This is a genomic window from Agromyces ramosus, from assembly GCF_004216665.1.
GTDB lineage: Bacteria > Actinomycetota > Actinomycetes > Actinomycetales > Microbacteriaceae > Agromyces > Agromyces ramosus.
Window position 1 is genome coordinate 735,093 of the sequence record NZ_SGWY01000001.1, and the last position, 108,879, is coordinate 843,971.

General features: G+C 69.9%; 115 protein-coding genes and 2 pseudogenes (2 of these 117 running past the window's edge). 61 read left to right on the forward strand and 56 right to left on the reverse strand.

All coding sequences use genetic code 11. The annotated features are described in order from the left end of the window. The 3 genes from EV187_RS03360 to EV187_RS03365 form a co-directional block, all read right to left on the reverse strand. On the reverse strand, positions 1-64 hold the beginning of the coding sequence (locus EV187_RS03360) for an NUDIX hydrolase (protein ID WP_130351590.1). Its footprint begins 548 nt before the window's first position; the window shows 64 of its 612 coding nt (coding positions 1-64); its start codon is at positions 62-64; its stop codon lies beyond the left edge, outside the window. Between the two features lie 68 nt (positions 65-132). Then, the gene (locus tag EV187_RS18290) at positions 133-300 is read right to left on the reverse strand and encodes a hypothetical protein (RefSeq protein WP_165391092.1); all 168 of its coding nucleotides are present in this window, start codon (positions 298-300) and stop codon (positions 133-135) included. A gap of 175 nt (positions 301-475) precedes the next feature. Further along, positions 476-1,186, reverse strand: coding sequence for a TIGR00266 family protein (locus EV187_RS03365; RefSeq protein ID WP_130351591.1), 711 nt, complete (start codon positions 1,184-1,186; stop codon positions 476-478). 119 nt (positions 1,187-1,305) lie between these two features. Here EV187_RS03365 and EV187_RS03370 point away from each other — a divergent pair, with 119 nt between their 5' ends. Further along, positions 1,306-2,079, forward strand: a complete 774-nt coding sequence (locus EV187_RS03370; protein WP_130351592.1) for a VOC family protein — start codon at positions 1,306-1,308, stop codon at positions 2,077-2,079. Positions 2,080-2,125: 46 nt separating this feature from the next. Here the strand turns inward: EV187_RS03370 and EV187_RS03375 are convergent, their stop codons facing one another. Further along, positions 2,126-2,695 carry a TetR/AcrR family transcriptional regulator gene (locus EV187_RS03375; protein WP_130351593.1) on the reverse strand — a complete coding sequence of 190 codons (570 nt, stop codon included), beginning with the start codon at positions 2,693-2,695 and terminating at the stop codon, positions 2,126-2,128. Between the two features lie 112 nt (positions 2,696-2,807). Here EV187_RS03375 and EV187_RS03380 point away from each other — a divergent pair, with 112 nt between their 5' ends. Continuing rightward, a complete protein-coding gene (locus tag EV187_RS03380; protein WP_130351594.1) occupies positions 2,808-4,235 on the forward strand; it encodes an MFS transporter in 1,428 nt (475 codons plus the stop codon). Between the two features lie 61 nt (positions 4,236-4,296). Here the strand turns inward: EV187_RS03380 and EV187_RS03385 are convergent, their stop codons facing one another. The 3 genes from EV187_RS03385 to EV187_RS03395 form a co-directional block, all read right to left on the reverse strand. Further along, positions 4,297-4,779, reverse strand: a complete 483-nt coding sequence (locus tag EV187_RS03385; protein ID WP_242609412.1) for a GNAT family N-acetyltransferase — start codon at positions 4,777-4,779, stop codon at positions 4,297-4,299. A 24-nt stretch (positions 4,780-4,803) separates the two neighbouring features. Continuing rightward, a complete protein-coding gene (locus tag EV187_RS03390) occupies positions 4,804-5,598 on the reverse strand; it encodes an MBL fold metallo-hydrolase (RefSeq protein WP_130351595.1) in 795 nt (264 codons plus the stop codon). A 98-nt stretch (positions 5,599-5,696) separates the two neighbouring features. Next, entirely contained in the window at positions 5,697-6,149 is a 453-nt protein-coding gene (locus EV187_RS03395; protein ID WP_242609413.1) for a hypothetical protein, read from the reverse strand. Between the two features lie 99 nt (positions 6,150-6,248). Between EV187_RS03395 and EV187_RS03400 the strand changes: the two genes are divergently transcribed. Continuing rightward, positions 6,249-6,674, forward strand: a complete 426-nt coding sequence (locus EV187_RS03400; RefSeq protein ID WP_130351596.1) for a hypothetical protein — start codon at positions 6,249-6,251, stop codon at positions 6,672-6,674. Positions 6,675-6,708: 34 nt separating this feature from the next. Here the strand turns inward: EV187_RS03400 and EV187_RS03405 are convergent, their stop codons facing one another. After that, positions 6,709-7,194, reverse strand: a complete 486-nt coding sequence (locus EV187_RS03405) for a DUF6194 family protein (protein ID WP_207221720.1) — start codon at positions 7,192-7,194, stop codon at positions 6,709-6,711. Between the two features lie 38 nt (positions 7,195-7,232). Here EV187_RS03405 and EV187_RS03410 point away from each other — a divergent pair, with 38 nt between their 5' ends. Next, positions 7,233-7,976, forward strand: coding sequence for a MerR family transcriptional regulator (locus EV187_RS03410; protein WP_130351597.1), 744 nt, complete (start codon positions 7,233-7,235; stop codon positions 7,974-7,976). A 72-nt stretch (positions 7,977-8,048) separates the two neighbouring features. Here the strand turns inward: EV187_RS03410 and EV187_RS03415 are convergent, their stop codons facing one another. From EV187_RS03415 to EV187_RS03430, 4 genes are all read right to left on the reverse strand, one after another. Beyond that, the gene (locus EV187_RS03415) at positions 8,049-9,767 is read right to left on the reverse strand and encodes a carboxylesterase/lipase family protein (protein ID WP_130351598.1); all 1,719 of its coding nucleotides are present in this window, start codon (positions 9,765-9,767) and stop codon (positions 8,049-8,051) included. Between the two features lie 80 nt (positions 9,768-9,847). Beyond that, on the reverse strand, positions 9,848-10,483 hold the full coding sequence (locus EV187_RS03420) for a VOC family protein (protein ID WP_130351599.1): 636 nt from the start codon (positions 10,481-10,483) through the stop codon (positions 9,848-9,850). A gap of 132 nt (positions 10,484-10,615) precedes the next feature. Then, the gene (locus EV187_RS03425; protein WP_207221721.1) at positions 10,616-13,783 is read right to left on the reverse strand and encodes a glucan 1,4-alpha-glucosidase; all 3,168 of its coding nucleotides are present in this window, start codon (positions 13,781-13,783) and stop codon (positions 10,616-10,618) included. Positions 13,784-14,055: 272 nt separating this feature from the next. After that, positions 14,056-14,703, reverse strand: coding sequence for a TetR/AcrR family transcriptional regulator (locus EV187_RS03430; protein ID WP_130351601.1), 648 nt, complete (start codon positions 14,701-14,703; stop codon positions 14,056-14,058). 77 nt (positions 14,704-14,780) lie between these two features. Between EV187_RS03430 and EV187_RS03435 the strand changes: the two genes are divergently transcribed. Further along, on the forward strand, positions 14,781-16,109 hold the full coding sequence (locus tag EV187_RS03435) for a glycosyltransferase (RefSeq protein ID WP_130351602.1): 1,329 nt from the start codon (positions 14,781-14,783) through the stop codon (positions 16,107-16,109). Positions 16,110-16,551: 442 nt separating this feature from the next. Here EV187_RS03435 and EV187_RS03440 read toward each other — a convergent pair whose 3' ends face one another. Further along, complete coding sequence (locus EV187_RS03440; protein WP_242609414.1) at positions 16,552-17,229, reverse strand: hypothetical protein; 678 nt, start codon at positions 17,227-17,229, stop codon at positions 16,552-16,554. Positions 17,230-17,441: 212 nt separating this feature from the next. On the opposite strand from EV187_RS03440, the gene EV187_RS03445 reads away from it, so the two are divergent. The 3 genes from EV187_RS03445 to EV187_RS03455 are packed head-to-tail and all read left to right on the forward strand — an operon-like array spanning position 17,442 to position 19,777. Then, positions 17,442-18,308 carry an alpha/beta fold hydrolase gene (locus tag EV187_RS03445; RefSeq protein WP_130351603.1) on the forward strand — a complete coding sequence of 289 codons (867 nt, stop codon included), beginning with the start codon at positions 17,442-17,444 and terminating at the stop codon, positions 18,306-18,308. Positions 18,309-18,346: 38 nt separating this feature from the next. After that, complete coding sequence (locus EV187_RS03450) at positions 18,347-19,144, forward strand: strictosidine synthase (RefSeq protein ID WP_130351604.1); 798 nt, start codon at positions 18,347-18,349, stop codon at positions 19,142-19,144. A gap of 33 nt (positions 19,145-19,177) precedes the next feature. Beyond that, the gene (locus tag EV187_RS03455) at positions 19,178-19,777 is read left to right on the forward strand and encodes a TetR/AcrR family transcriptional regulator (protein ID WP_130351605.1); all 600 of its coding nucleotides are present in this window, start codon (positions 19,178-19,180) and stop codon (positions 19,775-19,777) included. 200 nt (positions 19,778-19,977) lie between these two features. Here EV187_RS03455 and EV187_RS03460 read toward each other — a convergent pair whose 3' ends face one another. Then, on the reverse strand, positions 19,978-20,574 hold the full coding sequence (locus tag EV187_RS03460; protein ID WP_130351606.1) for a dienelactone hydrolase family protein: 597 nt from the start codon (positions 20,572-20,574) through the stop codon (positions 19,978-19,980). A gap of 43 nt (positions 20,575-20,617) precedes the next feature. Between EV187_RS03460 and EV187_RS03465 the strand changes: the two genes are divergently transcribed. Next, the gene (locus EV187_RS03465) at positions 20,618-21,262 is read left to right on the forward strand and encodes a TetR/AcrR family transcriptional regulator (protein ID WP_130351607.1); all 645 of its coding nucleotides are present in this window, start codon (positions 20,618-20,620) and stop codon (positions 21,260-21,262) included. Positions 21,263-21,373: 111 nt separating this feature from the next. Here the strand turns inward: EV187_RS03465 and fosX are convergent, their stop codons facing one another. From fosX to EV187_RS03480, 3 genes are all read right to left on the reverse strand, one after another. Next, on the reverse strand, positions 21,374-21,817 hold the full coding sequence (gene fosX, locus EV187_RS03470) for a FosX/FosE/FosI family fosfomycin resistance hydrolase (RefSeq protein ID WP_130351608.1): 444 nt from the start codon (positions 21,815-21,817) through the stop codon (positions 21,374-21,376). Between the two features lie 170 nt (positions 21,818-21,987). Further along, the gene (locus EV187_RS03475) at positions 21,988-24,576 is read right to left on the reverse strand and encodes an ATP-dependent Clp protease ATP-binding subunit (protein ID WP_130351609.1); all 2,589 of its coding nucleotides are present in this window, start codon (positions 24,574-24,576) and stop codon (positions 21,988-21,990) included. 710 nt (positions 24,577-25,286) lie between these two features. Beyond that, positions 25,287-28,061: a TrlF family AAA-like ATPase gene (locus EV187_RS03480; RefSeq protein ID WP_341272744.1), complete on the reverse strand. Its 2,775-nt coding sequence runs from the start codon at positions 28,059-28,061 to the stop codon at positions 25,287-25,289. A 251-nt stretch (positions 28,062-28,312) separates the two neighbouring features. Between EV187_RS03480 and EV187_RS03485 the strand changes: the two genes are divergently transcribed. Beyond that, entirely contained in the window at positions 28,313-29,428 is a 1,116-nt protein-coding gene (locus EV187_RS03485) for a DUF4365 domain-containing protein (protein WP_130351611.1), read from the forward strand. A gap of 104 nt (positions 29,429-29,532) precedes the next feature. On the opposite strand, the gene EV187_RS03490 is transcribed toward EV187_RS03485, so the two are convergent. Beyond that, positions 29,533-30,204 carry a hypothetical protein gene (locus tag EV187_RS03490; RefSeq protein WP_130351612.1) on the reverse strand — a complete coding sequence of 224 codons (672 nt, stop codon included), beginning with the start codon at positions 30,202-30,204 and terminating at the stop codon, positions 29,533-29,535. A gap of 417 nt (positions 30,205-30,621) precedes the next feature. On the opposite strand from EV187_RS03490, the gene EV187_RS03495 reads away from it, so the two are divergent. Continuing rightward, the gene (locus EV187_RS03495) at positions 30,622-31,203 is read left to right on the forward strand and encodes a PadR family transcriptional regulator (RefSeq protein ID WP_130351613.1); all 582 of its coding nucleotides are present in this window, start codon (positions 30,622-30,624) and stop codon (positions 31,201-31,203) included. A 56-nt stretch (positions 31,204-31,259) separates the two neighbouring features. Continuing rightward, positions 31,260-31,919: pseudogene (locus tag EV187_RS03500) on the forward strand (ABC1 kinase family protein); the annotation flags it as partial. 179 nt (positions 31,920-32,098) lie between these two features. Here EV187_RS03500 and EV187_RS03505 read toward each other — a convergent pair. Continuing rightward, positions 32,099-33,037 carry a LysR family transcriptional regulator gene (locus EV187_RS03505; RefSeq protein WP_130351614.1) on the reverse strand — a complete coding sequence of 313 codons (939 nt, stop codon included), beginning with the start codon at positions 33,035-33,037 and terminating at the stop codon, positions 32,099-32,101. Between the two features lie 138 nt (positions 33,038-33,175). Between EV187_RS03505 and EV187_RS03510 the strand changes: the two genes are divergently transcribed. Next, on the forward strand, positions 33,176-33,973 hold the full coding sequence (locus EV187_RS03510; protein WP_130351615.1) for an alpha/beta hydrolase: 798 nt from the start codon (positions 33,176-33,178) through the stop codon (positions 33,971-33,973). 1 nt (position 33,974) lies between these two features. Beyond that, positions 33,975-34,762: pseudogene (locus EV187_RS03515) on the forward strand (SDR family NAD(P)-dependent oxidoreductase). Positions 34,763-34,792: 30 nt separating this feature from the next. Here EV187_RS03515 and EV187_RS03520 read toward each other — a convergent pair. Further along, positions 34,793-35,809 carry a LacI family DNA-binding transcriptional regulator gene (locus tag EV187_RS03520; RefSeq protein ID WP_130351616.1) on the reverse strand — a complete coding sequence of 339 codons (1,017 nt, stop codon included), beginning with the start codon at positions 35,807-35,809 and terminating at the stop codon, positions 34,793-34,795. A gap of 201 nt (positions 35,810-36,010) precedes the next feature. On the opposite strand from EV187_RS03520, the gene EV187_RS03525 reads away from it, so the two are divergent. Together EV187_RS03525 and EV187_RS03530 are read left to right on the forward strand one after the other, a co-directional pair. Then, complete coding sequence (locus tag EV187_RS03525; protein WP_130351617.1) at positions 36,011-36,946, forward strand: dihydrodipicolinate synthase family protein; 936 nt, start codon at positions 36,011-36,013, stop codon at positions 36,944-36,946. A 148-nt stretch (positions 36,947-37,094) separates the two neighbouring features. Next, entirely contained in the window at positions 37,095-38,405 is a 1,311-nt protein-coding gene (locus EV187_RS03530) for an Nramp family divalent metal transporter (protein WP_130351618.1), read from the forward strand. A 316-nt stretch (positions 38,406-38,721) separates the two neighbouring features. On the opposite strand, the gene EV187_RS03535 is transcribed toward EV187_RS03530, so the two are convergent. After that, positions 38,722-39,918 (reverse strand): NAD(P)/FAD-dependent oxidoreductase, encoded by a 1,197-nt coding sequence (locus EV187_RS03535; protein WP_130351619.1) that lies wholly within the window; start codon positions 39,916-39,918, stop codon positions 38,722-38,724. Positions 39,919-40,111: 193 nt separating this feature from the next. Here EV187_RS03535 and EV187_RS03540 point away from each other — a divergent pair, with 193 nt between their 5' ends. Further along, entirely contained in the window at positions 40,112-40,693 is a 582-nt protein-coding gene (locus EV187_RS03540) for a PadR family transcriptional regulator (protein WP_130351620.1), read from the forward strand. Positions 40,694-40,698: 5 nt separating this feature from the next. Further along, a complete protein-coding gene (locus EV187_RS03545; protein ID WP_130351621.1) occupies positions 40,699-42,495 on the forward strand; it encodes an ABC1 kinase family protein in 1,797 nt (598 codons plus the stop codon). Positions 42,496-42,562: 67 nt separating this feature from the next. Here the strand turns inward: EV187_RS03545 and EV187_RS03550 are convergent, their stop codons facing one another. Next, positions 42,563-43,402: a helix-turn-helix transcriptional regulator gene (locus EV187_RS03550; RefSeq protein ID WP_130351622.1), complete on the reverse strand. Its 840-nt coding sequence runs from the start codon at positions 43,400-43,402 to the stop codon at positions 42,563-42,565. Positions 43,403-43,581: 179 nt separating this feature from the next. On the opposite strand from EV187_RS03550, the gene EV187_RS03555 reads away from it, so the two are divergent. From EV187_RS03555 to EV187_RS03565, 3 genes are all read left to right on the forward strand, one after another. Beyond that, on the forward strand, positions 43,582-44,526 hold the full coding sequence (locus tag EV187_RS03555; protein ID WP_130351623.1) for an SDR family oxidoreductase: 945 nt from the start codon (positions 43,582-43,584) through the stop codon (positions 44,524-44,526). Positions 44,527-44,615: 89 nt separating this feature from the next. Beyond that, positions 44,616-45,521 carry an alpha/beta fold hydrolase gene (locus tag EV187_RS03560; RefSeq protein WP_130351624.1) on the forward strand — a complete coding sequence of 302 codons (906 nt, stop codon included), beginning with the start codon at positions 44,616-44,618 and terminating at the stop codon, positions 45,519-45,521. A 43-nt stretch (positions 45,522-45,564) separates the two neighbouring features. After that, a complete protein-coding gene (locus EV187_RS03565) occupies positions 45,565-46,116 on the forward strand; it encodes a TetR/AcrR family transcriptional regulator (protein WP_130351625.1) in 552 nt (183 codons plus the stop codon). Between the two features lie 62 nt (positions 46,117-46,178). On the opposite strand, the gene EV187_RS03570 is transcribed toward EV187_RS03565, so the two are convergent. Then, positions 46,179-46,601 (reverse strand): nitroreductase family deazaflavin-dependent oxidoreductase, encoded by a 423-nt coding sequence (locus tag EV187_RS03570; protein ID WP_165391093.1) that lies wholly within the window; start codon positions 46,599-46,601, stop codon positions 46,179-46,181. Between the two features lie 92 nt (positions 46,602-46,693). Between EV187_RS03570 and EV187_RS03575 the strand changes: the two genes are divergently transcribed. Next, the gene (locus EV187_RS03575; RefSeq protein WP_130351627.1) at positions 46,694-47,569 is read left to right on the forward strand and encodes a sigma-70 family RNA polymerase sigma factor; all 876 of its coding nucleotides are present in this window, start codon (positions 46,694-46,696) and stop codon (positions 47,567-47,569) included. A 102-nt stretch (positions 47,570-47,671) separates the two neighbouring features. Here EV187_RS03575 and EV187_RS03580 read toward each other — a convergent pair whose 3' ends face one another. Then, complete coding sequence (locus tag EV187_RS03580; RefSeq protein WP_130351628.1) at positions 47,672-48,577, reverse strand: oxidoreductase; 906 nt, start codon at positions 48,575-48,577, stop codon at positions 47,672-47,674. Next, a complete protein-coding gene (locus tag EV187_RS03585; protein ID WP_130351629.1) occupies positions 48,574-49,227 on the reverse strand; it encodes a DUF4386 domain-containing protein in 654 nt (217 codons plus the stop codon). Before EV187_RS03585 ends, EV187_RS03580 begins: the two co-directional genes overlap by 4 nt. A gap of 175 nt (positions 49,228-49,402) precedes the next feature. Between EV187_RS03585 and EV187_RS03590 the strand changes: the two genes are divergently transcribed. The 3 genes from EV187_RS03590 (at position 49,403) to EV187_RS03600 (ending at position 51,639) form a co-directional block, all read left to right on the forward strand. Further along, positions 49,403-50,056: a TetR/AcrR family transcriptional regulator gene (locus EV187_RS03590; RefSeq protein WP_207221722.1), complete on the forward strand. Its 654-nt coding sequence runs from the start codon at positions 49,403-49,405 to the stop codon at positions 50,054-50,056. A gap of 43 nt (positions 50,057-50,099) precedes the next feature. Beyond that, entirely contained in the window at positions 50,100-50,996 is an 897-nt protein-coding gene (locus EV187_RS03595) for an SDR family oxidoreductase (RefSeq protein ID WP_130351631.1), read from the forward strand. 94 nt (positions 50,997-51,090) lie between these two features. Next, positions 51,091-51,639 carry a GAF domain-containing protein gene (locus EV187_RS03600; RefSeq protein WP_130351632.1) on the forward strand — a complete coding sequence of 183 codons (549 nt, stop codon included), beginning with the start codon at positions 51,091-51,093 and terminating at the stop codon, positions 51,637-51,639. A 55-nt stretch (positions 51,640-51,694) separates the two neighbouring features. On the opposite strand, the gene EV187_RS03605 is transcribed toward EV187_RS03600, so the two are convergent. After that, positions 51,695-52,396, reverse strand: a complete 702-nt coding sequence (locus EV187_RS03605; protein ID WP_130351633.1) for an SGNH/GDSL hydrolase family protein — start codon at positions 52,394-52,396, stop codon at positions 51,695-51,697. A 202-nt stretch (positions 52,397-52,598) separates the two neighbouring features. Here EV187_RS03605 and EV187_RS03610 point away from each other — a divergent pair, with 202 nt between their 5' ends. From EV187_RS03610 to EV187_RS03640, 7 genes are all read left to right on the forward strand, one after another. Next, entirely contained in the window at positions 52,599-53,933 is a 1,335-nt protein-coding gene (locus EV187_RS03610; RefSeq protein ID WP_165391094.1) for a DUF222 domain-containing protein, read from the forward strand. Further along, positions 53,855-54,070: a hypothetical protein gene (locus EV187_RS18920; protein WP_423190874.1), complete on the forward strand. Its 216-nt coding sequence runs from the start codon at positions 53,855-53,857 to the stop codon at positions 54,068-54,070. The genes EV187_RS03610 and EV187_RS18920 overlap by 79 nt, the downstream gene beginning before the upstream one ends. Before the next feature lie 346 nt (positions 54,071-54,416). Next, entirely contained in the window at positions 54,417-54,812 is a 396-nt protein-coding gene (locus tag EV187_RS03620) for an amino acid-binding protein (RefSeq protein WP_130351635.1), read from the forward strand. Between the two features lie 130 nt (positions 54,813-54,942). Beyond that, positions 54,943-55,383, forward strand: coding sequence for a VOC family protein (locus EV187_RS03625; protein WP_130351636.1), 441 nt, complete (start codon positions 54,943-54,945; stop codon positions 55,381-55,383). A 337-nt stretch (positions 55,384-55,720) separates the two neighbouring features. Then, positions 55,721-56,398: a response regulator transcription factor gene (locus EV187_RS03630; RefSeq protein ID WP_130351637.1), complete on the forward strand. Its 678-nt coding sequence runs from the start codon at positions 55,721-55,723 to the stop codon at positions 56,396-56,398. Next, complete coding sequence (locus EV187_RS03635; RefSeq protein WP_242609415.1) at positions 56,391-57,698, forward strand: HAMP domain-containing sensor histidine kinase; 1,308 nt, start codon at positions 56,391-56,393, stop codon at positions 57,696-57,698. The genes EV187_RS03630 and EV187_RS03635 overlap by 8 nt, the downstream gene beginning before the upstream one ends. Before the next feature lie 56 nt (positions 57,699-57,754). Further along, entirely contained in the window at positions 57,755-58,510 is a 756-nt protein-coding gene (locus tag EV187_RS03640; RefSeq protein WP_242609416.1) for a PepSY domain-containing protein, read from the forward strand. Positions 58,511-58,532: 22 nt separating this feature from the next. Here EV187_RS03640 and EV187_RS03645 read toward each other — a convergent pair whose 3' ends face one another. The 3 genes from EV187_RS03645 to EV187_RS03655 form a co-directional block, all read right to left on the reverse strand. After that, on the reverse strand, positions 58,533-58,883 hold the full coding sequence (locus EV187_RS03645; RefSeq protein ID WP_130351638.1) for a metallopeptidase family protein: 351 nt from the start codon (positions 58,881-58,883) through the stop codon (positions 58,533-58,535). Positions 58,884-59,046: 163 nt separating this feature from the next. Next, a complete protein-coding gene (locus tag EV187_RS03650; protein WP_130352225.1) occupies positions 59,047-59,841 on the reverse strand; it encodes an SDR family NAD(P)-dependent oxidoreductase in 795 nt (264 codons plus the stop codon). Positions 59,842-60,049: 208 nt separating this feature from the next. Then, on the reverse strand, positions 60,050-61,057 hold the full coding sequence (locus EV187_RS03655) for an AraC family transcriptional regulator (protein ID WP_130351639.1): 1,008 nt from the start codon (positions 61,055-61,057) through the stop codon (positions 60,050-60,052). A 134-nt stretch (positions 61,058-61,191) separates the two neighbouring features. Between EV187_RS03655 and EV187_RS03660 the strand changes: the two genes are divergently transcribed. Then, a complete protein-coding gene (locus EV187_RS03660; RefSeq protein WP_165391096.1) occupies positions 61,192-62,007 on the forward strand; it encodes a Rossmann-fold NAD(P)-binding domain-containing protein in 816 nt (271 codons plus the stop codon). Between the two features lie 179 nt (positions 62,008-62,186). Here the strand turns inward: EV187_RS03660 and EV187_RS03670 are convergent, their stop codons facing one another. Next, the gene (locus EV187_RS03670) at positions 62,187-63,164 is read right to left on the reverse strand and encodes an NAD(P)/FAD-dependent oxidoreductase (RefSeq protein ID WP_130351641.1); all 978 of its coding nucleotides are present in this window, start codon (positions 63,162-63,164) and stop codon (positions 62,187-62,189) included. A 69-nt stretch (positions 63,165-63,233) separates the two neighbouring features. Here EV187_RS03670 and EV187_RS03675 point away from each other — a divergent pair, with 69 nt between their 5' ends. From EV187_RS03675 to EV187_RS03725, 12 genes are all read left to right on the forward strand, one after another. Further along, positions 63,234-63,800 carry a helix-turn-helix domain-containing protein gene (locus EV187_RS03675; RefSeq protein ID WP_130351642.1) on the forward strand — a complete coding sequence of 189 codons (567 nt, stop codon included), beginning with the start codon at positions 63,234-63,236 and terminating at the stop codon, positions 63,798-63,800. Between the two features lie 157 nt (positions 63,801-63,957). Next, positions 63,958-64,563: a dihydrofolate reductase family protein gene (locus EV187_RS03680; RefSeq protein ID WP_130351643.1), complete on the forward strand. Its 606-nt coding sequence runs from the start codon at positions 63,958-63,960 to the stop codon at positions 64,561-64,563. Between the two features lie 51 nt (positions 64,564-64,614). Then, positions 64,615-64,944, forward strand: a complete 330-nt coding sequence (locus EV187_RS03685; protein ID WP_130351644.1) for a YciI family protein — start codon at positions 64,615-64,617, stop codon at positions 64,942-64,944. Between the two features lie 92 nt (positions 64,945-65,036). Then, positions 65,037-65,612 carry a dienelactone hydrolase family protein gene (locus EV187_RS03690; RefSeq protein ID WP_130351645.1) on the forward strand — a complete coding sequence of 192 codons (576 nt, stop codon included), beginning with the start codon at positions 65,037-65,039 and terminating at the stop codon, positions 65,610-65,612. A 67-nt stretch (positions 65,613-65,679) separates the two neighbouring features. Further along, positions 65,680-65,814 (forward strand): hypothetical protein, encoded by a 135-nt coding sequence (locus EV187_RS18845; RefSeq protein ID WP_278038649.1) that lies wholly within the window; start codon positions 65,680-65,682, stop codon positions 65,812-65,814. 266 nt (positions 65,815-66,080) lie between these two features. After that, positions 66,081-66,434, forward strand: a complete 354-nt coding sequence (locus EV187_RS03695) for a PadR family transcriptional regulator (RefSeq protein WP_130351646.1) — start codon at positions 66,081-66,083, stop codon at positions 66,432-66,434. A gap of 2 nt (positions 66,435-66,436) precedes the next feature. Further along, positions 66,437-66,811, forward strand: coding sequence for a DUF1048 domain-containing protein (locus EV187_RS03700; protein ID WP_130351647.1), 375 nt, complete (start codon positions 66,437-66,439; stop codon positions 66,809-66,811). Continuing rightward, complete coding sequence (locus EV187_RS03705; RefSeq protein WP_130351648.1) at positions 66,808-67,629, forward strand: ABC transporter ATP-binding protein; 822 nt, start codon at positions 66,808-66,810, stop codon at positions 67,627-67,629. The genes EV187_RS03700 and EV187_RS03705 overlap by 4 nt, the downstream gene beginning before the upstream one ends. Then, a complete protein-coding gene (locus EV187_RS03710) occupies positions 67,626-68,390 on the forward strand; it encodes an ABC transporter permease (protein ID WP_130351649.1) in 765 nt (254 codons plus the stop codon). The genes EV187_RS03705 and EV187_RS03710 overlap by 4 nt, the downstream gene beginning before the upstream one ends. Before the next feature lie 189 nt (positions 68,391-68,579). Then, the gene (locus EV187_RS03715) at positions 68,580-69,101 is read left to right on the forward strand and encodes an SCP2 sterol-binding domain-containing protein (protein WP_130351650.1); all 522 of its coding nucleotides are present in this window, start codon (positions 68,580-68,582) and stop codon (positions 69,099-69,101) included. Further along, on the forward strand, positions 69,098-71,149 hold the full coding sequence (locus EV187_RS03720) for an amylo-alpha-1,6-glucosidase (protein ID WP_130351651.1): 2,052 nt from the start codon (positions 69,098-69,100) through the stop codon (positions 71,147-71,149). The genes EV187_RS03715 and EV187_RS03720 overlap by 4 nt, the downstream gene beginning before the upstream one ends. 40 nt (positions 71,150-71,189) lie before the next feature. Continuing rightward, the gene (locus EV187_RS03725; protein WP_130351652.1) at positions 71,190-73,235 is read left to right on the forward strand and encodes an acyl-CoA dehydrogenase family protein; all 2,046 of its coding nucleotides are present in this window, start codon (positions 71,190-71,192) and stop codon (positions 73,233-73,235) included. A gap of 27 nt (positions 73,236-73,262) precedes the next feature. Here the strand turns inward: EV187_RS03725 and EV187_RS03730 are convergent, their stop codons facing one another. After that, positions 73,263-73,715: a GNAT family N-acetyltransferase gene (locus EV187_RS03730; RefSeq protein WP_130351653.1), complete on the reverse strand. Its 453-nt coding sequence runs from the start codon at positions 73,713-73,715 to the stop codon at positions 73,263-73,265. Between the two features lie 228 nt (positions 73,716-73,943). On the opposite strand from EV187_RS03730, the gene EV187_RS03735 reads away from it, so the two are divergent. Beyond that, positions 73,944-74,366 carry an acyl-CoA thioesterase gene (locus EV187_RS03735; RefSeq protein WP_165391097.1) on the forward strand — a complete coding sequence of 141 codons (423 nt, stop codon included), beginning with the start codon at positions 73,944-73,946 and terminating at the stop codon, positions 74,364-74,366. A gap of 21 nt (positions 74,367-74,387) precedes the next feature. Here EV187_RS03735 and EV187_RS03740 read toward each other — a convergent pair whose 3' ends face one another. The 4 genes from EV187_RS03740 to EV187_RS03755 form a co-directional block, all read right to left on the reverse strand. Further along, positions 74,388-74,921 (reverse strand): dihydrofolate reductase family protein, encoded by a 534-nt coding sequence (locus EV187_RS03740; protein ID WP_165391098.1) that lies wholly within the window; start codon positions 74,919-74,921, stop codon positions 74,388-74,390. Between the two features lie 46 nt (positions 74,922-74,967). Further along, complete coding sequence (locus EV187_RS03745; protein ID WP_242609417.1) at positions 74,968-75,822, reverse strand: alpha/beta fold hydrolase; 855 nt, start codon at positions 75,820-75,822, stop codon at positions 74,968-74,970. Next, positions 75,809-76,909, reverse strand: a complete 1,101-nt coding sequence (locus EV187_RS03750) for a winged helix DNA-binding domain-containing protein (protein WP_130351656.1) — start codon at positions 76,907-76,909, stop codon at positions 75,809-75,811. The genes EV187_RS03745 and EV187_RS03750 overlap by 14 nt, the downstream gene beginning before the upstream one ends. Positions 76,910-76,988: 79 nt before the next feature. After that, positions 76,989-77,471: a dehydrogenase gene (locus EV187_RS03755; RefSeq protein WP_130351657.1), complete on the reverse strand. Its 483-nt coding sequence runs from the start codon at positions 77,469-77,471 to the stop codon at positions 76,989-76,991. A 112-nt stretch (positions 77,472-77,583) separates the two neighbouring features. On the opposite strand from EV187_RS03755, the gene EV187_RS03760 reads away from it, so the two are divergent. The 4 genes from EV187_RS03760 to solA are packed head-to-tail and all read left to right on the forward strand — an operon-like array spanning position 77,584 to position 81,242. Beyond that, on the forward strand, positions 77,584-78,771 hold the full coding sequence (locus EV187_RS03760; RefSeq protein ID WP_130351658.1) for a CE1758 family FMN-dependent luciferase-like monooxygenase: 1,188 nt from the start codon (positions 77,584-77,586) through the stop codon (positions 78,769-78,771). Then, positions 78,768-79,259, forward strand: coding sequence for a MarR family winged helix-turn-helix transcriptional regulator (locus tag EV187_RS03765; RefSeq protein WP_130351659.1), 492 nt, complete (start codon positions 78,768-78,770; stop codon positions 79,257-79,259). The genes EV187_RS03760 and EV187_RS03765 overlap by 4 nt, the downstream gene beginning before the upstream one ends. Next, complete coding sequence (locus EV187_RS03770; protein WP_242609418.1) at positions 79,256-79,981, forward strand: CE1759 family FMN reductase; 726 nt, start codon at positions 79,256-79,258, stop codon at positions 79,979-79,981. Before EV187_RS03765 ends, EV187_RS03770 begins: the two co-directional genes overlap by 4 nt. A gap of 52 nt (positions 79,982-80,033) precedes the next feature. Then, positions 80,034-81,242, forward strand: coding sequence for an N-methyl-L-tryptophan oxidase (gene solA / locus EV187_RS03775; RefSeq protein WP_130351660.1), 1,209 nt, complete (start codon positions 80,034-80,036; stop codon positions 81,240-81,242). A gap of 117 nt (positions 81,243-81,359) precedes the next feature. Here solA and EV187_RS03780 read toward each other — a convergent pair whose 3' ends face one another. From EV187_RS03780 to EV187_RS03800, 5 genes are all read right to left on the reverse strand, one after another. Beyond that, positions 81,360-82,439, reverse strand: coding sequence for a redoxin domain-containing protein (locus tag EV187_RS03780; RefSeq protein ID WP_130351661.1), 1,080 nt, complete (start codon positions 82,437-82,439; stop codon positions 81,360-81,362). A gap of 10 nt (positions 82,440-82,449) precedes the next feature. Then, on the reverse strand, positions 82,450-83,382 hold the full coding sequence (locus EV187_RS03785) for an alpha/beta fold hydrolase (RefSeq protein ID WP_130351662.1): 933 nt from the start codon (positions 83,380-83,382) through the stop codon (positions 82,450-82,452). A gap of 4 nt (positions 83,383-83,386) precedes the next feature. Next, positions 83,387-84,637: an epoxide hydrolase family protein gene (locus EV187_RS03790; RefSeq protein ID WP_242609419.1), complete on the reverse strand. Its 1,251-nt coding sequence runs from the start codon at positions 84,635-84,637 to the stop codon at positions 83,387-83,389. A 130-nt stretch (positions 84,638-84,767) separates the two neighbouring features. Beyond that, entirely contained in the window at positions 84,768-85,724 is a 957-nt protein-coding gene (locus EV187_RS03795; protein ID WP_130351663.1) for a helix-turn-helix transcriptional regulator, read from the reverse strand. Positions 85,725-85,741: 17 nt separating this feature from the next. After that, the gene (locus EV187_RS03800) at positions 85,742-86,374 is read right to left on the reverse strand and encodes an MEDS domain-containing protein (protein ID WP_130351664.1); all 633 of its coding nucleotides are present in this window, start codon (positions 86,372-86,374) and stop codon (positions 85,742-85,744) included. A gap of 164 nt (positions 86,375-86,538) precedes the next feature. On the opposite strand from EV187_RS03800, the gene EV187_RS03805 reads away from it, so the two are divergent. From EV187_RS03805 to EV187_RS03820, 4 genes are all read left to right on the forward strand, one after another. Next, complete coding sequence (locus EV187_RS03805) at positions 86,539-86,922, forward strand: YciI family protein (protein ID WP_130351665.1); 384 nt, start codon at positions 86,539-86,541, stop codon at positions 86,920-86,922. A gap of 116 nt (positions 86,923-87,038) precedes the next feature. Continuing rightward, positions 87,039-88,262: a Rossmann-fold NAD(P)-binding domain-containing protein gene (locus EV187_RS03810; protein ID WP_130351666.1), complete on the forward strand. Its 1,224-nt coding sequence runs from the start codon at positions 87,039-87,041 to the stop codon at positions 88,260-88,262. Positions 88,263-88,358: 96 nt separating this feature from the next. Then, the gene (ectB, locus tag EV187_RS03815; RefSeq protein ID WP_130351667.1) at positions 88,359-89,636 is read left to right on the forward strand and encodes a diaminobutyrate--2-oxoglutarate transaminase; all 1,278 of its coding nucleotides are present in this window, start codon (positions 88,359-88,361) and stop codon (positions 89,634-89,636) included. Between the two features lie 34 nt (positions 89,637-89,670). After that, positions 89,671-90,264, forward strand: coding sequence for a hypothetical protein (locus tag EV187_RS03820; RefSeq protein ID WP_130351668.1), 594 nt, complete (start codon positions 89,671-89,673; stop codon positions 90,262-90,264). 40 nt (positions 90,265-90,304) lie between these two features. Here EV187_RS03820 and EV187_RS03825 read toward each other — a convergent pair whose 3' ends face one another. Genes EV187_RS03825 through EV187_RS03835 form a run of 3 tightly spaced genes read right to left on the reverse strand, consistent with a single transcriptional unit; the run spans position 90,305 to position 92,341 of the window. Beyond that, positions 90,305-90,622, reverse strand: coding sequence for an ArsR/SmtB family transcription factor (locus tag EV187_RS03825; protein WP_130351669.1), 318 nt, complete (start codon positions 90,620-90,622; stop codon positions 90,305-90,307). After that, entirely contained in the window at positions 90,619-91,101 is a 483-nt protein-coding gene (locus tag EV187_RS03830; RefSeq protein ID WP_130351670.1) for an SRPBCC family protein, read from the reverse strand. The genes EV187_RS03825 and EV187_RS03830 overlap by 4 nt, the downstream gene beginning before the upstream one ends. A gap of 28 nt (positions 91,102-91,129) precedes the next feature. Beyond that, positions 91,130-92,341 (reverse strand): MFS transporter, encoded by a 1,212-nt coding sequence (locus EV187_RS03835; protein ID WP_130351671.1) that lies wholly within the window; start codon positions 92,339-92,341, stop codon positions 91,130-91,132. A 194-nt stretch (positions 92,342-92,535) separates the two neighbouring features. Here EV187_RS03835 and EV187_RS03840 point away from each other — a divergent pair, with 194 nt between their 5' ends. Continuing rightward, positions 92,536-93,003 carry a VOC family protein gene (locus EV187_RS03840; protein ID WP_130351672.1) on the forward strand — a complete coding sequence of 156 codons (468 nt, stop codon included), beginning with the start codon at positions 92,536-92,538 and terminating at the stop codon, positions 93,001-93,003. A 41-nt stretch (positions 93,004-93,044) separates the two neighbouring features. Here the strand turns inward: EV187_RS03840 and EV187_RS03845 are convergent, their stop codons facing one another. Beyond that, positions 93,045-93,485, reverse strand: coding sequence for an SRPBCC family protein (locus EV187_RS03845; protein ID WP_130351673.1), 441 nt, complete (start codon positions 93,483-93,485; stop codon positions 93,045-93,047). Positions 93,486-93,555: 70 nt separating this feature from the next. Here EV187_RS03845 and EV187_RS03850 point away from each other — a divergent pair, with 70 nt between their 5' ends. Further along, on the forward strand, positions 93,556-94,212 hold the full coding sequence (locus tag EV187_RS03850; protein ID WP_165391099.1) for a TetR/AcrR family transcriptional regulator: 657 nt from the start codon (positions 93,556-93,558) through the stop codon (positions 94,210-94,212). On the opposite strand, the gene EV187_RS03855 is transcribed toward EV187_RS03850, so the two are convergent. From EV187_RS03855 to EV187_RS03870, 4 genes are all read right to left on the reverse strand, one after another. After that, the gene (locus EV187_RS03855) at positions 94,202-94,666 is read right to left on the reverse strand and encodes a cupin domain-containing protein (protein ID WP_207221724.1); all 465 of its coding nucleotides are present in this window, start codon (positions 94,664-94,666) and stop codon (positions 94,202-94,204) included. The genes EV187_RS03850 and EV187_RS03855 overlap by 11 nt on opposite strands. A gap of 22 nt (positions 94,667-94,688) precedes the next feature. After that, entirely contained in the window at positions 94,689-96,305 is a 1,617-nt protein-coding gene (gene qcrB, locus EV187_RS03860; protein WP_130351675.1) for a cytochrome bc1 complex cytochrome b subunit, read from the reverse strand. 125 nt (positions 96,306-96,430) lie between these two features. After that, positions 96,431-97,081 (reverse strand): GyrI-like domain-containing protein, encoded by a 651-nt coding sequence (locus tag EV187_RS03865; protein WP_130351676.1) that lies wholly within the window; start codon positions 97,079-97,081, stop codon positions 96,431-96,433. A 74-nt stretch (positions 97,082-97,155) separates the two neighbouring features. Beyond that, the gene (locus tag EV187_RS03870; protein WP_207221725.1) at positions 97,156-97,614 is read right to left on the reverse strand and encodes a nitroreductase/quinone reductase family protein; all 459 of its coding nucleotides are present in this window, start codon (positions 97,612-97,614) and stop codon (positions 97,156-97,158) included. 112 nt (positions 97,615-97,726) lie between these two features. Here EV187_RS03870 and EV187_RS03875 point away from each other — a divergent pair, with 112 nt between their 5' ends. The 3 genes from EV187_RS03875 (at position 97,727) to EV187_RS03885 (ending at position 100,442) form a co-directional block, all read left to right on the forward strand. Beyond that, positions 97,727-99,040 (forward strand): glycosyltransferase, encoded by a 1,314-nt coding sequence (locus EV187_RS03875; RefSeq protein ID WP_242609420.1) that lies wholly within the window; start codon positions 97,727-97,729, stop codon positions 99,038-99,040. 162 nt (positions 99,041-99,202) lie between these two features. Next, positions 99,203-100,081: an RNA polymerase sigma-70 factor gene (locus EV187_RS03880; protein WP_130351677.1), complete on the forward strand. Its 879-nt coding sequence runs from the start codon at positions 99,203-99,205 to the stop codon at positions 100,079-100,081. Further along, positions 100,071-100,442 carry a sigma-70 family RNA polymerase sigma factor family protein gene (locus EV187_RS03885; protein WP_130351678.1) on the forward strand — a complete coding sequence of 124 codons (372 nt, stop codon included), beginning with the start codon at positions 100,071-100,073 and terminating at the stop codon, positions 100,440-100,442. Before EV187_RS03880 ends, EV187_RS03885 begins: the two co-directional genes overlap by 11 nt. Before the next feature lie 31 nt (positions 100,443-100,473). On the opposite strand, the gene EV187_RS03890 is transcribed toward EV187_RS03885, so the two are convergent. The 4 genes from EV187_RS03890 to EV187_RS03905 all read right to left on the reverse strand — a co-directional run bounded on the left by EV187_RS03890 (position 100,474) and on the right by EV187_RS03905 (position 104,061). Continuing rightward, positions 100,474-101,841: a glucose-6-phosphate dehydrogenase gene (locus tag EV187_RS03890; protein WP_130351679.1), complete on the reverse strand. Its 1,368-nt coding sequence runs from the start codon at positions 101,839-101,841 to the stop codon at positions 100,474-100,476. Positions 101,842-102,002: 161 nt separating this feature from the next. Further along, positions 102,003-102,878, reverse strand: a complete 876-nt coding sequence (locus tag EV187_RS03895; protein WP_130351680.1) for an RNA polymerase sigma-70 factor — start codon at positions 102,876-102,878, stop codon at positions 102,003-102,005. 13 nt (positions 102,879-102,891) lie between these two features. Continuing rightward, positions 102,892-103,494 carry a carboxymuconolactone decarboxylase family protein gene (locus EV187_RS03900; protein ID WP_130351681.1) on the reverse strand — a complete coding sequence of 201 codons (603 nt, stop codon included), beginning with the start codon at positions 103,492-103,494 and terminating at the stop codon, positions 102,892-102,894. A gap of 201 nt (positions 103,495-103,695) precedes the next feature. Then, positions 103,696-104,061 carry a nuclear transport factor 2 family protein gene (locus tag EV187_RS03905; RefSeq protein ID WP_130351682.1) on the reverse strand — a complete coding sequence of 122 codons (366 nt, stop codon included), beginning with the start codon at positions 104,059-104,061 and terminating at the stop codon, positions 103,696-103,698. A gap of 178 nt (positions 104,062-104,239) precedes the next feature. Between EV187_RS03905 and EV187_RS03910 the strand changes: the two genes are divergently transcribed. Then, entirely contained in the window at positions 104,240-105,277 is a 1,038-nt protein-coding gene (locus tag EV187_RS03910; protein WP_130351683.1) for an NADPH:quinone reductase, read from the forward strand. 58 nt (positions 105,278-105,335) lie between these two features. On the opposite strand, the gene EV187_RS03915 is transcribed toward EV187_RS03910, so the two are convergent. After that, positions 105,336-105,812, reverse strand: coding sequence for a cupin domain-containing protein (locus EV187_RS03915; RefSeq protein ID WP_130351684.1), 477 nt, complete (start codon positions 105,810-105,812; stop codon positions 105,336-105,338). Positions 105,813-106,013: 201 nt separating this feature from the next. Between EV187_RS03915 and EV187_RS03920 the strand changes: the two genes are divergently transcribed. Further along, the gene (locus EV187_RS03920; RefSeq protein ID WP_130351685.1) at positions 106,014-107,861 is read left to right on the forward strand and encodes a serine/threonine-protein kinase; all 1,848 of its coding nucleotides are present in this window, start codon (positions 106,014-106,016) and stop codon (positions 107,859-107,861) included. Here the strand turns inward: EV187_RS03920 and EV187_RS03925 are convergent. The 3 genes in view from EV187_RS03925 to EV187_RS03935 are tightly spaced (at most 21 nt apart) and all read right to left on the reverse strand, a layout consistent with a single transcriptional unit that may run on beyond the window. Next, positions 107,856-108,089, reverse strand: coding sequence for a helix-turn-helix domain-containing protein (locus tag EV187_RS03925; RefSeq protein ID WP_130351686.1), 234 nt, complete (start codon positions 108,087-108,089; stop codon positions 107,856-107,858). The two genes, EV187_RS03920 and EV187_RS03925, sit on opposite strands and share 6 nt — an antisense overlap. Next, positions 108,089-108,586, reverse strand: a complete 498-nt coding sequence (locus EV187_RS03930; protein ID WP_130351687.1) for a DUF2975 domain-containing protein — start codon at positions 108,584-108,586, stop codon at positions 108,089-108,091. Before EV187_RS03930 ends, EV187_RS03925 begins: the two co-directional genes overlap by 1 nt. 21 nt (positions 108,587-108,607) lie before the next feature. Then, positions 108,608-108,879: the 3' portion of an SRPBCC family protein gene (locus tag EV187_RS03935; protein WP_130351688.1), read on the reverse strand. It continues 229 nt past the right edge of the window; only the last 272 of its 501 coding nucleotides appear in the window; its start codon lies off the right edge, out of view; its stop codon occupies positions 108,608-108,610.

Below are 108,879 nucleotides of genomic sequence, written 5' to 3' on the forward strand. Positions count from 1 at the left end.
CGCCGAACAGCACGAGCACGGCCGCGGGCCTCGGGTTCGCCTCGTCCCACAGCCCCTGCGGCATGTCCGCGAGCCACTCGAGGCCGCGCTCGCACAGCGCGACGAGCTCGGCGCGCGGATCGGCGCTCTCGATCAGAAGTCCTCCTGCGCCTCGCGAAGGCGGCTCAGGTCGTCCTCCGAGTTCTGCCACGCCTCGAGCGCCGATCTCAGCTGGCGTTCCAGCCATGCGGCATCTCCGCCGACGTCGGCCGATCGCAACTGCGCCAACCGCTCGCTCGCCGATCCAGTCAGGTCGTCCATCGCTCTGCTCCCCTACCCGGGTGCGGGCGTGGCAGCGGCCGGCGGCCGGGGCTTCGCACCCGCACGAGTGCCATCCTGCCAGTCCGGGACCGTCGCGTCACGGCCGACGCCCGACCCGGGCTTGCGGGCACGGGCGCTCAGGTCACGATGATCAGTTCTCCGGTCACGGTGGCCGTCAGCTGTCGTTCGACGAGCCCCGATCGGGAAGGTACGGCTCGATCGCCGCGGCGAGCTTGGCGGGGGTCATCGACTGCAGCCACACGTGGCCGGGCCCGTGCAGCTCGGCCAGGAACAGCGAGTCGCCGAAGAACTTGTTCTTGATCCCCTTCATGGTGGCGAACTCGAGGGTCATCTCGGCTCGGTACATCGCCAGGTGGCCGGGGTGGATCAGCAGCGACTGCCCGGCCTGCAGCTCGTACTCGACGAGCTCGCCGGCCAGCTGCACCCACGCCGTGCCGTCACCGCTGAGGCGCTGGAAGACCACTCCCGCCCCGCCGAAGATCCCGGCACCGAGCTTCTTCTGGAGTCCGACCGAGATCTCGACGTCGCCCGTACTCGCCATGTACGACCCCGACTGGAGCATGAAGTTGTCGGAGCGGTCGATCCGCAGCTCGCGGATCGTACCGGGCAACTGGGCGGCGAACGCGAGGGAACCGCCGCCGGCCGGTGCCGTATAGGCGGTCAGGAACAGCTGTCCGCCGCCGAGGACGCGCTTGAGGCTGCCGAGGAAGCCGCCCTGGCCGCCTGACCCGTGCGAGGTGGACGTGTCGAGGTGGAATCCGGGCGAGAGCCAGGAGACATCGCCGCCCTCGGCGACGATGCGTTCCCCCTCCGTGAGGGTCAGTTCGAGGATGGGCATGGTCGTTCCGACGATCCGCGGCTCCATGCGGTCACCCTAGCAGCGAGGCCGCGTGGGCCGATCGGCAGGTGTGCCTGACGAACTGCGCTGCTAGTCTGCGCGGACGGCCGTCGCGAGGACCGCTTCGGCCTCGAGGGGAGGCTCGCATGCCCGGACCCGATGAGCTCGTGCCCGGTGCGCCGGCATGGGTCGACCTGAGCACGTCGGATGTCGACGCGGCATCCGCCTTCTACGAGGCACTCTTCGGCTGGGAGGCCGACGACGTCGTCGACGCGCGCTTCGGCGGTTACCGCGTGTTCCGCCTCGACGGCCGGCGCGTCGCCGGCATCGGGATGAACACGGACGAGGATCCGGGGCCGCCGCACTGGAACGTGTTCCTGCTCACCTTCAACGCGGCGACCACGAGCGGGCTCATCGAGGAGGCCGGCGGCACCGTGCTCTTCGAACCGATGGTCGTGCCGGCCCGAGGCGTGATCGGCATGGCGATCGACGCGACCGGCGCGGTCGTCGGGTACTGGCAGCCCGCCGTCGTCGAGGGCTTCGACGTCTTCGGCGAGATCGGCGGCGCCGTGTGGTTCGAGCTGAACGCGAGCGACTTCGACGCCGCCGAGCGCTTCTATGCGCACGCGTTCGACTGGAGCGTCGTTCGCAACGATGGGGAGCCGCGCCGCGCCGTGTTCGAGCGCGGCGGGCGCGACCTGGCCGGAATCGTCGACGCGAGTCGCACGCTGGGGGCCGACGATGCGCCGTCGTGGAGCGTGGCCTTCGGCGTCGCCGATGTCGACGAGGCCGTCGAGCGGGCGGTCGCGGCCGGAGCGATCCTCGTGCGGCCGCCGTGGGACCTGACGACGGGTCGCCGCGCCGGCCTGGTCGACCCGACGGGGGCGCCCTTCCTCGTGGCATCCGACGCGGAACGCTGACGACGCTGCCCCCGCCCGACGCCGTGAGGCCCGGGCCACCCCGGTGTCAGCGCGTGCGGAGCCCGTCGAGCGCCATGTCGACGACCCGCTCGCGCTGCTCGGGATCGGGGAAGGCGACGCCTGCCACGCCGGCGACGAGGCGCACGGCGTCGTCGATGCCGATGTCGGCGCGCACGTCGCCGTCGGCCTGCGCACGCCGCAGCAGCGGCTCACCCGAGTGGTACATGATGCCGCGGCAGGTCTGCAGCAGCTCGGAGTCGCGGTTCAATCCCTCGAGCAGCACCTTCTTGCGGCTCGCGTAGTCGGCGAACCGACGCAGCCAGGCCGCGAGCGCGTCGAAGGGCGGAAGGTCGCCGAGCTCCTCGGCGAACGAGGCCACCCCCGCGACCTCGTCGAGGTAGACGGCCTCCACCAGCGCGTCACGCGTGGGGAAGTTGCGGTAGAGCGTGCCGATGCCGACGCCGGCCCGGCGCGCGATGTCCTCGAGCGAGGCGTCGAGTCCGTCGTCGGCGAACGCCGCACGGCCGGCTTCGATGAGGGCGTCGAAGTTGCGGCGCGCATCGGCGCGCGTCGGGCGCCGCTCGTCGAGCAGGGCACGGAGCGCCGGATCGGTCATTCGAGACACCTCGGTTGCAAAGTGGAGGCAGCCTCCGGTAAGCTAACCGGAGGAGGCCTCCGATCGGAGACTCCCTCCAGTATATCCCTTCCGCCTCATCGAAAGGCGTTCGATGTCTCCATCCCGCATCACCTTCATCGCGGTGGCCACGAGCTTCACCGCGGTCGCCAGCCTCCAGTCGCTCATCATCCCCGTGCTGTCCACCATCGGCTCCGACCTCGGCGCCGATGCGGTCGGCCAGACGTGGATGCTCACCGCCTGGCTCATCTCCGCGGCGGTCGCCACTCCGCTCCTCGGCCGAGCCGGCGACCTCGTCGGCCGACGCCGCATGTACCTCGTGGCCCTCGGCGCGGTCGCGCTCGGCTCGGTGCTCGCGGCGTTCGCACCCGACCTCACGGTCATGCTGATCGCCCGCGTGCTGCAGGGCCTCGGCGGCGCCGTGTTCCCACTCGGCTTCGGACTGGTGCGCGACGCATTCCCGCGCGACCGTCTCGCCGGCGCGATCGGCGCCCTCTCGGCGATCATGGCCGTCGGCAGCGGACTCGGCACGGTCATCGCCGGCCCCGTCTCCGCCGTGATCGGCTGGCGCGGCCTGTTCGTCCTGCCGCTCGTCCTCGCCGTCACCGGCCTCGCCGTCGGCTCCCGCGGCCTCGACCGCTCGGCGCCCACCGCCACCGGACGGATCAACGTCCTGGCCGCCGCGCTCCTCTCGGGCTGGCTCGTCGCGCTCCTGCTTCCGCTCAGCTCGGGCAACCAGTGGGGCTGGGGATCGCCGCTGGTCATCGGCCTGTTCGCGATCGCGGCACTGCTGGCGGCGGTGTGGGTGATGGTCGAGGTGCGCTCGCGCAACCCGCTCGTCGACATGCGCGTGATGCGGCTGCCCGCGGTGTGGACCACGAACCTCACCGCGCTCCTGACCGGGGCGGCGATGTTCGGGGTGTGGGCCTACCTGCCGCGCCTGGCCGAGACCCCCGCGAGTAGCGGATACGGGCTGGGCGCCGACGCCAGCACGGCCGGCCTCATCATGCTGCCGATGCTCGTCACCATGGCGTCGATCGGATTCCTCGCGGGCCCGCTGAGCCGCGTGGTGCCCTTCGCCGCGCAGCTCACGATCGGGGCGTTCCTCTCCGGGGCCGCGGCGCTGTCGATCGCGCTCTTCCACGGCGATGTGTGGGCGCTGGCGGCCGCCGCCGCGGTACTCGGGCTGGGAACCGGGCTCGTGACCTCGTCGACGCCGAACCTCATCGTGCGCAGCGTGCCCGGCGACCAGGTGGGCATCGCCACGGGCATGAACGCCAACATCCGCACCATCGGCGGCGCCATCGGCACCACGGTGTTCGCCGCGGCGGTCGGCGCGACCCTGGGCGCGAGCGGCCTGCCCACCGAGTCGGGATACGTCGCGGCGTTCGTCATCGGCGCGGTGCTCGCGGTCGTGGGCGGCCTCGTGCCCTTCCTCGACCGGAGCCGTTCGGTCCGCCCCGAGGTCCGGACGATCCCCGTCGCGCAGTCCCCCCTCGAGGAGATCGCCGAGGCCGCCTGACCGGGGTGGCGCATGCACGGCACGCCCGACCCGCTCAGCGCGGGCCGGGCGTGCCCTCACATCAGGGCCGGCCGGGTTCGAGCTCGAGCGTCATGAAGACGCTGTTCGGGTCGAGCCGGTAGTCGCCGAACGGGCCGCACTCGCGGAAGCCGTACTTCGCGTAGAGCGTGCGGGCGGGGCGGAAGAACTCCTGCGATCCGGTCTCGAGGCTCACCCGTCGGTACCCGCGCCGGGCGGATTCGGCGAGCACGTGCTCGAGCAGGCGTGCACCGAGCCCACGGCCGCGCGCCGCGGCATCCGTGCGCATCGACTTCAGCTCGCCGTGCTCGGCGTCGAGCTCCTTCAGCGCCACGCACCCCACGAGCTCATCGCCGTCGGCGATCGTCCAGAAGGCCACCTCCGGTACGGAGAGGCCGCTGACGTCCAGCGCGTGCACACTCTCGGCGGGCGAGGTCGCGAACATGTCGGTCAGGTGGTCGGTGAGCAGGCGGGTGACCCGTTCGTCTGCGAGGTCGCCGGGCTGGATGGAGGTCGTCGTCGTCACCCGACCATTCTCACCCGCCCGGTTTCACCAGGGCGAACCGGCGTCGAGCGCTGCCTCGACGCTCGCGTCGACCGTGCCGATCCACGCCTCCCCGTGACCGGGGAGCATCACCCGAGCGGATGACGCGCCCGCCCGCGCGAGGGAGGCCCGAGCTCGCTCGGCATCGTGGTGGAAGATCGAGGGCAGCAGCTGCGGGCCGACCAGCGGCGAGGTGCGGTGGCGGGTCGCGAGCGCGTCGCCGACGACGAGCACGCCCTCGTCCTCGAAGTCGTAGGCGGTGTGCCCGCTCGTGTGGCCGTCGACCAGCACGGCACGCGGATGCCCCGGCACCGCGACCTGGCCCTCGAGCTCGGGCAGCGGCGTCACGCTCGCCACGCCCAGGTCGGGGCGTCGTTCGAGCAGCGGCACGATGGCGGCGGCCCAGCGGAGCACGCCCGGTCGCCACGCGTTGCGGAGCACGGCGGCGGCTCCGGCCTGCTGCACGACCGCGCGGCTCACGTTCGCCACCTCGTCGGCATGGGCGTGCACCGGGGTGCCGACCCGCTCGGCGAGCCAGGCCGCACCCCCGAGGTGGTCGGCGTGCCCGTGCGTGATGAGGACCGCCGAGACCTCCTCGGGTCGATGGCCGATCGCGTCGAGCGAGGCGACGAGCAGCTCGCGTTGCGCGACGTATCCCGAATCGACGAGGGTGACGCCGTCGGGGCCGGCGTAGACGACCCAGTTCACGTGCTCGGTGTGCACGAAGTGCAGGCGGTCGCTGACCCGATCGACGCGGAACCCGCGCCGCCGGTCATCGCCTCCGCTGCCGCCATCGACCAACGCTGCCCCCTGACACTCGCGGCCGCTCCTCGCCGAGACGGTGCCGTGACTCCGAGGCTAGTCGCCGGCGCTCAGCTCGCCGCGACCGCGGCCCCCGATCATCGACCGAGCAGGGCGTTCAACCAGCCGGGGCCTGCGACGAGCACGTCGTCGGCCAGTCGTGCCCGCAGGCCACGATCGGCGGTCACGACCAGCACGCGCGCGGCGTGCGTGCCGAGCTCCGCGGCGGTGGCCACGATGCTGCCGTCGCCGTCGGCCGGCGCCCGGACGAGGTCGACGCCGTCGAGCGCCACGACCGCCGTGGCGGCCCCCTCCACCACGGCGACGACCCGCTCGACGACGAACCGCTCGCCGTCCGGACCGGCGACGTTACGACCCACGAGTGCGGGCATCGGCGCGAGGAGCCTGGTCGCCGCGCCCGCGCGATCCCTCCACCAGCCGTCGGGGCGCGAGCCCATCACGTTGGCCACGTCCACCACCACGGTCACCGTCGGGGTCGACGCGGCCGGCGCAGCGACCGGCGCGTCCTCCGGCACGGGAACGTCATCCATCGGCCCAGCGTAGCCACGTCGAACGCGCGAACCTCGAACGCCGGGCTCGGGGAACGGGGCACGAGGCACGAGGGCACGGGGCACCGCTATCCTGACGGCGTGACGACCTCGCCATCGCCCAAGCCCGCGCGGCAGCCGCTGCGCGTGCTCCTCGGAATCGCCTGGGCCATCGTGGCGCTGGCGTCCGGCGTGGCGATCCTCTTCGGCGCCCTCACGGCTGCCCTCAACGGTGCCGGCTTCGAGACGACCCTCTCGAACTCGACCCCGCTGTTCATCGCGTGCCTGGTCGTGAACCTCGCCGCGGGCGCCTTCGGCATCCTGCTGGGCGGTCGGTGGTGGACCGCACCACTGGTCGCGGCACCGGCGCTGATCTTCCTCGTGAGCTTCCTCTGGCGGGGCTCCTGGGTGGTCACCCCGCTCGTGGCGAGCCCGCTGCTCGTGGTCGTCGGCGTGGCCTGCGTCCTGGCATTCCCACGTCGACGCACCGCCGAGCCGAGCGCGCCCGCGACGGCCGACGCGCCCTGACCGATATCCGAGGCGGATGCCGCGCGGCTGACGTTCACCCGCGTCGCGCGTCGTGCCCGGTCTCCAGTCGCCGCTCGAAGCGGGCTCGCGCGGCGTCGTGCGCCTCGCGCAGCAGCCGCAGGAGGGTCACGGTGGTCTGCTCGCCCGGGTCGACGACGGCGACCCAGCCGAGCGCGCCGTACACGGGATGCGGGGTGAACACGTCGCCGGCCGCATGATCGCGAGGGAGCGTGAGGCTGCGCGGATCCTCGCCCGTGAGACGGCGGAACGTCGCCCGGTCCACGTGGACGTTCACTCGCCAGCGGCCCGGCGCATCGAGCTCGGACGCGGTGTCGTCGGGGTAGTCCTTCGTGACGATCGTCCCGTAGGGCTGCACGTGCTGCGGCATCTCGCCGTCAGGTGCGTAGTAGAAGAAGGCGTCGCCCCACGCGAGCTCGGGCGCGTCGCTCCCAGGCGCCGGGATGACCACGAGTGCGCCGTCGAGGTCGCGCACGGCGTCGATGATCTGCTCCATACTCATAGTTCAAGCATCACCTTCAAGTGCTTCTGTGGGGTCGGATGATCGACGAGCCTCCGAGCGGCCCGCCGCGCGCACCGCTTCGAACCTCGGATGTCGCACGCGCATCGGGCTACTCGGTGCAGCAGGTGCGCGACCTGGAGCGGCTGGGGGTCATCCCGCCCGCCACCCGATCCGCCAACGGCTACCGCGCCTACGCCGCCGTGCACGTGCACGCGTTGCGCGCGTACCGCGGGCTCGCCGGGGCGATCGGCGCGGTCGCCGCCCGGCAGCTCCTCACCGAACTCCGCGGTCAGCCGATCGCGGAGGCGGCCGCCGCGGTCACGTCCGTGCACGTGCGCCTCGCCCGGGAACGCGACGAGGCCCTGCGCGCCCAGGCCGCCCTGCGCGCGATCCAGGCGGAGGCGGCACTCCCCGACGGCGAGCGACCGGATGACGCGATGACGATCACCGAGCTCGCCGCCGCGCTCGGCGTGCGAGCGTCGACGCTGCGGTTCTGGGAGCAGGAGGGGCTCGTCTCGCCCGACCGCGTCACGTCGCTGGCCGCACGCCGCTACGGCGTCGCGGCCATCCGGGAGGCGCGGATCGTCGCCGCGCTCCGCAGCAGCGGCTACGGCATCCCGGCCGTGCGCGGGATCATGGGCTCGCTGCACGGGCTCGGTGGCATCGCGCACGCGGACCGGATCCCGCAGGGCCGCCTCGACCGGATCGCCGCCCGCTCGGTGGCGCTCCTCCACGCGAGCGCCGACCTCGCCGTGGTGGTGTCGGCCTCCGCCTCGGCGTGAGCGGGAGGGCACGGCGTTCGCGGTCGACACGCTCCGGCACCCCGGTGCTTCCGTACCAGCGGATGGCTCGCGTCATCCGGCCAGCGACGGCGCGAACGCGTCCCACGCCCGACGTCGTTCGCTGCGCGGGTCCGACTCGATGCGGTCCGTGGCGTCGATCACGAGGGTCGACCTCGCCCGCTCGTCGTAGCGCGGCCACGCCGGGGTCGGCGCTCCGGTCTCGGCGAAGTGCAGCCAGTGCTGCCGTATCCGCTCGCCCGCGGCGGCGTACTGCTCGTTCCCGCCCAGCGAGGTCATGACGCGGGCCACGGGCACGTCGGTGCGGTCGAAGAGGGCGAACATCTCGACGCCGTGCGTCGCGTCGAGGCCGACGAGCTTGAGCAGCCGCGGCGCGAGGTCCCACCGGTACGACCAGACCGGCGCCCGCCGCGAGCAGGTGTCGGCGACGCGCGTGCTCGGGTACCAGAAGCCGTAGTCGGCGCCGAAGTCCTGCGCGGCTCGCCGTGCCGGAAGATCGGGATACGCGGCGCGCATGGCCCGTCGTGCGGCGCCGGGTGCCCGGGCGAAGATGTCGTCGATGCGCTTCGGCGTGCGCGGCAGGATGTCGACCCGGCCGCGGAAGATCGAGCCCTCCCGATCGTTCGTGCCGATGATGAGGGGCACGCGCTGGGCGCGACCGTCGCGGAAGGCGACGAAGGGTCGCTCGGGCACCATGTCGCCGTCGACCACGGGCGCGAAGCAGAACGCTCCGGCATAGGCGTCGGGGGTTCGCATCTGGAGGACCACGGATGCCGCGACGAGGTCGTCCGTGTTCGCCTCGGTCAGCAGCTGCTGCACGGTCGGCGGGGCGGCGGCGTGGCGCGGCGAGATCGCGCGAGGCGCGGCATCCGGTGCCCCAGCCTCGCGCGGCGCGTCCTGGGCTGCCGGCGCATCCGGTGCCGCAGCCTCGAGCGGCGCCTCCTCGCCATGCGCGCCACCCGGTGCCGCGGCCGCGCGCTTCGCCTTCTCCCGTGCCTGCCGCTCGCGACGCACGCCGCGCAGGATCGCGACGTACTCGGCCGCCCACCTCGCTGTCAGCTCGCGCGAGTAGACCGCATCGGGCGGCGGGCTCTGCGCGATGGCCCCGGCGAAGAGTCCCCGAGCCGAGGGCGTCGTCATGAGCGTCGTGACCGCGTTGCCGCCCGCCGACTCGCCGAAGACCGTGACGCGCGAGGCATCCCCACCGAAGGCGGCGATGTTGTCGCGCACCCATTCCAGCAGTGCCACCTGGTCGCGCAATCCGAGGTTGCACTCGAAGGAGCGCCGGCCTGAGCTGTAGCGCGTGAAGTCGAGGTAGCCGAGCGCACCGAGCCGGTAGTTGAAGCTCACGTACACGACACGCCCGCTGCGCACGAACCCCTCGCCCTGACCCGAGAAGTCACGAGACGAACCCACACTGTATCCGCCACCGTGGATGAACACCATCACCGGCAGGGGCGAGTCACCCGCTTCGCGCGCGGGCGCATGCACGTTCACGCTCAGGCAGTCCTCGTCGGCCGAGACGATGCTCATCCTCGGCCGCGCCAGTCGGATCACGTTGGCCTGGGGTGCGACCGAGCCGTAGGTCGACGCGTCGCGCACGCCGCGCCATGGAAGCACCGGCGCCGGCGCCCTGAACCGGCGCTCTCCGATCGGCGGAGCGGCGTACGGCATGCCCCGCCACGCGAGCATCTCGCGCTCGCGCACCCCGCGCACGACGCCCCCGGTGACGCGGAGCTCGAGTCCGTCGCCCGTTCCCGGGTGTGCGGTCACTCCGGCACGACCCTCATCGCCTCATTCAACCCCCACGACGTCGAGACCGCCAGCAACGTGCGCCGGTCGGCGGGATCCGCTCACTCGGCTGAGGCGCCCCAGACGAACCCGTCGGGGTCGGTGAACGACCCGGCGTCGCCATGGATGCGGATGCGATGCGACCCGCTGCCCTCAGCGGAGACGCCGGCCGACTTGGCGAGTGCACGGCGCTTGTAGAGGCCCAGGCCGATCGGGCTTTCCGGCGTGGCGAAGTCGACGTAGCTGCCGAAGCTCTTGGCCACGGCGAGTCCGCGGTCGACGTAGAAGCGCTTGCTCGCTCCCACGTCTTCGGCGCCGAGCAGGAGCACGATGTTCTCGATCTCCTTGGTGGCCGGGCCGGTGTCCTTCTTCGTCGACGTCGCGAGGTTCCAGATCGCGCCGTCGGGGGCTTGCACGACGCCGCCGTATCCCCACATGGACTTCTCGACCGGCTTCAGCACGGTCGCGCCCGCTGCGACCGCGGCGTCGAACAGCGCCCCGACGTTCGCCGGCTGCGCGACGACGAGCGACATCGTGAAGCCGCGGAAGCTGGTGGTCGGGGCATCCGACGCCTGCGCGCGCACCTGATCGCCGAGGCCGAAGGCGTCGGCGTAGAACCGTGCCGCCGCGTCGGGATCGGCCGCCTCGAGGGTGATCGAGTCGATGGACGTGAGGGCGAGGGAGTCACGTGAGTTCATACCGCCGACGATAATCTCGCCGGGCGACGAGCGCTTCTCCATTCCTGCTCGAACGGGCCCCTCGCTCCCGGCGCCGGTCGACGACACGGCGCCGACCGGCGATGCGCGCCGACACCCCGGGTCGCGGCCGGGTCACCCCAATGGCACGTACGGCAGCACCACGGGCGACCCGGCGCGCCAGTCGAGCACCGTCGACTGCGACGCGCCGTCGGGCACGAGCACGTCGATGGTGTTCGGGTCGCGGGTGTCGGTGTCGCGAGCCGCGTTCTGGTCGGTCCAGACGCCGGCGCCGCCGCCGAAGCGGTACTCCTTGATCCAGCCCATCCCGATGTCGGGGCTCGTGTTCCAGTAGTCGAAGTCGTAGACCGGGCGGATGCCGCCGATGCCCTCGCCGTTCGGATCCGCGTGGGACATCAGGGCGACCTGGTACGTCGCGCCCGCGAGGTCGACCCCGTCGAGCACGTCCTTCGGCACCGATATCGCGATCTGGTGCGTGGCCGGCAGCACGAGCAGGCCGGCGTTCGCGAGCACCGCGTCCGTCGCATCGCGAACGGTCGGCTGGATGAAGCCGGATCCGCCGACGACGACGTCGTAGGGGTGTGCGAGGTTCGCGTTCGTGCCGGGCCGGGCCGCGACGGCGGCGCCTGCGGCATCCGTGCTCACGTAGATGTCCGCCCGCTGCACCGACATCTGGTTGCCGCCCCAGGGGTTGCCGATCTCGCCCGCGAGCGTCGCCACGAAGTTGATCGAGACGCCGTCGTCGTAGACGCCGAGCTGCGTGAGGTCGAATGCTCCCGGGTTGAACACGCTGTTCGTCGGGTACACGTAGTCGCCGGGGCCGTTGTCGTCGCCCGACGGGTCGTCGACCGTGCCGATCGCCGTGCCGAAGTTCGTCGACGTGACCGGCACCTGGACGGCCGTCGTGCCGCCGTCGGCGCCCAGGGCCACCACCGTGATGGTGTTGGCGCCGAGCACGACGGGTGCCTCGGCGGTGAAGGCGCCCCCGATGACGGATGCCGCGACGGCGTGCCCTCCGGCCGCCACCCAGACGGATGCCGCGTCGGTCGAGCCCGCGACCGTGATGGTCGACTCCGTGGTGACGGCGCCGGCGATCGGTTCCGTGACCGTGAGGCTCGGCCCTGCCGGAAGCGCGCCCTCGGCGTACCGGTCGGCCACGACGGAGGGCGTCGCGACCGGCCGTCCCGCGTCGATCGAGTGCGCGAGCCGCACGAACGCGGCCATCGACCAGGCCAGCGGCGTCGCCGAGCCGGTGCCCTCGCCGAGCACGAAGCCCGCGGCATCCGGCTGGTCCCAGACCTGCTCGGGGATCATGTACCCGGCGTTGGCGGTGGCCGCGAGGGTGTCGAGGTACGTGGTGGCCGGGCGGCCGTTCGCGAGCTCGTACTCGCCCCGCTCGCCCGACAGGAGCGGCCAGAGGCGGCCGACGCCGGTGCCGTCGTAGGGCGATCCGTCGGCCTTCTCGCCGTAGCCGTCGTGGTTGTAGCGGTACCAGAGCGCGCCGTTCGGCGTGTCGACCTTGATCGTCGCGTCGACCTCGGGAAGCGATTCGATGATCGCGGCATCCGCGGCCGGCTTGACGCCGAGGCGCACCAGGTCGAGGAAGCCGGCATCGACGATCGAGCGCTCGTCCCAGGTGCCGCCTCCATTGTTGATCTCGACCGTGTGCCCGTCGTTCGGGTTGCCGTTGTCGTCGATGCGCTCGTAGTACCGGCCGTCGCCGAGCGGGCCGGTGGTGGTGAACGTCCAGTCCTGTACCCTGCGCTGCCAGTCGTCGGCGACACCGGTGTAGATCGCGGCCGATGCCGCATCGCCGTTCGTCTCGGCGATCGACGCCGCGGCCGTGAGTCCGGCGATCTCGGCGGCGATGGTGCTGGGCGAGTAGCCGCCCTCCTCCTCCCAACGCTCCTGCGGCGTCGACGGGCCGTGCCCGACGAGGAAGTCGGCGGCCGTCTTCACGTGCTCGGCGTAGGTCGTGGCATCCGTTCGCCCGAGCGCCCACGCCAGCACGATCGGGAACGCGACCTCGTCGAGCTGCAGGCTGCCCCAGTACGGCGTGCCGTCGAGCAGCGAGTTCTGCGGGAACGACCCGTCGCTCTTCTGTTGCACCTCGAAGAGGTAGTCGAGCGAGCGGTTCGCGGCATCCGTGTCGCCGAGGGCGATCTGCGCGGTCGAGACCTGGTAGAGGTCGCGCGCCCAGACGAGGTGGTACCCGCCGACGCCGGCCTCATTGGCGTTCTGCGCCTGGCCCCACGGAATCGTGAGCGAGGCGATGTTCGCGCCGCGGTAGGTCTTGTCCTCGTGCGCCTTCAGGGTCATCGCGGCGACCTGATACTGGGTGGTGAGCCCCGCATCGCCCGCCACGCTCGCCGGGGGCGCACTGACGCTGTCGAGGTAGTCGTGCCAGCCGTCGGCGTATGCGGCGGCGGCCGCGTCGATGCCGTGCCCTGCTGTGCCGAGGCTCGCGGTCGCGGTCTTGCGGGCGGCGTCGGCGGATGCCCCGAATCCGAGCACGAGGGTCGCCGAGGCGTCCTTCGCCGGGCCGCTGAGCTTCAGCTCGGCCGTCTGCACCACGTTGCCGTCGAGCGCCTGGGCGTAGCGGTGGTCGAGGCGGTGATCGGCAGCGAGATCGGTCCAGCCGTCGCTGACGCCGGCGAATCCGTTGGAGGTCGTCACGAAGTCCTTGTCGGCGACGAGGGCGCTGGCGATGGGCTCGGCGCCGGTGCCCGGGTCGCCGGCCAGGTCCTCTGCGACGAGTGCGCCGCGCAGGATCCGAGCAGAATCGTGCCGGCCGCTGTTCGCCAGCGAGGGGTCGTACTGCGCGAAGACCCGATACGTGCCGCCGTCGAGCGAGCGCACCGAGACGTCGATGATCACGCTCGAGCGGGCGGGATCGGTGAAGGTGGTCTTGACGATCTGGTAGCGGCCGTCCTTGTCGGTGTTGACCTGCGTGTACACGAGTGCCCGCGAGTCGGCGAGCTGCACGTCATGGGTCGTGTCACGCGACTCGAGGTCGGTGAACGTGGAGCCGTCGGTGACGATGAGCTCGAGGCTGCGGCTGTTCGCCACGTCGACCCGCGGGTAGTAGACCTCGGCGAGCGTGCCCTCCGAGAGGGTGTACCAGACCTTGGAGTCCAGGGTCGTGGAGGTGCCGACCCCCTGCTTGGCTCCGGTGGTCCACGTCGCCTGCGCGCCGGGGGCGCCGGGGGCCTGCGACGGCGGCGGCGCGGCGCTCGCGGCTGCGGCTCCACCGAACAGTGCGGCGCCCACGAGCGCCGTCACGGCGACGGATGCCGCGGCGCGACGTGTGCGCCCCCAGCCACTCCCCCGACCCGTCGATCCTGACCCCGCAACTGCCGACCACCCCGTCGAACGCATCGCCACTCCTCATCGAGTCCGCTGTGACCCCGTCAGCATAGGCGCGCACGGGAGGGCAACCGCCAGAGCGAGTTACGCGGTTGGGCGCGCGATGGAGTCGCGCGGCTAGCGCGATGGGGCCGTGCGGCTCAGCGCGCTGGAGTCGTGCGGCTCAGCGCGCGATGGAGTCGCGTGGCTCAGCGCGCGATGATCAGCTCCTGTACCGCACCCTCGAACCACGACCGGTACTCTTCATCGCTGCGACCGTTGAGCACGACGAGCCGCACGTATGTCTCGACGCTCGAGATCACCTCCCACGTGTCGACCGCACGCTCGAAGTCGACGTCGTCGCGCAGCCAGCCTCGCTCGGCGAGGAGGCCGAGGATCCGTGAGTTCTGCCGGCGGATGTCGCGCAGCAGCACCTCGAAGTAGCCGCGGAGTTCCGGATCGCCGTGGGCTGCCCCCGTGAGCGCCGTCCACACGCCCGCCGAGCCCGAGTTCACCTCGAGCATGGTGCGGGCCGCGAGCGGGGCGGCCTCGTCGCGGTCGGTCAGCGCGAGGAGGGCCTGGCCGGCCGCGATCTCGAACACGTCGCGGTCGCCCTCGACGCCGAACGACCTGAACTCGACGGCAGCCCGGATCAACGCAGCCTTCGGCCCGGTCTTCTGCACCGTCTCGACGGAGACTCCCGCTCGCTTGGCGATCTTGGCGAGGGTCGTGCCGGCGTAGCCGAGTTCGCTGAAGAGCTCGGCCGCGGCATCGATGATGCTCCGCCGGGTCTCCTCCGCCTGGCGGAGTCGCAGCTCGGATCGGTAGACGCGCGTGCGAACCTCTGTGTCGGACATATTGACTCCGGTGCCGTAGTAGTGAATACTTCTCAATTAGGTTCGATTGTATCGCATACCACCGAAAGGCCGGACCAATGTCATCCATCCTCATCGCGACCGTGCCCGTGCACGGGCACGTGACCCCCATGCTGGCGGTCGCACGCTTCTTCGCCGAACGCGGCGACCGCGTCCGATTCATCACCGGCGCCCGGTTCGCCGACGCAGTGTCGCGGTCCGGCGCCGAGTTCCTTCCCCTGCCGCCTCTCGCCGACTGGGACGACCGACTCGACCTGAACGAGCGGTTCCCCGAGCGGGTCGGGCTGAAGGGCTCCGCCTCCGTGGCGTTCGACATCGAGCAGATCTTCATGGTGCCCGCCGAGGCGCAGCATGACGCGGTCATGGCCGCGCACCGCGCCGAGCCCGCCGACGTGCTGCTCGTCGACCCGGCGTTCGCCGGCGCGGCGTTCGTGCTCGGTCATCCGCGCGTCGAGCGCCCTGCCGTGGTCATGTGCGGCGTGCTCCCGCTCGCCCTCGGCAGCCGCGACACCGCGCCGTTCGGCCTGGGCGTCGCCCCCATGGCCGGAGGCCTCGGCCGACTCCGCAATTCGGTTCTCGCGTCGCTCGCCGGCCGTGTCCTTGCGCCTGCCGAGCGACGCGCAGACGAGATGTACCGCGGGGTCCACGGCGTCGACATGCCCGGCGCGATCCTCGACTGGTCGCGCCGCGCCGACGCCATCGCACAGTTCACGGTGGCGGAGTTCGAGTACCCCCGCTCCGACGCCCCCGACACGCTCCACTTCGTCGGCCCGATCTCGGCGTCGGGTTCGTCGGCGCCACGACCCGATTGGTGGGGCGAGCTCGATGGCTCGAAGCCCGTGGTGCATGTGACCCAGGGCACGATCGCGAACAAGGACTTCGGCCAGCTCGTCGGCCCCACGCTCGAGGCGCTCGCCGACGAGGACGTGCTCGTGGTCGTCGCGACCGGCGGCCGCCCGCTCGACACGCTGCCGCCGCTCCCGGCGAACGCCCGGGCGGCGGAGTTCCTGCCGTACGACGAGCTGCTGCCGAAGACCGACGTGTTCGTCACGAACGCCGGGTACGGCGGCGTGCAGTACGCGCTGCGCTACGGCGTGCCGATCGTCGCGAGCGGCGGCCAGGAGGACAAGCCGGAGGTGGGCGCGCGGATCGCCTGGTCCGGCGTGGGCCGGCGCCTTCGGGCGCTCTCCCCGACGCCCAAGTCCCTCCGCTCGGCGGTCCGCTCCGTCCTCCGCGACGAGCGCTACCGCCGCTCCGCCCGCGCGATGGCCGACCGGATGGCCGCCGCGGGCGGCTTCGCCGACCTCGCCGCCATCGTCGACGGCTTGGCTGCCGACACCACGCCGAGCGACGCGGACCCCGACCTCACGACGACGACGCGCGCGTGAGCGTCGCACCGGCCATCACGGCATGACGAAGGCCCGGGACCCCGAGTAGGGACCGGGCCTCCGTCGATTCCTTCCGGCCGAAGACTTCCGGTGCTTCGCTACCCCTGCCGTTCCGCCCTTCCGCACTTCCGCACTTCCGCGCTCCCGCACCTCCGCACTCCCGCACTTCCGCCTACACGCCGACCGCGTCCGCACTTCCGCACTTCCGCACTCCCGCACTCCCGCACTTCCGCACTTCCGCGCTCCCGCACTTCCGCACTTCGGAACTTCCGCAGTTGTCCGCCTCAGTCCGTCCTCGACCTCTCCACTCCGCTTCTCCACTTCTCCACGTCACTTCACGCGACAGCTGGTCGCGAAGTAGTGAAGAAGTAGCGGATCTCTGGCATCCGGCCTGCGATGAGACGAAACCCGGAAGACAGGGTGCGAAGCGAGCGCGTACGGGTCAGAACCGGGCCGGGAAGGTCAGCAGCACGACGAACCCGCTCAGCGCGATGAGCCCCGCCAGCCCGAGCATGATCCACGCCGCGAGGTGATGGATGTCGCGCTGGGCCATCGCGGTCAGGAACAGCACGAGCGCGAACAGCACCGTCAGCAGCGAGTAGTTGTCGCCCCGCTCGGTGTCCTCGAGCGCGTCCGCGAAGCGCGCGTCGGCGTAGGCCGAGCGTTCCGCACTCTCCTCGGTGCCCGGCGGCACGTACTCGGCCATCGCGAACGGGCCGGGCTCGGCCTCCCGATCGGCCTGCCAGGCGTCGAATGCGACCCTGAAGTGCGGCGTGAACCGTGCCTCGATCTCATCGGCGAGCACCCTGTCGCCTTGCGCGGTAGCCGTCAGCCACTCGGCGTAGATGATCAGGTCGACCACCCGCGCCTCGCGCGCTTCGCCGTCGGCATCGGTCGCCTCGACTCGGGCGGCGGATGCCTCGGCGAACGCGATCGCACGCTCGCCGCTCCACTTCGAGGCCTGGAACCCGCACCAAGCGGTGAGGATCGCGGTGACCGAGAGCATCGCGACGGCGACGATCTCGATGAACGGCCGATGCCGCCACCGGGACACCGGCGCGGGCGCGGGCGCCGCTGCGGTCGGGGCGGCAACGGCCGAGTCCGGCGACTCCTCGCTCATGGGTACCCCTCCGTCGCGAGTCCGACACGGGTGTGCTGCTTCACCATGGCACAGGCGTCGACCTCACTGCCACCAAACTGCCGCGCCGTCGGATGCCGCGGGCGGACGAATGCCCTCCGCTCCGGGCGACGTTCTTGACAAACTTTACTGAGTTGATTCATAATTGAGCATACTCGGCTTTGCAACGCCGGACTCATCAGAAGGAGCACCCCATGACCACCACCGACACCTCGAACCGCCCGATCGACACGTCGTATGCCACGGCGCCGACCCGCACGATCACCGCCGCCGGCGTGACCTTCGCCTACCGCGAGCTGGGACCGAAGGGCGGCATCCCCGTCGTCTTCTTCGTGCACCTCGCGGCGACGCTCGACAACTGGGACCCCCGCATCGTCGACCCGATCGCCAAGGATCACCACGTCATCACGTTCGACAACCGAGGGGTCGGCGCGTCCACCGGCGAGGTGGCCGACAGCGTCGAGGCGATGGCCGACGACGCCTACACCTTCATCACCGCCCTCGGATTCGACACGATCGACGTCTTCTCCTTCTCCCTCGGCGGCATGGTCGCGCAGGCGCTCGTGGCCAAGCACCCCGAGCTGGTCCGAAAGCTCGTCCTCACCGGGACGGGCCCGGCCGGCGGGAAGGACATCGACAAGGTCGCCGGAATCACGTACTGGGACATCCTGCGCGCGACCCTGACCCGGTCCGACCCGAAGGAGTTCCTCTTCTTCAACCGCAACGCCACTGGCAAGGCCGCCGGCAAGGCGTTCGTGAAGCGGCTCCAGGAGCGCACCGTCGACCGCGACGCCCCGGCCACGGTGAAGGTCCTCCAGACGCAGCTGAAGGCGATCAAGAAGTGGGGCCGCTCGGCTCCCGCCGACCTGTCGAAGCTCACCCAGCCCACCCTGATCGCCAACGGCGACAACGACCGGATGGTGCCCTCCGTGCTCTCCGAAGACCTGCACCGCCGCATCACGGGATCCGAACTGGTCATCTACACCGACTCCGGCCACGGCGGCATCTTCCAGTACCACGACCGGTTCGCGCCCGTCGCGGTCGAGTTCCTCGCCCGCTGACCGGCACACCGGCATCCGAATCACCTGGAGGACGAACAATGACCACCACGATCCCGTACACGAAGAAGCCCTTCGCATCATCGATCCTGCTCTGGATGCGCACCGACCAGTCGCGCCAGGAGGGAATGGACTACTGGAAGGGCCCGCACTCGAGGATCATCTCGGCGACCCCGGGATTCGACGAGTACCGGCAGCTCCACCTCGCTGCACCGAATCCCGGGCTGTGGCCCGCCACACGCGGCGTCGAGACCGAGATTCCCGTGGATCGCAGGATCGATGGCGTGGCGGAGGTCACGTTCGCCTCGGCGCTCGCTCCATTGCGTGGCCGTACGCAGACGAGGCTCGCATACCGGGACGAGGTGAACGTGTTCCGGCGCACCCTGCTCTACGCCGGTCCGCCGCGCTCGACCCGCTGGTACGACGTCGCCCGACCCGGGCAGCGAACGGGTGCCCGAGCCCTGGTGTACCTCCGCAAGCGGGGCGGCGTCGGCACGGGCCCGTTCCGTACGTACCTCGCCGATGAACTGGTGCCCGCGCTCGCGACCGCCGGTGACTTGACCGAACTGCGCACCCAGGTCTTCATGCCCTGGAACGAGCGTCTCTGGAACACCCCCGACGTCGCCCACGACAACCCCGCCGACCAGCGGTTCCACGCCTCGCTGATCCTCGGCTTCACCGACGCATTCGCGCGAGCGGCGTTCTTCGACGGCCATGGGATCACGACTCTGTCGGACCCGTTGTCGGAGTTCGCCTCGGCCATCCACGCATACGACGTGTCCGAAGCATTGACCTATGTGAGGGAGGGCCACGTCCTGCCGGACTATGTTCGGAACTGAGCACAGTCAGATCGAATCCCTGGAAGGACCGACATGTCGCTGGCCACCCCACCGGTCGGACGCCGCGAGCGCAACAAGCAGGCCAAGCTCGAACGCATCACCGCGGCCGCGCGAGAACTCTTCGCCGAGCACGGCGTCGACGACGTCACCACGCAGCAGATCGCCGAGAAGGCCGACATCGGCACCGGCACCCTGTTCCTCTACGCCAAGACCAAGGGCGAGCTGCTGCTGCTCGTGCAGAACTCCGGCTACGTCGACGCGCTCGAGGAGGGAAGGGCGGCCGCCGCAAGCATTCCCGATGCGCTCGACGCGGTGATGGCCATCATCCGTCCGATCGTGGCGTGCAACCGCATCCAGATCGACAACGGGCGCACCTACCTGCGGGAACTCGTCTTCGGCGACCCCGACGAGCCGTACCACCGCGACGCCATCACGCTCACGCTGCAGACCGAGGACGCGATCGCCGGCGTGCTGCGACGCGACGACCGGGTCGGCCACGATGACGCCGCCACGCTCGCGCACGTCGTCTCTGCGATCATGTTCATCGGCATGGCATCGCCGGCCAACGTCGCCCGCACCGTCGAGGAGATCCTGCAGGAGATCAGGGACCAGGTGCGCGTTCTCATAGGCTGAGCGCGCCCCACCCTCGGTTCTCGCGTCCAGGACCCGGCCTTCGCTGCGGGAATGGCCGCCACTTGGCCACTTCGCCACTTCGCCACTTCGCCACCAGCGGATGCCGCACAGCAGACGAGGGCGAGCGGATGCCGCAGAACAGACGAGTGCGACGGATGCCGCAGAGCAGACGAGTGCGACGGATGCCGCGCAGCGGGTCCCTACGCCGCGGAGCCCGCATCCGCGCGCGCCGACCGGCTGAGCGCTCGCAGCCACTCGAGCACCGAGGCCTCGAGTTTGGCGGCGAGTGCGGCGTCGTAGTCCGCACTCGTCGGGTCGGCGAAGAGGTGCGCCGAGCCCGGGTACAGCTCGAGTGAGCCGGCTGCCTCAGCGACCAACCCTCTCGCGACCTCGAGGTCGACCCAGGGATCGTGCTCGGTCGTGTGCACCGCAAGCGCGACCTCCGTCGGCCACGGTGTCTCGAAGGCCGCGGACGGCAGGCAGCCCGACATCAGGAGCGCGCCGCGCGCGCCGGGCCTGGTCTGGGCGAGCAGTTGGGCCGGCCCGGTGCCGAGCGAGAAGCCGGCGTACACGAGGTCGTTGGGCAGCGATGCGGCGGCCGCGGCTGCGCGGTTCGCGAGTTCGGGGATGCCGATCTCGTCACGGTACGCAACGCCCTCGTCGAGCGTCGCGAACACTCGCCCGTCGTAGTAGTCGGGCGTGTGCACGGTGTGCCCCGCCGAGCGCAGCGTCTCGGCGAACGCGAGGACTCCATCGGTGAGTCCCTGGCCATGGTGGAAGAGGAGGATCTCGATCATGTTGTACAGTGTACAACTTAATTGATCGGCGTACAATAGCGCTATGGCACGATCCGTCGGGCAACGCGCGGGCCTCACACGAGAGCAGATCACGGATGCCGCGATGGGCCTGCTCCACGACGAGGGACTCGACGCCGTGTCGATGCGACGAGTGGCGGATCGCCTGGGCGTCGCGCCGAACAGCATCTACGCGCATGTCGCAGACAAGGCCGCACTCGTCGACGAGCTGATCGACGCGATGCTCGGCACCGTGTCGACGCCGACCGACGACGGATGGCGGGAACGCATCGAGCGCGTGATGCGAGACAGCCGAGGCGCCCTCCTCGCGCATCCCGATCTGATCCCGTTCGCGCTCGTGCGGCAATCGGTGGGGCCGAACGCGCTACGACTCGGCGAGGTGACGCTCACCTCGCTCCGCGAGGCGGGCCTCGATGGGGCGGAGGCCGTGACCGGGCTCCAGGTGCTGCTCGTGCACACCATCGGCTCGGCGGCGTTCGAGGCCGGACGCACGCAGGACCCGGAGCCGGCGGCGCGCAGCCGCCGTGGCCGCGAACGTGCCGTGGACTTCGGCGGGGTCACGGCAGAACTCAGCGACCCGATCTCCCGCTGGAGCGGCGACGTGGTGTTCGAGCGCGGCCTCGCGTGGCTGCTCGACGGACTCGTGTCCGACACCGCGTCGCACGACTGACGAGTCGTCAGCGCGTCGCGGCGGAGGCGTGCCGAAACGGCACGCGAACCTGCCGATCGAGCCTCCAGTCCGTACGCTTCGATCCAGCGGATGCCTCGCGACGCCGCTCGCTCACATCCGGGTGTCGCCGCGCTGTGCTGCGGCGGAGTACACCGTGAGGCGCTCGCGCAGGGAGCCCGCGTGCAGCTCGAACAGGTGGCCATCGTCGTCGTGGAAATAGATGGAGTCGCCTTCGCCGTCGACGCGCGATCGCGGCGGACGAATGTCGAGGCCGAGCTCCGAGATCGTCGCGCGCAGTGCCGGCAGGTCTTCGCGCTGCACCTGGAACGCGACGTGGTTGTACGTGCGCGGCAGCATCGTGTGGCCCCGCATGATGGCGACCCAGGTCGCCGTGTCGCCCTCGCCGACCAGGAAGAACCGCTCCTCCGAGAGCGAGAAGGTGTCGTTGCCGCTGTCGTAGACACGAGCCGCCCCGAGCACCGTGGTCAGCACCTGCTCCATGCGATCCAGGTCGCTCACGATGAAGGTGATGTGGCTGAGGCCGGTGCTGCGCATGCCGATCACGCTACCGGGCACGACGAACACGCCGAACGCCCGGTCCTCGAGATGAGAACCGGGCGTTCGTTTCCTGGAAGGCAGAATCCCGTTCGTGTCGCGGAATCCCGGTCGAACCGGATTCCAGCGCCAGAACGGGATTCCGGCAGGGCGCAGCGGATGCCTCCGGCTTACGCCGCGGCTGGCACCTCCACGGTGGCGCGCGGCACGGGCACCACGACGAACATGCCGTCCGCGGCATCCACGCGCACGCCCTCGCCATCGCCGAGCGCGCCGCTCACGAACAGGTCGCTGATGCGGTCGTCGATCTCGCGCTGGATCACGCGACGCAGCGGGCGAGCACCGTACTCGGGCTCGTAGCCGCGCTCCGCGAGGAGCGCCACCGCGGCATCCGTCACCTCGAAGGTGACCTCACGCGCGGCGAGCCGCTTCGAGGTCGCGCCGAGCATGAGCCTGACGATCTGCGCCAGCTCGGCCTCGCCGAGCTTCTGGAAGAGCACGATCTCGTCGATGCGGTTCAGGAACTCGGGCCGCATGGCCTCGCGCACCTTGCCCATCACGCGAGCCCGCACGTCATCCGAAGACGAGAAGCCCGAGCCGTCGGTCGAGGCGACGAACCCGAGCGCACCCGACCGCGACGCGAGGAACTCCGAGCCGAGGTTCGAGGTCATGATGACCACCGTGTTGCGGAAGTCGACCGTGCGACCCTGGCCGTCGGTGAGGCGTCCGTCGTCGAGCACCTGCAGCAGCAGGTTGAACACGTCGGGGTGCGCCTTCTCGATCTCGTCGAACAGCACGATCGAGTACGGGTTCCGCCGTACGCGCTCGGTGAGCTGCCCGGCCTCGTCGTAGCCGACGTATCCGGGAGGGGCGCCGACGAGCCGCGACACGGTGTGCCGCTCGCCGAACTCGCTCATGTCGAAGCGGATCACGGCGGTCTCGTCGTCGAACAGGCTCGCCGCGAGCGACTTCGCCAGCTCGGTCTTGCCGACACCCGTCGGGCCGAGGAACAGGAACGATCCGACCGGGCGACGCGCGTCGCCCATGCCGGTGCGGCTGCGGCGCACGGCCTTGGCGACCGCGGTGACCGCGTCGTCCTGGCCGATCACGCGCGAGTGCAGCTCGCCCTCGAGGTCGCCGAGGCGCTCGCGCTCGGACTCGGTGAGGCGGTTCACCGGAATGCCGGTGGCCCGCGAGATCACCGCGGCGATCTCGGCCTCGTCGATCACGGCCTCTCGCTGCTGAGCGGATGCCGCGGCGCGGCCGGCTGCGGTCACCTCGTCGAGCTTCGCCTGCACCTTCGAGATCTCGTCGCGGATGCGCGAGGCCTCCTCGTAGTGCTCGGCGCCGACGGCGGCGTTCTTGTCGGCCTCGAGGTCGGCGAGCCGCGCGATGAGCGCGGAGACATCCGTCTTCACGCCGAGCCGCAGGCGCAGCCGCGCCCCGGCCTGGTCGATGAGGTCGATGGCCTTGTCGGGAAGCACGCGGTCGGTGAGGTAGCGCGCACTGAGCTCGACGGCGGCGCGAAGCGCGGCATCCGTGTACTCGATGCCGTGGTGCTCCTCGTAGGCGGGCTTCAGCCCGTGCAGGATGAGCACGGCGTCCTCGATCGAGGGTTCGCCGACGCGCACCGGCTGGAACCGGCGCTCGAGGGCGGGGTCCTTCTCTATGGTGCGGTACTCCTTGAGCGTGGTCGCACCCACGAGGTGCAGCTCACCGCGCGCGAGGCGCGGCTTCAGGATGTTGCCCGCGTCCATGCCGTCGCCACCGCCGCTGCCGCCTGCGCCGACGACCGTGTGCACCTCGTCGATGAACACGATGAAGTCGCCCTTGTGCTCGGCGATCTCGTCGATCGTCTTGGTGAGGCGCTCCTCGAAGTCACCGCGGTAGCGGGTGCCCGCGAGCATGGCGGGCAGGTCGAGCGACACGACGCGCTTGCCGAGCAGCTGCTCGGGCACGTTCTCCTCGACGATCGCGCGGGCGAGGCCCTCGACGATCGCGGTCTTGCCCACGCCGGCCTCGCCGACCAGCACCGGGTTGTTCTTGGTGCGGCGGCTGAGGATCTCGATGGCCTGCTCGATCTCGTCGACGCGTCCGATCACGGGGTCGAGCTCGCCGTTCTCGGCGAGGGCCGTCAGGTCGGTGCCGAACTTGTCGAGCATCGGGGTCGCGGATGCCGCGGCGCCCGCGCTGCCCGCGTCGCCCTCGCCCTCTGCGCCTTCGGCGCCCGGGGTAACGGTCTCGCGGATCTGCTGCGTGAGCGCCTCGGCGGTGACGCCGGCGCGCGCGAGCACCTGCCCGGCGGGGGCGTCCTGCCCGAGCACGAGCGCGAAGAAGAGGTGCTCGGGGTCGATGTAGGTCGAGCCGGCCGAGCGCGCGACCTGGTAGGCGTGGAACAGCGCGCGGCTGGCGCTCGGGGTGATCGTGGCCGCGTTGATGTCGGCGGTCTCACCCGCGGCGGGCAGGCGCGCCTCAGTCGCGGTGATGATGCGCTCGGGTGCGACGCCGATGCGCTGGATGGCCTGCGTGACCGCCTCGTCCTCGACGATGACGCGCAGGATGTGCAGGGCGTCGAGCTCGGTCTGACCGCGCTCGAGCGCGAAGCGTCCTGCCTGCTGCAGGATGCCTTGCGTGCGGGCGGTCAGGAACCGGCTGAGGTCGATCGACCGAGCCTGACGCGCCTGCTCTCCCGCAAGGTACCGGCTGAGGAACTCGTCGAACGAGCTCGCGCCGGCTTCGGGGTTGAAGTCTTCGGGCACCAATCCTCCTGGGAACTTGAGTTGGGTACGCTCAAGTCCAACGCGGAGGGTGCGCGGGTATTCCCGGGCCCTCCTGGGGGCTCGTCGTTCCTTTGTGTGTGCAAGGCGCTTCTCGACCGGGTCCACCACTGGGGCAGACTCGCACCCTCGATTCTTCGCTCAACACCATCGGCAGACATTTCTCCACAGCCGGTTAGCTCACCCGGTTGACGTAGTGAGCACTGGCGCCAGTCGTAGGTGCAGCCTTCGTTTCGCTCCGGTTCAGTTCCGCGGTTCCTTGAGGGTCAATTTCCGCGATCTGAACCTCCTAGTCGTCAGTCGCTCCGTGGGAACGGCTCGCCCGCGGGCCATGGGTCGAACAATTCGAAGTGAGCGCTGAGCGTTGCTGGCGGGTCGACGGTCTCCATGTGGTGGCCGATTAGGGACGATTTGCTCCAGACCTCAAAAGCACTAACCGGGTGGATCGGATCTGGATGCAGCCAGAGTGTCGGTATCTCCTACGTGACACGCCACGGCAACACGTCGTGCGCCAACAGCAACGCCGAATGCCGGAGTTGCGTGACCGCGCGACGGACGTTCGCGGCTGAGCCTCCATTGGCGTGGGCTGCAGGGTCCTCGCGGACGAATCTCGCATCGAGTTTCGCTCAGCGACGTAAAGATCGGACTTGTTACCTACGCCAACCTGTGTGAACGACGACCCACTGGCCGTGCTAGCGGACCAACCTCTGGTAACGCTCCTTGAACGCCTGTTCTCCGCCCTCCATGATTGTGCAGACGGCCTCACGGACATTAGTGGCCTGGATCGACCCCTGATGCGCCACCACGGGTACGACTCCATGCCGAACCACCATTACGTTTTCCGAATCCGCATTTACTACCACGTTGGCGTTGTGTGTGACGACTACAACTTGTCGCTTGCGCTTCATTGTCTTCAACGTGGTGACTACGAGATCGGTAATTAGTTCATTATCGAGGTCGTCTTCGGGTTGATCGAGGATGAGCGGATCAGTACTCATACGCAATATGAGCGCTAGAAGCGTGGCCGTCTTCTGGCCAGGACTGCCCTGTTCGAGCGCACGGAAGTTGGATTCGCCTTCCGGCCGGTAGCGGATTCGAAGCATGTCCGCTGGGAACCAAAGGTCGATCGCCGCATCGAAAGAGGCCGGATCGAGACTTTGCAGGCGAGGAAACATTCGGCCTTCCACAAAGACCCCGGCCCCCTCGAGTTCCGGCGAGCTCTGGCCGTTCCGCCGAAGTGACTTCAGCAAGTCCTTGAGCTTGTCCAATTCGCCAGCGTATGCGGGATGCTGCGGGGGGCTCGTAAGAAGGGCCCGAATCCCGTCCTCCCCACTGAAGAACCTGTCGAACGAGGATGCGATCTGGGTGATTCCTCGGAGGTCCGCCTCCAGGGACGAAGAGTCCCCAACGGCGAAGAGGTCGAGTCGCAACGAAGTTGCGGCAAGATCGAGACTCGCAATGTACTCCTTCCGTCTTCTTGTGAGCTCGCCACGGTGTTCCCGAGCTTGGACCGAGATGGCACTGGCAGATGCCTGAAGCTCGACGCGGGCAAGTTTCGCCGCTTCAATACCGTGGACCAGCCCTTGCAGTTCGACTCGACGACTGCTCAACTCCGTGAACTCGGCCTCGAAATCCACGCCGCCGGACGCTTCACCGTCTGCAGGTCGAGTGAGCTCAGCACGAACCGCTGAGATTCGCTCCGCACGTTCGTTTACCTGTGCCGCTTGAATCCGCGTGCTCAAGAGCAGTTCGGACAGACGCAGAAGTTCATCCAGAACGAGCGAGGCCGCCGAAGCCCGGGCCATCTCCGCCTCCGTCAAATGCCCTGCGTCGGTCGATTTCGACAGAGCATCGGCGACGCCGATTCCGGCCTCCGCAAGCCTTTCCTCCAGCGCCGAAATGTGTCTCTCGGCTTCACGGCGAGCCGAGTCGGCATTCAGCAGAGCTTGCAGTTCGTCTGCCAATCCTGAATCGCGAAATTGCCGAAGTTCGCCAATGCGTGCATCCGTGTCGGCCAGTTCGCCGAGTACGCGCGCTTCCGTAGCGAGCAGGACTTCGTTGGCGGCGATCCGCTGAAGTGCCTCTGCGTACCGTGAGTTCAGAAGATCTCTTTCAGCCTCCCATTCGGCGAACTGAATCTGAGGCTGTGCATCAATCACGGAGAGCAGGCTCTGCACGTCCCTGGCAGTCTCATAGATCTGCTTCTGGCTGTAAATGAGGACCGGAAATCGATCGACGACCGACCCGGTATCGGGCTGCCACGCGTCATTCTCGCGTCGATATATTGCGACGTCGCCTGGACTAGACCCATGCCAACTCAGCCGAAACAGCCGGTCGCCTTTGGCGTAGGTCACCTCAACAGCAGTAGTAGCGTCCCAGAACCTTGAGGCGCTAGGCGTGGGTGCACTCGGTGCGAACCAAGCGAGCTCGGTCTTTAGGTTGCCTGGTAACTCCTCGAACCGATGCAAGGCCAGCCGCATCACTTCGAGCATTGTCGACTTTCCGACGCCACGGCCTCCGATCAGGGAATTCAGCCAAGGGCTTAGGTTGAGCTCCACCTCTTCGTCGGCATGAACAAGTGAAACGGAAATCAGCCTGTTGTGAGCTACCAGGTTTGGGTCGGATTCGCTTTCTACCGATCGAATAATCGATTGGTTCGGATCAGTAAATGCCAGCCGGAGACCAGAAAGATCTGGGCGCTCCATCTTCACCCAAGTGAAATGGCTACCGGGGTACTTCGCAGTGACCCCGTTGGGGACATTTGAGCCATCGAGGTGGTGCGTATCGGACCCGAGGACAGGAGCCCACCCGTAGCCAAGAGCTTCGGCCGTTCTCGAATCGCCCACGAGTTCGACCGCTTCGATCAACGACTCATCAATGAGTTCTCGAAGGCTCCGCGCGTCCATTCCGAACACTCCTCGCGCGCTGTCCGCGTGAGCAGGTATCGCCAGGCCATGAGCACCAGTGATCACCTCGCACGCTCGGAAAACCGAGTCCCTCGCTGTCGCGCTGCTCGATCCTCGAATCCCTGTGTAACCCACGTTGTGCAGGACGCCATTCACGGTCTCAGCGGGCTCGGTCGGATCGAAGATGCCAAGGAGGTGGAATCCCCCGTCGGTCGTTACTTCGACTGCAGGGAAGAGCACCAAGTCTCGATAATCAGGATGCAACTCGGTCCTGAGCCGCTCCACTTCGCCGCGAATTGGCTCGATTGCCGAGTGGGTGTTGTGGTCGGCGATGACAACAACATCGACACCTGCACGCATGTATGCCACGACCCAATCTGTAAGGGAGACTTCGCTAGGAGTGGCTGCGTCGGCTCCATCCAGACCACCGAAGTCGAAGGAATGAGGGGTATGAGCGTGGAAGTCAACCTTCCACCAACGAGCTCCGGGCAATTGTCGACTGGTCACACGATCACGATATCGGCGCACCCGCGTCGCGGCTTTCAAGCGCGGCCCGAGCACTTGAAGGCGAACCGATCGAACCCGCCTGCGAAGGGATTTTCGTCATTGAAGCGGTTCGTAATCGGGTCTCGGCCGCAATTCTGTGCGACAGCTCCGGCCATGTGTTTTCGCGAGAGGCAATTGCCCGAACGCATTCATCACTTCGAACGGCCGGACCAGTCAGTTGGCAGCCTACGAGTCGCGGGCGTTGATGCTGGCCCGCAAAATAGATGAACCGGATTGACCGCCGCGGCTCGAGCAGGAGGTAAGCGGTGTCAGAAGCACCTGGGATCGGCGACAACGATCAGCTCGAGTCTGTCTATATGCAACGGTTGATAGCGATCCTCACCGAGCACGGCATTCCCCTCGCATACATGAAGGATCGGGCAGGCATCGACACAGGGCTCCACCTCTTCGCCGCCGACGACAGCACCGGGGCTCTGCGCGTCAGCCAGGTACGAGTCTGGTTTCAAGCTAAGGGGAAACATGCAGACACCCTCCCGCTCGCAGAATACGAGCAGCTAGCGTCAGTGCCAGTCAGCGAACGGCTAGGGTACGTCCGGTACTGGTACGCCCACCCGGAGCCCGTCTATTTGGTTGTCTATGTCGAGGCAGCTGAAGAGTTCATCGCGGAAGACGTCCGCGACATTGTCGACCGCCAATGGCCTGAGGGACGTTTCTATACCGAAACCGAAGGGCAGCAGTCGGTAACCCTCCGCGTACAGCGCAGCGCTGTCCTCGACGCTGATCGGATCAAGGGCATGCTCGCGCATCGCAGCATGCGCATCGATGGCCCCGCCTTCCGCGGGAGGCCCCTCGGTCATCGTTTCGATCCGATCCGCTCCGCGATCAGGCCCGGATCACCGAATCTGATCGGGAGGCTGGTGGTCGCGCTCCTCGAGGCCCACGATTTTCACCCGTATGGCCAATGTGAGGAGATCGCGCCAGAACTGGCGTTCGTACGCGGGCGGCTGTACGAGACCTTGAGTTGGCAGTCGCCGATGTTCACAGAGTATGGATTCGGGGCAGACGACGATTTCCGCATCGAGCCACCAGTAGAGGCGCTTCACGGCGAGGTCGCGATTGTTATCGACCTTCTGCCTGACCGCTCCGAAATGTCCGAAAATGACCGCGCTTCGCTGCTCAGTCTTATTGGCTCCGCGCGAGAGGAAGGTGCCGCCGTTGCCGTGATCACGAACGCGTCAGAGACCGGCCGACACAGCGGCATGTGGCGTGCCTTGCTGCGGGAGGGTGCACACGAGTCAGACCCGAGCGGAGGCCCCCTCCTAGGTTTGGAATCGCTGACTTCACTGATGCTCGTCGCGACCCACGTATACCTGGACTTCTCCACCGAAGTGGAATGGTCACACGTCAACTATCTCTACTAACGGCAACTGTTGGCGCGAACTTCGGTACGACTCCGAGCTCCCGGCTGGCTCGAGGGTGGAGATTCCGTCCTCGCCCCTCCGCTCTCCGTTGCCGAATGCACGTGCTACATCTCAGCTTCGCGGCCCAAGAAGCGAAGAAAACGTCTGCCCTTTGTCGTCACCATGGGGCGCAAACCTCCGAGATTCATTCCTGGGCCAGGTCGATTCATGATCATGCCGTCGTTATACAGGTCGGTCCAAATGGTGTCGAAGAGCAACTCCCATTCATCAATTCCTTCGAAAACGGAACCCGGCAAGACCGCAGCAAAATCACGATTGATGTCGGCGAGATCTCGACCGACTTGCGACAGCCATTGTGCTGGCTCGGCAGCGATATAGAGCAACGTCACGTGCTCCACCGAGTATCGAACGGCCGCATCAGCGAACATCTCTTGGAGGAAATCAGGTGTGGGTCGATTCGATCCGCAGTTGGCCAGCGCTTCGGCAAGGTACTCGCGCTTCTCTTGGCGCGTGGTCTGCAGTGCGCCAATCGTGAATCTGTTGAAGGCTGCTATTGCCAACGGATCGTCGGGGTCCAACCTTCGACCATGGGCCTCAAGTGCTGCGTCGGCAGCCGCGATCCACTTCCTCATTGAAATGTTGTTGTGCCAAGCGATGACGCCTTCAACTAGCAGACCGCCGATGCCGCCGATTGGCGCGGTTACCGCCGCTGCTACTGCGACCAAGGCAAGCTCAGCCATCTCGTCAATCGGCTCACCCAACGGGTCGTCTGGCATCCGGTGCACTCCATCCGTGGGTCACGGGCTTCAGGCCCTCCCATACTGGCATGCGAACAAGACCATGCACTTGATGGTCGCGCAACCACCTTAGATTCGCCAAGAGGAACCCTCCCACCCCGGCGCAGCGATCATCGGCGGCACCGGATTCGTCTGACGCCACCTGGCGGAACGGCTCGGGCCAGAGGTATCCGTCATCATTTCTTGCCGCACCGGCGTCGACATGAGCGACGTCAACGCGCTCGCGCGAGCGCCCTGCCCGAGCCCGGCGAGTTCGGGTGGCGCGACTCCAGGGTCAGTAGAAGCGCCTGACAAGCTCAATTCGGCGCGGACTCACCACTACCCCGCAGCATCCGAACGATATATCGTTGACATATCGTCGAGACCCGATCAGGGCCCCGGTTCAGGGAGGTCATCATGAGCGATTCATACATGGGCGGCGGCTTCGGCGGCTCCTCGAGCGGCTGGGGCAAGGGCGGCAACCCCGGCCCGAACCTGTGGGAGGCCATGGAGCAGCTCCGCGGCATGTTCGAGCAGAAGGTCGCGCCGCGCATGGGCAAGGGCGATGTGCGCGCGGCGGTGCTCGCGCTGCTCGCCGAGAAGCCGATGCACGGCTACCAGATCATCAGCGAGATCGCCGAGCGCAGCGGGGGCGCGTGGAAGCCGAGCGCGGGCTCGGTGTATCCGACGCTGCAGCTGCTCGCCGACGAGGGGCTGATCAGCGCCGAGGAGTCGAACGGGCGCAAGACGTACACGCTGACCGAGTTGGGACGGGCCGAGGTCGCGGCATCCGGCGATCGCCCGGCGCCCTGGCCGACCGCGGGCAGCGGCCGCAGCCACGACACCGGCGCCGCCGGCTCGCTCGGGAAGGCCGGCTTCGAGCTCGCCCAGGCGGCGGCGCAGGTCGGACGCACGGGCACGCCCGAGCAGGTCAAGGAGGCGGTCGACGTGCTCGATGAGGCACGTCGTCGCCTGTACTCGATCCTCGCCAAGGACTGACCTCGGTGGCATCGGCACGTGGGCGTCGAGGCGACTCGGCGCCCAACGCCGGCAGCATGCGCGCCCGCTACCGGCGCATCCTGCGGTTCGCCGCGCGCTACATCGTGCAGACGTGGTGGTTCGAGCTCGTGCTGCCGCGCTTCGGGTTGGCGCGGTTCGCGGCGCGCGGGCGCACCGCGCGGCTGACCCGCATCGCCCAGCGCTTCCACGTGCTCGCCGTCGACCTCGGCGGCCTCATGATCAAGGTCGGCCAGTACCTCTCGTCGCGCCTCGACATCCTGCCGCCCGAGATCACGAAGGAGCTCGCCGGGTTGCAGGACGAGGTGCCGCCCGTGCCGTTCGACGCGATCCAGCGCCTCGCCGAGGCCGAGCTGGGCGTGCCGCTCGAGCGGGCGTACGCGTCGTTCGACCCGACACCGCTGGCCGCGGCATCCCTCGGCCAGGCGCACCGCGCCCGCCTCGCGCCCATCGTCGCCGCCGACATGGGCTACGACGAGGCCGTCGTCAAGGTGCAGCGACCGGGCATCGAGACGATCGTCGCCGTCGACCTGAAGGCACTGCGCCGCGTCGCCGGATGGCTCAGCCGCGTGCGATTCGTCGCGAACCACGTCGACCTGCCCTCGCTCGTCGAGGAGTTCGCCGTCACGAGCCTCCAGGAGATCGACTACCTGCAGGAAGCGGGCAACGCCAAACGGGGCGAGCAGGTCGTTGCCGACCCTCAGGCCGTCGTGCATGCCCGTGATGACCTGGTCGATCGGGCGCGGCGCGTGCCGCATCTTGATGTCGGCCAGCCGGCGCGCGACCGCGTTCGACGGGTCCCAGGCCGGCTCGTCGATCGGCAACGCCCACCTTCACGAGAACCTCGCGCTGCAGCATCCGGTCGAGTTCGACGTCGTCAGGCGCCGTCAGGCTGCCACGCCGGGCCGACCTGCTCCGGATAGAGCCACTCCCGTTCGGCTGATTGCTCGGCGGCCACCTCGAGGAACCCGGCGACTGCGGGGCTGAGCGGCTCGTCACGCCACGCGATCGACCACGGATACAGGGGCTGCAGCTCTTCGGGGCGGTGGATCGGCATCTCGTGCTGCCGGTAGCGGAGCGCATACGACTCGAATTCGAGGAGGTACGCCGCATCCGTCGCCCGTTGCATCCGGGCCAGGCACTGGGTGAAGGTCCCAGGGTTGCCGAGCCATCGGAACGTCGTGCCGAGACGATGCTCGAGGGCGGCGAGGTACTGCCCGTGCACGTTGAAGAGGGCGGATCCCGTCGGATCCCCGAAGACCTCGAGCGGGCGGTCGAACAGGGAGACCGCTTCGGCGGCCGGATCGCCGAGCCGGCCGACGAGCCAGAACGGCTCGAGGCGCAGGAGACGGTGCTTCCAGCCGTCCGGATGGGCGGCGGTCATCGCCGGAGTGATGCGGATGATCGCGATATCCAGCAGGCCGTTGAGCAGCGCGTCGAACTGGCGCTGGCTGTCCATCGAACTCGCGATCACCGGAACCGTGGGAAACCGGCTCGAGAAGGCATCGGCGACGATGCGGCTTGCGTCGAGGTCGAAGATGTGCGCGATGCGGATGCCGGGATCGTCCGGTCGCGTCATCCGTACCGCCTGCGCGATCAGCACCCGCGCATCGCGCAGGAATCGCACGCCCTCGGCGGTGAGCGCGACGTGCCGGCTATCGCGTGCGAAGAGCCGGAAGCCGAGGTCGGACTCGAGGCGGCGGATCTGCTTCGACAGCGCGGGCTGGCTGATGTGCAGCTTCGCGGCGGCGCGTCCGAAGTGCAGTTCGTCGGCCAGCACGACGAAGTAGCGCACCGACCGCAGATCGAGATCCATCCGCCCTCCTCCACGAAGCGTGCCCGCCCGCGGCGATCGATGCAAGATCGGTTATCGATCCGCCTCCGATCGGTCTTGGACGAGACGGGTGCAGCGGGTGTGTGCTGATGGTGTCCCCCGAGTGCGAGGAGCCTGAACATGGCCGAGAACCGTCCCGTCGTCTTCATCCACGGACTGTGGCTGCACGCCACGAGCTGGGCGCCGTGGATCGAGAAGTTCCGCGCAGCGGGCTACGGCCCCGTCGCGCCGGGGTGGCCGAGTGAGGCCGAGACCGTTGAGGCGGCGCGCGCGAATCCGGATGCCGTGGCCGACATCGGCATCGACGAAGTGGCCGCCCACTTCGCGGAGGTCGCGAACGGCCTCGGCGACGAGACGATCCTCATCGGGCACTCGTTCGGCGGCCTCATCGCCGAGAAGCTCCTCGGCGAGGGTGTCGGCGCGGGGGCCGTCGCGATCGATCCCGCCCAGATCAAGGGTGTGCTGCCCCTGCCGCTCGCACAGTTGCGGTCGGGCTTCCCCGCGCTCGGCAATCCCGCCAACCTGCACCGGGCGGTGTCGCTCACGAAGCCGCAGTTCCGATACGGCTTCGGCAACGCGGTCAGCGAGGAGGAATCGGACGCGCTGTACGACCGGTGGACGATCCCGTCGCCCGCCCGGCCGCTGTTCCAGGCGGCCGCGGCGAACTTCCAGATGCACTCGCCGGCCGCGGTCGACACCACGCGCCATCCGCGTGGTCCGCTGCTGCTCATCTCCGGCACCGCCGACCACACCGTCCCCGACGTGGTCACGCGGTCCACGCTGAAGCAATACCGGCATGCGATGACGGTCAACGAGCTCGAGCAGTTCGAGGGCCGCGGTCATTCGCTCACGATCGACAGCGGATGGAGCGAGGTGGCCGACGCCGTGCTCACGTGGCTCAAGGCCCAGGGGCTGTGACGTGGATCTCGCACTGGACGGCGCCGTCGCGATCGTCACCGGCGCCGGCAGGGGAATCGGGCTCGCGGTCACCTCGACGCTCGCCGCCGAAGGCGCCCGTGTGCTCGCGGCATCCCGCACACTCACGCCGGCGCTGCTGGAGCTCGCGGAGAGCGGGGCGGTGGTGCCGGTGGCCGCGGACCTCACCGACCCGGCCGTCGCCGATGCGCTCGTCGAGCAGGCGGCAGGGCTCGGTCCGCTCAGGATCCTCGTCAACAACGTGGGCGGGTGCGTCCGCGGCCTGGCGGCTTCGCCTCGGTCAGCGACGAGGAGTGGATCGGCACGCTCCAGCTCGACGCGCTGACCGCGATCCGGATGACACGAGCCGCACTGGTGCCGATGCGAGCGGCCCGGCGCGGAGCCGTCGTCACCGTCGCCTCGGTCAATGCGAAGCTCCCGGACCCCGCCGTCATCGACTACAGCGCCGCGAAAGCCGCGCTCGTGAACTTCTCGAAGTCGCTCTCGAAGGAGGTCGGTCGAGACGGCATCCGCGTCAACACGGTGAGCCCGGGTCCGGTGGCGACCGACCTGTGGCTCGGCGACGGAGGCGTGGCGGCGACGGTCTCGGCCGCGGCCGGAGCCTCACAGGCCGATGTGGTCGCGGGTGCCGAAGGCGCCATGGTTACCGGCCGGTTCACGACCTCCGAGGAGGTCGCCGCGCTGGTCGCGTTCCTCGCGAGCGACCGCGTCGCCGGGAACATCACTGGGGCGGACTACGTCGTCGACGGAGGGCTCACGGCTGAGCTCTGAGAAGACGCGCGACCTGAACCGTCGTCGCCGTCAGCCCGCCGGCGGCGCCGTCGAGGCTCGAGGAATGAGCGTCGGCAACGCCATCCGGATGTCGCTGCCCCCCTCGCGCGGCGACAGCAGCAGCTCGAGCGCCGTCGACGCGATCTGCTCGAACGGCGTCCGGACGGAGCTGAGCGGCACGGGCAGTCGCGAGACGAGCGGGATGTCGTTGTAGCCGACGATCGAGAGGTCGGTGCCGATGCGCAGCCCGCGACCGCTCGCCGCCGTGAGCACGCCGACCGCGAGGTTGTCGTTCGCGGCGAAGACCGCCGTCGGGCGGTCGGCGCGGTCGAGCAAGCGGGTCCCGGCCTCGATGCCGTCGTCGATGCCGTAGCCGACTGAGACCATGCGCGAGTCGTCGACCGCGAGCCCCGCCTCCCGCAGCGCTCGCTCGGCGCCGGCGCGGCGATCGCGCGCGCTCGAGGTGAACCACGGGCCGGTGACCATCGCGATGTCGCGGTGGCCGAGGTCGATCAGGTGACGCGTCGCCAGGTATCCCCCGGTCTCGTCGTCACCGAGCGACGACGGACTGATGCGGTCGGTGCGCAGCGCGAGCACGTGCGGGATGTCTCGTGCCCGGAGCGACGCGGGGAGCTCGTCGTCGAGCCGCGCCGTCGCGAGGATCACGCCGTCGACGTTGCGGTCGAGCAGCGTCTCGGTGGCGCGGCGCTCGTCGACGGGGTCATCGCCGCAGGTCGCGACGACGGCGAAGTACCCGCGGCGGCTTGCGGCCCCCTCGATCGCCTGGAACATGAGGGCCATCACGGTGTCGGTGAGCCGCGGCACGAGCACCCCGATCGTCGCGGTCGCGCCACGGCGGAGGCTCGAGGCGAAGACGTTGCGGCGGTAGCCGAGCTCCTCGGCGATGCGGCGCACGCGTTGCGCGGTCTCGCTCCGCGAGGCCGGCGTGCGGTCATCGAGGATGCGGCTGACCGTCGAGACGCTGACGCCGGATGCCTTCGCGACATCCTTCAGCGTCACCGGCGCCCCGGCGTGCGTGCGCTCCACCCTGCACCTCCTGCCATCGCGAGTCTACGGGCGACCGACCCGAGCACCACGGCTCCGAGCGGCGCGGGGCGCGCGGCATCCGGAATTCGGTGTTGACATCCGCTCATGTCGTACAGCATACTTGCAAACGTTCCCGCAATCGTTCCCGATAACGTTTTCATCCAGCGGGTCTCGACGAAGAGAAAGACAAGGAGTCGAACGATGACACTCGACCTTCGCGGACTGAACCCCGCCCCCGTGACCCCGTTCACCACCGACGGCGACATCGACTTCGCCGCCATCCAGCGCCTGGGCTCATGGCTCGGTTCGATCGACGGCGTCAAGAGCCTCGTCGTGCTCGGCCACGCCGGCGAGGGCACCTTCCTGACGATCGACGAGCAGCTCGATGTGATCCGCGCGTTCGTCGACTCGACCGATGGCCGGGTTCCGGTGATCGCGGGCATCACCGGCGAGGGCAACAAGGTCGCCGCGCTCGAGGCTGAGCGAGCCCGCGAGGCCGGCGCGACCGCCGGACTCGTCTACCCGTCGCACGGCTGGCTGCGCTTCGGTTATCAGCAGGGCGCTCCGCAGAGCCGCTACCGCGAGATCTACGAGACGAGCGGCCTCCCGCTCATCCTGTTCCAGTACCCCGACAACACCAAGGCGACGTACGACCTCGACACGCAGCTCGAGATCGCCGGGCAGGAGGGCGTGTTCGCGACAAAGAACGGCGTGCGCAACATGCGCCGCTGGTACACGGAGATCCCCGCCCTGCGCGCCGCCTATCCCGAGCTGCAGATCCTCTCGTGCCACGACGAGTACCTGCTGCCCACGATGTTCGACGTCGACGGCCTGCTGGTCGGCTACGGCAACATCGCTCCCGAGGCGCTCATCGAGCTCATCGAGGCCGGCAAGGCGCAGGACTACCCGCGCGCCCACGCCATCCACGAGCGACTCCTGCCCGTCACGAAGAATGTGTACCACCGCGGCTCGCACATGGAGGGCACCGTCGCCCTGAAGTGGGGCCTCGTGCAGCGCGGCATCCTCGACCACGCCACCGTGCGCACCCCGCTGCTGCCGCTGCCGGATGGCGCGGACGCCGAGATCGCCGCGGCGTTCGCGTCGGCCGGTCTCGAGAAGGTCGCCGTCACGGTCTGATCCGGGTGGCGCGGGCCGGCGACGTCCGGCCCCCACCACCCCCACCGATCGCGTCGATGAGGCGTAGGATCGGCGCCGTCGAAGTGCGGCACCCGAGTCAATGACGACTGAGCGGCAGGACGCCGCACTCCGAAGAAGGAGGCTCGCCATGAGTGAGCGCACCAAGACCCGCCACACCTCCACCACCCCGGGCACCGGATACGGCCGCGTCCCGACCGAGTCGATGCGCGCCATCGTCGAATCGAGCGGCCGGCGCCGTTCGTTCTGGCAGCAGCTCGCGCTGATCGGCCCGGCCTTCGTCGCCGGCGCGTGGCAGTTCGGCCCCGGCAACCTCACGACCGCCGTGCAGGCGGGCAGCGGCTACCAGTACACGCTGATCTGGGTCATCGTCGTCTCGACGATCCTCATGATCTTCCTCACCGACATGAGCGTTCGGCTCGGCATCAAGTCGCCGGTCTCGCTCATCGCCTCGATCAAGGACCACCTCGGCAAGCCCGTCGGGGTGCTCGCGGGCATCGGCGTCTTCCTCATCACCCTGATGTTCTCGGTCGGCAATGCGGTCGGCTCCGGCCTCGGCCTGTCGATGCTGTTCGGCGGCGCACCCATCATGTGGACCGTGATCTGCACCATCGCGGTGGCGTCGCTGCTGCTGTTCCGCAACGTCTACCGGGTCATCGAGAAGGTGCTGATCGTCATCGTCGCGGCCATGGCCGTCGCGTTCGTGCTCAGCGCCTTCCTCGCCAACCCCGACTGGGCGGATGCCGCGGCCGGGCTCATCCCGACGGCCCCCGACGGCGCGTGGCTGCTGATCGTCGCGCTCGTCGGAACGAACTTCAGCGTCAACGCCGCGTTCTACACCTCCTACGGCACCAAGGAGCGGGGTCGAACCGAGGAGCAGTACCGCGACGTCACGATCGTCGACACGATCCCCGGCATCGTCGCGCCCGGCGTCATGACCTCGCTCGTCATCATCGTCGCCGCCGCCGTGCTCGGGTCGACCGGCGAGGCCGCGACGACCATCGTCGCCCTGGCTGGGATCTTCGAGCCGCTCGCCGGCCCGGTCGGGTCCACGCTCTTCGCGCTCGGGTTCTTCGGCGCCGCCTTCTCGTCGATGATCGCCAATGCGACGGCCGGAGGGACCATGCTCTCCGACGGGCTCGGCCGAGGCGCGTCGTCGGGATCGAAGACGGCGAAGATCGTGAGCGGCACCATCCTTGCCTTCGGCGTGGCCGTCGCGCTGATCTTCCAGCAGGCGCCGGTGCAGCTCATCGTCATCGCCCAGGCGCTCACCGTGCTCGTCGCCCCGCTGCTCGCGGTGCTCATCATCGTGATGGCCAATCGCCGCAGCCTGATGGGCGAGATGCGCAACAGGTGGTGGCAGAACCTCATCGGCGTCATCGGACTCGTCTCGGTCGTCGCCCTCTCGATTCGACTCGTGCTGAGCCTGCTCGGCGGGTGACCACGTCGGGACGGGCACCGCAGGGCGGTCGGGACTCCTCCCGGCCGCCCTTCGTCCGTTCGGTCACGCGTCGCAGGTGCGATCGACTCGAATTCCCGAGAATCCGATGGGAAGCCGACCACCGTGCTTCCGGCCGCTCTACTCGATCCTCGCGCAGGACTGACCGGGTGCCCTCGACACGTCGGCATCCAGCAGGCAGGATGCCCGATGTGGGGAACACGCGCGCCCGCTACCGGCGGATCCTGCGGTTCGCCCGCGTATCGCGACAGTGTCTTGGCGGGCGTGGCGGCAGTCCACGAAGATGGACGCCGCGCTCTCAGGCGCGTCCCTTGAGGATCATGTGCCAGTACACCCAGGGCAGGATGTGTCGGTCGAAGATCCAGGAGAGGCGGCGCTCGCGCGACAGGGACTTCCAGAACGGGATGGTGGGCTTCAGTCTGTACTGGTCGTCGAACTCGGCGAAGACGACCGTGGAGCGTGAGACCGTGATCGGGCAGACGGTGTAGCCGTCGTAGCGAGAAGCGGGTTCCTTCCCGTCGAGCACGGCGACCAGGTTCTCGGCCAGGACCTTGGTCTGCTTCCGCAGGGCGCCGCCCGACTTGGAATTGCGGGTTGCCGCGGCATCCCCGAGCGCCCAGACGTTGTCGTAGCGCACGTGCCGGAGCGTCTCGGGGTCGACCTCGACGAACCCTCCAGAATCACCGGCGACCGGGAGACTGGTCGACTTCAGCCAATCTGGGGCCGATTGGGGTGGCACGGCATTCAGCACGTCGTAGTGCAGGCGCTCGCTGGGACCGCCGCCCACGGGGCCGATCTCGGCCATGCGGTTCTCTCCGTCGACCGAGCGCAGCTCCGCTCCGCATCGGAGCTCGATGCCGTACTCCGCGATCTTCCGCTCGAGCTCGCGATCGATCTCAGGGATCCCGAACACCGTCGGATCCGGCACGATCATCACCACGCGGATGTCGCTCAGCACTCCCTTCGCGCGCCAGTAGTCGCATGCGAGGTACATCGGCTTCTGCGACGCACCGGCGCACTTCGCCGGCCCTGGCGGCTGCGTGAAGACGACGGTTCCTCTGCGCAGGTCGCGCAGGAGCCGAGACGCCTTCGGCACGAGCTCGAACTCGTAGTGCGATGCCACCGACGGTGTTCGCAGTGCGGCCGTGAGGCCGGGCACACGGTCCCACTCCAGCTGCATCCCCGGACAAACGATGACATGGTCGTACGTGACGCGACGACCTGACTCGAGGACGACGGTGCCGGAGTCGGGTTCGAGATCTACGACGGCCTCCTGGATCCACCCGACGCCTTCGGGCATGACGGAGGCCTGCGAGCGAATCGCCATGCTGGTGCGAGCAACTCCACCGGCCACGTGCGAGAACAGGGGCTGGAAGCGGTGCTGTTCGCGAGGCTCGACCACCACCACGTCATCGACGCCGTTCCGGTGCAGCCTCCCGGCGATCGAGAGCCCCGAGTTCCCCCCGCCGATGACCACGATGCGGTGGTGAGTCATGGCCGGCCTCCTTGGGAACGTCGATGGGCAACCGAGATCCGACCCTATGCGCCGCCTCGCGGTGATGCGAGCCGCTTGACTCGGGGAATCGCGAGTGCATCTCGGTGGGCGAGGTCTATCGCGAAATGGGCCAACGATATATCGTTGACATATCGTCGAGACCCGATCAGGGCCCCGGTTCAGGGAGGTCATCATGAGCGATTCGTACATGGGCGGCGGCTTCGGCGGCTCCTCGAGCGGCTGGGGCAAGGGCGGCAACCCCGGCCCGAACCTGTGGGAGGCCGTAGAGCAGCTCCGCGGCATGTTCGAGCAGAAGGTCGCGCCGCGCATGGGCAAGGGCGATGTGCGGGCGGCGGTGCTCGCGCTGCTCGCCGAGAAGCCGATGCACGGCTACCAGATCATCAGCGAGATCGCCGAGCGCAGCGGGGGCGCGTGGAAGCCGAGCGCGGGCTCGGTGTATCCGACGCTGCAGCTGCTCGCCGACGAGGGGCTGATCAGCGCCGAGGAGTCGAACGGGCGCAAGACGTACACGCTGACCGAGTTGGGACGCGCCGAGGTCGCGGCATCCGGCGACCGCCCGGCGCCCTGGCCGACCGCAGGCAGCGGCCGCAGCCACGACACCGGCGCCGCCGGCTCGCTCGGGAAGGCCGGCTTCGAGCTCGCCCAGGCCGCGGCGCAGGTCGGACGCACGGGCACGTCCGAGCAGGTGAAGGAGGCGGTCGACGTGCTCGATGAGGCACGTCGTCGGCTGTACTCGATCCTCGCCAAGGACTGACCTCGGTGGCAACGGCACGTGGGCGTCGAGGCGACTCGGCGCCCAGCGTCGGCAATACGCGCGCCCGCTACCGGCGGATCCTGCGGTTCGCCGCGCGATACATCGTGCAGACGTGGTGGTTCGAGCTCGTGCTGCCGCGCGTCGGACTGTCGAAGTTCGTCGCGCGCGGGCGCGCGGCGCGGCTGACCCGCATCGCCCAGCGGTTCCACGTGCTCGCCGTCGACCTCGGCGGCCTCATGATCAAGGTCGGGCAGTACCTCTCGTCGCGCCTCGATATCCTGCCGCCCGAGATCACGAAGGAGCTCGCCGGGCTGCAGGACGAGGTGCCGCCCGTACCGTTCGACGCGATCCAGCGCCTCGCCGAGGCCGAGCTGGGCGTGCCGCTCGAGCGCGCATACGCGTCGTTCGACCCGACGCCGCTGGCCGCGGCATCCCTCGGCCAGGCGCACCGCGCCCGCCTCGCGCCCATCGACGCCGCCGACATGGGCTACGACGAGGCCGTCGTCAAGGTGCAGCGACCGGGCATAGAGACGATCGTCGCCGTCGACCTGAAGGCGCTGCGGCGCGTCGCCGGATGGCTCAGCCGCGTGCGGTTCGTCGCGAACCACGTCGACCTGCCCTCGCTCGTCGAGGAGTTCGCGGGCACGAGCCTCCAAGAGATCGACTACCTGCAGGAAGCGCGCTACGCCGAGCGGTTCGCCGCGAGCTTCGCCGGCGACCCGCGCGTCGCCGCGCCCGAAGTCGTCTGGGAGCGCACCACGCGCCGCGTGCTCACGCTCGCCGACGTGACGGCGATCAAGATCAACGACCGCGAGGCCCTGCTGGCGGCTGGCATCGACCCGAAGGCGGTCGCGAAGCAGTTCGCGGCCGTCATGTTCGACCAGCTCTTCCGCGACGGCTTCTTCCACGCCGACCCGCACCCCGGCAACATCTTCGTCACGCCGGTCGAGCGGTTGGCGGATGCCGCGGTGCCGGGGTATTCGGTGACGGATGCCGCGGTGCCGGCGTCCCCCTCCACCTCCCCCGCTGCGGCATCGCCTGGCTGGCGGCTCACCTTCATCGACTTCGGCATGATGGGCGAGGTGCCCGACGGACTGCGGCGCGGACTTCAGCAGCTGCTGCTCGCGGTCGCCGCGCGCGATGGCAAACGCCTGGTCGACAGCATCCGCGGGGTCGGGATCCTGCTGCCGTCGGCCGACACCGAGGAGCTCGAGCGGGCGATGTCCGCCCTGTTCGCGCGCTTCGGCGGCATGGGCCTCGCCGAGCTGCAACAGGTCGACGAGCGCGAGCTCCGCAGCTTCGCGATCGAGTTCGGCGAGACGATGCGGGCGCTGCCGTTCCAGCTGCCCGAGAACTTTCTCCTCGTCATCCGTTCGATGTCACTGACCTCGGGTCTGTGCAGCTCGCTCGACCCCGAGTTCAACATGTGGGACGCCGTCGAGCCCTACGCCAACCAACTCCTGCGCGACGAGCGCGGCAACTTCGTGCAGGCGCTCGGCAAGGAGGCGCTGACCTACGCGGGCACGGTCGCGCGGCTGCCGCAGCGCCTCGACGCCCTCGCCGACCGGGTCGAGGAGGGGCGCCTCGTCGCGCACTCGCCGCGACTCGAGCAGCGGGTGGCGCGCCTCGAGCGCACGACCCGGCGCATCACCTCGGCGGTGCTGTTCGTCGGCGTGTTCATCGGCGGCATCCTGCTTCGCGTCGACGAGCCGGTGTGGGGCGGCGTGCTCATCGCGGTGTCGGTGATCCCGCTGTTGCACGCCCTGTTCGCCGGGGTGTTCGGGCGGCGCGGGCGGGGATGATCGGTCGGTGCGGAGACATCCGTTCCGTTGATACCGACGACCGAAGCTCCGCGGGCCGGCGGGGCCGTCAGCCGAGCGCTTGCGTTCCGATGACGGACAAGAGGTTCAGCTTTTCGTGGCTCTCGCTGCCCGGGATGGCCGTGTAGACGAGCAGCGAGTGTGCTTGGTCGGGGTCGATCAGCCTCTGGCATGTGAGTTCGAGCGCGCCGACCTCCGGGTGGATGAAGTGCTTGACGTCTCGGGGGCGGATGCCGATCTCGTGGTCGTCCCAGACGCGTCGGAACTCCTCGCTCTGCGTCAGGAGCAGGTCGGCGAGCTGCGCAGCCCGGGAGTCCGGGCCACGGAGCGTGACGATCTCGCGCAGACCGGAGACGTACATCCGGGTGAGGAACGCATGCTCTTCCGGGGCGTAGCGATCGCGCGCGGCTGGATCGGTGAACCACCGGTAGCCCGCGCTGCGGGCCGGGCCCGTGTACCTCGTCGTATCGCCGGTAAGCGCCACGGCCATCGGGGTCTGCCGCAGCGTTTCGCCGATCTCGGTGACGATCTCGGCGGGCGTGTCGTTCAGGCGGTCGAGGATGCGCAGCAGGCCGGGGCTGATGTGCGCGCCGGCTCCGCCGCGGGCGGGCGGGTTCTGTCCCGCGAGGCGGAAGAGATGGTCGCGTTCGTCGAGCGAGAGGTGCAGCCCCAGCGCCATCGACGCGAGCATCTGGCTCGACGGCTGCGGTCCGCGTTCACGTTCCAGGCGGGAGTAGTAGTCGGTCGACATGTGGCACAGCGTCGCGACCTCCTCGCGACGCAGCCCGTTGGTCCTCCTGCGGGGGCCACGCGGGAGGCCGACATCCTCCGGCTGCAGCGCCTCTCGACGGCTTCGGAGGAACTCCGCCAACCCGGCGCGATCGATCATGGTGAACCCTCATCTCGCGGTGCTGCTTCGTTTCTACCGCCCCTGGTCGACCGTAACCACGGATCGGGCGTCCCACCCTGCGGCTGAAGGAGGGCCTCGCGAGCCGGGGATCGGGAGTCACTGGATCAGCCCTCGGGAACGCGCGACCGTGGATTCACCGACGAACGAGGAGGAGACCAATGCCACGAGGAACGATCGACATCGCAGTCCCTGACCTGGCTGGAAGGCGCGCGCTCGTCACGGGCGCCAGCGACGGAATGGGCCTGGGGATTGCCGAGCGGCTCGCCGCCGCGGGCGCAGAGGTGATCCTGCCGGTCCGCAACCCCCGCAAGGGCGAGGCCGCGATCGCGCGGATCCGCCAGAGCGTGCCGGCCTCCCGGGTCTCACTGCGCAGCCTCGACCTGTCGTCGCTGGAATCGGTCGCTGCCCTCGGTGACACCCTCCGCGAGGAGGGACACCCCATCCACATCCTCGTCAACAACGCCGGAGTCATGACCCCGCCAGACCGGCAGGTCACCTCGGACGGCTTCGAGTTGCAGTTCGGCACCAACCATCTCGGCCACTTCGCCCTGGTGGCGCATCTTCTCCCGCTTCTGCAGGCGGGTCGCGCCCGCGTGACGTCGCAGATCAGTATCGCCGCGCGTCGTGGCGGCATGAACTGGGACGACCTGAACTGGGAACGCAGCTACCACGGGCAGCGCGCCTACAGCCAGTCCAAGATCGCGTTCGGGCTGTTCGGCCTCGAACTCGACCGTCGCAGCCAGGCCGAAGGGTGGGGCATCACCAGCAATCTCTCGCATCCCGGAGTAGCCCCCACGAACCTCCTCGCCGCGCGTCCCGAGCTCGACCGCAACGAGGACACTCCGGCGGTCCGGTTGATCCGGGCGCTCTCGGCTCGCGGCATCCTGATGGGCACCGTCGAGACCGCGAAGCTGCCCGCGCTGATGGCCGCGACCGACCCCGCGGCCAAGGGCGGCGTGTTGTACGGGCCGCGCGGGTTCGGCCAGCTCGGCGGCCCGCCCGCCGAACAACGGCTGTACCCGCCGCTGCGCAGCACCGATGAAGCGACGCGGATCTGGCGGATCTCCGAGCGGCTCACCGAGACGGCGTTCGCCATCACCTGACCGTTCCCGACCGGAGCAGCTATGGACACCTGCGTCGCGGCGGGTCTACTATAAACATAGTATTCAACCGCCCTGACGAAGGAGTCGTCATGCGTGCACCCGACCCTCACGTTTCCACCGCCGAGACAGCGGATTGGACGCCGCCACTCCCCGACGCGCCCGGCTTCGATCACCTCCTCATCGACACACCCGGCGTGCGCTCTCACGTCGCAGCGGTCGGCGACGGTGATCCCGTCGTGCTGCTGCACGGTTTTCCACAGCATTGGTGGCAGTGGCACGAGGTCGCACCCCGGATCGCCGAACATGGCTACCGCGTGATCTGCCTCGACCTGCGCGGTGCCGGCTGGACCGAAGCCGACCGACCCGGCATCGAACGTGAAACGCGAATGCACGACCTGCTCGCCATCCTCGAAGCTCTCGGCATCGAACGTGCACACGTCGTCAGCCACGACATGGGCGCGATCACCGCGATGCAACTCGCCTACACCCACGCCGAACGTGTTCGGCGGGCGGTGCAGCTCTCGGTGCCGCCCGGATTCATCTCGTTCAGCCCGAAACTCGTCGCTGCGTTCCGGCACATGCCGACGCTGCTCTGGCATCGCCCGGGAAGCTCGCTGCGGGGCGTGTGGGCCGATCAATACAACGCGAGGCGAACGCCGGATGCGACCATCGACGCCCACCTCGCACCCATGCAATGTCCTGACATCGATCAGGCGGTGCGGGCGCTCTACCGCGGCATGGTGATCCCCGAGTCGATGCGCCTGAGCCGCGGCGTGTACAAGCGGATGCGACTGACCGTCCCGACACTCTTCGCGTTCGGTCGGGTCGACACCCGATTCAACGAGCCGCTCATGCGCCGCCTCTGCGCACAGCCGGAACGGTTCGCCGACCGCGTCGAATTCGCATTCGTCGACGATGCAGGAAAGCTCCTTCCGGACGACGCACCAGACGCCGTCGCGAGGCTCACGCTCGACTGGATGCAGCGAACCGACTGAACCCGAACTATGGTCGTAGTCAACGTGGGTCGAAAGGCGTCCATTGGCTGCGACGAAGGAGCGTGCGCTCGAAGCGGCGGTCGAGTTGCTCGGCACCAACGGTGTGCGTGCGCTCAGTCACGCGCGCGTCGACGAACGGGCCGGGCTGCCCGCAGGGTCGACCTCGAACTGGTTCCGCACCCGACGGGCACTGCTGGCCGGCGTCGTCGACTGGATGGCCGAGCACGAACGAGCCGACTTCAATCCATCGATCGTCGAGCGACCGACCCCCGAGACGCTGATCGAAGGACTCTGCACGGTGCTGCTCATGCAGACCGGTCCGCTCGCGGTGCGCACCCGGGCGCGCTATGCGCTGTTTCTCGAGCTCGCCGCCGACGACGAACTCCTCGCGCCGATGCGCCGCCAGCGTCGCGAGTTCGAACAATGGACCGACCGGCTGATCGTCGACGCGGGCATGCCCGACCCGGTGCCCGCAGCGCGCGCCCTCATGGCCCTCAGCGACGGACTCATACTGCACCGGCTCACCGTCGACCCCGAACTCGAGGTGCGTCCCGTCATCGAGCGAGCGGTGCGCGCGCTCGCGGGGACATCCTGAGCCCGGCGGGTTCGGATGGGACGACCTGCGAAGGCTGTTCAGTCGACGAGCGCTCCCGTCGGTCACCCCCGGCGGAACACGATCGCCGCCGGGAACCGCTTGAGCAACGGCCGGAACGGGGCCTTCGCGAATCCCACAGCCTCCGCGCCGTCGACGATCCTCGGATGCACGAGCTCGACGTCGCGGCCCCGCCACCGGAGCGACGCGCCATCCGCCGCCACGACGTTGCGCGCCCAGTTGGTCTTCGCGCCCCAGGGCAGACCGATCATCACGATGGAGGCATCCGTCGTCGGCACGACCGCGATCGGCGTCTCGTAGGCGGTGCCGCTCCGGCGCCCGCGGTGGCGTATGAGCGCCCAGAGCGGCACCCAGCGGCGACCCGCCAGGGCGCGTGCGATCGGCGCTGTCGCGTTCACGAGTCGGCGGGGCGGTGCGCCGGCGACTCGCGTGTCGGGGACTCGGGACTGATGGGAGGTCTCGTTCATGCAGTGAGAACGGATGACGCAGCGCATCTGTGACATCTCGGCGAGATCTCGGGCTTGCGTCACATTCCCCGCTGGTGGATCGTCTTCCTGTCATGACCGAATTCGCCGACCTGTGGACCGCGCACCGGCACGTCGTCCGCGACGTGGCCTATCGGGCGCTCGGCTCCGTCGCCGAGGCCGAGGATGTCACCCAGGAGACCTACCTCCGGCTGCTCGCCCGCGACAATGAGCCCGACGCGCCGCCGCTCGACGAGCCGCGGGCGTGGCTCATCACCGTCGCATCACGGCTCGCGATCGACCGGCTGCGTGCGCACGAGCACTCCCGTCGCGCCTACGTCGGGCCCTGGCTGCCGGAACCGATCGTCACCGACGAGCGGACGCTGCCCGAGGACCGCGTCACCCTCGACGATTCGGTGCGGATGGCGCTGCTCGTCGTGCTCGAACAGCTCACCCCCGCGGAACGGACGGCGTTCCTGCTCCACGACGTCTTCGACCTCGGCTTCGACCGCATCGCCGACGTCCTCGGCGTGAGCCCGGCGAGCGCGCGGCAGGCCGCGTCACGCGCCCGGAAGCGGATCGGCGCGCACGGCGAGGCCCGATTCGCCGTCGACCCCGCCGCCGCCCGCCGGCTCTCGGAGCGATTCGCCGCCGCGGCATCCGACGGCGACATCGACAGACTGGTCGCGGTGCTCGCCGCCGATGCGACCGGCCACTTCGACTCCGGCGGCGTCTTCCCTGACGCGCCGACCGAGGTGGTCGTCGGGGCCGAGACGGTTGCTCGGCAGTTCCTCGACGGTGTGGGCGGGCGGGGGCTCGACTTCGAGGTCGCGGAGGTCAACGCCGAACCCGGCATCGTCGTTCGCCGCCGAGGTCGGGTCGTCTCGGTGCTCGCGCTCGAGTTCGCCGATGACCGGATCTCGGCCATCCACGGCGTCGGGAATCCGAAGAAGCTCGGTCACGTGCGGTGAGCGGGCCTCGCTCGAATTCTCATCCGAGATTTCGACCAGGTCCCCATTGTCCGCGCTCGCCGGCCGAGCGGCGACCGCAGCGCCGTGGATATCGGTGCGGCGTTACAGGGGGTAGCCGATGCCGGTGAGTTCTTCGGACGCCGCCCAGAGTCGTGCGGCGGTCGCGGCATCCGCGGCCTCATCGGAGCGGCCGACGAGCACCGGCGGCCCGGTCATCTCCCGGCGGCCTCCCGGGCCCGCGTAGCCGGCGCCGGGCATCTGCTCGGTCGCCGCGTAGAGGGTGGGGGCGGCTCCGCTCGGGGCATCTTGCGCGAACAGGCGCACGGCCACCTTCGCCACCACGTTCAGGATCGGGTTCTTCTTCGAACTCGACCCGAGGTTGGTCGCGGCCATGCCGGGATGCGCAGCGGTCGCCAGAATGGGTGATCCCGAGGCGTCGAGGCGCCGTTGCAGTTCGAGCGTGAAGAGCAGGTTCGCGAGCTTCGACTGCCCGTAGGCCGCCGAACCCCAGCCGTATCGCCGGGTCGTGAAGTTGAGGTCGTCGAAGTCGATCGTGCCCGCTCGGTGCTCACCGCTGGCGACCGTCACGACACGGCCCGTGATGTGCGGGAGGAGGAGGTTGGTCAGCGCGAAGTGGCCGAGGTGGTTGATGCCGAACTGCAGCTCGAAGCCGTCGTTCGTGAGGCCGAATGGTGGCATGAGCACGCCCGCGTTGTTGACGAGGATGTCGATGTCGCCGGTCCACGCGGCGGCGAACCGGCGCACCGACGCGAGGTCGGCCAGGTCGAGCCGGCGAACCTCAGTGGATCCCTCGAGGTTCGCCGCGGCATCCCGGCCCCGCTGCTCGTCACGGACAGCGAGCACGACGTGCGCTCCGTGCCGGGCGAACGCGCGTGCGGCCTCGAGGCCGATGCCGCTGTTGCCGCCGGTGACGATGATGGTCGCGCCGTCGAGCCGCGGCATCCGCTCGGCCGTCCAACCGGGCCCGACCGCCGTCGCGGCGGTCATGATTGCGACACGAACGTGCTGAGGGCAACGGGCGCGATCGGTGCAGTGATCGCCGCGGGGTTGAAGCCCTTCACGATGAGCCAGACGGCGAAGAACAGTTCGAAGAGCCCGCCGGGGATGGTCGACACGAGGCCGGCGCCGGCGAACCCCAGGAGTTCGAGCACGCATCCCAGCGCGAACGACGCGTAGCCGACGAAGCCCCACGCGGCGAGGAAGCGCGGCACGAGGCGCGACCGGAACAGCGCGGCGCAGAAGAAGAGGCTGCCGATGCCGAGCCCGGCCATGGCGACGTTGTAGGCGAGGAAGTTGCCGGCGACGGCGCCCGCCGACAGCGTGAGCAGGCTGACGACGCCGATGGCGAGCACCACGCCCTCGAAGATGCGGGTGGCGAGGTAGCCGATCGCGATGATCGGGGCGCGCGGCCGAAGGATCGGCAGCATGAGCACGCCGATGGCGATGACGGCGGCGGAGTTGAGCAGCATCATCGCCGCACCGGTGGTCAGGAGGAGGCTTGCGGCGCCGGCTGTGGCGGCGGGAGCGGCGGCGCTCGTCGCGAGCGTGCTGCCGATGCCGTAGAGGAGGAAGGCGCTCAACATGAGCACCCCCACCCGGCGTGCGGTGAGCCGTGCCGGGTTTCGCGTGGTGTTCATGGCTAGACCTATCTCGAGGAGCTGAACCATACGGTGTATGGTCGATTCCTCGAAACGCTACCATACGGTGTATGGTTTCGTCTACGGGAATCACCACGGATGCTTCGGCAGGCCGAAGACCGGAGGGCACATGCCACGCGGGCCAAGAGAAACGGCGGCAGCGACGAGGGAGCCCGTGACGCGCGAGCGGGCAGTGCGGGTCGCGGTCGAACTCGCCGATGCGGGCGGAATCGAGTCCGTCAGCATGCGCAAGCTCGCCGCGGAGCTGAGCATCACGCCGATGTCGTTGTACTACCACGTGCCCGGCAAGGAGGACATCCTCGACGGGATGCTCGACGTCGTGTACTCCGAGATGCACGTGCCCCGACCCGGCGTCGAGTGGAGGACGGCCATGCTGGAACGCGCCGAGTCGACGCGCGCGGTGCTGGCGCGGCATCCGTGGGCCATCAGCCTCGACGCACGCACGTCGCCCGGTCCGGCGACGCTCGGTCATCTCGACGCGACCATCGGAGTGCTTCGTGCTGCCGGATTCTCGATGCCCCTGGTCGGCCACGCCATGTCGTTGCTCGACAGCTACGTGCAGGGGTTCGCCATGCAGGAGGCGACCCTGCCCCTCGACGCGTCGGGCGACATCGGCGCCGTCACCGAAGACATCATGGCGCAGCACCAGATGATGTCGAACGCGTTCCCGAACCTCGCGGAGATGGCGGTGACGCTCATCCTCCAGCCCGGCTACGCCTACGGCAACGAGTTCGAGTTCGGGCTCGAGCTGATCCTCGACGGCATCGAGAAGGTGCATCGCCAGCAGGTCGAGGCGGCCGACGCGTGAGCAAGCCAGAGCTGTGACTTCCGCTGCCGCCTAGACTCGCCACGTGACTCACCCCCGCACCGCGATCACAGGCGGCACCGGATTCGTCGGACGACACCTGGCCGAGCGGCTCGGGCCTGAGGCATCCGTCGTCATCTCTCGACGCACCGGCGTCGACACCAGTGACGTCGACGCGCTCGCGCGTGCGTTCGACGGCTGCGAGGTCGTCGCGCACTGCGCCGGGATCAACCGGGAGATCGGCGACCAGACCTACCAGCGCGTGCACATCGAAGGCACCGCGAACGTGGTCGAGGCGGCCAAGCGAGCCGGGGTTCGCAAGGTCATCATGCTGAGCTTTCTGCGGGCGCGGCCCGACTGCGGATCGGCGTACCACGAGTCGAAGTGGGCGGCCGAAGAGCTGATCCGCGACTCGGGCCTCGACTACACGATCCTCAAGGCCGGCATGATCTACGGCCGCGGCGACCACCTCATCGACCACCTCAGCCGCACGGTGCAGACGCTGCCCGTGTTCGCGACGGTCGGCTTCCGCGAAAAGCCCATCCGCCCCATCCCGATCGACGACCTCACCGACATCCTCGTCGCCGCAGTCGATGGGCGGATGCCGCGTGAGACCGTCGCGGTCGTCGGCGCCGAGCAGCTGCTGCTGTCGAAGGCCGTGCGGCGCGTGGCATCCGTCGTCGGTCGTCGCGTGGTCGTGGTGCCGTGGCCGGTGTGGGCGCAGTACGCGCTCGCGCAGGTGACCGAGTGGACCATGCAGGTGCCGCTCGTCGCGAAGGCCCAGGTGCGCATGCTCGCCGAGGGTGTGACGGATGCCGCGCCGCCCGCGGCATCCGTACCCGACGACCTTCGCCCGCGCCGCAGGTTCACGGCCGAGCAGATCCGGAGCTCGCTGCCTGAGCCCGGCGGGTTCGGATGGCGCGACCTGCGGGTCAACAGGTGAGGAGTGCTCCCTGCGCCGGGAGTGGGACGTTCGATGCGGGAAGGTCTTCCGGCGCACCCGATTGCGTTGCGGCCTCGCGCGCTAGGTTGGTGCCATGCAGCCCGGTGAGGTTGGAATCGAGATCACGCCGATCCTGTCGGCCGGATCGCTCGAACCGGAGTTCGCCGCTCAGCTCGACGCGCTGCTTCGCCGCACCTGTCATCTCGCCCGCGCGCTGACCGGCGCCGAGCTGGCGGCCGTCAAGCTCCGTGCCGGCGACGACTCGTCGCAGGCACGCAAGTACTTCAGCATGAGCGAGAAGTACGCAGCCTTCCGCGACTTCCGAGTCGACCCGAAGGGCGAGGGCCTGCACGGGATGAGGATCCCACCCGGCGAGGTCGTCCGCCTGACCGAAGCCGAGGTGCTGTCGCATCCGCTCTACCAAGCCTTCGGCCCGTTCGCTGACACCCACCCGCCGATGCGCGGCTGGCTGGCCACGAGTGTCTGCGGCGACGACGGTCGAAGCTACGGGATGCTGCAGCTGAGCGATAAGAGCGGTGGGCGCGACTTCGACGCATCCGACGAGGCGAACATCCACGAACTCGCGGCTCTGATCGGTGAGACGCTCGACGCCCTTCGACTGGCCGCCCAGCGGCCGGCCTAGCCGTCCCGGGCGGGGCTGATCGGAGCTTCGCACCGCGGCCGCGGCGAAGCGCTCGTCACCCCTCGCGCAGCCCCTCACGCAACTCCCCCGCGATCGCCTCACCGAGCACCCGCGCGCCGTCCACCGACGGGTGCAGCCCGTCGAAGCTCATCCCGTCGCGGAACCTCCCGTCGGTGGTGCGCAGGCCGGCGGATGCGTCGACGAACCGCCATCCCCGGTCGCCCGCCAGGTCTTCGAGGTGTTCGTTGTACGCGTCCGCGCCAGCGGGCAACGCGTCCATCGGCGGTATCGATACGACGACGACGTCCTCGATGCCGACGACATCGATGATCCGGTCGAGATTCGCCGCCGATTCATCGAACGGGATGCCGAACGCGACGTCGTTGGTGCCGGCGAGGAGCACGAGGACGTCCGCTTCGATCGACCCGACCGAGTCGGCCATCATCGCCGTCGTCGCACCCCACTCCGCCCAGCCGCCGGCGAACGCGAAGCCGTCGTCGACGACGTACGTCGCCCACGACCCGGCGCCGAGGTCGCCGGCGGCGAAGTCGGGGCTGTCAGCGTCCGCGATCGAGTCGCCGACGACGGCGAAGGTGCCGTGAACGGCGACAGCGGATGCCTCGGGCGGACCGGTGCCGTCAGCAGGCCCCAGTGCGGAGCATCCGACGATCAGGGTCGCGCACGCCCCGACGGCGAGCGCTGCGCCGACGCGGCGCACGACCTCGCCGACCCCCGCTGCCGCCCTGCGCCCGAGCATGGGGCCAGTCTAGGAATCGGATGCCGCGCGGAGGAGTGGGCCTGCGAGTGAGTGGCGCTCGTGCCACACGCGACGGATGTCTCGACCAGGCGACTTCTCCTCCACAGCCGGCTCTCGGGCGAGTTTGTCCACAGGTAAATGCCTGATCATCGGGTGTTTTCGCGCACGGTCGAATGTCGGTGGGTGGGTGCAGGGTGGAAGCATGGAACAGCCCCCGCCGCAACCGCCGCAGGCGCTGGCCGCGCCGCACGCGCGGCATGCGCTGGCCGCGGCCGACGCGCAGGCCGCCCCGCACGCGCTGGCGGCGCTCGAGCGCGATGTCGCAGCGCTGTGCGAGGCGTGGGAAGGCGCGATGCCGGCACGGGGCGCTGTCGGTGGTGCCGCCCAGGTCGAGGTGGAACAGATGAGCGACCCCGGGCTCATGCGGGTCACCGACGCGCTCGCGCAGGTCCGGCGCGACATCGACGCCGTACTGGCCAGGGTCGCTGCCGAGGTGACGAAGCGATCCGGGCCCGAGTTCGGCGATATCGGAATGGCGAAGGCCCAGGGATTCCACAACCCGGCGCGACTGATCGCCGCGTCCACCCGAGCATCGCGCGCCGACGCGCTGCGGCTGATCACCGTCGGCACCGTCACCGCGCAACGCCAGACCTTCAGCGGCGAGCGCCTCCCCTCGCGGCATCCGCACGTCGCAGCTGCGGTGGAGGCGGCGAAGATCGGCATCGAGGCGGCATCCGCGATCACCTCGATGCTCGACCGTGCGTCGGCGCAGGCAGAGGCGAGCAGGGTCGACCTCGTCGAGGCAGCACTCGTCGAACTGGCAGGGCGGGTGCCGCTCGAAACGCTCCTTCGCGGAGTTCGCGAGGCGGAGGCACGGCTCGACCCCGACGGAGTCGAACCCCGCGAAGACGAGCTGTGCACGGAACGCTCGCTCACGATGCGCGAAGACGGCCGTGGCATGGTGCACCTTCACGCCCGACTCGACCCCGAGAGCGCCGCCCCGGTGAAGGCGGCGATCGAGGCGCTCGTGACCGACGTGCTGCGCCGACGTGAGCCCGCCGACGGCGATCCCATCCCGGTCGCTGACGACCGACGCTCGATCCCGCAGATTCAGGCCGATGCGCTCGCCGCACTCGCCCGCCACACGCTCGGCTGCGCCCAGACCCTCACGCCGCTCGCGAAGGCCACGGTCGTCGTCCGCGTCGACCTCGACACCCTCGTCAGCGGCCTCGGGCACGCGCGCATGACGGTCTCGATCAACCGATCTCCGCTGCCACGGCCCGCCGCATGGCGGCCGACGCCGAGCTCGTTCCGGCCGTGCTCGGGGGCGACAGCATCCCGCTCGACCTCGGACGGGCCGCTCGGCTGTTCACGAGGGCGCAACGCCTCGCGCTCGGCGAGCGCGACGGTGGCTGCGCTTCGTGTGGCCAGAACATCGCCTACATCGAGGCCCACCACATCGACTGGTGGGAACGCGACGCGGGCCCGACCGATCTCTCGAACGGCGTCATGCTCTGCAGCTTCTGCCACCACATGATCCACCGCGAGGGGTGGAAGATCCTCCCGAGCCCGAACGAGGTGTGGTTCATCCCACCGCCGCACATCGACCCGGCACAGGTTCCACGACTCGGCGGTCGAGCGCGATTCGAGCTGCGCGAAGATCGTGCGGCATGAGAAGACTCGGCTCAGCGGCCGTGCGCGGCTCGAGCTCGCGAAGAGCGGGCGGCATGACGCGATTCGGCTCAGTCGCCGAGCGCGATTCGAGCTGCGCGAAGAGCGGGCGGCATGACGCGATTCGGCTGAGCGGGGCCTGCTGGGCAGGGCGCGCGGCTTCGGCCCTCGAAGTTGGGCGAGCTCAGTTCGGCGCTCCGTGCAGCGGCAGAGCGCAGGCATGCCGGCAGGGGGATGTTCCGGCCCGCGATCGGGGTCGTCTCGCTCACGACGATGCGTAGGTCGCCCACGCGTTGACGCGCCGCGGGCGCGAGCGTAGACCTGAGGCATCCGAGAAGGAGGTACCGCAATGGCGAAGGATCTCTTGGTCACCCTCGAGGACCAGCCCGGCGAAGGGGCTCGACTCGGCGAGGCGCTCGGCAATGCGGGTGTCAACATCGAGGGCCTCTGCGCGATCATGGATGGCGGCACGGGCACCGTCCACGTGCTCGTCGACGACGTCGCGGGCGCCAGAACGGCGCTCGAGGGCGCCGGCCTGACCATCGAGGCGGAGACCGACGTGATCGTCAGTCCGCCACTCCCCGACCCCGACCTGGACACGCCGGGCAGGTTCGGTGCGATGGCGCGCGCGATCGCCGACGCCGGAATCAACATCACGCTCGTGTACGTGGCCTCCAGGAACCGCGTCGTCCTCGCGACGAGCGACAACCAGCGGGCCACGCAGCTGTTGCAGTCGATGATGTAGCGCCTGGCCAGAAGACGCCCGAGCGGACCGACTCGCCCGGGCGAATTGGAGCGCCCGGATCTCGGTGATTCGGGGCGCGGTCACACAGCCAGCCGGGGTGACCTGACCCCTGCGGTCCTAGGCTCGACCCATGGCCATTCAACGCATGGACAACGTCGGCATCGTCGTCGATGACCTCGACACGGCGATCGCGTTCTTCACGGAACTCGGCATGGAGCTCGAGGGCAGGGCCGACATCGAGGGCCCCTTCGCCGACCAGACCGTCGGGCTCGACGGCATCGACTGCGAGGTCGCCATGCTGCGCACGCCCGACGGCCACGGCAGGCTCGAACTGAGCCGGTACCGCTCGCCCGAGGCATCCGAGATGTCGCCTCGCAACCCTCCGCACAACATCATCGGCATGCATCGCGTGATGTTCGCCGTCGACGACATCGACGACACCATCGCGCGCCTGCGCACCCACGGCGCCGAGCTCCTCGGTGAGGTCGCGAACTACGAGAACGTGTACCGGCTCTGCTACCTCCGGGGGCCGGCCGGCATCATCGTCGCCCTGGCCGAACAGATCGGCTGAGCCTCGAGGCTGACGCGCACGGCCGCACGTCGGGCATCGGCAGCGCCATGCGGTGAGTCACGGATGTCGCGGCGCAGCTCGACGAGTTCGTCGCCATCAACGCCGAGGTGCGGCTGACCACGCTGAAGACCGGCTTGCTCATCCTCGCCGGCGTCAGCGCGAACGCGATCTTCCCGGCGAGCCGGTTCCCCGCTCTCCGCCCGACGAGATTGCCGACCCGTCGCCGGAGGAGCGCTGAGACGACTGAGCCTCCAAGAGCCCGGCATCCACGGGCTGCAGTTTCGCGTTCGGCGCGCGCTTCAGCCCTGCTTCAGCAACAGCGACGAGAATGGCGTGGATGCGGATCCTGGTGGTCGACGACGAGGTGCGCCTCGCTGACGGCGTGCGGCGCGGCCTCGAAGCCGAGGGGTTCGCCGTCGATGTGGCGCACAACGGCGTGGACGGGCTCTGGCGAGCGCGGGAGACCCGTTACGACGCCATCGTGCTCGACCTGATGATGCCCGGCATGAGCGGATGGAAGGTCTGCGAGGCGTTGCGCGCCGAGGAGAACTGGACCCCGGTGCTCATGCTCACCGCGAAGGACGGCGAGTGGGACCAGGTCGAGGCGCTCGAGACGGGCGCCGACGACTACGTCACCAAGCCGTTCTCGTTCGCCGTGCTCGTGGCCCGGTTGCGCGCGCTGATCCGCCGCGGCGGCGTCGCACGGCCGGTCATCCTCGAAGCCGGCGACCTCCGATTGGACGCGAGCGGCAAGCGGGTCTGGCGCGGCGAGCAGCAGGTCGCGTTGACCGCCCGGGAATTCGCCGTGCTCGAACACCTGATGCGACACCGCGGACAGGTGATCTCCAAGCGGGACCTGATCGCGGGAGTCTGGGACGACGACTTCGAGGGCGACCCCAACATCGTCGAGGTGTACGTGGGGCACCTGCGACGCAAGCTCGACCGCCCGTTCAGGCGGGAGGCCATCGAGACCGTCCGCGGCTCCGGGTACAGATTGGCTGCCGACGGTGGCTGAGCGACGACGATGGCGGTCGGTGCGGGCGCGGGCGACGGCCGGAGCAACGCTCGTGATCGCCGTCGTCATGCTCGTCGGCGCCTTCGCGTTCCTCGAGATCCTGCGCGGCACCGTGCTCGGCGCGTCCGCTCGCGCCGGGGAGGTGCGGGCAGAGGAGCTGGCCGGCCAGGTCGAGGCGCAGGGTCCGGATGCGGTCGACGGGCTGGAGGACGAGATCGTCCAGCTGCTGTCGCCGGGCGGCGACGTCGAGGTGGCCTCCGAGGATGCTCCGGAGGCATCGCCGCCGTTCGCGGGCGAGCCGCAGGTCTCCACGATCGACGATGAGCCCGTGCTCGTCATCACCGAGGAGCTGGACGGCGGCGGCACGCTCGTGCTCGGCGTGCCGATCGACGACGAGATGGAGACGCTGGGCACCGTGACGCTCCTGCTCACCGTGTCCGTTCCCCTGGTGGTGCTGCTCGTGGCGGGCATCACCTGGTTCGTGATGGGGCGTGCGCTGAGCCCTGTGGCGCGGATCACCGCAGAGGTCGACGACATCACGGCCGCCCGGCTCGATCGGCGCGTGCCCGTGCCGGCATCCGGCGATGAGATCGCGGCATTGGCCGAGACCATGAACGCGATGCTGGAGCGCCTGGACGCGGCGGCGAGCGCGCAGCGACGGTTCATCTCCGACTCGTCCCACGAGCTCAGGTCTCCGCTCGCCACCATCCGCCAGCACGCCGAACTCGCGCAGGCGCACCCCGAGGTCACGTCGATGACGGAGCTCGCGGATGTCGCGCTCGATGAGGGCCTCCGCCTCCAGGGCCTCGTCGACGCACTCCTGCTCCTGGCCCGCCTGGACGAGGGCGCGCCCAGCCCTGACGAGCCCGTCGACCTCGACGACCTCGTGCTCGCCGAGGCGTCTCGGCTCCGGACCTCCGGCATCGCGGTGGACGAATCCGGGGTCGGCCCTGCCCGCGTACATGGAAATCCGCAGCTGCTCGGACAGCTCGTGAGGAACCTGACCGACAACGCCGCACGCCATGCCCGCCGCAGCGTCGCCATCAGCCTCACGCAGCGCGACGGACGGGTTGTCCTCATGATCGACGATGACGGCGATGGCATCCCCGAGGCACAGCGCGAGCGGGTGTTCGACCGATTCGTGCGCCTCGACGAGGCCCGCGACCGAGACGCCGGCGGCAGCGGCCTGGGCCTCGCGATCGTCCGCGGCGTCGCCCGTGCCGCGCACGGCGTCGTCACCATCGAGGATGCTCCGCTGGGCGGAGCCCGGTTCACCGTGACCCTTCCCGCGGGTTCCTGAAGCCCGCTTCAGGAAGCTTCAGGATCGCTTCAGCGCCCGTTCGGCACGATCGGACCATGAGCGAAACGACGAACACCCCGAACCAGCCTGACGCCGCCACGCCCGGCACCCCGGCCACGCCCGGCACCTCGGCCACGCCCGGCACCTCGGCCACGCCCGAATCCACCACGCGGGCGTCGAGTACACCCACCTCACGCAAGCGGACACTCCTCGTCGCCGGAGGATCCGTCCTCGCCGCCCTCGTCCTGGCCGGAGGCGGGATCGCCGTCGGCGCCGCGATCGCCGACGAGGGTGACGACGATGGCGACGGTGTGTCGGCGACCGCGGGGTCCGAGCAGGACGACGACGACGACAACCGCGAGGACGCCGACGGTGCGACCGTCAACGACTCCGATCGTGGCAGCACCTCTGCCGACGAGCTCATCGGGATCGTCGACGCCGCGTCATCCGAGGCGGACGGCACGGCCGTGAGCCTCGACGCGGGGCCTGACGGGAACTGGGACGTCGAGTTCCGGGCAGGAGCCGGCGACGAGACCGAGGTGCGCGTGGCATCCGATGGCACGACCACCGTCATCTCCACGGAAGCCGCCGATTCCGACGACGCAGCGCCGCAGGGCGGGCTCGACGCCGAGACGCTGGAGGCGCTGGTCGCCGCCGCACTCGACGAGGTCGAGGGCAGGATCGTCGACCTCGAAGTGGACGACGACACGACCTCCCCGTATGACGTCTCCGTGCTGACCGGTGAGGGACGCACGGTCGACCTCGCGCTGGACGCCGACTTGAACGTGATCGCCACGGAGACCGACGACTGACGGATCGGGCGGTGGCGGCGAGCTACGCCCAGCCGAGCTCTCGGAGCCGAGCGTCGTCGAGCCCGAAGAAATGACCGATCTCGTGCACGAGCGTGATGTGGACGCGGGAGCGCAGCGCGTCGAGGTCGGCGCTGTGCTCCTGCAGGTTGTTCTTGTACAGGGTGATCCGGTCGGGGAGCTCGCCGAAGCCGTACACCCCTCTCGTGGTCAGCGGATGCCCGCGGTACTGCCCGAACAGCCGCGGCCGCTCCCCCACCGGCTGGTTCTCGACGACGATCGCGACGTTCTCGACCCCACGCACCATGTCGTCGGGAAGCGCGTCGAACTCCTCCGAAACCATGCGCTCGAAGTCGTCGTCGGAGATCTGGACCATGCTCCAATTGTGCGCGCTCGACCGGCTCGTCGCCGAGGCGGGCATCCCCGATCCGGTGCCCGCCGCCCGCGCCTCACAGCGACTCCCATGAGCCTGCGTCGGGTCCCGCCGGCAGCCGTCGCGCCGAGAACGAGCCGCCGGGCGGATGGGGGCGTACCCCTGCTCAGTCGACGAGCGCTCCAGCCGAGAGGTTCGCGATCGCCCCGGTGATCGAGCGTGCGCGATCGGATGCCACGAACGCGAGGTACTCCGCGACCTCGTCGAGCACGGGCAGTCGGCCGAGCAGGGTCATGCCCACCAGGCCGGCGAGCCACTCGTCCATGGGGATCCCGCCGGCCGCGGCGGTGCGTCCGAACATCTCGCCCGTGTACGAGGTCGCGAGGGCATCCGACATCGCGTGCGGACGCACGCAGACCACCCGCACCCCGACAGGCCCGAGTTCCCCGGCGAGTGCGCGCGAGAACCCCTCGAGCCCGGCCGATTGGGCCGCGTTGCCGAGGAGCCCGCGTCCGGTGAGCCGCGCTCCGGGCGTCGAGACCGTGAGGATCACGCCGCTCCGCTGCGCGATCATGTGCCGCGACACGGCCTTGGCCGTCACGAAGTTCGTCTGCAGGTATCCGACCACGGGGTGCAGGTAGTCCTCGAGCGACGTCTCGGCGATCGGCAGGCCCTGCACGTGGTCGAATCCCACCGTGTTCAGGGAGATGTCGATGCGGCCCGCGGCATCCGCCACCTCATCGACGTGCCGGTCGACCGCGGCCTGGTCCATCGCGTCGACGACCGCCACCGAGACATCCGCCCCCTCGGCCCTGGCGACGGATGCCGCGGCCTCGAGTCGCGGCAGGCTCCTCCCAGCGAGGAACAGCCGTGCGCCCTCGCGGGCGAACACTCGCGCCGCCGCGGCTCCGATCGATCCGCCACCGCCGTGGATGACGGCGACCTTGTTCTCGAGCAGCATCACGCCGCCTCCGTTCCTGTCATCGTTCGTGCGAGCAGGCGCTGGGGATCTTCTCCCGCCGCCCCGCCGGATACGCGTCAACCGCTGACGCTCGATCGTGCAACTTCAGGGTTGCAGGTTCTCGTCCGAATTGCAACCTATAAGTTGCAATTGCGGATTCGGCCGACGCAGCAGCGCCGTCAGGGTGGGCGCCGGAGCACGCACCCACTCACGCCTCGCGCGTCGACCCTGCCGCTGCTCGCACCGGCACCAGCGACTGCGGTGCGGCCGCCGACCGGCGCACGGCACCCGGCGTCGTGCCGTGGTGACGCTTGAAGGCCCGGCTGAACGCGGCCTCCGACGCGTAGCCGACCCGGCTCGAGATCGACGCGATCGGATCGGTGGTGTGGACGAGCTCGGAGTGCGCCTGCTCGAGCCGCCACGCGGCCAGGTAGCGCATCGGCGGCTCGCCGACGAGGGTGGTGAACCGCTCTGCGAACGCCGACCGTGACATGTTTGCCTGCCTGGCGAGCTCGACGAGGGTCCAGTCCTCGTCGGGGTGAGCGTGCATGCGGCCGAGCGCGCGGCCGATCTGCGGGTCGCGGAGTGCAGTGAGCCATCCGGTCGCCGCCAGGTCGGCGTTGCGCAGCCACCAGCGGAGCACCTGGATGACGAGCACGTCGGCCAGCCTGGTCATCACCGCCTCGCCTCCCGGCGCGATGACCTCCGCCTCACGCGCCAGGAGTCGCAGCACCGCCTGGAAGACGCCCGCCTCGCCGTCCTCCCACGCGTCGACGCGGATGACGTCGGGAAGCTCCGCGATCAGGCGAGCCGTGAGCGGAGCATCCACCCGCATCGCCGCATAGGCGACCTGCGCTCGCTCACCGCCGCCACCGAAGCGCATGTGCTCGTACGTGTCGCTGAGCTGCTCGACGGGGATGTCGAAGAGGGGCGTCGCCGTGGCATCTGCTGTGCTCAGCAGCCGGTGCGGGACCCCGCGCGTGATGAGGGCCGCACTGCCGGCCTCGAGGACATGGCGATCGCCGCCGACCTCGAGGACGCACCTGCCGGCCAAGACGACCGGAAGCGACATGTACCCGTCGAGGCGAGGGAACTCCACGCCCCATGGAGCGGAGAGCTCGGCGCGGCAGTAGAGCGCGCCGGTGAATCGCAGGAGGTGGAGACCATCGCCGAGCTGCTCGCCGACATGATCGCCCGGGATGCGCGGATTGACCATGCGTCCACAGTGGCATGCCGGGATTCCAGGAGTCCGAGGATCTGGACGATCAGCAAGAAGATGCGGCCTCTCGGCGATTGTTCGTCCGCCCCCACACCGCGAGGGTGGACGCATATCAACCGAAAGGATCAATCATGAGTTCCACGATCGCCGTCATCGGCTCCACCGGGAAGACCGGACGCCGCGTCGCCGACCTGCTCGACGAGCGCGGCCACGCCGTGCGCCGCTTGGCTCGCGGGACCAGTCCCGCATTCGACTGGCAACACCCCGAGGGCTGGCCGCAGGCTCTGCAGGGCGTCGAACGCCTGTATGCGGCCTTCGTTCCCGATCTCGCCGTCGCGGGATCGGATGTCGCCATCGCCCGTCTCATCGAGGTGGCACGCGATGCCGGCGTGCGTCGCATCGTGCTGCTGTCCGGACGCCGCGAAGCGGGCGCGCTTCGCTGCGAGGACCTCCTGCTCGCCTCCGGCATCCCCGCCACCGTCGTGCGATCCAGCTGGTTCACGCAGAACTTCACCGAGGGGATGCTCCGAGACGCGGCATCCAGTGGAGTGCTGGCGCTTCCCGCCGGCGAGGTGCGCGAGCCGTTCATCGACGTCGACGACCTCGCCGCGGTCGCCGTCGAGGCGCTCACCGGCGAGGGCCACGAGGGTCGCGTCTTCGAGGTGACCGGGCCGCAGTCGCTGTCGTTCGCGGAGATCGCGAGCCTGCTCTCCGAAATCAACGGGCGGGAGGTCGTGTACCTGCCGGTGACGTTCGACGAGTTCCATGCCGCCGTCGCCGCGGAGGAGGGACCCGAGGTCGCGACGATGCTCACCGAGCTGTGCCGCGAGGTGCTCGACGGTCGGAACGAGCCCACCACCACGGGCGTGTACGAGGTGCTCGGCCGGCCGGCGCGCGACGTGCGGACGGTCCTCACCGAGGCGGCCGCCGTCGGAGCCCGGGCATAGGCGACTGCCGCTCAACCCGATTCCTCGTAGCCGCCGCGAGGCAGGGTCACGTCGTCGGCGTGCCAGGTGTTGAGCCACACGGTTCCCGCTCGGAACCCGGGGAGGACGTCCGCATCCTCTTCGAGGAGATCACCGCTGATCACCTGGCGAACGGCGGCGTTCTCGCCAGCGAGGACGCGTCACGTGCGAGCGTGGTGGCGAAACTGGGAACGGGCGCCTGACGGCGACTTCCGCCCATGGGCGCCGGCGATGTCGTCGGCGACGAGATCGGCATTCACGGCGCCGGCCACGAGCGAGCCGAGACCCAGGGAGACGGAGACGTTGGCGCGCGCGTTCACGACGTTTCCGACCGCCCACACTCCGGGAACGGACGTGCGCCCGTCTTCGTCGATGTCGACCCAGGGTCCGAGGGGGCCTTCCGTCGTCGTCGCTCCGAGCGAACGCAGGAGTGCGTCGCGCGGCCGAGGGGTGGGCCCGGTGAAGACCACCCCCACGGCGATCACACGTCCACCGACCTCCACGCCGGTCACTCGGTCATCGTCGACGCGGAGCCCCGTGACCGGGCCGGATTCGAACCGGATGCCGCGGCGCACGAGCGCGTCCATCTCATCGGCCGCGGGCTCGCCGGTCGCGTTCGCGAAGTAGACGACGCGGTCGGACCACTGCCGCAGCAGCTGCGCCTGATCGACGCTCCGGGGCGAGGTCGCGACGACGCCGATGACATCATCGCGGTGCTCCCAGCCATCGCAGTAGGGGCAGACGACGACTCCTCGCCCCCACTGCTCGCGGAGCCCCGGGATGTCCGGCAGGTCGTCGGCGAGGCCGGTCGCAACCAGCAGGCGTCGAGCGCGGATGGTCTCGTTCGCGGTCTCGACCTCGACGACGGCGCCGTCTGCTCGCGCCGCCGTCACCTCGCCGTGGATGAGACGCACGCCGTATCCCGCAACCTCCTTCCGTCCGAGCTCGAGGAGCCGGAGCGGCGAGAGTCCGTCGTGGCCGAGGACCCCGTGCATGTGCGGAGCGGTCATGTTCCTGGGCTCGCCCGCGTCGACGACGACAACCCGTCGGCGCGCTCGGCCGAGTGAGAGCGCGGCGCTGAGGCCGGCCGGCCCGCCGCCCACGACGACGACATCGGTGAGTTCCCGTCCATTGCCCATGCGGTTCATGCTGGTGCCGCGGGCAGGTCGGTGGCAATATCAGTTGCTGGAATGGCAACGAGGTGGACCATGGCGAATCACGACGAGTTGGCCGGCATCGGCGACCGCCTGCGTGCGATCCGCGAGGCCCGCGGAATGACCCTGCGGGCCGTCAGCGAGGCCAGCGGCATCTCGATCAGCACGCTGTCGCGGCTCGAATCGGGCTCCCGGCGAGCGCAGCTCGACCTGCTCCTGCCCCTCGCGCGGCTCTATCGCCTGCCCTTGGACGACCTGGTCGGAGCCCCCGCCCTGGGCGATCCGCGCATTCACCCGCGTCCGCGATTGCGGGACGGCGTCGTGACGGTGCCGCTCTCCGGGGGTGCGGGCTCGTGGGAGGCGTTCAAGCAGGTGCATCCGCCATCGCCCGAGAAGCCCATTCGACAGTGGGTGCATCCCGGGTGGGATTGGATCTACGTGATCTCGGGGCGCATGCGGCTGCTGCTCGCCGACGACGACCTCATCATCGAGGCGGGCGAGGCCGCCGAGTTCGATACCCGGGTGCCACACGGATTCGGCAATCCCGGCCCCGACGCACTCGAGGTGCTCTGCCTCTTCAATGCGCAAGGTGCGCGGGTGCACACTCGTACATCTGCGTGAACCCGAGAACCAGAGAGCCGACACCGCGGATGCCGCGCCGCCCGCGGCATCCGTGCCCGTTGACAATTTCGCTCGACGGTGTCGGATCTCGGCGAGGCTGTTCGTAGCAGGGGTGAGAGGTCGCCCGCGAGGGGCGCCCCGAGGAGGGACCACGATCATGAAGCTGATCACCAACACCCAGATCACCGTCGACGGGGTCATGCAGGCGAACGGTGGGAACAATCCGGAGTTCGACCCGGGATTCGACCGCGGCGGGTGGGCCCTGCCGCTCGGGGAGGCGGAGTCGGAGACCTACATCGGCGACTACTACCAGCGGGCCGACGCGTTCCTGTTCGGCCGGCGCACCTATGAACTGTTCGCCGGCTATTGGGGCGGCGTGCGCCGAGACGATGTCGATGATCCGTTCGTCAGCTCCTTGAACTCGCGCCCGAAGTTCGTCGCATCGAACACGATCACCCACCCGGAGTGGACGGACACGACCGTGCTCTCCGGAGACCTCGAGTCGGCCATCCGCGAGTTGAAGGCCGAGCCGGGCGGCGAGCTGCAGGTGCACGGGAGCGGCCAGCTGATCCGGTGGCTGCTCGAACACGAGCTCGTCGACGAGATGACGCTGATCGTCTTCCCCGTGATCGTCGGCGGCGGCACGCGGCTGTTCCCCGAGCAGGGCAGGGACTTCGCCCTCGACCTGCTCGAATCGCGCACGTTCCCGACGGGCATCACGGTGCAGACCTACCGGCCGACCGGGCGACCGCAGTATGCGTAGCAGGCGGCGCACGTGCAGTATGGCCCTGAACCACGTCCCCGGAGGTGTGAGATGCAATACCTGGTTTCCGTGATCGACGACCGGACCAACTCCGGCACGCCCGAGGAGATGCGGGCGATCGACGACTTCAACGACCGCCTCCGGGCGGGTGGCCACTGGGTGTTCGCGGCCGGCCTCGCCGACCCGAGCACGGCGACCGTCATCGACGGCCGCGGCGAGGAGCCGCTGTTCACCGACGGGCCGTTCATCGAGTCGAAGGAGCACATGGCCGGCTTCTGGATCATCGACGCTCCCGACCTCGACGTCGCGCTCGCGCTCATGGCCGACGGGTCGAAGGCCTGCAACCGGCGGCTGGAGGTGCGCCCGTTCCTCGTCGTGTGAGCCCGGGTCCGATTCGCCTGCTCGACATGTCCGGGTCGAGCGAGTAGTTTTCGATCGGAATCGGAGACCGAGCTGCGGACGAGGGGATCACGATGGCCGAGGTACTGCTCTTCCACCACGCGCTCGGCCCCAATGCGGGGTTGGACGCCTTCGCGGACGAACTGCGTCAGGCGGGCCACACCGTGCACACGCCCGACCTGTTCGAGGGGCGGACCTTCGGCTCGATCGAGGACGGTGTCGGGTACGCCCGCGAGGTGGGCTGGGACGAGATCATGGCGCGCGGCGAGCGCGCGGCCGAGGCGCTGTCGAACGAGCTCGTCTACGGAGGCTTCTCGCTCGGAGTCGTGCCGGCGCAGAAGCTCGCGCAGACCCGCCCGGGCGCAGCGGGCGCGTTGTTCTTCTCCTCCTGCCTCCCCGTCTCGGAGTTCGGGGCGTGGCCGGCCGGCGTCCCGGTGCAGATCCACGGGGCGGACGCCGATCCGTACTTCATGGACGAGGGTGACGTGGATGCCGCCCGGGAGCTGGTCGACACGGCCGATGACGCTGAGCTCTTCCTGTACCCCGGCGACCAGCATTACTTCGCTGACTCCAGCCTCCCGAGCTACGACGCCGACGCGACACGGCTCCTCACGGATCGCGTGCTCGCGTTCCTCGCGCGGATCGGCTGACGCCCGGCGACACTGAGCCCCGCCGCCACTGCGCCGTGGGCGACGACACGCTGGTGATCGTCGGCGTATGGAAGTCCGCGGACGCGCTGCGATCGCGCCTCGAGTCAGGCGAATTCCGGCGCTGCGGGATGCCGGCTTTCCCTCCATCGACGATGCGGACATCACCATCATTCGTCTGCACGTCGTCGAGCCGCCGTTCTGATCGGCACCGCACCCGAGGGGTGGGTCACGGCATCCGGACCGGGCTGCACATCGGACGCCTCGGCGGCGTCGCAGCGCGTCGTTCGTCGGCCGGTCGATTCGTGAATGCCCGCGCCTCATCGGCATGGCACCGTCGCCACGTGCGGGGCTCCTGGGCGGGATGCATCCGGTGTCGAAAGAATTTGCTATTCAGTCTTGCTATCTACCGGTACTCCGTCTTACTATCTAGTAGTACCCAGTGACACCGAGTAGTGAAAGGAGGCACTCATGGGAAAGCAGATGACGGAGATGCTCAAGGGCACGTTGGAAGGCATCGTGCTCGCGCTCCTCGCGGTGCAGCCGGCCTACGGCTACGAGATCACCGCACGGCTGCGAGAGCAGGGCTTCAGCGACATCGTCGAGGGCACCGTGTACGCGCTGCTCGTTCGCGTCGAGCAGCGAGGCCTCGTCGACGTGGCGAAGGTCCCGTCCGAGAAGGGCCCGCCCCGCAAGGTCTACTCGCTCAACGCGCAGGGACGCGAGTACCTCGACGAGTTCTGGAAGTCCTGGGGCTTCCTCGCAGAACGGATCGGGCAGCTCCACGACCACACCGAACACCAGCAGGAACAAGGAGAGAACTAGTCATGGCCGCCAAGTGGATCGAGGCCCTCACGGGGTCGCTCGAGCAGAAGAAGCAGTACCGGCAGTACAAGGCCCGCATCGAGGCCCTCCCCGAGCCGTATCGCGCCGCCGCGAAGGCGTTCGAGCGGTACCTCATGTACAACGGCGGAATCACCGACGGTGACGCCGAGATGATGATCACGATGCTCGGCGACTTCGCCGATCTCTGGGAGCGCGCGGCCGCGGACGGGACGCCGATCAGCGCGATCGTCGGCGAGGACCCGGTCGAGTTCGCCGATGCGTTCGCGGAGGCATATGCCGGCAAGCGCTGGATCGACAAGGAGCGCGCCCGCCTGACCAAGGCGGTCGACGACGCCAAGCGAGAGGAGCAGAAATGACCACCGAATCCGCGATCCGAGTGCAGGGCATCGAGAAGTCCTTCAAGGACCTGCACGTGCTGCGAGGCGTCGACTTCGACGTGACGCCCGGAAGCATCTTCGCCCTGCTCGGCTCGAACGGAGCGGGCAAGACCACGCTCGTCCGGATCCTCTCGACGCTGCTGAAGGCCGACGCGGGCTCCGCGACGGTGCACGGCTTCGACGTCGCCGGACAGCCCGCTGACGTGCGCGAGTCGATCAGCCTGACCGGCCAGTTCGCCGCGGTCGACGAGGTGCTCACCGGACGCGAGAACCTCGTGCTGATCGCGAAGCTCCGTCACCTGAAGAACCCGGGCGCGATCGCCGACGACCTGCTCGCTCGCTTCTCGCTCACCGAAGCCGGCAACCGCAAGGCGTCGACGTACTCGGGCGGCATGCGTCGCCGGCTCGACATCGCGATGAGCCTGATCGGCAACCCGCCGATCATCTTCCTCGACGAGCCCACCACCGGCCTCGATCCGCAGGCGCGCATCGAAGTGTGGCAGACGGTCAAGGGACTCGCCGAGGGTGGCACGAGCGTGCTGCTGACCACCCAGTACCTCGACGAGGCCGAACAACTCGCCGACCGCATCGCGATCCTGCACAAGGGCACGATCATCCGGAACGGCACCCTGGCAGAACTCAAGCAACTGCTCCCGGCCGCCAAGGTCGAGTACGTCGAGAAGCAGCCCTCGCTCGAAGAGGTCTTCCTCGCGCTCGTCGGCGACACCGGCGACACCGACGCCGCCGACGACGACCGCACCGCCGGCTCCGTCCCGGCAGGAAAGGAACAACGATGACCACCCACGTCCTCGGCGACACCGGCGTCCTCACCGGCCGATCGCTGACCCACATCCTCCGCAGCCCCGACACGATCATCACCACCGCGGTCACCCCGATCGCGCTGATGCTCCTGTTCACCTACGTGCTGGGCGGGGCGATCAACACCGGATCCGACGAGTCGTACATCGACTACATGCTCCCCGGCATCCTGCTCATCACGATCGCGTCGGGCATCGCGTACACCGCGTACCGGCTGTTCCTCGACATGCAGGGAGGCATCTTCGAACGCTTCCAGTCCATGCCGATCGCGCGGTCGAGCGTGCTCTGGGCGCACGTGCTCACCTCCGTGGTCGCGAACCTAGTGTCGATCGCGATCGTGATCGGCGTCGCGCTGATCATGGGGTTCCGCACCGGGGCATCTGTGCTGGTCTGGCTCGCGGTCGCCGGGATCCTGATCCTGTTCACCCTGGCCCTGACGTGGCTGGCCGTGATCGCCGGGCTCTCGGCGAAGACGGTCGACGGCGCGAGCGCGTTCAGCTACCCGCTGATCTTCCTGCCGTTCATCAGCTCGGCGTTCGTGCCCACCGACTCGATGCCCGCCCCGGTCGCGTGGTTCGCCGAGAACCAGCCCGTGACCTCGATCGTCGACACCATGCGGGCGCTGTTCGCGGGACAGCCCGTCGGCAGCGACATCTGGATCGCCCTCGGCTGGCTCGTCGGCATCCTCGTCGTCGCCTACGGCTTCGCCATCGCGATCTACCGCCGCAAGATGAACTGAGCAGGCGCACCACCCCCGCCCGACGCAGCGTGAACGCCCCGCGACCGTGAACCCACGGACGCGGGGCGTTCCGCGTGCCCGGCCACGCGGCGACCGTCGACTCACCGATGCACGACCTGCTCGATGACCGGCACCGCAAGCCCATGGTCGCTCGTCCACGGCGCACCATAGGATGACGCCGAGGACCTGATGAAGTCATCGACCGCTGCGTTCTTCGACGAGATCGGCCGGCGCGGGCATGAGCCGCTGCTGGAGCGGGTCACTGCGTCGGTTCGGTTCGACGTGGGCGACGAGGCATCCGTCGAGCATCGGCTGCTGCGCATCGATCGCGGCGACATCCGGATCACGTCGGAGGACGTGCCGGCGGACTGCACGGTCACCATCGGCGACGAGCTGCTCGACGAGATCATCCACGGCCGCACCGGCGCCATGCCGGCGTTCCTGCGCGGTGCGCTCCTCGTCGAGGGCAACCCCGAGGTGCTCGTGCTCGTGCAGCGGCTCTTCCCCGGGCACCCGGCGCGCGTGACGGGCGCTGAGGCCGCCGACCTGGCGGGCGCCGACACCGAGAGCGCCGAAACGGCGAGCACAGCGAGCACGACGAGCGCAGCGAGCACGACGAGCACAGCGAGCACAGCGAGCACGGCGAGCACGGCGAGCACTCCGAGCGACGCCGGCCGCGAGGCATCCGGAACCGGAGGACCGCCGCAATGACCGACGAGCTCATCCGCATCCTCGACGGCAACACCTTCGTGGTGAGCGACCGCCGAGGCGACATCGCGGCGACGGCCACCGACCCCACCGGCTTCTTCTCGTTCGACACGCGGTTCCTGTCGCGGTGGGTGCTCACGGTCGACGACGAGCCGCTGACCTCGCTGTCGACCGACGACCTGCATTACTTCGAGAGCCGGTTCTTCCTCGTGCCGGGCGCCGGAACGGTGTACATCGACGCCAAGCTGACGGTGATCCGCCAGCGGGTCGTCGAGAGCGGCTTCCGCGAGCAGCTGACGCTCCTGAACCATGACGACACGTCGATCGACGTGAGGGTGCGGATCGACGCCGGGTGCGACTTCGCCGACCTGTTCGAGGTGAAGGACGCCCTGCAGAAGAAGGGCACGACCGCGGCGCGGATCGAGAACGGATGCCTCGTGCTGGCGTACGAGCGCGACACCTTCCGCCGCACCACCACCATCTCCTCGACCGAACCGGCCGACCTCGACGAGCGAGGACTCGGCTTCGCCGTGCGCATCCAGCCCCATGGCTCGTGGACCACCGAGCTCCGGGTCGTGCCGACGGTGCTCGGGCCAGACGACCTGCCCCTCGTTCCGAGGCCGGCCCTCGCGACGCCGCCACTGCGGAACATGCTCCAGGACCTCGACGAGTGGATCGAGCGCGCCCCGAAGCTGGTCAGCGACAACGACTCGCTCACGGCGACCTACCATCGCAGCCTCGTCGACCTCGCGGCCCTGCGCTTCTCGCCGATCATCGCCGGCACCCGGAGCCTTCCCGCCGCCGGGCTGCCCTGGTTCATGACGATGTTCGGCCGGGACAGCATCCTTACGAGCCTGCAGGCGCTGCCCTTCGCCGCCGAGCTCGCCGCGACGACGCTGCGGGTGCTCGGCACCTGGCAGGGCACGCGCGTCGACGACTTCCGCGACGAGGACCCCGGCCGCATCCTGCACGAGATGCGCTACGGGGAGATGACGGCGTTCGAGGAGCGGCCGCACTCCCCCTACTTCGGCAGCGCGGACGCCACGCCCCTCTTCGTCGTGCTCCTCGACGAGTACGAGCGATGGACCGGCGACGCCGACCTGGTGCGCGGCCTCGAGCAGGAGGCCCGCGCCGCGCTGCGCTGGATCGACGCCTACGCGAACCTGCAGGGGAACGGCTACGTCGCCTATCGGCGGCGCAACGTCGAGACCGGCCTCGAGAACCAGTGCTGGAAGGACTCGTGGGACTCGATCTCCTATCACGACGGCCGTCTGCCGGGGTTCCCGCGCGCCACGTGCGAGCTGCAGGGGTACGCCTACGACGCGAAGCGGCGAGGGGCGCGGCTGGCCCGCGAGTTCTGGAACGATCCCGCCTATGCCGATGAACTCGAAGCGGATGCGGCTGCGCTGAAGTCGCGGTTCAACCGCGACTTCTGGGTCGACGACGGGCAGTACTACGCCCTCGCCCTCGACGCCGACGGCGCCCAGGTCGACGCGCTCTCGTCGAACATCGGCCACCTCCTCTGGAGCGGCATCGTCGACGACGACAAGGCGCCGGCGATCGCCGAGCACCTGCTCGGACCGCGCCTCTTCTCGGGCTGGGGCGTCCGCACCCTGGCCGACGGCGAGGCACGCTACAACCCCATCGGCTACCACGTGGGCACCGTCTGGCCGTTCGACAACTCGTTCATCGCGTGGGGCCTGCGCCGCTACGGATTCAAGGAGGAGGCCGCCCGCGTGGCCGCCGGCATCCTCGAGGCCGCGGAGTTCTTCGCCGGCCGGCTGCCCGAGGCGTTCGGCGGGTACGAGCGCGACCTGACCCGGTATCCGGTGCAGTACCCCACCGCGTGCAGCCCCCAGGCTTGGTCCACCGGGGCGCCGCTGCTGCTCCTGCGCACGATGCTCGGACTCGAGCCGACCGGCGAGCACCTGGTGGTGGATCCCGCGGTGCCGGTCGGCACCGGTCGCATCGAGCTGCTCGACATCCCGGGTCGCTGGGGACACATCGACGCGTTCGGTCGGGGGCTCGTGGACGTGGGCCACGGACGATGACCCGACCGCGCGCACGCCGGCCGGCGACATCCAGCCGGTCATGGCCGTGTCCGCCCTGCGGCGGCGTAGATTGGGCCCGAACGAGGAGGTTCGCGTGAGCGCTATCCGTGAGTCCACCGTCTCCGAGGGCGAGGTGCCCGCATCGCCGCACGTCGACGAGCAGCAGTCGCGGGCCGTCGCCGAGGCCGCGCGCGAGCAGGAGTGGCGGAAGCCGAGCTTCGCCAAGGGCCTCTACCTGGGGCAGTTCGACCTCTCGCTGATCCACCCGCACCCTCGGCCGGCCGCCGAGCGACGCGAACGCGGTGAGCGCTTCATGACCGACCTCGAGGCGTTCCTGCGCACCGTCGACGGAGCGCAGATCGAACGCGAGGCGCGCATCCCCGACGAGGTCTACCAAGGCCTCGCCGAGCTCGGCTGCTTCGGCATGAAGATCCCCGTCCAGTACGGCGGCCTCGGGCTCGGGCAGTACTACTACAACCACGCTCTGACGATGATCGGCACCGTGAATGCCGCCATCGTCGCGCTGCTCTCGGCGCACCAGTCGGTCGGACTGCCCGAGCCGCTCGTGCTGGCGGGGACCGAGGAGCAGAAGCGCCAGTACCTGCCGCGCTGCGCGACGGGCGCCATCAGCGCCTTCCTGCTCACGGAGCCCGAGGTCGGCTCCGACCCGGCGCGGCTGCGGGCGACCGCGGTGCCGAGCGAGGACGGCTCCGAGTACGTGCTCGACGGCACCAAGCTCTGGACCACGAACGGGGTCGTCGCAGAGCTGCTGGTCGTCATGGCCCGCGTGCCACGGTCACATGGGGAGGGGGCCGACGACCACCGCGGCGGCATCAGCGCCTTCATCGTCGAAGCGGATGCCCCGGGCATCACCGTGCACCGCCGGAACGCCTTCATGGGGTTGCGCGGCCTCGAGAACGGACTGACCTCGCTGCGGAACGTGCGGGTGCCGCGGGAGAACCTCATCGGCCAGGAGGGCGAGGGACTCAAGATCGCGCTGACCACGCTCAACGCCGGTCGCCTGGCGATCCCCGCGATCTGCGCGGGTGCCGGCAAGTGGAGCCTCAAGATCGCCCGGGAGTGGTCGAACGCACGCGTGCAGTGGGGAAAGCCGATCGGCGAGCACGCCGCCGTCGCGCACAAGGTCTCGTTCATCGCCGCGACCACGTTCGCACTGGAGGCGGTCGTCGACCTGTCGGGCGTGCTCAGCGACGAGGGCCGCAAGGACATCCGCATCGAGGCGGCGCTCGCCAAGCTGTGGGCGTCGGAGATGGGCTGGCGGATCGCCGACGAGCTCGTCCAGATCCGCGGCGGACGGGGGTTCGAGACGGCCGCGTCGCTCGCGGCTCGCGGCGAGCGGGCGGTGCCCGCCGAGCAGACGCTCCGGGACCTCCGCATCAACCGCATCTTCGAGGGTTCGAGCGAGATCATGCGGCTGCTCATCGCACGCGAGGCCGTCGATGCGCACCTGAAGGCGGCGGGCGACCTGATCGACCCGCACCAGGACCTCGCCGGCAAGCTCAAGGCCGCCGTCTCGGCCAGTGGCTTCTACGCCCGCTGGTTGCCGCAACTCGTCGCCGGCAAGGGCGACCTGCCCACGGCGTTCGACGAGTTCGGCGCACTCGCGCCGCACCTGCGCTACGTCGAGCGCACGAGTCGCAAGCTCGCGCGCGAGACCTTCTACGGCATGGCCCGGTGGCAGGGCGGGCTCGAGCGCAAGCAGGGCTTCCTCGCCCGCGTCGTCGACATCGGCGCCGAGCTGTTCGCGGTGTCGGCCTCGTGCGTGCGCGCGGCGATGATCGCCGCCGACACGCCGGAGCAGGGCAAGGCCGCGTTCCAGCTCGCCGCCACGTTCGCCGAGCAGTCGCGACACCGCACCGAGCGACTCCTCGACGAGCTCTGGCGCAACACGGATGCCGCGGACGAACGCCTCGCCGACCGCGTGCTCGACGGCCGCTACACGTGGCTCGAGGAGGGCATCATCGACGTGAGCGAGGGCACCGGTCCGTGGATCACCGAGGAGATTCCCGCCGACGCCGCGGAGAACGTCGCGCGACGCGTCATGCGGCCGACGACGGAGACGTAAGCTCGCCGTCGTCTTCCCGAGGCGCCCTCAGCGGCCGGGCTGCTGCGAGTCGATGAGATCGGCGTACTGCGGGTTGCCCCGCATGAACGCTGCGACGACCGGGCACAGCACGGTGACCGTGCGGCCTCGTTCGCGGATGTCGTCGAGCGCGTCGGCGATGAGATCCGTGGCGATGCCGCGTCCGCGGAACTCGGGGACGACGGTGGTCGTGAGCACCACTACCCGGCCGTCCTCCTCGTCGTATCGGAGGTTCGCCACCTCCAGGCCGTCGATCGTGGCGGCGTAGACGCCTCGGTCATCGAGGCGGTGCACCTCGATCTCCGACTCGGCATCCGCCGACGGCCGGTCGACCGCGCGAAGCGCGTCGGCCGTCACCTCGTCGACGAGCGCCGCGTTGCCCTCATCGAGGAATCCGGTGCCGTCGGGATACCCGGCGCGGTCGGGATACTCGATCGGTGCGGCATCATCCCCTGTGCTCATCGAAACCCCTCCTCCGGCTGCGACCGAGCTGACCCGGCCGTCCTGACGCGGCTGCGCTGACGCGGCCGTCCTGATGCGACCGAGTCTGCCATGAGCGTCGACCGGGCACACGTTGATGTCGTGACGACCGTGCCGCATCGGCGTAGCGTGTTCCGCGACGCGGTCGAGCGAGCATCCGGCACCGATGACGGACCCCGCGAGCCGCACCGACGGGAGCGAGGAGCGAGGATGACGAGCAGGCCGGTCGTCTACGAGACCACGCACCGCATCGCCTTCTCCGAGCTCGATCCGTTCCAGCACGTGAGCACCGGCAACTACGCCCGGTACTTCACCGACCACCGCATGGAGGGGCTGGCGAAGTACGCCGGCTGGGACCTCCCCACGCTCGGCACGCTCGGCTTCATGACGTGGATCCGGCGCATGGAGATCGACTTCATCAGGCCGGTGAACGCCGACCAGGAGATCACGATCACGTCGTTCGTGCGCGAGTTCCGCGGCCCCGACGCGATGATCGAGTGCACGATGACGGATGCCGCGGGCACCACGGTCGCGACGTGCCTCATGGTCGTGGCGCACGTCGACGCCCGCACGCGGCGGGCCACCGACTGGCCCGCCGAGCACGCGGCGCTGTTCTTCGAGCCCGAGGACTGACCGAGCACCGGGCCCGGCTCGCTACACCGGCGCGTACCTCGCGGCGATGATGCCCGAATCGGTGGTCTGCACGTCGAGCAGGCGCAGCCCCACCGGGTGCGGCGTCCGCAGCCGGTCCTCGGCGTTGCCGACCAGGAACGGATGGATGCCGGCGTGGATCTCGTCGACGAGGCCGGCGTCGACGAGCGTGGCGGCGAGCCCGCCGTACCCGTGCGAGACGATCGACTCGTAGCGGTCGCGGAGGCCGCGCACGTAATCGGCCACGTCGCCCTCGATGAGGGTCGCGTTCCAGTCGAGCGGGCCCGTCAGCGTCGTCGAGGCGACGTACTTCGGCAGCGCGTTGTAGTGGTCGGCGAAGCCGCGGTCATCCGTCTGCGCCGGCCAGTACTCGCGGAAGAACTCGTAGCTCTCCCGGCCGAGCAGCACGGCATCGGCACCGAAGACGAGCTCGTCGGAGGCCCGCTGCAGCCCCGGATCGTTCTCGTCGAACCAGTGCTCCATCTGGTCGAACACCCCGTCGAGCGTCATCTCGAATGAGATCGTCACTTTGCCCATGCGCCCCAGCCTCCTCCGTTCCATTCCGGATGTCACGGGGTGCCGCTCAGCGACGCACGACGGCCGCCACCACGGCATCCCACGCCGACGGGGGCAGCTCATGCCCTCCGCCCGGGAGTGTCACCAGCCGCGCCCCGGGGATGTCGCGTGCCAGCGCCTCCCCGTTCCCGAGCGGGAAGGCCGGGTCCGCCGTTCCGTGCACCACGGTGGTCGGAACGCCGATCTCGCCGAGCCGCTCCCGCCACCGCGGAGCATCCTCGAACACGTCCGCCCCGCCCTCGTCGCGGTGCATCCCGGGCGACCGGCGCACCGTGTCCGCCCAGATCGCGCGGTCGTGCACCTCGTCGAACTCGTCGCCCGCGTAGTCGCGGTCGACCTCGACGTGGTACTCGATGACGGCGCCGGGGTCGCTCCAGTCGGGCTCGGGCAGCGGGTTCGCCCACACCTCCTGCATGCGGGCGGTCGCACCGGGCAGGTCGGCGTCGGCCTCGAACATCGTCGGACTGGTCGACACGAGGGTGAGCCCGCGCACCCGGTCGGGGTGGTCGAGCGCGGCGAGCTGCGCGACCCATCCGCCCGCCGAGAAGCCGACCCAATGCGCATCCGCGCCGACGGCGTCGAGCACCGCGAGCGCGTCGTCGACCGCCACCGACAGCCCGTCGCGCCGGGTCCCGGGCGGCCCGAGCGTCGTCTCCCCCATGCCGCGCTGGTCGTAGCGCACCACGCAGAACCCGTGGTCCGCGATCAGGTCGCAGAACTCGGGTCGCCACCAGTCCATGGACGACTCGCCGCCGGCGACGAGCAGGACGACCGGATGCTCCGCCGCACCGATGACCTCGGCCGCGATCTCGGCACCGTCGGGCCGCGCCACCCGCAGCGATCGAACCTCAGCTGGAGGCATCCGCACCCCGCCCGTCTCGACCAGCCGGGTCGAGCTCGACGTTCGCCTCGAGGCCGAGGTACTCGGCGTACCGCGCCGCGGCATCCTGAACGGCCTCGAGCTCGTGCGTGCGCAGCGCCCGGTGCGGCCGGATCGAGAAGGTGACCGCCTTCGTCGTGACCGTGCGCTTCATCGCGGCGACCAGCTGGCCCTCGACGAGCGCCATCCCGATCGCGGTCTCCCGCATCCGCGGCACCGAGCCCTCCGCGTCGATCACCCAGCGCGAGTCCTGGTACCCGCGGTACATCTCGTCGAGCACCTGCAGCAGGTGGCCGGCGGGCGACGCGGATGCCGGGGCGTCGCCGGGCGCGTGCCGGAACGTGCGCCCGTCGTGCTCGAACGACGCGAGGCGGTCACCGGCGGCGGCGATGCCGCGACGCACGTCGGTCACGGTGAGGGTCGCCCAGTAGGCGAGGTCGCGCTCCGTGGCCGGTCCGTGGCCGGTGAAGTAGCGCAGGGCGAGTTCGGCGAGTGCGTCGTCCCGGTCGAGGCGCCTCGGCGCGGGCACGCGATCGGCGAAGAGCGCGTACGTGTGCTCGCCGTCGCGCGGGATGCCGCTGCACACGCGGCCGAGCACCTCGAGCCGCCCGAGCAGCAGCATGAGCTGCTGGCCGGTGAGGTCCTCGCCCCGGTCGGCAAGGGCCGCGGCGAGGTCGGAGCGGGTGCGATCGGATGCCTCGTCGAGCAGCGCCTCGACGGTGTCTCCGAGCGCATCCACCCGGTCGCCCAGCGGCCGCAGCTGCTGCTCGAACACCGGCATGACCCGCGGTGCGGTCAGCTCCTGCAGCCACTGCGCGTCGTCGGCGTGCACGTAGTGCCACGTCGAGCGCAGCACGTGGATCCGCAGGACGCTCCCGCCGGCGAGCGCACCGGCCAGGTCGTCCTGGCGGGGCGACCTCGTGCGGGTCGCGACCGCCCAGGCCGACTGCGACGGGTTCTCGGCCTGCACGGCCAGCAAGGACCTCACCACGTCGTCGGCGTCGTCGACCGGTGCGGCCAGCAGCTGCGAACGCAGCCGCCACCGGGCGATGTCGTGGTCGGTGATCACACCAGCAGCGTATGGGCGACGCGGTCGGCCGCCAAGGGACGAACGGCGACGCCGTCGATCGGACGCGCCGGCGCGGAGCCTAGATCGACGCCGGCTCCAGGTGCGGCGCGCCGTGGCTCAGCACCTTGACCACGAGGTTGTGCCGTCGCAGGGTGCGGATCGTGCGCGCGACCTCGTCAGCGGTGCTGCCGAGGGCGCGTTCGTTCGCGACCACCAGCACGTCGCCCGCCTGCAACGTCTCGAACAGCAGGCCGAACCGCTGCTCCCATGTCATCGTGCCCTCGGGGGCCGGGTGCTTGAAGTCGAGGATGGAGACGCCGAAGCGAGCCAGGTCGTTCCGCTGCTCGACGACCGACGGCATGTCGTCGCGGGCGACGACGAGCCCGACCAGTCGTGAACCCTCGGGTCGCGCCTTCCACCAGTCCCGGTTGCGCTGCAGCTCCTCGAAGCACTCGGGGCATCCCATCGCGTGGTGGCCGGGCTCGTGCGCGACGGCCGCGGTGGCCGGGGCATCCGGGCGCGTCGACCCCCTCGTCGTCGAATCGGTCGTCGGCTCACCCATGTCGGCTCCTTCGGTTCGCCATCCATTCTCTCGCGACGCGCGGCATGGTGGCGGGAATACATGCTCAGTCATGTTGTTTACCCTCTCGAACGACCGCAGAAAGGCGGACACCATGCAGTTCGGCATCTTCAGCGTCGGCGACATCGCCCCCGATCCCACTACCGGCTACACGCAGAGCGAGGCGGAGCGCATCAGCAACCTCGTGCGCATCGCGCAGCGCGCGGACGAGGTCGGGCTCGACGTCTTCGCGCTCGGCGAGCACCACAATCCCCCGTTCGTCCCGTCGTCGCCGCCGACCCTGCTCGCGCACATCGCGGCGCTCACGAAGCGGATCATCCTGAGCACCTCGGTCACGCTCATCACGACGAACGACCCGGTGAAGCTCGCCGAGGACTACGCCATGCTCCAGCACGTCGCGAAGGGACGACTCGACCTCATGGTGGGTCGCGGGAACACCGTGCCGGTGTATCCGTGGTTCGGCAAGGACATCCGACAGGGCGTCGCGCTCGCGCTGGAGAACTACAACCTCCTGCACCGCCTCTGGCGTGAGGACGTCGTCGACTGGGAGGGCAGCTTCCGCACGCCGCTGCAGGGCTTCACCTCCACGCCGCGCCCGCTCGACGACGTGCCGCCGTTCGTGTGGCACGGCTCCATCCGCACGCCCGAGATCGCCGAGCAGGCCGCGTACTACGGCAACGGATACTTCGCGAACAACGTGCTCGCGCCCAACTTCCACTTCAAGCCGCTCGTCGACTTCTACCGCGACCGGTTCGAGCACTACGGCCACGGCCGCAGGGAGGACGCCATCGTCGGCCTCGGCGGGCAGGCGTTCATCGCGAAGCGCTCGCAGGACGCCGTCGCCGCGTTCCGGCCGTACTTCGAGGAGTACCCGATCTTCAGGGGCAGCTCGCTCGACGACTACATGGCGCGCACGCCGTTGAGCGTCGGCAGCCCGCAGGAGGTCATCGACAAGACCCTCACGTTCCAGGAGGGGTTCGGCGACTACCAGCGGCAGCTGTTCTCGCTCGACGGCCTGGCGCTGCCCGTCGAGGTGGCGCTCGAGCAGGTCGAGCTGCTCGGCACCGAGGTGGTGCCGGTGCTCCGCGCGGAGATGGCGGCGCGACGCGCGCCCGGCGTTCCGGATGCCCCGACGCACGCGAGCCTCGTCACCGCGAAGTACGGCGATGCCGATCCCCGGCAGCCGCGTCCGAACCCGAACCGCGGCGACAACCTCTCGGGCGCGTCCCCCTACCAGGACAGCGACCCCGACTCCCCCGCTCGCTTCCCGCTGGCGGCGTGACCGCCGTGCACGAGCTGAGACTGGCGAACGAGGCCTGGGAGGCCTACTACCGTGCCCAGGCCACGATCGCCCGCGAGCTCACCGACGCCGACATCTGGGAGGGCCTCCTGACGCGGGAGTATGCCGTGCTCTTCGCCCTCTCGACGGAGCCCGACGGGCTGCGGATCACCGAGCTGGGCGACGACGTGCTCATCACCCAGCCCGGGATGTCCCGCCTCATCGTGCGGCTCGAGGCCCGTGGCCTCGTGGAACGGGTCGACGATGCGGCCGACGGCCGGGCGCGCCGCATCCGCCTCACGCCCGACGGCCTCGCAGCCCAGCGTCGCGTCGGCGCGGCGGTCGCCCGCCACGTCGCCGACGCCCTCGGCCGCGCGCTGGATCACGACCAGATCGTGATGCTCCGCGACCTCAGCCTCGCCGTCCTCTCCGGCGCTTCCGGCCTCGCGGCGGAAGTGCAGCAACGCGCCATGCAAAGGACCATCACGTGACCATCCCCCCGAACCCGACATCGGATCCCATCGAGACGAATGCCGCGGGCGCCCCCGTGCGCCTCGTGGTCGTCTCCGCCGGGGTGAGCGATCCCTCGACGACCCGCCTGCTGGCCGACCGCACCGCGCAGAAGGCGATCGACCTGCTGCGCGAGGCCGGACGCCCGACGACCGTGAACGTGATCGAGCTCGGCGGGCTCGCGGTGGAGATCGCCCAGGCGATCGTGTCCGGATTCCCCGGCGCCCGCCTGCAGGCGGCGATCGAGCTCCTCGCCGGAGCCGACGCCGTCATCGCCAGCACCCCGGTTTACAAGGCGGGCATCAGCGGCCTGTTCAAGTCGTTCGTCGACGTGCTCGACAACGACCTGCTCATCGGCACGCCCGTCCTCCTCGCCGCGACGGCCGGTACGCCGCGTCACGCGATGGTGGTCGACGAGCAGCTCCGACCGCTCTTCGCGTTCCTCCGTGCCCTGCCGGTGCCCACGTCGCTGTTCGCCGCGCCCGACGATTGGGGGTCGTCGACCCTCGGCGACCGGATCGCGCGCGCAGCCACGGAACTGGCGGTGCTCGTGCGAAGCGGCGTCGGGGCATCGATGGCCGACACCGCCTGGTCGGGATACCGGCATCAGTTCTCGGGCAACGCGACCAACGCCGAGCGGTCGGTCGCCGACGTCGATTTCAGCACCGACCTGATGCGACTCGCCGCGGGCGGATCGCGCTGAGCCGTTCGTCATACGGCGACCGGCACGGCGTGCGGCCGACGAGAATCGAGGGATGGGCGATACGAACACCGGCGAGGGCAGCGGCTACGACGCGGACGTCGCCGTGATCGGCCTCGGGGCGATCGGCTCGAGCGCCGCGTGGCGGCTCGCCGCACGCGGCCTCGACGTGCTCGGGTTCGAGCAGTTCGAGCCGGGGCACGCGTGGGGCGGGTCGACGGGTCGGACGCGCCTGTTCCGGGTGGCCTGCCTCGAGCATCCGGGCCTCACGCCGATCGCGCGCCGCGCTCGCGACCTGTGGCGCGAGCTCGAGGCGTCGAGCGGCCGGCGGCTGTTCCTCGAGACGGGCGGCCTCATGATCGGCCCGCCCGACTCGCACATCATCAAGGGCACGCTCAGCGCCGCGACGGCCCACGACCTCCCGGTCGAGCGGCTCGACGCCGACGAGATCGCGCGGCGGTTCCCGGCGCACGCGCGCGTGGATCCCGGCGACGTCGGCGTCTGGGATCCGGAGGCCGGCGTCGTCCGGCCCGAAGCCGCGATCGTGGCCGCGGTCGACGCCGCCCGCGCGGCCGGCGCCCAGGTCCGCACGAACACGCGCGTCATCGCCGTCGAGCCCGACGCCGATGGCGTCACCATCCGCACCGACGACGCGGAGTACCGGGTGCGGCACGTGGCCGTGACATCCGGGCCGTGGATCACCCGCTTCGTGCCCGACCTGCCGCTCACGCCGCACCGCGTCGTGATGACCTGGTTCCGCGCCCGCGAGGGGCGCAGCGCGAACCTCGACGTGCTGCCGGTCTTCATCCGCAGCGTGCCCGGCCGGGACACGTGGATCTGGGGCCACGGCGCGATGCCGGGCAGCCGCAGCGGGCCGCCCGGCGACGACGACGGCGACGGATTCGAGGGATTCGACGTCAAGGTCGGACCCGAGTTCGACGGACCCTTCATCGCCGACGACCCCGACGCGATCGATCGCGACATCCACCCGGGTGAGACCGACGAGATCAGCGAGCTCGTCGCGGCGACGTTCCCCGACGTCGAGCCCGAGCCATCCGGCGTGACGACCTGCATCATGACCCACACGCCCGACGGCCAGTTCGTCGTCGGGCCGACCGCGCAACCCCGCGTCGTCGTCGGCGGCGGCTGCTCCGGCCACTCGTTCAAGCACGCCGCCGCCCTCGGCGAGCTCGTCGCCCAGTCGGTCACCGGCGAGCAGCCGTTCACGGATGCCTCGTTCCTCGACCCGCGGCGATTCGACTGAGGCCGTTCGCATCGACGACCTTCCAACGCAGGAGAATGGGCGCCATCCCCGCCCTGACGTGAGGATGGCGCCCGATCTCCTGCGAACCCGCGGTTCCGAGGTGCGCGGCAGCGCCGATCACCCGAAGGTGAAGCAGTACGCCTCCGCCCCCGCCTCGAGGAACTCGATCTCGAAGATGCGGTCGTCGATCTCCCCCGACTGGCGGATCAGCTGGTAGGTGTTCTGGTCGGTGAGCACGCCACGGCCGTCGGCGTCCACGTCCGTTCCCTGGGCACCGTCGACGGCACGCCCGTCGAGCGAGACCTGGAACGGAACGGCCGCACCGGCGGTCGCCGGTCCCATGACGAGGTTGACGTCGCGGCCGTGGAAGGCGAACGCGATCCGTGCACCGGCCTCGTTCGACACCGCGGCATGCCGGGCGACCGTCCAGTCGCCCGTGAGGTCCCACGAGTTGAGGGGCAGGTCGCGCACTCCCTCGTAGACGTGCGGCTGGTCGTAGAACGCGGAGTCCTCGGCCACGAACCCGCTGCTCTGGCCGTACCCGAGGTAGGTCTCGGGCGAGCGCAGCGAACGCCAGTCGGCCGCGACCTCCAGCCCCTGGGGGTCGACCATGACCATGTCCATGTCGAGGTCCTTCGCGCCGGCATCGACGAGGAGCTGCTGGATCACCATCTCGGTCCGGGCGTACTCGCCCTCGCCGAAGTGGTGGTATCGGAGCTTTCCCTCCGCATCGGCGAGGTAGACGGCGGGCCAGTAGTGGTTCGCGAACTCGTTCCAGACCCCGTAGTCGCTGTCCACCGCGATCGGATAGGTGACGCCGAGGTTGCTCGACTGCGCCACCACGTTCCTGAGGTCGCGTTCGAAGCCGAACTCGGGGGTGTGCACGCCGACGATGGTCAATCCGGCGTCGGCGTACTTCTCCTCCCACGCTCGCAGGTAGGGCAGGGTGCGCAGCCAGTTGATGCAGGTGTAGGTCCAGAAGTCGACCAGCACGACCCGCCCCCGCAATCCTTCCGGCGTCAGGGGCTCGGAATTGAGCCAGCTCGTCGCGCGATCGAACGATGCGAGTCGCCCCTCGACCGGGAGCAGCTCCCGGTCGCCGGCCAGGCGGTGGGCGATGGACCGGATCAGGCTGCCGCGGGCCTCCCACGGCGACACCGAGGCGATCGCGCTCTCATCGGCGAGGTGATCGGACATGACTTCCTCCTCAGTTGGATCGGCTCGGCATGGCCGACCGATCGACGTCGATCACCGCATCGGCGAATGCCCGCGGCGCTTCCTGCGGCAGGTTGTGCCCGATGCCGCCGGTGATGAGTCGGTGCTCGTAGGGGCCGACGAACAGCGAGCCGTACGACGCGGCATCCGGATGTGGAGCCCCATTGGCGTCGCCTTCCAGGGTGATGGTGGGAACGGTGATCGACGGGCGTCGGGCCAGCCGTCGCTCCAGATCGTCGTACTCGGATGCTCCGTCCGCAAGGCCGAGCCGCCATCGGTAGTTGTGGATGACGATGTCGACGTGATCCGGATTGTCGAAGGATGCCGCGCTGCGGTCGAACGTCGCGTCGTCGAACCCCCACTGCGGCGATGCGGTCTGCCAGATCAGCCGGGCGAACTCGTTCCGGTACTGCTGGTAGCCCGCGCGACCCCGCTCGGTGGCGAAGTAGTACTGGTACCACCAGGCGAGTTCGGCGGCCGGCGGGAGTGGACGCGCGTTGGCCTCGCGGCTCCCGATCAGGTACCCGCTCACCGAGACGTGCCCCCGGAAGCGCTCGGGCCACAGGGCCGCGAGGATGTTGGCGGTGCGTGCACCCCAGTCGAAGCCGGCGACGACGGCGTGCTCGATCCCCAACGCGTCCAACAGCGCGATCGCGTCCAACGCGAGCACCGATTGCTGGCCGTTCCTCGGCGCCGCGTCGTCGAGCAACCGGGTCGAGCCGAAGCCCCGCAGGTGGGGCACCACCACCCGGTAGCCGGCGGACGCGAGCAGCGACGCGGCATCCGCAAAGCTGTGGATGTCGTAGGGCCAGCCGTGCAGGAGCAGGACCGCCGGACCGGACGCGGGTCCGGCCTCGGCGTAGCCCACGCTCAGTGCGCCGGCGTCGACCTGGCGCATCGACGGGAACGTCGGGATGTCAGTCATCTCGTCACCGTAGCGAACGGAAGGCGGCGCGCATCTCCTGCGAGAACAGCTCCGGCTGCTCCCACGCGGCGAAGTGCCCACCGCGGTCGAGCCGGTTGAAGTGGATCAGGTTCGGATACGCCTGCGTCGCCCAGCTGCGCGGCGCCGCGTAGATCTCGTCGGGGAACACGCTGACCGCGGTCGGGATCGTCACGCCCTTCGGGGCGAAGAAGGCGAGCTTGCTCTCCCAATACAGCCGCGCCGACGAGACCGCCGTGTTCGTGAGCCAGTAGAGCGTCACGTTGTCGAGCACGTCGTCGGGCGTCAGGCCCTCGGATGCCCCGGCGAACACGCGCGCGATCAGGTCGTAGCTGCGGGCGTCGTGGTCGAGCATCCACGCCGCGAGGCCCACCGGCGAGTCCGCGAGCGAGTAGAGGGTCTGCGGCCGGCCGGCCATCTCCTGCGCGTACCCCAGCCCGTGCGCGTAGAAGAACGCGAGCTGGTCCCATGCGCCCCGCTCCTCGGGCGAGAGGTCCTCGGGCGGCGCGTCGCCGTTCGTCAGCGCCGCCTGGATCGGGTCGGGCACGGTCGCCGGCATGTTCGTGTGGATGCCGATGAGGCCGGGAGGCGTCAGCAGCGCCATCTGCTCGGTCACGGCGTTGCCCCAGTCCCCGCCCTGGGCGACGTAGCGGTCGTACCCGAGCCGTCGCATGAGCTCGACCCACGCATGCGCGATGCGGATCGGGTCCCAGCCGGTCGCCTCGGGCTTGCCCGAGAAGCCGTGCCCGGGAAGCGACGGGATGACGAGGTGGAACGCGTCGGCGGCGCTCGCGCCGTGCGCGGTGGGATCGGTGAGCGGGCCGACGATCTTCAGCTGCTCGATGACCGATCCGGGCCATCCATGCGTGACGATCATCGGCAGGGCATCCTCGTGCGGTGAGCGCACGTGGATGAAGTGGATGTCGAGGCCGTCGATCTCGGTCACGAACTGCGGCAGCTCATTGAGGCGGGACTCCACGACCCGCCAGTCGTGCCCTGCCCAGCGCTTCGCGAGTTCCTGCACGACGTCGAGCTGCACGCCCTGCGACGCGTCGCCGACGGTCTCGTGCTCGGGCCAGCGCGTGTCGCGGATGCGGCGGTGCAGGTCGTCGAGGTCGGCCTGCGGAACCTCGACCCTGAACGGCCGGATGGCGGTGTCGTCGCGCTGGTCGGCGCCGCGGCGGGGCTGGGTGATGGTCATGATGTCCTCCTCGGAGATGGTGTCGGCGTCTGCCATGTCTCGAATCTCTCGCGAAGCCGGCCCGGCCGTATCCGTAGGAGTCCGCAACTCGCGGACCGCGGCGGGGCCGTATGGGGGGAACCCCTCAACTCCCTGCGCACGAGCGCGACCCGTGCACGACCTCGAGCTAGCCGAGGCCGTGGCGCAGGGCGAAGGCGGTCGCCTCGCTGCGTCGTGCCACCCCGATCTTGCGGTACAGGCTCGTGATGTGCCGCTCGACCGTGCGGTCGCTCAACCACATGACGCCGGCGATCTCCTTGTTGCTCAGGCCCTGCGCGAGCAGCCCCAGGGTCTCGATCTCCCGGCGGGTCAACGGGAACAGGGAGGACCGCACGTCCGCGGCATCCGCTCGACCGCTCGGCGATCTCGGGGAGGCGCGATCGACCGGGGGCGGCGGCGCTCCGTGCGACGAGTCCACCTCGGAAACGAGGCGCGACGCGTCCTCGATCCGAGCGGCGATCGACGTGAGCGAGGGTCTGACGTCGTCGACGAGCGATCGGAGGAGCTCGTTCTGTCGCAGCAGCGCGGCCTCGGCGACCGATCGCGCCGCCTGCTCGCGCGCGAGGCGACGCGCGGTGTGGATCGCGATCGCCGCCTGGCTGACCGCGACGCGCAGCAGGTGCGTCTCCATCGCCGTCGGGAAGTCGGTCCGACCGGCGGACACGAGCACGCGGCCCGTCTCCCACGGCAGCGCGAGTGGGAGGCTCGTGACCCGGAAGATGCCGACCTTTCGCACGTCGACCTCGGTCGTCGCGACGCCCTGCGCACGCGTCTGGTCCGTTGCGAGGACGCGGTCCAACTCGGCGGGCATCGTCGGGCCCGTGGGTCGCCACGTCTCCACCGACCGGCTGTCGCCGAGCGGATCGTCGAAGCGCGCGTACGCGCCGTCGAGTTGGAGGACGCCGAAGAGCACGCTGAGCAGGCCCGTGGCGATCTCGATCGGTTCGTGGTCCACCCACATCGCCGGCAGCGCCAGGAGCGCGCCCATGTCGCGCAGCCACCGGCGGGAGTCCGCCACCGAGGTGTCCTCGTCGCCGGGCCGCGGCTCCCGCGCGGGCGAGGCGCCGGTCGACGTCGCATCCATCTCTGACTCGACCCGCCTCAACGATCCGTTCGCGGGTCCCGCTCCTGCAGGAACTCCGCGGGAGGAACGAAGAAGGGGTTCTCCTGCAGCATCCCGCCGATCAGGACCATCGGATGCGTGCGCAGGACGTCGATGATGAAGGACCCGTCGAACCTGGTGGCCTCGTACGAGCAGATCACGATGTGCTCGTGGTGCGCGTGGATGAAGTTCGCGCGCGCCTCGAACTCGATGAGGTGGTCGGCGACATCGGCGCGGTCGGCCGCCCAGCCCATGTCGCACCACATGCGGATGCGCGGCGAGTCGTGGTCGACGAGCAGGTCCTCGAGCAGGCTGAGCATCTGGGCCTGGTCGAAGTGGCCGCCCCGCAGGTACGTCTCGGTCCAGGTGCGCACCTCCGCCCGGTGGTGCTCGAGGAGCGCTCCCGCGTCGTAGCCGAGGTGCCGGAGCCGGTTGACGGGTGCGGCGGACTCCGAAGGGTCGACGAGGTACAGCAATCGGTCGCCGCCATCGATCCCCTGCCTGATGAACGGATCGAGCACGGCATCCGTCTCGCCCGGTTCGTTCACGAATGCGCACACGTGGCGATAGCGGTCGAGCACCCCGCCCGCGAAGGTGACGGGGTCGGCCGGATGCCGGGTGTCAGCTGCCATGTTCGATCTTCTCCGTCCACCGAGACGTACGGGGACCCAGCTGCGGATGGAATCCGAAGCCTCGAACATAACGCAGCACGGTCGTCGCCCACAACGATCGTGGGATCGACCGGTTGCCGGGCGGGTGATCGGGTGCGGCGGTGGGTGCGACGTAGCATCGTGGCATGCCAGGCGAACCCGACATCCCCGACGCGTTCGACGTCTACACCGTCGTCGTCCTTCGGCGGCCGGCCGATGCGCCCGGGATGTCGGACGACGAGCTCGACGCGCTCCAGGCGCGCCACCTCGCCTACCGCTCCGAACTGCGGCGGCAGGGCGTGCTGGTCGTGAACGGGCCGTTCGACGAGCAGAGCGACCCGTCGTACCGGGGGATGTCGATCTTCGCGTGCGACCCCGCCGAGGCCGCACGACTGTCGGACGGCGACCCATCCGTCGTTGCCGGACGGCTCGCGTACGACGTGATGGAGTGGTGGACCCGCGCCGGCTCACTGGCCTTCCCGCTCACCGACTCCCCGGTCGGCGACCGCCGCTCGATGCCCGAGGACTGACGCGTCGAGGAGTAGTCTGGGCCGCGGCACGCACCAAGGGGGGTGCTGCGCTGCGCGGAACCCGGGACCGCTGCGTCACCGGGTGCTTCCGCGTCTCTCACGTGAGGAGCGGTCGAATGCCTCTCGAATCGACGTCGGCTCGGCGCCGGGTCCACATCATCGGGGGCGGGCCCGTCGGGCTGATGCTGACGGCACTGCTGCAGACCATGGGCGACTACTCGATCAGTCTCTACGAGAAGCGGTCGCACTACACGCGGACGCGGATGGTCAAGCTCGACACCTACCTCGTGGCGGATTCGGTCGAGAGCTACTGCATCGACTACATCGACGAGGAGAACGTCGAGGCCGTCTTCGATCGCACCGACCTCGAGGAGGGCGTCGCGTCCAGGCAGTCGCTCGCGGCGGACCTGAGGTCGCTGCTGCTCGAATGGACACTGGGATTCTGCCCGCTCAACGCGATCGAACAGGCGCTCAGCCAGCTCATCGACGAGCGTGGAACCCATCCGGTCGAGCGCGTCGTCGGGGAGCTCACGGCGGAGGACGCGCTCGCGATGGTCGGACCCGACGACATCCTGATCGACTGCACGGGGAGCCGGTCGCTGCTGCGGGATCATGTCTCCCCCGCGTTCGGCGGCGAGAGCGGCGAGGCCAACCTCTTCAAGGTGAGGCTCGAGTACGCACTCGTGGTCACGTTCCTCTACAGCCGGACGTACGTCTGCGACGAGTACTGCAAGTACTACAAGAACGCCGCCAACGACCACTACAAGTTCATCCCGGCGGTGTACCGCACCTACTACGACCAGGGTGTCAGCCACGTGACCGGCATCGTGAACATCACCGAGGCCGAGTTCCGTGCGATGCCCTCGCGATTCGACAGCCAGTGGCTGCGTGACAACCTCCCCGGTGCCGCGGCGTCGATGGACCGCTTCATCGACTGCATCAAGAGCGAGACCGGCGGGGAGATCCTCGGCGAGCTCGACATCATCCGCATCCCGCTCGACCTCTACCACGCCCGCAACGTGAGCAGCCGCAAGTGGCAGGCGCTCGGATCGGGCGATCATCCGTTCGCGAGCTCGCCGGCGTTCCTGGCCGGCGACTCGGCGATCGGCTCACCGTACTTCCAGTCGATCTCACTGGGGTTCGAGTGCGCGATGTTCCTCGCCGGGCTCATCGGCCAGCAGGACATGCCGCTGCAGGAGAAGTTCGACCGGTACGAGAACTTCATGTACAAGCAGTGGCTGCGCGTCTACATGCGCAGCAAGATGATCAAGCACAACAAGGACCTGTTCGAGACCCTCGACGACACGCTCGCGCTCCTGCAGAAGCTCCACATCTACTGAGGCGGCCACTGGGACTCCCCCGTGCACGGGACGCACATCGAGAGGACGTAGGGTCGATTCACCGCCACCGTCGCCCCTCGAGAGGAGCCTGCCTGCATGAGCAGCGAAACCGCCCTGGACGTCTTCGACCGTCGTGAGTCGGAGGTGCGCGGGTACATCCGCTCGTTCCCGACCGTGTTCGACCGTGCCACCGGATCCACGCTCGTCGACGCCGACGGGCGCGAGTACCTCGACTTCTTCGCCGGCGCCGGCGTGCTCAACTACGGGCACAACAACCCGGCGTTCACGCGCGCGCTCATCGAGTACCTGGAGCGCGACGGCATCATCCACGGCCTCGACATGGCGACCTCCGCGAAGAAGGCGTTCATCGAGGCATTCGAGCGGCTCGTGCTCGCCCCGCGTGGACTCGACCACAAGCTGCAGTTCACCGGGCCGACGGGCGCGAACGCCGTCGAGGCCGCGCTCAAGGTCGCCCGCCAGGCGACCGGCCGCTCCACGGTCGTGGCGTTCACGAACGCCTTCCACGGGCTGAGCCTCGGCTCGCTCGCCGCGACCGGCAACAGCCACTATCGTGGCGCCGCCGGCGTCGGTCTCGACGACGTCGCGCGCCTGCCGTACGACGCCTATCTCGGCACGGATGTCGACACGCTCGACCTGCTCGAGAAGATGCTCGACGACCCGGGGTCGGGCCTCGACCTGCCCGCGGCGGTGATCGTCGAGGCGGTGCAGGGCGAGGGCGGCATCAATGTCGCGAGCACGGCATGGCTGCAGCGCCTCCGCGAGATCACGGCCGCCCGCGGCATCCTGCTGATCCTCGACGAGATCCAGGCCGGCGTCGGCCGCAGCGGCGCGTTCTTCGCGTTCGAGGAGTCGGGCATCGTGCCCGACATCGTCACGATCTCGAAGTCGATCTCGGGCTCGGGCCTGCCCATGTCGCTCGTGCTGCTGCGCCCCGAGGTCGACGTGTGGAAGCCGGGCCAGCACACCGGCACGTTCCGCGGCAACAACCTCGCATTCGTCTCCGCGCGGGTCGCGCTCGAGACGTATTGGGCCGACTCGGCGTTCACCGACGCGATCGCCGAGAAGTCGGAGTTGCTGCGCGCGGGGCTCGACCGCATCGCCGCCGACCACCCCGACCAGGGCTTCGTCGTGCGCGGCCGCGGCCTGATCTTCGGCCTGGCGTGCGATGGCGACCGCACGCTCGCGGGCCGCATCTCGGCGGAGGCGTTCCGCCGCGGGCTCGTGATCGAGACGTCGGGCGCCTTCGACGAGGTGCTGAAGTTCCTGCCCGCGCTCACGATCTCCGAGGAGGAGCTCGCCCGGGGTCTGGCCATCGTGCGCGAGAGCCTCGACGCGGTGCTCGCGGCCGCCTGACGCATCGGTCACCCTCCGCTCGTAGGCTGGACGTATGCCCCGTCTCCTGGCAGATCCCGATCGATCCCGGTGGGTGCCGGTCACCGACTCGCTCGGGTTCCGCGGACGCAGGCACCGGAAGGCCGCGATCGGGATGCTGCTGCAGCAGGCATCGGGCACGTTCGGCACGCCGTCCCGGCCGGGCGGCGGCTTCACGGCGTGGGCGATGAGCCAGGCGGTGCCGCTCCTGATGCGCAAGGCCGCCGGCCGAGTGCTGGCGTGGGTGTGGAGGGCCGATCCTGAGCTGCTCGTGGTGATGGCGCAGGTGCAGCCGGCCACGCCGCAGGTTCGGGCGGCACGCGCTTCGATGGCGAGGATGCCGGCCGACACCGAGATGTTCCGCGGCAGGTACCTGGGTGTGGGCGAGAAGCTGGCCGTGCCACTCCCCGCCGACGCTCGCACCCCGCCGTTCGCGACCTACACCTGGGACCTCGGTGCGCACTACGTGAGCGTGACGGCCGTGTGCAGCGATCGCGAGCGGTTCGGCACGGTGATCGGCGCGGTCGACGAGCTCGCGCGAGGCATCCGCATCGTCGACGACCTCGTGGTCGGCGAGTCGGCGACGGTGCTGCGGATCGATCCCGCCTGATGGATTCGACGTCGTCGCGAGGTCAGCCCGGCTGCGGCGCTCAGAGCCCCTCGGCGATCTCCTTGATCGCGGCGAGGCGACGGTCCCACTCGGCGCCGATCGCATCGAGCCGGTGCGCGGTGGCACTCAGCTCCGACCCGACCACGCGGTAGCGCACCTCGCGTCCGACCCGCACGGGTTCGACCAGGCCGACCTCCTGCAGCACGGCGAGGTGCTTCGCGATCGCCTGCCGGCTGACGGGCAGGCGCCCGGCGAGGGCGGACGCCGACGCGTCGCCCTCGCCGAGCGCAGCCAGGATGCTCCACCGGGTCTCGTCGCCGAGTGCGGCGAACACGGGGACCAACGCCTGCATCGTCATGCGCCGCCCTCGAGCAGGGCGACCAGCTTGTCGAGCTCGCCGTCCCAGCCCTCGCGGTGGCTCTCGAGGTTGGCGGCGGGGTCGGAGGTGTGCTCGAACCCGGTCTCCACGACCGTGAGCCGCGTGCCGTTCGACACCGGCTCGAGGGTGAAGGTGAACACCGTGGAATGCGCGTCGTCGACCGCGTCGGGCAGCGACCCGAGGGCGTCGTCGTTCCCCCAGCGGTAGGCGACCATCCGCGGCGCGTCGAGCGCCTCGACCCGGATCGGCACGGCGCCATAGTCGGGGAACGTGAGGGTGCCCCGTGCGCCGACGCCGGAACCGTCGAAGACGGCATTCCCGAACCACTGCGAGATGTGCTCGGGCTGGGTCACCGCCGACCACACCTTCTCGACGGGGGCGGCGATCTGGATCGTGCGTCGCACGGTGAACTGGCCCTCGTCGACGACGGATGCCGGGTTGCTGGTCATGTGCTCCATGATGGTTCCTTTCGTGGTGGTCGTGCGTTCATCGGGTGGCAAGGGGTTCGGTGTCGGGCACGGATGCCGCGACCGGGGCCGTGATGAAGCTGGTCGCCCACGCGACGGCGACGGCCGCCAGGGCGATGATGATGCCCGTGACGACGGCGAACTGGACTCCCCCGCCATCGATCGCCATCCCGCCGGCGAGCGCGCCGAACGCGATGCCGGCGTTCACCGCGGAGGCCGGAAGCGACGACGCGAGCGGCGCGCCGGGACCGGCGAGGCCGACGACGCGGTACTGGATCGATGGGCCCGTGCCCATGCCGAACAGCCCGATGCCGAGCACGGCGACGGCCACGAGCCACGGGTTCGACCCGAAGACGAGCAGCATGGCGAGCGACGCCGTGACGCCGATCGCGCCGATGATCAGCGAGCGCGAGGCGTTCGCGTCGGCGAAGCGCCCGCCGCCGAACGAGCCGATCGCGGTCGCGGCGCCGTACGCGAGCAGGAACACCGACACGACCGGCCCCGAGACATCCGTCACCTGGTTCAGGAACGGCACGAGGTACGTGATCGCTGCGAGCATGGCCGCGAACGTCAGGAAGCTCACCGCCAGCACCGCGAGCACTCGCGGCGCGAAGGCGTGCCGGGCCTGGCCGACCGCGCCGCTGTCGGGCGGAGTCGGCACCGACGGGAGCACGAGGATCGCGAGCACCAGCACGATGACGCCGGCCGCGACGACCGCGACGAACGATCCGCGCCAGCCGACCGCCTGGCCGAGGAGCGTGCCCAACGGCAGGCCCGACGCGCTGGACATCGCGAAGCCCGAGATGATCACGGCCATCGCGCGCCCGGTACGCGCGGGAGGCACGATGGAGGTCGCCGTCACCATGGCGGCCGCGATGAACAGGCCCTGCACCGCGCCGATGACGACCCTGGCGCCGACGAACAGCGGGTAGCCGGCGCCCAGCGCCGGCAGCAGGTTGGCGGCGACGAACACGGCGGTGGCGCCGAGCAGCACGTGGCGGCGATCGAATCGCGTCGTCAGGAACGTCAGCAGCGGCCCGCCGATCGCGAGGCCGAGCGCATTGGCGGTGACGAGTGCGCCCGCCGCGGGCACCGAGACGGCGAGGTCGGTTCCGATCAGGTCGATCATGCCGACGACGAGCATCTCGGCGCAGCCCATCACGAACGCCCCGGCGAACAGCACGGCGAGCACGCGTCCGGCATGCGTCGATCGAGCTCGAGTCGTGGTCATGTTCACTCCGTTCGTTACCTGCAACTTGATGGTTGCAGACTCTTCCTGAAAGTGCAACCTTTGAATTGCAAGTCGCGATCGACGCGGCGGTGAGTCCGTCATCCCCGTCGACCGCAGCCACCGTCTCGACCGATCGATACCGCCCGCCCATCGGCGTAGCGTGGCCCGCGAAGCGAAGGAACAGGGGGTCACCGATGGCCGAGCTCTCATTCATCCAGCCATGCCTGTGGTTCGACGACCAGGCCCGGGAGGCGATGGCGTACTACGTCGACGTGTTCCCGAACTCGCGCGTCATCCGCATCGACGAGTATCCCGACGAGTCGCTCGACGAGCACCTCGCAGGCATGTCGGGAAAGGTGCTCAACGGGCAGTTCAGCCTGAACGGCGTGGACTTCACCTGCCTCGACGGCGGTCCGCTCTTCCGGTTCAACGAGTCGATCTCGTTCATCGTGTCCTGCACGGACCAGGAGGAGATCGACTACTACTGGTCGAAGCTTTCGCACGTGCCCGAGTCGGAGCAGTGCGGCTGGTGCAAGGACCGGTTCGGCGTGAGCTGGCAGGTCATCCCCGCGATCATGGGCGAGCTGACCAAGCGGCCCGAGCAGGTCCAGGTGATGATGGGCCAGAAGAAGATCGTCATCGCCGAGCTCGAGAACGCCTGAGCCCCGCCGCCCGGCTGCCCGGGTGCCGTGCCGCCCGGGCGCTACGCGTCGACCAGCTCGAGCCGCTGCTTGAGGAGTGCGAGGCTCGCCGGCATTTCGGCGCCCGCACCGTGGGTGGCCATCATCCGGATGAGCTTGCCGATGCCCCGCCCCTCGAACCAGACGCGGTAGTCGACATGCGTGCCGCCGTCGGTCGGCACGAATGAGATGTCGACGTGGGCACGGACGGGCCCGTCGATGCCCTCGACCGCCCATCGGCTTCCCGGCTCGCACCCGGTGACCTGCCACCGTGCCTTCTGGCTGCCACCCGGTACCCGGCGGACCTCCCACCCGCGCATGCCGACCTTGCGGATCGCCGGCGGCTCGGCGGATGCCTCCTCCACCGATGGTTGCCACTCGGGAAGCCGAGCGGCATCGGTGACGTAGTCGAAGACCTCCTGCGGAGCGCGGGCGATCTCGGTGCTGCATTCGATGACCTTCATGGCGGCCACCTCCCTGAACGGCCGGCGCGTCGTTGCCCGGCTCATATTGATGACAGTATCATTCTCCTTAATGTCAGAACTGTCAAGACGTCCATACGACGCGACGCGCCGGCGTCAGCAGGCGGCCCGAACGCGGGCGCGCATCATCGAGGTCGCCGGCCGGCTGTTCGTGGAACGCGGGTACGCGGGAACCACGATCCCCGCGATCGCCGGTGAGGCCGGCGTGGCCGTGGAGACGGTCTACCGGTCCGCGAGCGGAAAGGCGGGACTGCTGGCCGACGCCGTCCGTGCTGCGGTCGCGGGTGGCGCCGAGCGCGCTGAGGTGCCGGTCACGGAACGGCCCGCGATCCGGCGGATCACCGAGGAGACCGACCCGGTTCGACAGTTGCGGTTGTACGCGGCGACACAGCCTGGGATCTGGTCGCGCGTCGGCCCCCTCCTTCGCGTGCTCGACGCCGCCGCCAACAGCGACGCGTCGCTGGTCGAGCTCCGCGACGAGATCGCCGCCGAGCGCCGGCAGGGTCTGCGCGACGGGTTCGGACGGATGCTCGAGCAACGCGGTGTCCTGCGTGAGGGCGTCACCGCCGAGCGCGCCGGCGACATCGTGTACGCGGTCTGCGGACTGGCCAACTACGTGGCGCTCGTCTTCGACTGCGGCTGGTCGGAGGCGGCCTACGAGTCCTGGCTGGCCGAGACGCTCGCCTCAGCACTGCTCCCTAGACCGTAGGCGTCCAGGGACCCGTCACGGGGATGGATTCGCCGTCCCCTGGCCACGGCGGCATCGTCGCCCCCAGAATTCGGAGCGCCACGCCCGGAGTCGACCGGAATTGGAACGAAGTGCCGACCGGGATGGTGACACTCGTACCCGGCGCGAGATCCGTGACCTCCTCGAGGTCACCACGTTTCCGCCAGATGCTCCCACGTCCCTCGATGACGAACCACACCTCCTCGATGGTTCGATGCCTGACGGCTCGGGAGATGCAATCGGGTGCGAGCGAGAACTCGGCAGTGCCGCCCGCGTCGACGCGCGCGAGTATGCGGACGTCCGAACCATCCGGGGCGACATCGTCGCGCTCCTCGGATCGGACCACGGTGAGAAGTTCGGACATCATGCCCTCCAGTGCCGTCCCTCGTCCTTCTGCGTACGCTCCGATCAGGCCGAACTCCGCAAGCGCGCGCACTCAGTCGTGCGAAGCAGATGAGTCAGTCGTGCGGAGCAGATGAGACTGAGGAGAGATCGGGTCTCGCCGGCAGCAGAGGCTGCTCAGCCTCCAGCCGGTCCTCGAGGAAGAACCGGGAGAGTCGCACCCGCAGGCGCTGCATCCAGCGGATTCGGCCCCCGGACGGTCGCAACCTGAGCGGCGTGACGGCCTCGACATCGATCAGCCGCCAGCGGTCGTACTCGTCCAGCTGCTGGTGGACCTCGACGTACTCGCCTCCGGGAAGGCGCACGATACGTCCGGTCTCGAACCCGTGCAACAGGAGTTCCCGGTCCTTTCGCTGGAGGGCGACGCAGACCCGTCGGGCGATCGTGAACGCGATGATCGGACCGACCACCAGGAGGAGCTGCATCGCGAGCACGACGCCCTCGATCGTGAGGCTGAAGGCGACCGCGATGAGGTCCGCGCTTCCGGCCGCCCAGAGCGTGCCGAAGAAGACGATGCCGGCGACGCCGATCCCGGTCCTGGTCGGCACGTTCCGCGGGCGGTCGAGCAGATGGTGCTCGCGCTGGTCGCCGGTGATCCACGCCTCGAGGAACGGATACGCGGCGACGAGCCCCAGGAAGAGCGTGACCACCGCCAGCGGGGCGAGCAGCGCCAGCGTCCAGGTCTGTTCGAACGCGACGATCTCCCAGCCCGGCGGCACCAGGCGGAGCGCCCCATCGAGGAAGCCGGTGTACCAGTCCGGCTGGCTCCCGGCGCCGGCATTGCCGGGAGAGGCCGGCCCGTACAGCCAGATCGGGTTGATCGTGACGGTGACGGAGATCAGGAGCAGGATGCCGGTGACGATGAGGAGGAGCCCGCCGGCACGTGCCGCCGCGTTGGGAACGAGGGGGATGCCCACGACGTTCGCGGCGGTGCGTCCGGGGCCCGTGAACTGCGGCGGCTTCTGCCGATACAGGATCGCGGAACGCACCGCGATGAGCGCCACCAGCATCACCGGCACGACGGCGACGTGGATCGGGTAGAGGTTCTCGATGATCCGCCCGGGGAAGAGCCCACCGAAGAAGAGGTCCTTGAGCCACGTTCCGACGACCGGGATCCCGAGCAGGATCCCCTCGAAGATGCGAAGCCCGGTTCCCGAGAGCATGTCGTCGGGGAGGGCGTACCCGCTCCAGCCTCCGGCGAGCGCGGTGACGAAGATCAGGAACAACAGCACCCAGGCCGCGCGTCGCGGCCGCCGGAAGGCCCCGGTGAAGAAGGTGACCAGCAGCTGCGCGATCAGCGCAGCGGGCAGCAGCAGCGCGGCCCAGTGGTGGGCCTGCCGAATCAGCAGGCCACCCGGAACCTCGAACGAGAGGTGCAGCGTCGACGCGAACGCCTTCGACACCTCCTGGCCGTGCAGCGTGGCGACGCGCCCGTCGTACACGACGGTGGAACTCGACGGGACGTAGTGGAACGTCAGGATGACGCCGGTCACCATGATCACCACGACGCAGGCGAGCGCGATCACCCCGAACAGGTTCGACCAGTGCACGGGCACCGTGCGATGACGCAGGTCCTCCAGCACGCCCGCCCCGCGCCTGCCGAGCGGCGAGCGCGCGAGGCGGCGTGACCACCGACCCGTCAGGTCGGAACGCGGCATCCGATCGACCGGCATCCTCGTCTCCTCTCAGCTCCTCCTACCCATACGACGCCGGCGGAGGCCGATCTGTGACACGAAAGGAGAGACGCGTCGAGCGGATGCCCTAGCGGAACGCACGATCGATCGGGATTCGCGCGCCGTCAGAGCGGACGAACCGGCTGGCGCAGCACGGTGCGCAGCTTCTCCGGCGCCGTGCGCCGGGCGTCGCTGAGGTACACCTCGTGGTGCGGGCCGCCGAAGGTGAGGCCATGCTGCGGCATCCACTCGTCGTGCAGGCGCGCGAGGGTCGGCGCTTCGTCGTCGTACGACCCGACATGGAGGATCTGCGCCGACGGCCCCTCGTGCAGGTGCTCGAGGCGGAGCTCGTCGAGTGCCGGGTTCTCGCGAGCACCGGCCGTCACGCCCTTCGCGCGCACGACGTCGATCGCGGCGGCGACGGCGCCATCGTCGATCCAGTCGGGTTGGGCGATCAGCAGCCTCCAGCTCCACGCGCCCTTGTCGCGCGCGACGAAGGCGCCCTGATCCTCCGCCCACCAGAGTCCCTCCAGCGGTGCCACCACGAAGTCCCGTTGGAGCGTTCGCCTACTGGCGAACTTCACCGCGTACGCCACGCCGAACAGCGCCTCGACGGCGTCGCGATACCGCGCAGCCGTGTTGGGATCCCCGTGCCCGTCGACCGCGAGGTACTGCATCCGCGGCACGTCGACGACGGTGAACTCCTTCGCCGAGGGCGCGTACAGCTCCGGATGCTCCCGCTTCACGTCGTACTTCCCACTCGCTTCGACGGCCATGACGGGAGCGTACGCCCGGGCTCGGACAGTTCCCGACCGGATGGGATCGGAGCCGGGTGCGGGGCCCGACGCCGTCAGCTCGCCCGCGGCGTCAGCCGGATGACCGGGATCTCCCGGTCGGTGATCCGTCCGTACCTGGCGAATCCCGATGCCGTGGTCGTGACCTGGCGCCATGCCGCGTCGCGGTCGGCGCCGTGGAGCTGCTCGGGGGTGACCTCGATGCGCTCTCCGGCGAACTCGATCCGCACGCGATCGGGGTGGGCCGCGATGTTGTAGTACCAGGCGGGGTTGCGCGGGGCGCCGCTCGCGGAGGCCACGATGAGCTTCGTGTCGCCCTCCCCGGGGAACCATCGCACCGGAGTCATCCGCTCGGCACCGGTCCGCTTCCCGATCGTGACGAGCACCAGCTTGTCCCCGCGCCTGGTGCCCTTCCGACGGATGCGCTCCACCATCTTCCGGTTGCCCCACCGCTCGAGCCGGCTGCGGCCGGGCTGGCGGGCCCCTCGGGTTCCGTTCGGTGTGTCGAAGGCCATGCGCGTCGCCTCCTCGGCTGACGATCCTTCCGTCAATCATCCCGCGACCCGGCTTCGAGGACGACCGCTGGGAACGTGGTGCGCCTCGCGCCCACTGCGTAGCATGACCCGCATGGCGGACGCCGGGTCGGCAGGCGTCACCGGGGGGCCCGCGGCGAGCCACCCGGTGCGCACCTACCTGTTCGCGCTCACCGAAGCCGGCGGCACCGTGCCGCCCGAGCTCGGCGTGGCGCGTCGAGTCGTCGAGCGTGGTCACCGGGTCACTGTGCTCGCGGACGCCTCCATGGCCGACGAGTCCCGCGCCACCGGTGCGGAGTACCGGTCCTGGTCGGCGAGCCCCGCCGGCGAGTTCCGCGATTGGGAGCTGCGCACGCCGACGAGCCTCGCTCGAGGCATGTCGGATCGCATGATCACCGGACCGGCTCCTGGGCAGGCCGCGGACACGACGACGGCCATCGAGTCGCTGCAGCCCGACCTCGTGCTGACCTCCTTCATGGGGGTCGGCGCCATGATCGCGGCGGAGGCGCGCGGAGTCCCGTTCGACGTGCTCATCCCGAACACCTATCCCCTGCCGTCGCCCGGCGCGCCGCCACTGGGCACCGGACTCGCGCCGGGCCGGGGGCCGCTCGGCCGGATGCGCGATCGGGCGGTGAACTCGGGAACCGTCCGCCTGATCGACGCGTACGCGCTCGCGCCCATCAACGAGCTCCGCCACGAGTGGGGCCTCGATCCGATCCTTCACACGTGGGACCAGATGCACCGTGCGCGCCGCATGCTCGTGCTCACCTCGGCCGCCTTCGACTTCCCGGCCGATGTTCCGGACAATGTCCGCTACGTCGGACCGATCCTCGACGACCCTGCGTGGGCGGCCGGCGAGGCCTGGACCCCGCCGGCCGGCGACGGACCGCTCGTGCTCGTGGCCATGTCCTCGACGTTCCAGAACCACGTCGAGTGCCTGCAGCGGATCGCCGACGCGCTCGGGAGCCTGCCCGTTCGGGGTCTGGTGACCACCGGTCCAGCCGTGTCGCCCGACGCGATCCGGGCGCCCGCGAATGTCACCGTCGTCGCCTCCGCACCGCATCGCGAGGTGCTCCCCGAGGCCCGCCTCGTCGTCACGCATGGCGGCCACGGCACCGTGATCAAGGCGCTCGCCGCCGGACTGCCGCTCGTCATCCTCCATCACGGCCGCGACCAGCCCGGCAACGCCGTCCGGGTCACGACGCGCGGAGCCGGCGTCGCGGTCTCACGTCGGGCGTCCGCGCGGAGGATCGCCAAGGCCGTCGCCGAGGTCCTCGACGACCCCTCGTATCGCGAGGCCGCAGCGGAGCTCGGCCGGGCCGTGGCACGCGAGGCCGCCGGCAGTGCCCTGCTCGACGAGCTGCAGGTGACGCCCCGAGATCGAACGGATCCGCCGGGGCATCCGTGACGCCTGATCCAGGATGCCGCCGTCGTCGACTGCGTATCGAGTCTCGCGCGCCCGCGGCATCCGGTGGAGAATCTCCTCGGATGCCGTCACATCCGCGCCCTCGCTGCGGTCTGAGCTGGAGGGGCGAATGCGGCCCCCTCCGCCGACGGACAGGACCACGACATGGATGAGAACCTCGACGAGGCGCTCGCGGCCTTCGGAGCGGTGCGCTCGCGGCTCTTCGGCATCGCCTACCGCATGCTCGGCAGCGCCACCGAAGCGGAGGACCTCGTGCAGGAGACGTGGCTCCGCTGGCAGGGCACCGACCGTTCGGTCGTGCAGGATCCGACCGCCTTCCTCGCCACCACGACGACGCGGCTGGCCATCAACGCACTGCAGTCGGCGCGAGCCCGCCGCGAGACGTACATCGGACCGTGGCTGCCCGAGCCGGTCGACACGAGCAGCGATCCGACGCTCGGCGCCGAACGAGCCGAGGCGCTCGGATTCGCCGTGCTGGTCATGCTCGAACGGCTCACGCCGACCGAGCGGGCGGCCTACGTGCTGCGCGAGGCCTTCGCGTACACCTACGAGCAGATCTCGGAGATCGTGCAGCTCTCGGAGGCCGCGTGCCGCCAGCTCGTGAGCCGCGCGCGCAAGCACCTCGTCGGCGAGCGCCGGCGCGAGGTGTCGCAGGCGGAGCAGCGACGACTGCTCACCGTCTTCCTGAGCGCCGCGCAGACGGGCGATCTCGACGAGCTCGAGCGGCTCTTCGCCGAGGACGTCGTGTCGTACTCCGACGGCGGCGGCATGGTGCGCGCGTCGAAGTTCCCGGTGCGGGGCCGGGTGACGGTCGCGAAGTTCGTGCGCGCGTTCCACACGCACTTCTGGGACGGCGTGATCATCACCGACGCCCAGGTCAACGCCCAGCCGTCCGTCCTCCTGTCGAAGGAGGGCACGACCTTCGCGGTCGTCAGCGTCGTCGCCTCGCCCGAGGGCATCGACCAGGTGCTGTGGATGATGAACCCGCAGAAGCTCGGCGCCGTGGCGTCCCGTGCGTCGTGACGATCCCGCCGCTCGCCTCCTCGCCGCCCTCGGTGGCCGCGACGACCTCGCGCTGGCGAGCGTGCTGAACCCCGATGCCCGCCTGGTCGTCGACGCCGGCGACGAGTCCGGCGGGGAGGTGCGCGGGCGCGCACGCGTCGCTCGGTCCCTCTTCGGTCTCCCGACGCGGCATCCGGATGCCTCGTTCGAGGTCGTGCACGTGAACGGCCGCCCCGGGCTCGCCCTGCGCCGACGCACGGGCGAGGTGGTCGGCGTGCTCGCCCTCGACCTCGCACCCGACGACACGATCCGCGAGCTGTGGCTGTCGACCGCGCCGGGCAAGCTCGTCCACTGGAATCGCCGGCGCCCCGACATCGAGTGAGGCGGCAACGGATGCCCGGCCGCCCGAGTCGCTAGCCCGGGGTCGCTTCCCGCCACCCGTCGGGTCCGTCGGACCCGGCCGGGTACTCCTCCAGCGGCACCCGACCCGCACGCCAGGCGGCGGCCACCGGCTCGACGATCCGCCAGCACTCCTCGGCGACATCGCCGCGGATCGAGAGGGTCGGGTCGTCGCTGAGGATGCCCTTCAGCACCTCGCCGTACGGCAGCAGGGCGCCGGGCACCTGACGGGCGACGAGGGTCGTCTGCTCGAGCGCGAAGGGGTCGCCGCCGCCGTTCATGGTCAGCCCCACCTGCACCTCGCCCGAGCTGAGGTCGAGTTCGATCCAGTCGCTCCTCGGCGTTCCCTCGAGTCCCTCGATCGGCTCCGCGGGGCGGAACACGGCACGGACGAGCTTGCGAGCCCGCCCGAGCGCCTTCCCCGAACGGAGGAGGAACGGCACGCCCCTCCACCGATCCGTGTCGATCGCGACGACGACCTGTGCGAGCGTCTCCGTTCCGAGGTCGGGGTCGACACCTGGCTCGTCCGCGTACGCCGGGAGCGACCGGCCATCCACCTCGCCCGCGACGTAGCGCGCGCGGCGGCTCGCGGCGACGGGATCTTCGCCCCAGACGGCGGTGTCCCGAAGCACACCGGCGATCGCATCGCGCAGCACGACCTCGTCCACCCGGTCGATCGGATCCATCGCGACGAGTGCGAGGACCGCGAGGAGGTGGCTCTGGATCATGTCGACGAGCGCGCCCGTGCCGTCGTAGTACCCGGCGCGGCCCTCGAGGCCGAGCGTCTCGTCGTACACGATCTCGATGCGCTCGATGGCACCGCGGTGCCACACGGGTTCGATCATCCGGTTCGCGAAACGGGTGCCGAGCAGGTTCAGCACGGTCGCACGGCCGAGGAAGTGGTCGATCCGGTAGATCCGGCGCTCGGGAACGATGCGCGTCAGCAGTGCGTTGAGTTGCTTCGCGCTGGCGCGATCGGTGCCGAACGGCTTCTCCAGGGCGAGTCGCAGCCCGTCGGGCACGTCGAGGCCGTCCAGTACGAGGCACACTCGGGCGGTCACCGCCGGCGGCAGCGCGAAGAACACGATCGGGGTGTCGCCGCATGCCGCGAGCAGGCCCGCGAGCACGTCGGCGTCCGTCGCATCGCCGCGGATGTATCGGGCGGATTCGAGCAACCGGGTGCGCCGCGGCTCGGGCACGGACTCGAACACGGTCGCGACGAGTTCGCGCCATTCCCGGTCGGTTCGCTCCGTCAGCCCCGAACCGATCACCTCGAGGTCGACCTCGTGCGCCGCCAGGAGCGTGCCGAGACCGGGCAGCAGCAGGCGCTTCGTGAGGTCGCCGTCCGCCCCGAGGATGAGCAGTGTCGCTGCAGCCGTCATGAGGTGCCTCCCACCCGCCGGGCGTCGCACGCGGACGCGTCTGCGTCCACGCTAGGGGGCCTCGCTGCGGTCGCGCTCGTGCCGAGCGTGGGGTTGACACGGGCGAGCGTGACGGCGCGCTGCGCGTGGGGCGCCGGCCGGAGCGCGACGAGCGCACGCGTTCAGCGCGTGAGCGCCGACTCCTCGTCGAGCCACGCGAGCTTGTGGGGGTTCGCGATCGAGAAGATGCGCGAGATCCGTCCGTCCTCGACGACGACGCTCACCGCGCCGACCAGCTCGCCGGCGACCTCGGCGCGGACGCCTGGCTGGCCGTTGACCCAGATCGCGCTCGCCACGAACGGCTGGTCGAGCTTCGCGAGTCCGCCCACCAGGTACCGTGCCATCTTCTCCGCGCCGACGATCGGCCGCCGTGCCGCCCCGCGCACCAGTCCACCACCGTCGGCGACGGACACCACGTCGGGAGCCAGCACGTCCATGAGGGCCTGCACGTCCCCCGAGTTCACGGCCGCGACGAACTTCGCGACGACCTCCGCCTGCTCGGTGCGATCCACGTTCACCCGCGGCCGACGCGCCGCCACGTGGTCCTTGGCGCGGTGGGCGATCTGCCGAACGGCGGCGGGGGTCTTGTCGACGGCCTCGGCGATCTCGTCGTACGGCACGTCGAAGACCTCCCGCAGCACGAACACCGCGCGCTCGGTCGGCAGGAGGGTCTCGAGCACGGTGAGCATCGCGATCGACACATTGTCGGCGAGCTCGACGTCGTCGGCGACATCCGGACTCGTCAGCAGCGGCTCGGGCAGCCACTCGCCCACGTAGTCCTCGCGGCGGCGCGAGACCGTGCGGAGGTGGTTGAGCGCCTGCCTGGTCACGATGCGCACCAGGTAGGCGCGCGGGTCGCGCACCTGACCGCGGTCGACGTCGGCCCACCGCAGCCAGGACTCCTGCAGCACGTCCTCGGCGTCGGCGGCCGAGCCGAGCATCTCGTACGCGACGGTGAAGAGCAGGCCGCGGTGGGTGACGAACGGGTCTTCGCTCATGCCGGGCATCCGCTCATGCCTGCGAGGCTACGCCAGCCGGCGTGCGAGCCGCGAGCGGCGGCAGACCGCACGCCGTCGAGAACTCCGCCGAGTGGATGCCGAGGGCGATGTTCGTGCGCGCCGCCGCGTTCATGTACCCGACCGTCGCGCCGAGCTCGAGCAGCGCCGGAGCGCCGAGCTCGGCGAGCAGGGTGGCGCACAGCTCGTCGGTCACCGCCGGCGGGGTCTGGCTCATCGCCTCGGCGAACTCCATGACCCGCCGCTCGAGGGGCGTGTAGAGCGACGATTCGCGCCACCGCGGCACGTCGCGGGCCTTCTCCTCGTCGAGTCCGTGGTTGTGCGCCAGGAAGTAGTGCAGGTCGAGGCAGAAGCTGCAGCCGACGGTCGCGGCGGCCGCCATGTTCGCGAGCGACGTGAGGTTCGGGTCGAGTCGATCCCATTTCTCGACCTTGCGACCGAAGGTCATCATGTCCTTGAGCACGCGCGGGTGATGCCACATCACGCCGAGCGACTCCGGGACCTGGCCGAGCATCCTCCGGCTCATCATCTTCACCAGCCCGCCGTACAGGCCGGTGATCTCGGTCGGGGGTACGCGGGTGGTGCCGGTGCCGGTCATGTCTCCTCCAGGTGTCTCGCGCACGGTTTCGTGCCTTCGACATGGAGACACCGGCCTGGGCCCGCGTGTGACACGCGGACGTGCGCGTCCGCGCGCCCGACGGCCAAGTCGCCGGACTCCCGCGCGCTCCCCGGCGAGCGCTCGGGACGCGTCAGCGCGATGGCCGCCGGGAACCGCCCACCCACCGGGGCGGCCCCGGTGTCAACTCGGAAGCTCGACGGTGTACGAGACGATCTCGGTGATGCGCCCGTCGTCGAAGTCGTAGACGTCGCACGACGCGACGATCGAGACGTCTCCGCCGGGCTCGGTGTACCTGGCGAGGCTGTCGACCACGACGCTGTCCTCGCCGACCACCGTGCGGAAGCGTTGGAACTCGGTCGTGACGCCGGCGAGGTCGGCGGCAGTGCGCTCGCAGGCCTTCTTCACGGCCTTCCGACCGAGGAGGGGGTCGGCACCGACGAGCGTCCACACGACATCGTCGGCGAGGTGCGGCAGTGCGAGCTCGAATCGATGGCTCGAGAACGCGCGGGCGATCTTCTCGGTCGTGAGCTCGGTCGTGAGGTCCATGTGGCGTGCCCCCTCGCGCGGCATCCCGCGCCTCTGCGGATGACGGATGCGTTCAGCGTCCTCCGCGCGCATGGCTGCCGTCAAGGTTTCGACACGACACGACACGACACGGCACGACACGTCGGCGATCGGATGCCGCGTGCGGAAGAACGGCGGCCCCTGTCGCGTTGGCTCCAGCATGAGAGCAATGGCGTACTCGGAGACCGGTGACTCGTCCGTCCTTCACGTGGTGGACCGCGAGCTCCCGGAACCCGGGGCCGACGAGGTCCGGGTGAGGGTCGTCGTCTCGGGTGTGAACCCGACCGACTGGAAGGCCCGGGCCGGTGCGCGGGCAGGCGCGCCGACGCCGTATCCCGAGGTGGTTCCGAACCAGGACGGCGCCGGCGTCGTCGATGCGGTCGGCTCCGGCGTGACCGGTCTCGCGCCCGGCGACCGGGTGTGGGTGTTCCTCGCGGCGCACGGTCGGCCGACCGGCACGGCGCAGGAGTTCGCGGTGGTTCCGGCCCAACGCGTCGTCAGGCTCCCGGATGCCGCGAGCTTCGACATCGGTGCGTCGCTGGGCGTGCCCGCGATGACCGCGCATCGCGCCCTCACGGTCGCCGACGGCGGACCCGCCCGGCTCGGGCCCGGAGCACTCGAGGGCCGCACGGTGCTCGTCGCCGGCGGAGCCGGAGCCGTCGGGCACGCCGCGATCCAGCTCGCGCGGTGGTCGGGCGCCCGGGTCGTCACGACGGTGAGCTCGCCCGCGAAGGCCGCGCTCGCCACCGCGGCGGGTGCCCACCACGTCGTGGACTACACGACGGGCGACACCGCGACGGCGATCCGCGCGGTCGCGCCCGACGGCGTCGACCACGTGGTGGAGGTCTCACCGGCGCGGAACGCCGCGCTGAACGCGAGCGTGATCGCCAACCACGGCACCGTCTCGGTCTACGCGACGGACGGCGGCGCGGAGATGACGCTCGACGTCCGCCGGCACTTCTCGCTCAACGTCAGGTACCAGTTCCTGCTGCTCTACACCGTGGGCGATGCCGCCCTCGCGGCCGCCGCCGAGGACATCACCCGCGCGCTCGGCGACGGGGCGCTCGGCGTCGGCGAGGAGGCGGGGCTTCCGCTCACGCGCTTCCCCCTCGAACGCACCGCGGCAGCCCACGACGCGGTGGAGGCCGGCACCGTGGGCAAGGTGCTCGTCGACGTCTCGCCGGAGATCACCGGCTGAGCGCTCCGGAACCGCGGGCCGCTGCTCCCCCACGAGGATGCGGCGCGCGGTCCGGCCGTCAGGCGTGCTGGTCGGGCTCGCCGTCCTCGGGCTCGACGGCCCACGACGGCGGCTCGTCGGCGCCCGCGTCCTCGTCGCGCTCCGCGTCATCCGCCGTCTTCTGCACCTTGCCGGCCGCGTGGTGCACGGGTGCGTACACGGTGTAGAGGCGCAGCGGCTCGTCGCCGGTGTTCTCGACGTCGTGCCAGGTACCCGCGGGCACCTGGATGCTCCAGCCGTCGGAGACATCCCGCTGGAAGTTCAGCTCGTCCTTCGACGGGCCCATCTTCACGCGACCCCGGCCCGCATCGAGGCGCAGGAACTGATCGGTCTCGGGGTGCGCCTCGAGGCCGATCGACTCGCCCACCGGAATCGACATGAGCGTCACCTGCAGGTACTTGCCGCTCCACGCCACCGTGCGGTAGTTGGCGTTCTGCTTGGTCGCGGTCTCGATGTCGAACGCGTTCGGCTCGGGGCCGGGGTCGGTGATGTCCATGCGTCGCAGTCCTCTCCGGGTCGGTCGGTCGACGGATGCCGCGCGCCGTCCCCGCTCGTTCCACGCTAGCCACGGCGGCCGCCGGATCGGAAGGGGTTGTGCGAGCACCGCGACGGCTTCCACACCCGGGCCGTCGCCGCAAGGCCCCTGAGCAAATGGCCGCGCGGGCGTACCGTCGAGGGAACCGAAGGAGCGAGCTCGATGAGCAGTCCGACGACCCTCGTCGCCGACCGCTACCGGCTGGTCAAGCTGATCGGCTCAGGTGGAATGGGCGTGGTGTGGCATGCGTGGGACGAGCGCCTGCACCGAGCGGTGGCGCTCAAGATGCTGCGCACGCAGCCCGACCTCGGCGATCGCGAACGTGAGGTCGCGACGAATCGGGCCATGCGCGAAGCGCGCATCACGGCGGGACTGCACCATCCGCACGCCGTGACGGTGTTCGACGTCGTCGAGCACGAGGGTCAGCCCTGCATCGTGATGCAGCTGGTCGAATCCACGCCGCTGTCGGTCCTGCTCCGGGAGCACGGCACGCTCTCGCCACGGGAGACCGCGCGGATCGGCGCCCAGGTGAGCTCCGCACTGGCGGCCGCCCACAAGCTGCGGATCGTGCACCGGGACGTGAAGCCGGGCAACATCCTCATCACCGAGGACGGCTCGGCCATGATCAGCGACTTCGGCATCTCGCACGCGCTCGGCGACACCACCATCACCGCGACGGGGATGGTGCACGGCACTCCCGCCTACCTCGCCCCGGAGGTCGCCCAGGGCAAGCCGTCGAGCTTCGCGTCGGACGTGTTCTCGCTCGGCTCGACGCTGTACGCGATGCTCGAGGGCGCGCCGCCCTTCGGCGCGGACGTCAACGCGCTCGCACTGCTGCACCGAGTCGCGCGGGGCCACCATCCGCCTCCCGAGCACGCCGGCGCACTCGCCCCGCTGCTGCGAAGCATGCTGTCGGCCGACCCCAGGCGACGGCCCGGCATGAAGACGATCGCCACCCGGTTGTCCGCGATGCACGAGAGCACCGAGGCGGCCGCGACATCCGAGCTCCCGACGGCGCCGCTCGTCGCCGCGGCCGGCGTCGGCCCGTCGCCGACGCCCGAGGCGACGCGGCAGGCCGGCCACACGGCCGACACCGAGCTGCTCGACGAAGCGGCGGGGCAGACGGACGCGACGGAGCGGCTCGACGAGACCGAGCGGCTCGACGAGACGGCGGGGCCGACCGACGCGACGGGGCAGCTCGACGAGACCGAGCGGCTCGACGAGACGGCGGGGCCGACCGACGCGAGGGATCGGCTCGACGCGCCGGAGCAGCCGCCCGCCGCGACGGAGCGGCTCGAGGCGCCGGAAGCGACGGCGACGACGGAACGGCTGGGCGCGGCGGGAGCGTCGCCCTCGTTGGCGTGGCTCACGCAGGCTCCGCCGACGCCTCCACCCGAGCGCACAGCGGCAGCGGATGCCGCGCCGCCGCCCCGCCGCCGATCGGGGGCGCTGGTCGGCGTCCTGGTCATGGTGGGCATCCTGATCGCCGGCGGAGTGATCCTGTTCGGCGCGCTGCGGCAGGGCGCGGGCGAAGCGGGAGCGCCGGCCGCCAGCGAGGAGCCGACCGCCGCCGAGACGTCGGCTGCCGAGACGCCGCCTCCCGAGACCGAGTCGCCGCCGCCGGCGTCGCCGAGTCCGTCCGCCCCACCCGAGGAGACCCCCGAGGCGGCGCCGCCGCCGCCGAGCCCCGAGCAGCGGGTGGTCGACACGCTCACGGGCTACTACGCACTCATGCCCGGCGACCTGGACACCGCCTGGACGATGATGACCGTCGACTACCAGGAGAATCACGTCGGCGGACGAGGCGCCTACGACGCCTTCTGGAACGAGGTCGCGGTCGTCTCGATCTCGGACGTGAGCGCGACCGGGCCCGATCAGGGCCAGGCGACGCTCACCTACTCCTTCACCGACGGGAGCGTCGTGCAGGAGGTGACGGCGTATCGCCTCGTCGACGAGGCCGGCGCCTACAAAATCGCCGCGACCGAGGTGCTCAGCAGCGTCGTGCTATGAGGCCCCCGCCGGCTCGGCCTCGTCCTCCTCGACCCACTCGAGCAGGTCGCCCGGCTGGCACTCGAGCACACGGCAGATGGCATCGAGCGTGCTGAAGCGCACCGCCTTCGCGCGCCCGTTCTTCAGCACGGCCACGTTCGCCGGCGTGAGCCCGACCCGCTCGGCGAACTCGCCCACGCTCATCTTGCGCTTGGCGAGCTCGACGTCGATCCGCACCACGATCGGCATCAGATCACTTCCTCCAGGTCCGTGCGCAGCACGGTGGCCTGCCGCAGCAGGGCGCGCAGCACCACGATCGTCAGCACCACGACGCCGCCGATGAGCGTCATCCCGATCAGGAGGATGGGGGTGCCGGGGTCGCGAAGCTCGGGCGTGAAGTAGATGATGCCGACGAGGTAGGCGGACACTCCCGCGAGGAGCACCCATGCGGCGACCATCGTCCACACGATCACGTCGACCCACACGAACGACTCCTCGCTGAAGATGCGATCGGCCCTGACGAGGGTGAGCAGCCGCCACGTGCAGACGATCACGATCTGGATGCACAGCACCTCGAGGATCGCGAACGTCAGCAGCAGCCACGGGATGAACCCCGCCTCGGGATGCTCCTCGGCCGTCTGCCGGAACTCGCCGGGCAGGCTCAGGAACTGCGCCACGAGCAGGCCGACGAACACCAGCACGAGCAACACCCTGAGCGGGACGACGATCCAATCCATCTTCTGCATGCATCGACTATCGCGATCTTTCTATCGTTTGTCAATCGATACTTGCTGCGAATCGTTCGTCCCGAGCGCCCGCTCGAGCTTCGCGAAGCAGCCGCGCCAGCCCTCGGCGATCTGGTCGCGACGCTCGACGTCGGCGTAGCCCGTCTGGCGGAACGTCATGCGCGTGCGCGGGGCATCCGGGGTGCCGACCTCGTCGAACTCGACGGTGACGACCGTCTCGGGGTTCGACTGCCCGCCGTCGACCTGGGTCAGCGTGAGCCGGATGCGATGGGGAGGGTCGAGTTCGAGGAACG

What these genes read in the sequence shown, in the direction of transcription:
- EV187_RS18290 (WP_165391092.1), bottom strand. Translation starts at nt 300, where the DNA reads ATGGACGACCTGACTGGATCGGCGAGCGAGCGGTTGGCGCAGTTGCGA.
- EV187_RS03365 (WP_130351591.1), bottom strand. Translation starts at nt 1,186, where the DNA reads ATGGAGCCGCGGATCGTCGGAACGACCATGCCCATCCTCGAACTGACC.
- EV187_RS03370 (WP_130351592.1), top strand. Translation starts at nt 1,306, where the DNA reads ATGCCCGGACCCGATGAGCTCGTGCCCGGTGCGCCGGCATGGGTCGAC.
- EV187_RS03375 (WP_130351593.1), bottom strand. Translation starts at nt 2,695, where the DNA reads ATGACCGATCCGGCGCTCCGTGCCCTGCTCGACGAGCGGCGCCCGACG.
- EV187_RS03380 (WP_130351594.1), top strand. Translation starts at nt 2,808, where the DNA reads ATGTCTCCATCCCGCATCACCTTCATCGCGGTGGCCACGAGCTTCACC.
- EV187_RS03395 (WP_242609413.1), bottom strand. Translation starts at nt 6,149, where the DNA reads ATGGATGACGTTCCCGTGCCGGAGGACGCGCCGGTCGCTGCGCCGGCC.
- EV187_RS03405 (WP_207221720.1), bottom strand. Translation starts at nt 7,194, where the DNA reads ATGAGTATGGAGCAGATCATCGACGCCGTGCGCGACCTCGACGGCGCA.
- EV187_RS03410 (WP_130351597.1), top strand. Translation starts at nt 7,233, where the DNA reads ATGATCGACGAGCCTCCGAGCGGCCCGCCGCGCGCACCGCTTCGAACC.
- EV187_RS03420 (WP_130351599.1), bottom strand. Translation starts at nt 10,483, where the DNA reads ATGAACTCACGTGACTCCCTCGCCCTCACGTCCATCGACTCGATCACC.
- EV187_RS03430 (WP_130351601.1), bottom strand. Translation starts at nt 14,703, where the DNA reads ATGTCCGACACAGAGGTTCGCACGCGCGTCTACCGATCCGAGCTGCGA.
- EV187_RS03435 (WP_130351602.1), top strand. Translation starts at nt 14,781, where the DNA reads ATGTCATCCATCCTCATCGCGACCGTGCCCGTGCACGGGCACGTGACC.
- EV187_RS03440 (WP_242609414.1), bottom strand. Translation starts at nt 17,229, where the DNA reads ATGAGCGAGGAGTCGCCGGACTCGGCCGTTGCCGCCCCGACCGCAGCG.
- EV187_RS03445 (WP_130351603.1), top strand. Translation starts at nt 17,442, where the DNA reads ATGACCACCACCGACACCTCGAACCGCCCGATCGACACGTCGTATGCC.
- EV187_RS03450 (WP_130351604.1), top strand. Translation starts at nt 18,347, where the DNA reads ATGACCACCACGATCCCGTACACGAAGAAGCCCTTCGCATCATCGATC.
- EV187_RS03455 (WP_130351605.1), top strand. Translation starts at nt 19,178, where the DNA reads ATGTCGCTGGCCACCCCACCGGTCGGACGCCGCGAGCGCAACAAGCAG.
- EV187_RS03460 (WP_130351606.1), bottom strand. Translation starts at nt 20,574, where the DNA reads ATGATCGAGATCCTCCTCTTCCACCATGGCCAGGGACTCACCGATGGA.
- EV187_RS03465 (WP_130351607.1), top strand. Translation starts at nt 20,618, where the DNA reads ATGGCACGATCCGTCGGGCAACGCGCGGGCCTCACACGAGAGCAGATC.
- fosX (WP_130351608.1), bottom strand. Translation starts at nt 21,817, where the DNA reads ATGCGCAGCACCGGCCTCAGCCACATCACCTTCATCGTGAGCGACCTG.
- EV187_RS03490 (WP_130351612.1), bottom strand. Translation starts at nt 30,204, where the DNA reads ATGCCAGACGACCCGTTGGGTGAGCCGATTGACGAGATGGCTGAGCTT.
- EV187_RS03495 (WP_130351613.1), top strand. Translation starts at nt 30,622, where the DNA reads ATGAGCGATTCATACATGGGCGGCGGCTTCGGCGGCTCCTCGAGCGGC.
- EV187_RS03505 (WP_130351614.1), bottom strand. Translation starts at nt 33,037, where the DNA reads ATGGATCTCGATCTGCGGTCGGTGCGCTACTTCGTCGTGCTGGCCGAC.
- EV187_RS03510 (WP_130351615.1), top strand. Translation starts at nt 33,176, where the DNA reads ATGGCCGAGAACCGTCCCGTCGTCTTCATCCACGGACTGTGGCTGCAC.
- EV187_RS03525 (WP_130351617.1), top strand. Translation starts at nt 36,011, where the DNA reads ATGACACTCGACCTTCGCGGACTGAACCCCGCCCCCGTGACCCCGTTC.
- EV187_RS03530 (WP_130351618.1), top strand. Translation starts at nt 37,095, where the DNA reads ATGAGTGAGCGCACCAAGACCCGCCACACCTCCACCACCCCGGGCACC.
- EV187_RS03535 (WP_130351619.1), bottom strand. Translation starts at nt 39,918, where the DNA reads ATGACTCACCACCGCATCGTGGTCATCGGCGGGGGGAACTCGGGGCTC.
- EV187_RS03540 (WP_130351620.1), top strand. Translation starts at nt 40,112, where the DNA reads ATGAGCGATTCGTACATGGGCGGCGGCTTCGGCGGCTCCTCGAGCGGC.
- EV187_RS03550 (WP_130351622.1), bottom strand. Translation starts at nt 43,402, where the DNA reads ATGATCGATCGCGCCGGGTTGGCGGAGTTCCTCCGAAGCCGTCGAGAG.
- EV187_RS03555 (WP_130351623.1), top strand. Translation starts at nt 43,582, where the DNA reads ATGCCACGAGGAACGATCGACATCGCAGTCCCTGACCTGGCTGGAAGG.
- EV187_RS03560 (WP_130351624.1), top strand. Translation starts at nt 44,616, where the DNA reads ATGCGTGCACCCGACCCTCACGTTTCCACCGCCGAGACAGCGGATTGG.
- EV187_RS03570 (WP_165391093.1), bottom strand. Translation starts at nt 46,601, where the DNA reads ATGAACGAGACCTCCCATCAGTCCCGAGTCCCCGACACGCGAGTCGCC.
- EV187_RS03575 (WP_130351627.1), top strand. Translation starts at nt 46,694, where the DNA reads ATGACCGAATTCGCCGACCTGTGGACCGCGCACCGGCACGTCGTCCGC.
- EV187_RS03580 (WP_130351628.1), bottom strand. Translation starts at nt 48,577, where the DNA reads ATGACCGCCGCGACGGCGGTCGGGCCCGGTTGGACGGCCGAGCGGATG.
- EV187_RS03585 (WP_130351629.1), bottom strand. Translation starts at nt 49,227, where the DNA reads ATGAACACCACGCGAAACCCGGCACGGCTCACCGCACGCCGGGTGGGG.
- EV187_RS03600 (WP_130351632.1), top strand. Translation starts at nt 51,091, where the DNA reads ATGCAGCCCGGTGAGGTTGGAATCGAGATCACGCCGATCCTGTCGGCC.
- EV187_RS03605 (WP_130351633.1), bottom strand. Translation starts at nt 52,396, where the DNA reads ATGCTCGGGCGCAGGGCGGCAGCGGGGGTCGGCGAGGTCGTGCGCCGC.
- EV187_RS03610 (WP_165391094.1), top strand. Translation starts at nt 52,599, where the DNA reads ATGGAACAGCCCCCGCCGCAACCGCCGCAGGCGCTGGCCGCGCCGCAC.
- EV187_RS03620 (WP_130351635.1), top strand. Translation starts at nt 54,417, where the DNA reads ATGGCGAAGGATCTCTTGGTCACCCTCGAGGACCAGCCCGGCGAAGGG.
- EV187_RS03625 (WP_130351636.1), top strand. Translation starts at nt 54,943, where the DNA reads ATGGCCATTCAACGCATGGACAACGTCGGCATCGTCGTCGATGACCTC.
- EV187_RS03630 (WP_130351637.1), top strand. Translation starts at nt 55,721, where the DNA reads ATGCGGATCCTGGTGGTCGACGACGAGGTGCGCCTCGCTGACGGCGTG.
- EV187_RS03640 (WP_242609416.1), top strand. Translation starts at nt 57,755, where the DNA reads ATGAGCGAAACGACGAACACCCCGAACCAGCCTGACGCCGCCACGCCC.
- EV187_RS03645 (WP_130351638.1), bottom strand. Translation starts at nt 58,883, where the DNA reads ATGGTCCAGATCTCCGACGACGACTTCGAGCGCATGGTTTCGGAGGAG.
- EV187_RS03650 (WP_130352225.1), bottom strand. Translation starts at nt 59,841, where the DNA reads ATGCTGCTCGAGAACAAGGTCGCCGTCATCCACGGCGGTGGCGGATCG.
- EV187_RS03655 (WP_130351639.1), bottom strand. Translation starts at nt 61,057, where the DNA reads ATGGTCAATCCGCGCATCCCGGGCGATCATGTCGGCGAGCAGCTCGGC.
- EV187_RS03660 (WP_165391096.1), top strand. Translation starts at nt 61,192, where the DNA reads ATGAGTTCCACGATCGCCGTCATCGGCTCCACCGGGAAGACCGGACGC.
- EV187_RS03670 (WP_130351641.1), bottom strand. Translation starts at nt 63,164, where the DNA reads ATGGGCAATGGACGGGAACTCACCGATGTCGTCGTCGTGGGCGGCGGG.
- EV187_RS03675 (WP_130351642.1), top strand. Translation starts at nt 63,234, where the DNA reads ATGGCGAATCACGACGAGTTGGCCGGCATCGGCGACCGCCTGCGTGCG.
- EV187_RS03680 (WP_130351643.1), top strand. Translation starts at nt 63,958, where the DNA reads ATGAAGCTGATCACCAACACCCAGATCACCGTCGACGGGGTCATGCAG.
- EV187_RS03685 (WP_130351644.1), top strand. Translation starts at nt 64,615, where the DNA reads ATGCAATACCTGGTTTCCGTGATCGACGACCGGACCAACTCCGGCACG.
- EV187_RS03690 (WP_130351645.1), top strand. Translation starts at nt 65,037, where the DNA reads ATGGCCGAGGTACTGCTCTTCCACCACGCGCTCGGCCCCAATGCGGGG.
- EV187_RS18845 (WP_278038649.1), top strand. Translation starts at nt 65,680, where the DNA reads ATGGAAGTCCGCGGACGCGCTGCGATCGCGCCTCGAGTCAGGCGAATT.
- EV187_RS03695 (WP_130351646.1), top strand. Translation starts at nt 66,081, where the DNA reads ATGGGAAAGCAGATGACGGAGATGCTCAAGGGCACGTTGGAAGGCATC.
- EV187_RS03700 (WP_130351647.1), top strand. Translation starts at nt 66,437, where the DNA reads ATGGCCGCCAAGTGGATCGAGGCCCTCACGGGGTCGCTCGAGCAGAAG.
- EV187_RS03705 (WP_130351648.1), top strand. Translation starts at nt 66,808, where the DNA reads ATGACCACCGAATCCGCGATCCGAGTGCAGGGCATCGAGAAGTCCTTC.
- EV187_RS03710 (WP_130351649.1), top strand. Translation starts at nt 67,626, where the DNA reads ATGACCACCCACGTCCTCGGCGACACCGGCGTCCTCACCGGCCGATCG.
- EV187_RS03715 (WP_130351650.1), top strand. Translation starts at nt 68,580, where the DNA reads ATGAAGTCATCGACCGCTGCGTTCTTCGACGAGATCGGCCGGCGCGGG.
- EV187_RS03720 (WP_130351651.1), top strand. Translation starts at nt 69,098, where the DNA reads ATGACCGACGAGCTCATCCGCATCCTCGACGGCAACACCTTCGTGGTG.
- EV187_RS03725 (WP_130351652.1), top strand. Translation starts at nt 71,190, where the DNA reads ATGGCCGTGTCCGCCCTGCGGCGGCGTAGATTGGGCCCGAACGAGGAG.
- EV187_RS03730 (WP_130351653.1), bottom strand. Translation starts at nt 73,715, where the DNA reads ATGAGCACAGGGGATGATGCCGCACCGATCGAGTATCCCGACCGCGCC.
- EV187_RS03735 (WP_165391097.1), top strand. Translation starts at nt 73,944, where the DNA reads ATGACGAGCAGGCCGGTCGTCTACGAGACCACGCACCGCATCGCCTTC.
- EV187_RS03740 (WP_165391098.1), bottom strand. Translation starts at nt 74,921, where the DNA reads ATGGGCAAAGTGACGATCTCATTCGAGATGACGCTCGACGGGGTGTTC.
- EV187_RS03745 (WP_242609417.1), bottom strand. Translation starts at nt 75,822, where the DNA reads ATGCCTCCAGCTGAGGTTCGATCGCTGCGGGTGGCGCGGCCCGACGGT.
- EV187_RS03755 (WP_130351657.1), bottom strand. Translation starts at nt 77,471, where the DNA reads ATGGGTGAGCCGACGACCGATTCGACGACGAGGGGGTCGACGCGCCCG.
- EV187_RS03760 (WP_130351658.1), top strand. Translation starts at nt 77,584, where the DNA reads ATGCAGTTCGGCATCTTCAGCGTCGGCGACATCGCCCCCGATCCCACT.
- solA (WP_130351660.1), top strand. Translation starts at nt 80,034, where the DNA reads ATGGGCGATACGAACACCGGCGAGGGCAGCGGCTACGACGCGGACGTC.
- EV187_RS03780 (WP_130351661.1), bottom strand. Translation starts at nt 82,439, where the DNA reads ATGTCCGATCACCTCGCCGATGAGAGCGCGATCGCCTCGGTGTCGCCG.
- EV187_RS03785 (WP_130351662.1), bottom strand. Translation starts at nt 83,382, where the DNA reads ATGACTGACATCCCGACGTTCCCGTCGATGCGCCAGGTCGACGCCGGC.
- EV187_RS03790 (WP_242609419.1), bottom strand. Translation starts at nt 84,637, where the DNA reads ATGGCAGACGCCGACACCATCTCCGAGGAGGACATCATGACCATCACC.
- EV187_RS03795 (WP_130351663.1), bottom strand. Translation starts at nt 85,724, where the DNA reads ATGGATGCGACGTCGACCGGCGCCTCGCCCGCGCGGGAGCCGCGGCCC.
- EV187_RS03800 (WP_130351664.1), bottom strand. Translation starts at nt 86,374, where the DNA reads ATGGCAGCTGACACCCGGCATCCGGCCGACCCCGTCACCTTCGCGGGC.
- EV187_RS03805 (WP_130351665.1), top strand. Translation starts at nt 86,539, where the DNA reads ATGCCAGGCGAACCCGACATCCCCGACGCGTTCGACGTCTACACCGTC.
- EV187_RS03810 (WP_130351666.1), top strand. Translation starts at nt 87,039, where the DNA reads ATGCCTCTCGAATCGACGTCGGCTCGGCGCCGGGTCCACATCATCGGG.
- ectB (WP_130351667.1), top strand. Translation starts at nt 88,359, where the DNA reads ATGAGCAGCGAAACCGCCCTGGACGTCTTCGACCGTCGTGAGTCGGAG.
- EV187_RS03820 (WP_130351668.1), top strand. Translation starts at nt 89,671, where the DNA reads ATGCCCCGTCTCCTGGCAGATCCCGATCGATCCCGGTGGGTGCCGGTC.
- EV187_RS03825 (WP_130351669.1), bottom strand. Translation starts at nt 90,622, where the DNA reads ATGACGATGCAGGCGTTGGTCCCCGTGTTCGCCGCACTCGGCGACGAG.
- EV187_RS03830 (WP_130351670.1), bottom strand. Translation starts at nt 91,101, where the DNA reads ATGGAGCACATGACCAGCAACCCGGCATCCGTCGTCGACGAGGGCCAG.
- EV187_RS03835 (WP_130351671.1), bottom strand. Translation starts at nt 92,341, where the DNA reads ATGACCACGACTCGAGCTCGATCGACGCATGCCGGACGCGTGCTCGCC.
- EV187_RS03840 (WP_130351672.1), top strand. Translation starts at nt 92,536, where the DNA reads ATGGCCGAGCTCTCATTCATCCAGCCATGCCTGTGGTTCGACGACCAG.
- EV187_RS03845 (WP_130351673.1), bottom strand. Translation starts at nt 93,485, where the DNA reads ATGAAGGTCATCGAATGCAGCACCGAGATCGCCCGCGCTCCGCAGGAG.
- EV187_RS03850 (WP_165391099.1), top strand. Translation starts at nt 93,556, where the DNA reads ATGTCAGAACTGTCAAGACGTCCATACGACGCGACGCGCCGGCGTCAG.
- qcrB (WP_130351675.1), bottom strand. Translation starts at nt 96,305, where the DNA reads ATGCCGGTCGATCGGATGCCGCGTTCCGACCTGACGGGTCGGTGGTCA.
- EV187_RS03865 (WP_130351676.1), bottom strand. Translation starts at nt 97,081, where the DNA reads ATGGCCGTCGAAGCGAGTGGGAAGTACGACGTGAAGCGGGAGCATCCG.
- EV187_RS03870 (WP_207221725.1), bottom strand. Translation starts at nt 97,614, where the DNA reads ATGGCCTTCGACACACCGAACGGAACCCGAGGGGCCCGCCAGCCCGGC.
- EV187_RS03875 (WP_242609420.1), top strand. Translation starts at nt 97,727, where the DNA reads ATGGCGGACGCCGGGTCGGCAGGCGTCACCGGGGGGCCCGCGGCGAGC.
- EV187_RS03880 (WP_130351677.1), top strand. Translation starts at nt 99,203, where the DNA reads ATGGATGAGAACCTCGACGAGGCGCTCGCGGCCTTCGGAGCGGTGCGC.
- EV187_RS03890 (WP_130351679.1), bottom strand. Translation starts at nt 101,841, where the DNA reads ATGACGGCTGCAGCGACACTGCTCATCCTCGGGGCGGACGGCGACCTC.
- EV187_RS03895 (WP_130351680.1), bottom strand. Translation starts at nt 102,878, where the DNA reads ATGAGCGAAGACCCGTTCGTCACCCACCGCGGCCTGCTCTTCACCGTC.
- EV187_RS03900 (WP_130351681.1), bottom strand. Translation starts at nt 103,494, where the DNA reads ATGACCGGCACCGGCACCACCCGCGTACCCCCGACCGAGATCACCGGC.
- EV187_RS03905 (WP_130351682.1), bottom strand. Translation starts at nt 104,061, where the DNA reads ATGGACCTCACGACCGAGCTCACGACCGAGAAGATCGCCCGCGCGTTC.
- EV187_RS03910 (WP_130351683.1), top strand. Translation starts at nt 104,240, where the DNA reads ATGAGAGCAATGGCGTACTCGGAGACCGGTGACTCGTCCGTCCTTCAC.
- EV187_RS03915 (WP_130351684.1), bottom strand. Translation starts at nt 105,812, where the DNA reads ATGGACATCACCGACCCCGGCCCCGAGCCGAACGCGTTCGACATCGAG.
- EV187_RS03920 (WP_130351685.1), top strand. Translation starts at nt 106,014, where the DNA reads ATGAGCAGTCCGACGACCCTCGTCGCCGACCGCTACCGGCTGGTCAAG.
- EV187_RS03925 (WP_130351686.1), bottom strand. Translation starts at nt 108,089, where the DNA reads ATGCCGATCGTGGTGCGGATCGACGTCGAGCTCGCCAAGCGCAAGATG.
- EV187_RS03930 (WP_130351687.1), bottom strand. Translation starts at nt 108,586, where the DNA reads ATGCAGAAGATGGATTGGATCGTCGTCCCGCTCAGGGTGTTGCTCGTG.